Source organism: Mycobacteroides franklinii (assembly GCF_001853795.1).
Classification (GTDB): Bacteria; Actinomycetota; Actinomycetes; order Mycobacteriales; family Mycobacteriaceae; genus Mycobacterium; species Mycobacterium franklinii.
The window spans coordinates 629,596-741,568 of the sequence record NZ_MLIK01000024.1; the positions used below are offsets into that span (position 1 = coordinate 629,596).

Annotated in this window: 117 protein-coding genes and 2 riboswitches (2 of these 119 running past the window's edge); of the genes, 51 read left to right on the forward strand and 66 right to left on the reverse strand. The window is 64.4% G+C overall.

What is annotated here, in order from left to right; genetic code table 11:
- Nucleotides 1–466 carry the 3' portion of a DUF1345 domain-containing protein gene (locus BKG76_RS22450; RefSeq protein ID WP_070939878.1) on the forward strand. The gene continues 152 nt to the left of window position 1, outside the view, so only the last 466 of its 618 coding nucleotides appear in the window; its start codon lies beyond the left edge, outside the window; it ends in the stop codon at nucleotides 464–466.
- Here the strand turns inward: BKG76_RS22450 and BKG76_RS22455 are convergent.
- Nucleotides 463–1,611 (reverse strand): acyl-CoA dehydrogenase family protein, encoded by a 1,149-nt coding sequence (locus BKG76_RS22455; RefSeq protein WP_070939879.1) that lies wholly within the window; start codon nucleotides 1,609–1,611, stop codon nucleotides 463–465. The genes BKG76_RS22450 and BKG76_RS22455 overlap by 4 nt on opposite strands.
- A gap of 21 nt (nucleotides 1,612–1,632) precedes the next feature.
- Nucleotides 1,633–2,862: an acyl-CoA dehydrogenase family protein gene (locus BKG76_RS22460; protein WP_070939880.1), complete on the reverse strand. Its 1,230-nt coding sequence runs from the start codon at nucleotides 2,860–2,862 to the stop codon at nucleotides 1,633–1,635.
- A gap of 125 nt (nucleotides 2,863–2,987) precedes the next feature.
- Between BKG76_RS22460 and BKG76_RS22465 the strand changes: the two genes are divergently transcribed.
- The 7 genes from BKG76_RS22465 to BKG76_RS22495 all read left to right on the forward strand — a co-directional run bounded on the left by BKG76_RS22465 (nucleotide 2,988) and on the right by BKG76_RS22495 (nucleotide 8,916).
- Complete coding sequence (locus BKG76_RS22465; RefSeq protein WP_109420953.1) at nucleotides 2,988–3,614, forward strand: TetR/AcrR family transcriptional regulator; 627 nt, start codon at nucleotides 2,988–2,990, stop codon at nucleotides 3,612–3,614.
- A 308-nt stretch (nucleotides 3,615–3,922) separates the two neighbouring features.
- On the forward strand, nucleotides 3,923–4,399 hold the full coding sequence (locus tag BKG76_RS22470) for a MarR family winged helix-turn-helix transcriptional regulator (RefSeq protein WP_070939881.1): 477 nt from the start codon (nucleotides 3,923–3,925) through the stop codon (nucleotides 4,397–4,399).
- Nucleotides 4,396–5,262, forward strand: coding sequence for an isocitrate lyase/PEP mutase family protein (locus tag BKG76_RS22475; protein ID WP_070939882.1), 867 nt, complete (start codon nucleotides 4,396–4,398; stop codon nucleotides 5,260–5,262). The genes BKG76_RS22470 and BKG76_RS22475 overlap by 4 nt, the downstream gene beginning before the upstream one ends.
- Nucleotides 5,259–6,659: a 3-isopropylmalate dehydratase large subunit gene (locus BKG76_RS22480; RefSeq protein ID WP_070939883.1), complete on the forward strand. Its 1,401-nt coding sequence runs from the start codon at nucleotides 5,259–5,261 to the stop codon at nucleotides 6,657–6,659. The genes BKG76_RS22475 and BKG76_RS22480 overlap by 4 nt, the downstream gene beginning before the upstream one ends.
- 4 nt (nucleotides 6,660–6,663) lie before the next feature.
- Nucleotides 6,664–7,308: a 3-isopropylmalate dehydratase small subunit gene (gene leuD / locus BKG76_RS22485; RefSeq protein ID WP_070939884.1), complete on the forward strand. Its 645-nt coding sequence runs from the start codon at nucleotides 6,664–6,666 to the stop codon at nucleotides 7,306–7,308.
- A complete protein-coding gene (locus BKG76_RS22490; protein WP_070939885.1) occupies nucleotides 7,305–7,889 on the forward strand; it encodes an isochorismatase family protein in 585 nt (194 codons plus the stop codon). Before leuD ends, BKG76_RS22490 begins: the two co-directional genes overlap by 4 nt.
- Nucleotides 7,890–8,094: 205 nt before the next feature.
- Nucleotides 8,095–8,916 carry an aminoglycoside 6-adenylyltransferase gene (locus BKG76_RS22495; protein ID WP_070939886.1) on the forward strand — a complete coding sequence of 274 codons (822 nt, stop codon included), beginning with the start codon at nucleotides 8,095–8,097 and terminating at the stop codon, nucleotides 8,914–8,916.
- Nucleotides 8,917–8,925: 9 nt separating this feature from the next.
- Here BKG76_RS22495 and BKG76_RS22500 read toward each other — a convergent pair whose 3' ends face one another.
- A complete protein-coding gene (locus BKG76_RS22500; RefSeq protein WP_070939887.1) occupies nucleotides 8,926–10,542 on the reverse strand; it encodes a diflavin oxidoreductase in 1,617 nt (538 codons plus the stop codon).
- Nucleotides 10,543–10,675: 133 nt separating this feature from the next.
- On the opposite strand from BKG76_RS22500, the gene BKG76_RS22505 reads away from it, so the two are divergent.
- Complete coding sequence (locus BKG76_RS22505; protein ID WP_070939888.1) at nucleotides 10,676–11,452, forward strand: hypothetical protein; 777 nt, start codon at nucleotides 10,676–10,678, stop codon at nucleotides 11,450–11,452.
- Here BKG76_RS22505 and BKG76_RS22510 read toward each other — a convergent pair.
- Together BKG76_RS22510 and BKG76_RS22515 are read right to left on the reverse strand one after the other, a co-directional pair.
- The gene (locus tag BKG76_RS22510) at nucleotides 11,422–11,970 is read right to left on the reverse strand and encodes a DUF1802 family protein (RefSeq protein WP_070939889.1); all 549 of its coding nucleotides are present in this window, start codon (nucleotides 11,968–11,970) and stop codon (nucleotides 11,422–11,424) included. The two genes, BKG76_RS22505 and BKG76_RS22510, sit on opposite strands and share 31 nt — an antisense overlap.
- Before the next feature lie 9 nt (nucleotides 11,971–11,979).
- Nucleotides 11,980–12,867: a universal stress protein gene (locus BKG76_RS22515; protein WP_070939890.1), complete on the reverse strand. Its 888-nt coding sequence runs from the start codon at nucleotides 12,865–12,867 to the stop codon at nucleotides 11,980–11,982.
- Between the two features lie 288 nt (nucleotides 12,868–13,155).
- Between BKG76_RS22515 and BKG76_RS22520 the strand changes: the two genes are divergently transcribed.
- The 5 genes from BKG76_RS22520 (at nucleotide 13,156) to BKG76_RS22545 (ending at nucleotide 22,226) form a co-directional block, all read left to right on the forward strand.
- Entirely contained in the window at nucleotides 13,156–13,488 is a 333-nt protein-coding gene (locus BKG76_RS22520; protein WP_070939891.1) for a hemophore-related protein, read from the forward strand.
- A gap of 288 nt (nucleotides 13,489–13,776) precedes the next feature.
- On the forward strand, nucleotides 13,777–19,194 hold the full coding sequence (locus BKG76_RS22530) for a glutamate synthase-related protein (RefSeq protein ID WP_083338182.1): 5,418 nt from the start codon (nucleotides 13,777–13,779) through the stop codon (nucleotides 19,192–19,194).
- A gap of 7 nt (nucleotides 19,195–19,201) precedes the next feature.
- Entirely contained in the window at nucleotides 19,202–20,944 is a 1,743-nt protein-coding gene (locus BKG76_RS22535) for a diflavin oxidoreductase (RefSeq protein WP_070939894.1), read from the forward strand.
- Nucleotides 20,934–21,770 carry a ChuX/HutX family heme-like substrate-binding protein gene (locus BKG76_RS22540; protein WP_070939895.1) on the forward strand — a complete coding sequence of 279 codons (837 nt, stop codon included), beginning with the start codon at nucleotides 20,934–20,936 and terminating at the stop codon, nucleotides 21,768–21,770. Before BKG76_RS22535 ends, BKG76_RS22540 begins: the two co-directional genes overlap by 11 nt.
- 165 nt (nucleotides 21,771–21,935) lie before the next feature.
- Entirely contained in the window at nucleotides 21,936–22,226 is a 291-nt protein-coding gene (locus BKG76_RS22545) for a hypothetical protein (RefSeq protein WP_070939896.1), read from the forward strand.
- A 76-nt stretch (nucleotides 22,227–22,302) separates the two neighbouring features.
- Here BKG76_RS22545 and BKG76_RS22550 read toward each other — a convergent pair whose 3' ends face one another.
- Nucleotides 22,303–22,791 (reverse strand): hypothetical protein, encoded by a 489-nt coding sequence (locus tag BKG76_RS22550; RefSeq protein WP_070939897.1) that lies wholly within the window; start codon nucleotides 22,789–22,791, stop codon nucleotides 22,303–22,305.
- A gap of 222 nt (nucleotides 22,792–23,013) precedes the next feature.
- On the opposite strand from BKG76_RS22550, the gene BKG76_RS22555 reads away from it, so the two are divergent.
- Nucleotides 23,014–24,495, forward strand: coding sequence for a flavin-containing monooxygenase (locus tag BKG76_RS22555; RefSeq protein WP_070939898.1), 1,482 nt, complete (start codon nucleotides 23,014–23,016; stop codon nucleotides 24,493–24,495).
- On the opposite strand, the gene BKG76_RS22560 is transcribed toward BKG76_RS22555, so the two are convergent.
- A complete protein-coding gene (locus tag BKG76_RS22560) occupies nucleotides 24,492–25,202 on the reverse strand; it encodes a (2Fe-2S)-binding protein (RefSeq protein ID WP_070939899.1) in 711 nt (236 codons plus the stop codon). The genes BKG76_RS22555 and BKG76_RS22560 overlap by 4 nt on opposite strands.
- Nucleotides 25,203–25,312: 110 nt before the next feature.
- Between BKG76_RS22560 and BKG76_RS22565 the strand changes: the two genes are divergently transcribed.
- A complete protein-coding gene (locus BKG76_RS22565) occupies nucleotides 25,313–25,759 on the forward strand; it encodes an SRPBCC family protein (RefSeq protein ID WP_070940074.1) in 447 nt (148 codons plus the stop codon).
- Nucleotides 25,760–25,786: 27 nt separating this feature from the next.
- Here the strand turns inward: BKG76_RS22565 and ripD are convergent, their stop codons facing one another.
- A complete protein-coding gene (gene ripD, locus BKG76_RS22570; protein WP_070939900.1) occupies nucleotides 25,787–26,362 on the reverse strand; it encodes an NlpC/P60 family peptidoglycan-binding protein RipD in 576 nt (191 codons plus the stop codon).
- A gap of 244 nt (nucleotides 26,363–26,606) precedes the next feature.
- On the opposite strand from ripD, the gene BKG76_RS22575 reads away from it, so the two are divergent.
- From BKG76_RS22575 to katG, 4 genes are all read left to right on the forward strand, one after another.
- Nucleotides 26,607–27,272 (forward strand): GNAT family N-acetyltransferase, encoded by a 666-nt coding sequence (locus tag BKG76_RS22575; RefSeq protein ID WP_070939901.1) that lies wholly within the window; start codon nucleotides 26,607–26,609, stop codon nucleotides 27,270–27,272.
- Between the two features lie 172 nt (nucleotides 27,273–27,444).
- A complete protein-coding gene (locus tag BKG76_RS22580; RefSeq protein WP_070939902.1) occupies nucleotides 27,445–27,852 on the forward strand; it encodes a MarR family winged helix-turn-helix transcriptional regulator in 408 nt (135 codons plus the stop codon).
- 152 nt (nucleotides 27,853–28,004) lie between these two features.
- Complete coding sequence (locus tag BKG76_RS22585; RefSeq protein WP_070939903.1) at nucleotides 28,005–28,463, forward strand: Fur family transcriptional regulator; 459 nt, start codon at nucleotides 28,005–28,007, stop codon at nucleotides 28,461–28,463.
- Nucleotides 28,464–28,499: 36 nt separating this feature from the next.
- On the forward strand, nucleotides 28,500–30,716 hold the full coding sequence (gene katG, locus BKG76_RS22590; protein ID WP_070939904.1) for a catalase/peroxidase HPI: 2,217 nt from the start codon (nucleotides 28,500–28,502) through the stop codon (nucleotides 30,714–30,716).
- Nucleotides 30,717–30,777: 61 nt separating this feature from the next.
- Here katG and BKG76_RS22595 read toward each other — a convergent pair whose 3' ends face one another.
- Both BKG76_RS22595 and BKG76_RS22600 read right to left on the reverse strand, forming a co-directional pair.
- Complete coding sequence (locus BKG76_RS22595; RefSeq protein ID WP_070939905.1) at nucleotides 30,778–31,080, reverse strand: barstar family protein; 303 nt, start codon at nucleotides 31,078–31,080, stop codon at nucleotides 30,778–30,780.
- Nucleotides 31,077–31,478, reverse strand: coding sequence for a ribonuclease domain-containing protein (locus BKG76_RS22600; RefSeq protein ID WP_070940075.1), 402 nt, complete (start codon nucleotides 31,476–31,478; stop codon nucleotides 31,077–31,079). Before BKG76_RS22600 ends, BKG76_RS22595 begins: the two co-directional genes overlap by 4 nt.
- A 37-nt stretch (nucleotides 31,479–31,515) precedes the next feature.
- On the opposite strand from BKG76_RS22600, the gene BKG76_RS22605 reads away from it, so the two are divergent.
- Nucleotides 31,516–32,187: a TetR/AcrR family transcriptional regulator gene (locus BKG76_RS22605; protein WP_070939906.1), complete on the forward strand. Its 672-nt coding sequence runs from the start codon at nucleotides 31,516–31,518 to the stop codon at nucleotides 32,185–32,187.
- Entirely contained in the window at nucleotides 32,184–32,834 is a 651-nt protein-coding gene (locus BKG76_RS22610) for an enoyl-CoA hydratase-related protein (RefSeq protein WP_070939907.1), read from the forward strand. Before BKG76_RS22605 ends, BKG76_RS22610 begins: the two co-directional genes overlap by 4 nt.
- A 7-nt stretch (nucleotides 32,835–32,841) precedes the next feature.
- On the opposite strand, the gene BKG76_RS24670 is transcribed toward BKG76_RS22610, so the two are convergent.
- From BKG76_RS24670 to BKG76_RS22640, 6 genes are read right to left on the reverse strand one after another with little or no spacing between them, the layout of a single operon-like run.
- On the reverse strand, nucleotides 32,842–33,093 hold the full coding sequence (locus BKG76_RS24670; RefSeq protein ID WP_083338183.1) for a hypothetical protein: 252 nt from the start codon (nucleotides 33,091–33,093) through the stop codon (nucleotides 32,842–32,844).
- A 40-nt stretch (nucleotides 33,094–33,133) separates the two neighbouring features.
- A complete protein-coding gene (locus BKG76_RS22620) occupies nucleotides 33,134–33,946 on the reverse strand; it encodes an ABC transporter permease (protein WP_070939909.1) in 813 nt (270 codons plus the stop codon).
- Nucleotides 33,943–35,112, reverse strand: coding sequence for an ABC transporter substrate-binding protein (locus BKG76_RS22625; protein WP_070939910.1), 1,170 nt, complete (start codon nucleotides 35,110–35,112; stop codon nucleotides 33,943–33,945). Before BKG76_RS22625 ends, BKG76_RS22620 begins: the two co-directional genes overlap by 4 nt.
- On the reverse strand, nucleotides 35,109–35,834 hold the full coding sequence (locus tag BKG76_RS22630; RefSeq protein ID WP_070939911.1) for an ABC transporter ATP-binding protein: 726 nt from the start codon (nucleotides 35,832–35,834) through the stop codon (nucleotides 35,109–35,111). The genes BKG76_RS22625 and BKG76_RS22630 overlap by 4 nt, the downstream gene beginning before the upstream one ends.
- Nucleotides 35,810–36,859 carry an acyl-CoA dehydrogenase family protein gene (locus BKG76_RS22635; RefSeq protein WP_070939912.1) on the reverse strand — a complete coding sequence of 350 codons (1,050 nt, stop codon included), beginning with the start codon at nucleotides 36,857–36,859 and terminating at the stop codon, nucleotides 35,810–35,812. The genes BKG76_RS22630 and BKG76_RS22635 overlap by 25 nt, the downstream gene beginning before the upstream one ends.
- Nucleotides 36,856–37,386 carry a DUF4242 domain-containing protein gene (locus BKG76_RS22640; protein ID WP_070939913.1) on the reverse strand — a complete coding sequence of 177 codons (531 nt, stop codon included), beginning with the start codon at nucleotides 37,384–37,386 and terminating at the stop codon, nucleotides 36,856–36,858. The genes BKG76_RS22635 and BKG76_RS22640 overlap by 4 nt, the downstream gene beginning before the upstream one ends.
- Before the next feature lie 104 nt (nucleotides 37,387–37,490).
- Between BKG76_RS22640 and BKG76_RS22645 the strand changes: the two genes are divergently transcribed.
- From BKG76_RS22645 to BKG76_RS22655, 3 genes are all read left to right on the forward strand, one after another.
- Entirely contained in the window at nucleotides 37,491–38,078 is a 588-nt protein-coding gene (locus tag BKG76_RS22645) for a TetR/AcrR family transcriptional regulator (RefSeq protein WP_070939914.1), read from the forward strand.
- A gap of 28 nt (nucleotides 38,079–38,106) precedes the next feature.
- A complete protein-coding gene (locus BKG76_RS22650) occupies nucleotides 38,107–38,559 on the forward strand; it encodes an SRPBCC family protein (protein ID WP_070939915.1) in 453 nt (150 codons plus the stop codon).
- A 67-nt stretch (nucleotides 38,560–38,626) separates the two neighbouring features.
- Nucleotides 38,627–39,274 (forward strand): MBL fold metallo-hydrolase, encoded by a 648-nt coding sequence (locus BKG76_RS22655; protein ID WP_070939916.1) that lies wholly within the window; start codon nucleotides 38,627–38,629, stop codon nucleotides 39,272–39,274.
- A 47-nt stretch (nucleotides 39,275–39,321) separates the two neighbouring features.
- Here the strand turns inward: BKG76_RS22655 and BKG76_RS22660 are convergent, their stop codons facing one another.
- Complete coding sequence (locus BKG76_RS22660; protein ID WP_070939917.1) at nucleotides 39,322–40,833, reverse strand: FAD-binding oxidoreductase; 1,512 nt, start codon at nucleotides 40,831–40,833, stop codon at nucleotides 39,322–39,324.
- 58 nt (nucleotides 40,834–40,891) lie between these two features.
- Here BKG76_RS22660 and BKG76_RS22665 point away from each other — a divergent pair, with 58 nt between their 5' ends.
- The 3 genes from BKG76_RS22665 to BKG76_RS22675 are packed head-to-tail and all read left to right on the forward strand — an operon-like array spanning nucleotide 40,892 to nucleotide 43,060.
- The gene (locus BKG76_RS22665) at nucleotides 40,892–41,665 is read left to right on the forward strand and encodes an HAD family hydrolase (protein ID WP_070939918.1); all 774 of its coding nucleotides are present in this window, start codon (nucleotides 40,892–40,894) and stop codon (nucleotides 41,663–41,665) included.
- 9 nt (nucleotides 41,666–41,674) lie between these two features.
- Nucleotides 41,675–42,454, forward strand: a complete 780-nt coding sequence (locus BKG76_RS22670) for an SGNH/GDSL hydrolase family protein (protein WP_070939919.1) — start codon at nucleotides 41,675–41,677, stop codon at nucleotides 42,452–42,454.
- A gap of 42 nt (nucleotides 42,455–42,496) precedes the next feature.
- The gene (locus BKG76_RS22675; protein WP_083338184.1) at nucleotides 42,497–43,060 is read left to right on the forward strand and encodes a hypothetical protein; all 564 of its coding nucleotides are present in this window, start codon (nucleotides 42,497–42,499) and stop codon (nucleotides 43,058–43,060) included.
- A gap of 4 nt (nucleotides 43,061–43,064) precedes the next feature.
- Here BKG76_RS22675 and BKG76_RS22680 read toward each other — a convergent pair whose 3' ends face one another.
- Nucleotides 43,065–43,610, reverse strand: coding sequence for a hypothetical protein (locus BKG76_RS22680; RefSeq protein ID WP_070939921.1), 546 nt, complete (start codon nucleotides 43,608–43,610; stop codon nucleotides 43,065–43,067).
- A 39-nt stretch (nucleotides 43,611–43,649) separates the two neighbouring features.
- On the opposite strand from BKG76_RS22680, the gene BKG76_RS22685 reads away from it, so the two are divergent.
- The gene (locus BKG76_RS22685; protein WP_109420954.1) at nucleotides 43,650–45,077 is read left to right on the forward strand and encodes an alpha/beta hydrolase; all 1,428 of its coding nucleotides are present in this window, start codon (nucleotides 43,650–43,652) and stop codon (nucleotides 45,075–45,077) included.
- A gap of 19 nt (nucleotides 45,078–45,096) precedes the next feature.
- On the opposite strand, the gene BKG76_RS22690 is transcribed toward BKG76_RS22685, so the two are convergent.
- From BKG76_RS22690 to BKG76_RS22715, 6 genes are all read right to left on the reverse strand, one after another.
- Nucleotides 45,097–45,984, reverse strand: a complete 888-nt coding sequence (locus tag BKG76_RS22690) for an undecaprenyl-diphosphate phosphatase (RefSeq protein WP_070939922.1) — start codon at nucleotides 45,982–45,984, stop codon at nucleotides 45,097–45,099.
- Nucleotides 45,985–46,157: 173 nt separating this feature from the next.
- Nucleotides 46,158–46,625 (reverse strand): SRPBCC domain-containing protein, encoded by a 468-nt coding sequence (locus BKG76_RS22695; protein ID WP_070939923.1) that lies wholly within the window; start codon nucleotides 46,623–46,625, stop codon nucleotides 46,158–46,160.
- Nucleotides 46,625–46,951: an ArsR/SmtB family transcription factor gene (locus tag BKG76_RS22700; RefSeq protein ID WP_070939924.1), complete on the reverse strand. Its 327-nt coding sequence runs from the start codon at nucleotides 46,949–46,951 to the stop codon at nucleotides 46,625–46,627. Before BKG76_RS22700 ends, BKG76_RS22695 begins: the two co-directional genes overlap by 1 nt.
- A gap of 14 nt (nucleotides 46,952–46,965) precedes the next feature.
- Complete coding sequence (locus BKG76_RS22705; RefSeq protein ID WP_070939925.1) at nucleotides 46,966–47,418, reverse strand: VOC family protein; 453 nt, start codon at nucleotides 47,416–47,418, stop codon at nucleotides 46,966–46,968.
- A 159-nt stretch (nucleotides 47,419–47,577) separates the two neighbouring features.
- Complete coding sequence (locus tag BKG76_RS22710; RefSeq protein ID WP_070939926.1) at nucleotides 47,578–48,450, reverse strand: LLM class flavin-dependent oxidoreductase; 873 nt, start codon at nucleotides 48,448–48,450, stop codon at nucleotides 47,578–47,580.
- Nucleotides 48,451–48,548: 98 nt separating this feature from the next.
- Nucleotides 48,549–48,929, reverse strand: a complete 381-nt coding sequence (locus tag BKG76_RS22715; RefSeq protein ID WP_070939927.1) for a DUF4345 domain-containing protein — start codon at nucleotides 48,927–48,929, stop codon at nucleotides 48,549–48,551.
- A 123-nt stretch (nucleotides 48,930–49,052) separates the two neighbouring features.
- Here BKG76_RS22715 and BKG76_RS22720 point away from each other — a divergent pair, with 123 nt between their 5' ends.
- On the forward strand, nucleotides 49,053–49,640 hold the full coding sequence (locus tag BKG76_RS22720; RefSeq protein ID WP_070939928.1) for a TetR/AcrR family transcriptional regulator: 588 nt from the start codon (nucleotides 49,053–49,055) through the stop codon (nucleotides 49,638–49,640).
- 54 nt (nucleotides 49,641–49,694) lie between these two features.
- Entirely contained in the window at nucleotides 49,695–50,675 is a 981-nt protein-coding gene (locus BKG76_RS22725; protein WP_070939929.1) for a pirin family protein, read from the forward strand.
- 11 nt (nucleotides 50,676–50,686) lie between these two features.
- Here the strand turns inward: BKG76_RS22725 and BKG76_RS22730 are convergent, their stop codons facing one another.
- Complete coding sequence (locus tag BKG76_RS22730) at nucleotides 50,687–51,640, reverse strand: GlxA family transcriptional regulator (protein WP_070939930.1); 954 nt, start codon at nucleotides 51,638–51,640, stop codon at nucleotides 50,687–50,689.
- Between the two features lie 38 nt (nucleotides 51,641–51,678).
- Here BKG76_RS22730 and BKG76_RS22735 point away from each other — a divergent pair, with 38 nt between their 5' ends.
- Nucleotides 51,679–52,473 (forward strand): HD domain-containing protein, encoded by a 795-nt coding sequence (locus tag BKG76_RS22735; RefSeq protein ID WP_407937667.1) that lies wholly within the window; start codon nucleotides 51,679–51,681, stop codon nucleotides 52,471–52,473.
- Between the two features lie 2 nt (nucleotides 52,474–52,475).
- Here the strand turns inward: BKG76_RS22735 and BKG76_RS22740 are convergent, their stop codons facing one another.
- On the reverse strand, nucleotides 52,476–53,741 hold the full coding sequence (locus BKG76_RS22740) for a competence/damage-inducible protein A (protein WP_070939932.1): 1,266 nt from the start codon (nucleotides 53,739–53,741) through the stop codon (nucleotides 52,476–52,478).
- Nucleotides 53,742–53,772: 31 nt separating this feature from the next.
- Here BKG76_RS22740 and BKG76_RS22745 point away from each other — a divergent pair, with 31 nt between their 5' ends.
- Nucleotides 53,773–54,180 (forward strand): DUF6194 family protein, encoded by a 408-nt coding sequence (locus BKG76_RS22745; protein ID WP_070939933.1) that lies wholly within the window; start codon nucleotides 53,773–53,775, stop codon nucleotides 54,178–54,180.
- Between the two features lies 1 nt (nucleotide 54,181).
- Here BKG76_RS22745 and BKG76_RS22750 read toward each other — a convergent pair whose 3' ends face one another.
- From BKG76_RS22750 to crcB (BKG76_RS22770), 5 genes are all read right to left on the reverse strand, one after another.
- Nucleotides 54,182–55,249 carry a GNAT family N-acetyltransferase gene (locus tag BKG76_RS22750; protein WP_131815839.1) on the reverse strand — a complete coding sequence of 356 codons (1,068 nt, stop codon included), beginning with the start codon at nucleotides 55,247–55,249 and terminating at the stop codon, nucleotides 54,182–54,184.
- Between the two features lie 85 nt (nucleotides 55,250–55,334).
- Nucleotides 55,335–56,486 carry a GNAT family protein gene (locus tag BKG76_RS22755; RefSeq protein ID WP_070939935.1) on the reverse strand — a complete coding sequence of 384 codons (1,152 nt, stop codon included), beginning with the start codon at nucleotides 56,484–56,486 and terminating at the stop codon, nucleotides 55,335–55,337.
- Nucleotides 56,487–56,527: 41 nt separating this feature from the next.
- Nucleotides 56,528–56,971: a universal stress protein gene (locus BKG76_RS22760; RefSeq protein WP_070939936.1), complete on the reverse strand. Its 444-nt coding sequence runs from the start codon at nucleotides 56,969–56,971 to the stop codon at nucleotides 56,528–56,530.
- Nucleotides 56,972–56,981: 10 nt separating this feature from the next.
- Nucleotides 56,982–57,344 (reverse strand): fluoride efflux transporter CrcB, encoded by a 363-nt coding sequence (gene crcB / locus BKG76_RS22765; RefSeq protein WP_407937671.1) that lies wholly within the window; start codon nucleotides 57,342–57,344, stop codon nucleotides 56,982–56,984.
- A 5-nt stretch (nucleotides 57,345–57,349) separates the two neighbouring features.
- On the reverse strand, nucleotides 57,350–57,820 hold the full coding sequence (gene crcB, locus BKG76_RS22770) for a fluoride efflux transporter CrcB (RefSeq protein WP_083338185.1): 471 nt from the start codon (nucleotides 57,818–57,820) through the stop codon (nucleotides 57,350–57,352).
- A gap of 13 nt (nucleotides 57,821–57,833) precedes the next feature.
- Nucleotides 57,834–57,906: riboswitch (Fluoride riboswitch) on the reverse strand.
- A gap of 226 nt (nucleotides 57,907–58,132) precedes the next feature.
- Between crcB (BKG76_RS22770) and BKG76_RS22775 the strand changes: the two genes are divergently transcribed.
- Entirely contained in the window at nucleotides 58,133–58,408 is a 276-nt protein-coding gene (locus BKG76_RS22775; protein ID WP_070939939.1) for a GlsB/YeaQ/YmgE family stress response membrane protein, read from the forward strand.
- A gap of 181 nt (nucleotides 58,409–58,589) precedes the next feature.
- On the forward strand, nucleotides 58,590–59,495 hold the full coding sequence (locus BKG76_RS22780) for an alpha/beta fold hydrolase (RefSeq protein ID WP_070939940.1): 906 nt from the start codon (nucleotides 58,590–58,592) through the stop codon (nucleotides 59,493–59,495).
- Here BKG76_RS22780 and BKG76_RS22785 read toward each other — a convergent pair.
- From BKG76_RS22785 to modA, 4 genes are all read right to left on the reverse strand, one after another.
- Nucleotides 59,492–60,529, reverse strand: a complete 1,038-nt coding sequence (locus BKG76_RS22785; protein ID WP_070939941.1) for an APA family fibronectin-binding glycoprotein — start codon at nucleotides 60,527–60,529, stop codon at nucleotides 59,492–59,494. The genes BKG76_RS22780 and BKG76_RS22785 overlap by 4 nt on opposite strands.
- Nucleotides 60,530–60,699: 170 nt before the next feature.
- Nucleotides 60,700–61,764 carry a sulfate/molybdate ABC transporter ATP-binding protein gene (locus BKG76_RS22790; RefSeq protein ID WP_070939942.1) on the reverse strand — a complete coding sequence of 355 codons (1,065 nt, stop codon included), beginning with the start codon at nucleotides 61,762–61,764 and terminating at the stop codon, nucleotides 60,700–60,702.
- Nucleotides 61,764–62,558, reverse strand: a complete 795-nt coding sequence (locus tag BKG76_RS22795; RefSeq protein WP_070939943.1) for an ABC transporter permease — start codon at nucleotides 62,556–62,558, stop codon at nucleotides 61,764–61,766. The genes BKG76_RS22790 and BKG76_RS22795 overlap by 1 nt, the downstream gene beginning before the upstream one ends.
- Nucleotides 62,555–63,385, reverse strand: coding sequence for a molybdate ABC transporter substrate-binding protein (gene modA / locus BKG76_RS22800; RefSeq protein WP_070939944.1), 831 nt, complete (start codon nucleotides 63,383–63,385; stop codon nucleotides 62,555–62,557). The genes BKG76_RS22795 and modA overlap by 4 nt, the downstream gene beginning before the upstream one ends.
- Nucleotides 63,386–63,580: 195 nt before the next feature.
- Here modA and BKG76_RS22805 point away from each other — a divergent pair, with 195 nt between their 5' ends.
- From BKG76_RS22805 to BKG76_RS22815, 3 genes are all read left to right on the forward strand, one after another.
- A complete protein-coding gene (locus BKG76_RS22805) occupies nucleotides 63,581–64,264 on the forward strand; it encodes an SDR family oxidoreductase (RefSeq protein WP_070939945.1) in 684 nt (227 codons plus the stop codon).
- Nucleotides 64,265–64,359: 95 nt separating this feature from the next.
- On the forward strand, nucleotides 64,360–65,343 hold the full coding sequence (locus BKG76_RS22810; protein ID WP_070939946.1) for an LLM class F420-dependent oxidoreductase: 984 nt from the start codon (nucleotides 64,360–64,362) through the stop codon (nucleotides 65,341–65,343).
- A gap of 333 nt (nucleotides 65,344–65,676) precedes the next feature.
- The gene (locus BKG76_RS22815) at nucleotides 65,677–67,131 is read left to right on the forward strand and encodes an NAD(P)/FAD-dependent oxidoreductase (protein WP_109420955.1); all 1,455 of its coding nucleotides are present in this window, start codon (nucleotides 65,677–65,679) and stop codon (nucleotides 67,129–67,131) included.
- Here BKG76_RS22815 and BKG76_RS22820 read toward each other — a convergent pair.
- Genes BKG76_RS22820 through BKG76_RS22845 form a run of 6 tightly spaced genes read right to left on the reverse strand, consistent with a single transcriptional unit; the run spans nucleotide 67,128 to nucleotide 71,493 of the window.
- Nucleotides 67,128–67,775, reverse strand: a complete 648-nt coding sequence (locus BKG76_RS22820; protein WP_070939947.1) for an urease accessory protein UreD — start codon at nucleotides 67,773–67,775, stop codon at nucleotides 67,128–67,130. The genes BKG76_RS22815 and BKG76_RS22820 overlap by 4 nt on opposite strands.
- Nucleotides 67,765–68,457 (reverse strand): urease accessory protein UreG, encoded by a 693-nt coding sequence (gene ureG / locus BKG76_RS22825; protein WP_070939948.1) that lies wholly within the window; start codon nucleotides 68,455–68,457, stop codon nucleotides 67,765–67,767. Before ureG ends, BKG76_RS22820 begins: the two co-directional genes overlap by 11 nt.
- A gap of 21 nt (nucleotides 68,458–68,478) precedes the next feature.
- Nucleotides 68,479–69,132 carry an urease accessory protein UreF gene (locus tag BKG76_RS22830; protein ID WP_070939949.1) on the reverse strand — a complete coding sequence of 218 codons (654 nt, stop codon included), beginning with the start codon at nucleotides 69,130–69,132 and terminating at the stop codon, nucleotides 68,479–68,481.
- On the reverse strand, nucleotides 69,132–70,865 hold the full coding sequence (locus BKG76_RS22835; RefSeq protein ID WP_070939950.1) for an urease subunit alpha: 1,734 nt from the start codon (nucleotides 70,863–70,865) through the stop codon (nucleotides 69,132–69,134). The genes BKG76_RS22830 and BKG76_RS22835 overlap by 1 nt, the downstream gene beginning before the upstream one ends.
- Nucleotides 70,862–71,185, reverse strand: a complete 324-nt coding sequence (locus BKG76_RS22840) for an urease subunit beta (protein WP_070940078.1) — start codon at nucleotides 71,183–71,185, stop codon at nucleotides 70,862–70,864. Before BKG76_RS22840 ends, BKG76_RS22835 begins: the two co-directional genes overlap by 4 nt.
- A 5-nt stretch (nucleotides 71,186–71,190) precedes the next feature.
- The gene (locus BKG76_RS22845) at nucleotides 71,191–71,493 is read right to left on the reverse strand and encodes an urease subunit gamma (RefSeq protein WP_070939951.1); all 303 of its coding nucleotides are present in this window, start codon (nucleotides 71,491–71,493) and stop codon (nucleotides 71,191–71,193) included.
- A 147-nt stretch (nucleotides 71,494–71,640) separates the two neighbouring features.
- Between BKG76_RS22845 and BKG76_RS22850 the strand changes: the two genes are divergently transcribed.
- From BKG76_RS22850 to BKG76_RS22865, 4 genes are all read left to right on the forward strand, one after another.
- Entirely contained in the window at nucleotides 71,641–72,396 is a 756-nt protein-coding gene (locus tag BKG76_RS22850; protein WP_070939952.1) for a sensor domain-containing protein, read from the forward strand.
- Nucleotides 72,381–73,151 (forward strand): sensor domain-containing protein, encoded by a 771-nt coding sequence (locus BKG76_RS22855; RefSeq protein WP_070939953.1) that lies wholly within the window; start codon nucleotides 72,381–72,383, stop codon nucleotides 73,149–73,151. Before BKG76_RS22850 ends, BKG76_RS22855 begins: the two co-directional genes overlap by 16 nt.
- A 99-nt stretch (nucleotides 73,152–73,250) precedes the next feature.
- Entirely contained in the window at nucleotides 73,251–74,015 is a 765-nt protein-coding gene (locus BKG76_RS22860; protein ID WP_070939954.1) for a sensor domain-containing protein, read from the forward strand.
- On the forward strand, nucleotides 74,012–74,809 hold the full coding sequence (locus BKG76_RS22865) for a sensor domain-containing protein (RefSeq protein WP_070940079.1): 798 nt from the start codon (nucleotides 74,012–74,014) through the stop codon (nucleotides 74,807–74,809). The genes BKG76_RS22860 and BKG76_RS22865 overlap by 4 nt, the downstream gene beginning before the upstream one ends.
- A gap of 131 nt (nucleotides 74,810–74,940) precedes the next feature.
- Here the strand turns inward: BKG76_RS22865 and BKG76_RS22870 are convergent, their stop codons facing one another.
- Entirely contained in the window at nucleotides 74,941–75,351 is a 411-nt protein-coding gene (locus BKG76_RS22870) for a PaaI family thioesterase (RefSeq protein ID WP_070939955.1), read from the reverse strand.
- A 177-nt stretch (nucleotides 75,352–75,528) separates the two neighbouring features.
- Nucleotides 75,529–76,287 carry an iron reductase gene (locus tag BKG76_RS22875; RefSeq protein WP_070939956.1) on the reverse strand — a complete coding sequence of 253 codons (759 nt, stop codon included), beginning with the start codon at nucleotides 76,285–76,287 and terminating at the stop codon, nucleotides 75,529–75,531.
- Nucleotides 76,288–76,544: 257 nt separating this feature from the next.
- On the opposite strand from BKG76_RS22875, the gene BKG76_RS22880 reads away from it, so the two are divergent.
- The 8 genes from BKG76_RS22880 (at nucleotide 76,545) to BKG76_RS22915 (ending at nucleotide 87,824) form a co-directional block, all read left to right on the forward strand.
- The gene (locus BKG76_RS22880) at nucleotides 76,545–76,952 is read left to right on the forward strand and encodes a BlaI/MecI/CopY family transcriptional regulator (protein WP_070939957.1); all 408 of its coding nucleotides are present in this window, start codon (nucleotides 76,545–76,547) and stop codon (nucleotides 76,950–76,952) included.
- 14 nt (nucleotides 76,953–76,966) lie between these two features.
- Nucleotides 76,967–77,932 carry a M56 family metallopeptidase gene (locus BKG76_RS22885; protein WP_070939958.1) on the forward strand — a complete coding sequence of 322 codons (966 nt, stop codon included), beginning with the start codon at nucleotides 76,967–76,969 and terminating at the stop codon, nucleotides 77,930–77,932.
- 87 nt (nucleotides 77,933–78,019) lie between these two features.
- A complete protein-coding gene (gndA, locus tag BKG76_RS22890) occupies nucleotides 78,020–79,474 on the forward strand; it encodes an NADP-dependent phosphogluconate dehydrogenase (protein ID WP_070940080.1) in 1,455 nt (484 codons plus the stop codon).
- A 31-nt stretch (nucleotides 79,475–79,505) separates the two neighbouring features.
- Nucleotides 79,506–80,942, forward strand: a complete 1,437-nt coding sequence (locus BKG76_RS22895; protein WP_070939959.1) for a GuaB1 family IMP dehydrogenase-related protein — start codon at nucleotides 79,506–79,508, stop codon at nucleotides 80,940–80,942.
- A gap of 82 nt (nucleotides 80,943–81,024) precedes the next feature.
- The gene (locus BKG76_RS22900; protein WP_070939960.1) at nucleotides 81,025–82,374 is read left to right on the forward strand and encodes a hemolysin family protein; all 1,350 of its coding nucleotides are present in this window, start codon (nucleotides 81,025–81,027) and stop codon (nucleotides 82,372–82,374) included.
- A gap of 5 nt (nucleotides 82,375–82,379) precedes the next feature.
- Nucleotides 82,380–83,435 carry a hemolysin family protein gene (locus BKG76_RS22905; RefSeq protein ID WP_070939961.1) on the forward strand — a complete coding sequence of 352 codons (1,056 nt, stop codon included), beginning with the start codon at nucleotides 82,380–82,382 and terminating at the stop codon, nucleotides 83,433–83,435.
- A 99-nt stretch (nucleotides 83,436–83,534) separates the two neighbouring features.
- A complete protein-coding gene (locus BKG76_RS22910; protein ID WP_070939962.1) occupies nucleotides 83,535–85,730 on the forward strand; it encodes a malate synthase G in 2,196 nt (731 codons plus the stop codon).
- A 201-nt stretch (nucleotides 85,731–85,931) separates the two neighbouring features.
- Nucleotides 85,932–87,824 (forward strand): substrate-binding domain-containing protein, encoded by a 1,893-nt coding sequence (locus tag BKG76_RS22915; protein ID WP_070939963.1) that lies wholly within the window; start codon nucleotides 85,932–85,934, stop codon nucleotides 87,822–87,824.
- A 71-nt stretch (nucleotides 87,825–87,895) separates the two neighbouring features.
- On the opposite strand, the gene gcvP is transcribed toward BKG76_RS22915, so the two are convergent.
- From gcvP to BKG76_RS22980, 13 genes are all read right to left on the reverse strand, one after another.
- A complete protein-coding gene (gene gcvP / locus BKG76_RS22920; protein ID WP_070939964.1) occupies nucleotides 87,896–90,733 on the reverse strand; it encodes an aminomethyl-transferring glycine dehydrogenase in 2,838 nt (945 codons plus the stop codon).
- A gap of 185 nt (nucleotides 90,734–90,918) precedes the next feature.
- Nucleotides 90,919–91,016: riboswitch (glycine riboswitch) on the reverse strand.
- A 62-nt stretch (nucleotides 91,017–91,078) separates the two neighbouring features.
- The gene (locus tag BKG76_RS22925) at nucleotides 91,079–91,714 is read right to left on the reverse strand and encodes a MerR family transcriptional regulator (protein WP_070939965.1); all 636 of its coding nucleotides are present in this window, start codon (nucleotides 91,712–91,714) and stop codon (nucleotides 91,079–91,081) included.
- 255 nt (nucleotides 91,715–91,969) lie between these two features.
- Entirely contained in the window at nucleotides 91,970–92,473 is a 504-nt protein-coding gene (locus BKG76_RS22930) for a bifunctional nuclease family protein (protein WP_070939966.1), read from the reverse strand.
- A gap of 45 nt (nucleotides 92,474–92,518) precedes the next feature.
- Nucleotides 92,519–93,262 carry a transcriptional regulator FtsR gene (ftsR, locus tag BKG76_RS22935; RefSeq protein ID WP_070939967.1) on the reverse strand — a complete coding sequence of 248 codons (744 nt, stop codon included), beginning with the start codon at nucleotides 93,260–93,262 and terminating at the stop codon, nucleotides 92,519–92,521.
- A complete protein-coding gene (gene garA / locus BKG76_RS22940) occupies nucleotides 93,259–93,732 on the reverse strand; it encodes a glycogen accumulation regulator GarA (protein WP_070939968.1) in 474 nt (157 codons plus the stop codon). The genes ftsR and garA overlap by 4 nt, the downstream gene beginning before the upstream one ends.
- 228 nt (nucleotides 93,733–93,960) lie before the next feature.
- Nucleotides 93,961–94,356, reverse strand: a complete 396-nt coding sequence (gene gcvH, locus BKG76_RS22945) for a glycine cleavage system protein GcvH (protein WP_070939969.1) — start codon at nucleotides 94,354–94,356, stop codon at nucleotides 93,961–93,963.
- A gap of 55 nt (nucleotides 94,357–94,411) precedes the next feature.
- Nucleotides 94,412–95,191: a DUF881 domain-containing protein gene (locus tag BKG76_RS22950; protein WP_070939970.1), complete on the reverse strand. Its 780-nt coding sequence runs from the start codon at nucleotides 95,189–95,191 to the stop codon at nucleotides 94,412–94,414.
- A gap of 4 nt (nucleotides 95,192–95,195) precedes the next feature.
- Nucleotides 95,196–95,528, reverse strand: a complete 333-nt coding sequence (locus BKG76_RS22955) for a small basic family protein (RefSeq protein WP_005058551.1) — start codon at nucleotides 95,526–95,528, stop codon at nucleotides 95,196–95,198.
- A gap of 36 nt (nucleotides 95,529–95,564) precedes the next feature.
- Nucleotides 95,565–96,533 (reverse strand): DUF881 domain-containing protein, encoded by a 969-nt coding sequence (locus BKG76_RS22960; protein ID WP_083338186.1) that lies wholly within the window; start codon nucleotides 96,531–96,533, stop codon nucleotides 95,565–95,567.
- 1 nt (nucleotide 96,534) lies between these two features.
- On the reverse strand, nucleotides 96,535–97,131 hold the full coding sequence (locus tag BKG76_RS22965) for a CDP-alcohol phosphatidyltransferase family protein (RefSeq protein WP_070939971.1): 597 nt from the start codon (nucleotides 97,129–97,131) through the stop codon (nucleotides 96,535–96,537).
- Between the two features lie 56 nt (nucleotides 97,132–97,187).
- The gene (secA2, locus tag BKG76_RS22970) at nucleotides 97,188–99,512 is read right to left on the reverse strand and encodes an accessory Sec system translocase SecA2 (RefSeq protein WP_165611556.1); all 2,325 of its coding nucleotides are present in this window, start codon (nucleotides 99,510–99,512) and stop codon (nucleotides 97,188–97,190) included.
- A gap of 207 nt (nucleotides 99,513–99,719) precedes the next feature.
- Complete coding sequence (locus BKG76_RS22975) at nucleotides 99,720–101,003, reverse strand: acyl-CoA dehydrogenase family protein (protein WP_070939972.1); 1,284 nt, start codon at nucleotides 101,001–101,003, stop codon at nucleotides 99,720–99,722.
- A 57-nt stretch (nucleotides 101,004–101,060) separates the two neighbouring features.
- The gene (locus BKG76_RS22980) at nucleotides 101,061–101,537 is read right to left on the reverse strand and encodes a type II toxin-antitoxin system Rv0910 family toxin (RefSeq protein WP_070939973.1); all 477 of its coding nucleotides are present in this window, start codon (nucleotides 101,535–101,537) and stop codon (nucleotides 101,061–101,063) included.
- 249 nt (nucleotides 101,538–101,786) lie between these two features.
- On the opposite strand from BKG76_RS22980, the gene BKG76_RS22985 reads away from it, so the two are divergent.
- A complete protein-coding gene (locus BKG76_RS22985; protein WP_083338187.1) occupies nucleotides 101,787–103,307 on the forward strand; it encodes an ABC1 kinase family protein in 1,521 nt (506 codons plus the stop codon).
- On the opposite strand, the gene BKG76_RS22990 is transcribed toward BKG76_RS22985, so the two are convergent.
- From BKG76_RS22990 to BKG76_RS23035, 10 genes are all read right to left on the reverse strand, one after another.
- Complete coding sequence (locus tag BKG76_RS22990) at nucleotides 103,304–103,933, reverse strand: TetR/AcrR family transcriptional regulator (RefSeq protein ID WP_070940084.1); 630 nt, start codon at nucleotides 103,931–103,933, stop codon at nucleotides 103,304–103,306. The two genes, BKG76_RS22985 and BKG76_RS22990, sit on opposite strands and share 4 nt — an antisense overlap.
- Before the next feature lie 83 nt (nucleotides 103,934–104,016).
- Nucleotides 104,017–105,393, reverse strand: coding sequence for an ABC1 kinase family protein (locus tag BKG76_RS22995; protein WP_083338207.1), 1,377 nt, complete (start codon nucleotides 105,391–105,393; stop codon nucleotides 104,017–104,019).
- A gap of 136 nt (nucleotides 105,394–105,529) precedes the next feature.
- Nucleotides 105,530–105,925, reverse strand: a complete 396-nt coding sequence (locus tag BKG76_RS23000; protein ID WP_070939975.1) for a hypothetical protein — start codon at nucleotides 105,923–105,925, stop codon at nucleotides 105,530–105,532.
- 112 nt (nucleotides 105,926–106,037) lie between these two features.
- Nucleotides 106,038–107,501, reverse strand: coding sequence for an FAD-binding protein (locus tag BKG76_RS23005; protein WP_070939976.1), 1,464 nt, complete (start codon nucleotides 107,499–107,501; stop codon nucleotides 106,038–106,040).
- Complete coding sequence (locus BKG76_RS23010; protein ID WP_070940085.1) at nucleotides 107,498–108,013, reverse strand: VOC family protein; 516 nt, start codon at nucleotides 108,011–108,013, stop codon at nucleotides 107,498–107,500. Before BKG76_RS23010 ends, BKG76_RS23005 begins: the two co-directional genes overlap by 4 nt.
- 46 nt (nucleotides 108,014–108,059) lie before the next feature.
- A complete protein-coding gene (locus BKG76_RS23015; RefSeq protein WP_070939977.1) occupies nucleotides 108,060–108,704 on the reverse strand; it encodes an SRPBCC family protein in 645 nt (214 codons plus the stop codon).
- Nucleotides 108,701–109,060, reverse strand: coding sequence for an ArsR/SmtB family transcription factor (locus BKG76_RS23020; protein WP_070939978.1), 360 nt, complete (start codon nucleotides 109,058–109,060; stop codon nucleotides 108,701–108,703). The genes BKG76_RS23015 and BKG76_RS23020 overlap by 4 nt, the downstream gene beginning before the upstream one ends.
- Nucleotides 109,061–109,107: 47 nt before the next feature.
- Nucleotides 109,108–109,884 (reverse strand): APH(3'') family aminoglycoside O-phosphotransferase, encoded by a 777-nt coding sequence (locus tag BKG76_RS23025; RefSeq protein ID WP_070939979.1) that lies wholly within the window; start codon nucleotides 109,882–109,884, stop codon nucleotides 109,108–109,110.
- On the reverse strand, nucleotides 109,869–110,444 hold the full coding sequence (locus BKG76_RS23030) for a hypothetical protein (RefSeq protein ID WP_070939980.1): 576 nt from the start codon (nucleotides 110,442–110,444) through the stop codon (nucleotides 109,869–109,871). Before BKG76_RS23030 ends, BKG76_RS23025 begins: the two co-directional genes overlap by 16 nt.
- Before the next feature lie 244 nt (nucleotides 110,445–110,688).
- Nucleotides 110,689–111,973 carry the 3' portion of a mechanosensitive ion channel family protein gene (locus tag BKG76_RS23035; RefSeq protein WP_070939981.1) on the reverse strand. It continues 137 nt past the right edge of the window, so the window shows 1,285 of its 1,422 coding nt (coding positions 138–1,422); the start codon falls outside the window, past its right edge; it ends in the stop codon at nucleotides 110,689–110,691.

Sequence of the window (111,973 nt, forward strand, 5' to 3'; positions counted from 1 at the left end):
GTGGCCCATGGATCCCGACGAAACGCGCGCCCGCGCACGTAGCGAGGATATGGACGACGAGCTCGGTGATCTGGCGATGCTGCTGATTATGGTGGCCAGTCTGGCGGCAATCGGAATACTCCTGATCTCCGCCAACGATGAGGACAAGGGCGCCTACGCCGGACTGTGCATCGGAGCCATCCTGACGGTGTGGGCGATGCTGCACACGATCTACGCCGCCCGATACGCGCGCATCTATTACCAGGGCACTGTCGGCGGTATCGACTTCAACTCCGACGTCCGGCCTCGCTATGTCGACTTCTACTACTTCGCTTTCAACCTCGGCATGACCTATCAGGTGTCCGATACGGCCGTCACCGCGTCCCACATCCGCGACGTGGTGTTGAAGCACTGCCTCTTCAGCTACATCTACGGCACCGTGATCATCGCGTGCACGATCAACCTGGTGATCAATCTCGTGGGCTAGGCGTGGACCGCGCGCGCCCTCTGGTACCGCGCGGTGTGGAAGTCGCGGTTGCCGAACTCGGACTCAATTGCGGTGAGGCGCTTGAAGTAATGCCCGATAGCCAGCTCCTCGGTCATGCCCATGCCGCCATGGAGCTGGACGGCCTCCTGCCCCACCAGACGCGCCGCGCGTGCGATCGTCGCCTTGGCGGCCGACACCGCGCGGGTGCGGCGCGGGCCATCGAGGTTCAGTGACGCCAAGTAGGAAGCCGCGACCGCCTGCTCGACCTCGATATGCATGTTCACCATGCGATGTTGCAAGGCTTGGAAATTGGAGATCGCGACCCCGAATTGCTGACGCTGTTTGGTGTATTCGACCGTATCGGCGAGGACCTTGCGCAGCATGCCGACAGCCTCGGCGACCGTGGCGGCCGTGGCCTCGTCGAGCGCCGCGTCGATCACTGGCCACGCCTGGTCCACCTCCGAGATTCGCGCCGAATCAGGTACGCGCAGGCCGGTCATCACCAGGTCGCTGGCATGGTGGTCATCGATCGTGCGGTAATGATGCGCCTCGATTCCCTGGGGTGGGCCGGACGGATCGAACGGTACCGCGAATAGTGTGAGACCGGACGTATCGGCGTGATCACCGTAGGTGCGGGCGGTGATGATCAGATGCGTGGCGATCGGTGCATCGCTCACCACGATCTTTTCGCCGTCGAGCACCCAATCCTGGCCTTCGCGCCGTGCGGTCGTGCGCACCGAATGGAATGACTGCCCGGAAGTGGGTTCCAGGGCCGCGAATCCGGTCACCACGTCACCGGCGGCGATACCACCGATGAGGTCATGGGCCACATCGGAATTCGACCGGCGCAGCAAGCCGCCGCCGAGCACCACCGTGCCGATGAACGGTTCGACGACGAGGTGCTGTCCGAGCACCTCGGAGATGACGAGAACTTCTTCGGCGCCACCGCCGAGGCCGCCGCGATCCTCCGGTAGTGGCGCGGCAAGGATCCCGAGCTCCTCGGCGAAGGACTTCCACACCTGCGGTTGCCAGCCGGTGTCCGAACGCGCCGCACGTCGGCTGGTGTCCAGGGCGTACCGATTCGACAGGAAGTCCGAAACGGAGTTCTTCAGGAGTTGTTGTTCGTCGGTGAGGCTGAAATCCATGGTGATTTTCGCTCTTGTCTGTCAGAGGCCGAGTTGGGCCTTGGCGAGGATATTGCGTTGAATCTCATTGGAACCGGCATAGATTGACCCGGCCCGGTCGTTGAAATAGTGCAGCGGCGCCACCGCTTGCCACAGCTCGCCGCTGTGATACCCATCGACGGGCGGGGTGTACTCGACCACCGGACCACCCGGCTTTGTGACGTGGGGCTGATACACCCGGCCACGCGGACCTGCGGCCTCCAACGTGAGCGTGGTCAACGCCTGCGACAACTCGGTGCCCAGGATCTTGAGCATCGACGAGGCTGTGCCGGGATTGCCGCCACCGGCGACGACCGCCAGCACCCGATGTTCGAGAACCTCCAGCACGTCGACTCGAATCGCGAGATCGGCGAGCTTGGCGCGAAACACGGGATCATCTGTCAGGGTGCCGTTCTCGGCAGGTACCGACTGTGCGTCCGCACTCAGCTGATCGAGACCCACCTGCAGCATGGGGGCCACCGCCCCGCCGCCACGTTCGAACTCGAGGAGGTACTTCGCCACGGTCCAGCCGTCGTCGATCTCGCCGAGGACATTTGCCTTGGGGACACGCACATTGTCGAAGAACACCACGTTCTGCACCTCCTCTCCTGAGCTCATCACCAGCGGTTTGACGTCGATACCGGGTGAGGTGAAGTCGATCAGAATGAAGGTGATACCGAGCTGCTTCTTGGGGCCCTTGGTGGTGCGCACAAGCGCGAACATCCAGTTCGCTTCGCGCGCGTGGGTGGTCCAGATCTTGGATCCGTTGAGGATCACGTCGTCACCGTCGGAGACCGCCGACATCTGCAGCGAGGCCAGATCCGACCCGGACTCGGGCTCGCTGTATCCCTGGCAGAAGAACACCTCTCCCGTCAGGATGCGGGGCAGGAAGAACTCCTTCTGCTCCGGTGTGCCGAACTTGACGATGGCATGCGCGACCATCCGAATTCCCATGGGTGACAACGCGGGTGCCCCGGCAATCATTGATTCGACCGAGAAGATGTAGTGCTGCGCGACGCTCCAGGGCTGGCCTCCGTATCTCACCGGCCAGGCAGGCGCGGCCCACCCCTTCTCATGCAGGATCGCCTGCCACTGCATGCTCGCCTCGTGATCGCTGTACACGCTGGTCTGCAAACGTCCGGCGGCCCGGAGGTTCTCGGAGAGATTCTCGTCCAGGAACTCCCGGACTTCGGTGCGGAATTCTTCTTCCTCAGCCGAGAAGGCCAGGTCCATGTGCACTCCGTTGTGTCAAGTCTGCGGTGGTCAAGGCGATGGTTGCGACCAATCTGGATGCAAGTGCATTCAGATTAATGCCCGTTCCTTTCCCAGGCAACACCGGCTCCTGTAAGACTGGATAGGTGTCGTCTCCAGCCGGCCGCTCATACAGCGGCCTCCCCGCCGACGAGCGCCTGGCCCGGCGCCGACAGCGGCTACTGGAGGTGGGCCTGGACATCCTTGGCGCCCCGGATGGGCTCGGCGACCTCACACTGCGCACCGTGTGTCAGCGCTCCGGCCTGGCGCAGCGGTACTTCTACGAGAGTTTCGCCGACAAGGATGAGTACGCCGTCGCGATCTTCGACTGGGCGGTCGAGGGCCTGGCGTCCACCATCGAGGCGGAGGTAGCGGCTGCTCCACCGCGTCTGCAAGTGCGCGCCGGCATCACCAGCGTGGTGCGCGCCGTCAACGCCGATCGCCGCATCGGGCAGCTGTTGTACAGCCCCACCCAGGTGAACCCACTGCTGGTTCGCCGCAGGTTCGAAGCGACGGCGATGTTCGTCTCGCTATTCGCCCAGCACCTACGCGACTGGTTCCGCCGCGACGATCAAGGAAACCTGCCCGTGCTGGCTCATTTCATCGTCGGGGGCGTTGGGCAGGCCGTCACGGCGTGGCTGCATCGGGACGTTGAGGTCGGCGAGGACGAGCTGATCGAGCAGCTGGTCGACATGCTGTTGGCTCATGGCCCGGAAGGCTCGGCACAGCGCTAGCCGGTCTCCGGATCGCGCTGAATAGCGAATATTGTTCGAAATAAACGTTTCTCGCGGCGCACTAGCTCAAGATCAAGGTGGCAGGTACTAGCCCAGGCCGTCGACGAGAACGACCAACACATCCGAGCCGGCTCGCCGATCGATCGAAATCTCCTGATAGTCAGTTTGATTCCAACCAGGACCGAAAAGCGGCCCCCGGCGGTTACCTTGCGGTCACCTCGTACCGCGTCGCGATTGGCGCAGGTGTGGCCGGAATTCCTGAGCCCACCCCATTTGACAGTTTATCCTGCGCAGTTTACTCTGCGTATATGCCCAAACGTGCGAGTGCACCGTCCCTGACAGCTGCGCGATCCGCCTACAATTTGCGGCTGCTGGTCAGCCGACTGCGTCGCCGCCTCAAGGGGGTATACGACAACCAGGACATGACGCCCTCGCAGATTTCGGTGATCAGCCGCCTGTCGCACGACGGGCCAGCGTCCACCAGCGATCTTGCTGTTGCCGAAGGTGTGCGACGTCAATCGATGGCCACCATCATCGCCGCCCTCGAAGAGCGTGGAGCAATTCATCGGACACCCGATCCGCTCGATGCGCGCCGCCAGCTGATCATCCTGTCCCCCAGCATTATCGAGGAGCTAGAAGGAAGCCGGCAGCTGCGGGACCGGTGGCTTGCCGATGTGTTGGACGAGGCCTACGACGATGAGGAACTCGAAATCATAGACCGCGCCCTGGTCTTGCTCGAGCGAATCGCAACCGTCGGTCATGATTCGGAGGCGGGCGAACGATGACCGCGGCAGCTACGCTCAAGGATTTGATCCAATCCCCCGAAATAGTGGTGATGCCAGGAGTTTTCGACCCGTTTAGTGCCCGGTTGGCGGAACGGGCGGGCTTCCCCGCCCTGCAATGCAGCGGGGCGGCCATCTCCGGAGTGCACTTCGGCCGGCCGGACTACTCCTTGATATCCATGGAGGACATGGTGGCGTGCACTGCTCGTATCGTCCGCAGTGTGCGCGTGCCGGTAATGGCCGATGGCGACAACGGGTTCGGCAATGCCGTGAACACTCACTACACGGTCCGGGCCTTCGAAGAAGCCGGGGCCGCGGGGGTGAACCTGGAGGACCAGGTCACCCCAAAGCGGTGTGGTCACCTCGATGGAAAGCACATCCTCGACCTGGATGAGGCGGCCGTCAAGGTTCGGGCGGCCGCCGAAGCCCGCACCGACCCGGACTTTGTCATCAACGCACGAACGGATGCGCTCGCCGTCGAAGGTATCGCCGGGGCCATCCGCCGTGGCAACGCGTATCTGGCGGCAGGCGCCACGATGATCTTCGTGGAAGGTGTCACCTCCCGCGATGAGATACGTGCGGCGGTGGCAGGAATTGACGGCCCGGTAGCCGTCAACGTGATCGAAGGTGGGAAATCGCCACATCACTTGACCTTTCGCGAACTTCAGAACCTTGGCGTGGCCCGGGTCAGTCTGCCCGGAGCCCTCTTGATGTCGGCGTTGGGCGGGATGCGCAATGCGCTCGAACGTATCCAGGCTGATGGCGGCACTGCCGAGCTGGATGACCTCTTTCTGCCTTTCCGTGAGGCGCACGACCTCATTGGGATGCGCGAAATCGAAAGCCTCGAAAGACGTTATCTCGCATGATCACACGGCCTCGCACGATCGTCGAGAAGATCTGGGACCAGCACACCGTCGATGAGCTATCTGACGGCAGCTGCCTGCTCTACATCGACCGCGTCCTTCTGCACGACCGTAGCGGCGGCCTGGCACTGCGGTCGTTGCGCGATGACGGCCGCGAAGTGTTCGACAAGAAACTGGTCTTCGGAACAATGGACCATGTTGTTGATACTCGAGCAGGCCGCGACTCGACGACTCCGGTACCCGCTGGGTCGATGTTCATCGATGCCTTCCGGGCAGAAGCACGCCGGCAAGACATCACCTTGTTCGACATCGGTGATGATCGTCAGGGCATCTCCCATGTGGTCTTTCCCGAACAGGGCGTCGCGTTACCCGGCACCACCATGATCTGTGCCGACTCACACACCCCCACTCTCGGAGCCGTCGGTGCGCTCGCATGGGGAGTCGGCGTCACCGAATGCGAACACGCCCTCGCCACCCAGACGCTCGTGATGCGCAGACCAGCCACAATGCGAGTCGAGTTTACGGGAACTCCGGGAAAGCATGTATACGCCAAAGATCTTGTGCTGGCGCTCATCGCGGCTGTTGGCGCGGGCGGTGCAACAGGATATGCGATCGAGTTCAGCGGTCCGGCTGTCGAACTACTCGATGTGGAGGCACGACTTACGCTATGCAACATGGCAACTGAGGCCGGTGCCCGCACCGGCCTGGTCGCGCCCGACGCGACCCTGCTGAGGTATCTGGAAGGACGCCCCTTCTGCCCCGTGGGCGACGAATGGGAGGTTGCCGCGCACGCGTGGCTGGATTTGCGCAGCGACCCCGGCGCCGCCTACGACCGCACCGTGCGACTCGATGCTGGAGCACTGGCGCCCCAAGTGACATGGGGTACCAGTCCGCAGCACGCGTCGAGAATCGATGCGTCGATCCCGCTTCCCGAGGACACCTCCGACCCCGTGGCGGCACAGCGTGCGCTGGACTACATGGCGCTGCGGCCGGGCATGTCGCTCGCCGGGTTGCCCGTTGACGCAGTCTTCATCGGGTCCTGCACCAACGCCCGGTTGAGCGATCTCCGGGTTGCGGCCGATGTGTTGCGCGGCCGCAAGGTAGCCGCAGGAGTCACGGCTCTGTGCACGCCCGGATCCACGGCGGTGCGCCGAGCGGCCGAAGCCGAAGGCATCGACAAGATCTTCATCGACGCGGGATTCCAATGGCGTGAATCCGGTTGTGGGTTGTGCTTTTACGCGGGGGGCGACCGCTTCGCGCCGGGCACCCGGGTTATCAGTTCCACCAATCGGAACTTCGAAAACCGTCAAGGACCCGGTGTGCGAACACATTTGGCCAGTCCCGCGACGGTGGCTGCATCGGCCATCGCCGGATGCATCAGCGACCCCAGGCGGGTGTGAGTCCATGGAGCCCTTCACGTATGTCACCGGTATCGCGGCGCCGCTGTTGCGTGCCAATGTCGACACCGATGCCATCTGCCCATCGCATTTCAAACCCGCCGAATTGTCCAAGCACGGGTTTGGGGACGCCTTGTTCCTGGACTGGCGGTACCACCCCGATGGAACCGTCAACTCCGGCTTCGTGCTCAATCAGGACCGCTACCGCAAGGCGTCGATCCTGATTGCGGGGCCGAATTTTGGCTGCGGAAGCTCCCGGGAAACTGCGGTATGGGCGCTGCGCGACGCCGGCTTTCGGGCGGCCATCTCCCCTAGCTTCGCGCTGATCTTCGAAACCAACTGCATACGCAATGGGATTCTGCCCCTGGCAATCCCGGCAGATGTGCACAGGGAACTCGTTGATGAGACCTTCGGATCAAGTATCCGATCCGTGATCAGTATCGATCTCGTAGATCAGCTGGTCGGTATACCGGAGGGTCCGCGACACCGCTTTACCATCGATGCCAGAACGCGCGCGCAGCTGGTCGGCGGCCTGGACGCCATCGGTCAGACGCTTGCGCACCGTAGTCGTATCGATGACTTCCGGAGCCTTGACCAACGGCGCCGCCCCTGGGTCTACGGTGACCCGGGCAGGAAGGCCACTGCCCCATGACACTGTTGCTTGATTCACATCCCGCACTGGTACTCATCGACCTGCAAAAGGCTATCGCGCAGGCTGCGCCCGCGCGGCCCGTCATCAAACACGCGGCACAACTTGCCACCGCATTCCGGCACCGCGGACTGCCCGTCGTGCTCGTCGGGCTGGCGTCGCAGGATGGTTCGGCTCCCCCGGGCCGGACCGACCGCCCGCGACTCCAACGACCAACCAGGGCAGCACCATCGGATGGACACCACTTTGTCGACGACCTATCCAGGCACCCGGACGACATCGTCATCACCAAACGAAACTGGGGCGCGTTCTATGGAACCGACCTCGACCTGCATCTACGACGCCGAGGTGTTACCCAGATCGTTCTCGGTGGAGTCGCCACCAGTATCGGTGTCGAGTCCACCGCCCGTTCTGCCCATGAACACGGCTACCACCTCGCACTCGTCGGCGATGCCATGGCGGACCTGGATTCCGACGCGCATCGGCACACCGTCGACAAGATCTTTCCCCTCATCGGCCAAATAGCTACCACCGCTGAGGTTCTGGCCCTCCTCGAATCGACGAAGAAGGTGGCGCCCTCGTAGGCCGCGACCACGGTCAGGGCGTATCGACCTCGCTGCCGCCGTCGAGTGCTGACGAGCCGACCGGGTGCGGCGTTCGTCGCTGACGGAACGCGCGTACACCGACGTGAAATGTTTTCAACATCGATCGTTCACCAACGTTGCCGCAGTTGACAATGACATCTGAAAAGGTCTTGAGAAGACGGCTTCCACCGCTAAGGATGTAGGCGTGAATTACGGCGAGGTACTTGAGCGGTTGGTCGGGTGGGCGGCCGAAACGGACGCGGTCCGGGCGGTCATCGTCACCGGATCCGGCGCCAATGGGGACCCGCATCCCCTGTCGGACCGGGATATCGAGCTCTATGCCTCCGACCCCGATGACTTGGCCGACGAGGAGTCTTGGTGGTCAGGGCTGGGCGAGGTCCTCGTGGTCGAGCGTCTGGAAGACGAGGATTCGGGGTATCCGACCCGGCTGATCTATTACGCGGGCGGCAAGCTCGACTTCACCCTGATTCCTACTGAGGATCTATCCACGATGGAGCATGACAGGCCCTTCCAGGTCTTGCTCGACAAGGACGGTCATGCACCGGACCCGGATTCGGTGAGCACACCGCAGGGCGAGCTACCTGACGAAGAAGAGTTCGAGGAATGCGTACATTGGGGCTACGCCGCCGCCCTGATGTGTGCGAAAGCTGTGGTGCGCGATGAACTCTGGTCGGCGAAGCTACGTGACCAAGACCTCAAGGAAGAACTGCTGCGGATCATCGAGTGGGATCACCTGATTCGCTACGGCACCTCTCACGACATTCGGTACCTGGGTACCCGAATGAACAGCTGGATGGATGCCGACATCCGCAAGGAACTCAATGATTGCTGGGGACGCTTCGATGCCTATGACACGGTCAAGGCGCTGCGGCTCACCGTGGACCTGTTCGCTCGGTTGGCTACCCGAGTGGGATCCGCCCTAGGTGTCCAAGCCTTCAATCACGACAGGCTTTACCGTGAGATAGAAGCGATCTTGGCGCTGCGCGACATCCCGGCGCGTTCGTAAGTTGAGGCTCTAGTAGACATCGCGCACGTATCGGTGGCTCTTGATGAGGTCGTTGACGTACGCATGCGCTCCGTCGGCGCCGAGCCCGCCGCAGTGGGCCACGATGTCGTGCAATGTGGCGTCGACATCCTTGGCCATGTGGTCGGCATCGCCGCACACATATAGGTACGCGCCATCCTGCAGCCAGGCGAACAGTTCCGCGGCGCTCTCCGACATACGGTGCTGGACATATTGTTTGGGATCACCCTCGGATCCGTCGCGGGAAAACGCAAGATCGAGTCGAGTCAGGGTGCCCGAGTCGACAAAGCCCTGCAACTCCTCGCCGTAAAGGAAACTGGTGGCGCGGCGCCGGTCGCCGAAGAACAACCACGAGCGTCCCGATGCACCTGCGGCCTGACGTTCCTGGAGGAAACCACGAAATGGTGCGATCCCGGTCCCCGGCCCGACCATGATGATCGGGACGTCGGGTGCGGGCAGCCGGAAGGTGTGGTTCGGCCGCAGATGCACCCGCACCGCCTGCCCACGGTCGGCCAGGAATGTGGACGCCACACCGCCATATGTGCGGTCGGCTTCCGTGTACCGGATTGTCGCAACGGTCAGGTGAACGGTGTCGGGGTGAACGGCCGGGCTTGACGCAATGGAGTAATCGCGGAACTGAAGCGGGCGCAAATTGTCGACCAGCTCCTCAACGGTCAACTCCCCCAGCTTGATCAGGTCGAGGACGTCCTTGCCGTACAACCACGAGCCCGGCGCCGGATTGACATCGCCGCCGAGTGCGGCAATCGCGTCCGCGTTGTCGGTGCGGGTGGCCACCAACGCCCGCAGGGTCCGCGACGGGGTGCGGATCTCCAGATGATCGGACAACAGCTCACCGAGCGGCTCATCGTGACCGGTCACCCGGTGCGTGGCGTCGACGCGCAGCTCGGCAAGTATGGCGGCGACCAGGGCAGGATCATTGGAGGCGTGCACGGCGATCGAATCACCGGCCTCATAAGAGATTCCGGAGCCGGCGAGGTCCACCTCGTAATGGCGCACCTCTTTGTCGGATTCGGCGGTGGTGAGCAGTCGGTTGACGACAAGCCGGGCCTCGACAGTTTCGTTGCGCTCGCGCTTGGGTTGTGCGGGAGCCTCGGCGACGACGGCGGGTTCCGCCGAATTGATATGCCCCGCCGAGAGGCGCTTCACCAGATCGGTGGTCCACTCCTTGGACGGTTGTAGGTAGGGCCCGTCGATATCGACGCGTTCGGTCAGCCGCGTCGCGCCCAAGGCATGCAGGCGCTCGTCGAGCAACAAGCCGGCGTTGCAAAAGAATTCGTAGCTGCTGTCACCGAGTGCGAGCACCGCGAAATTCAGATGCTCAAGGCGGCCGGCCGCATCGGCGCTTATCGCCTCCCAGAACAGCAGCGCGTTGTCGGGGAACTCGCCGTCGCCGAATGTCGAAACCACCACTACGAAGTGTGATGCCGATTGCAGCTCGGCGATATCGACCTGGTTGAGTTCGACCGCTTCGGACTTGATGCCGGTGGCCTCCTCCAGCGCTTCGCAGAACGACATGGCAGCGTCTTCGGCGTTGCCCATATCGGTGCCGTAGCCGACGATCAACGAAAAATCCGGCTGGGCGGTCACAGCACTCCCTCGCTCGCGCGCGGGTCTGGTCCCAGCGCTGGGTAAGGGCGACCTTACTTTGACGGGAGTCGTTGTGGGGGCCTCCCCGCGTTTTCCCTGCGTGGACGGCCTGTCAACCCGCTAGCATCCGAACGTGGCCTGGCTGAGTACCTGGTGGCACTACGACGTGGTGGATGGTTACAAGGGTCCCATGCTGCTGGGGTTCGTGGCATTCGTGGTCACCTTTGCAGTGACCCGCACGATCACTCGGCTCATCCGCGACGGCAAGGGCCCCTTTCACAACATTTCCGGTGGCGGAGTGCACATCCACCATTCGGTGCCGGGAGTGGTATTGCTGATCATCGGGGGCTTTACGGCCCTGGGCTCTCCACCGTTGTCGGCGTGGACGTATCTGGCGGGCCTGTTGGTGGGGATCGGCGCGTCGTTGGTGCTCGACGAGTTCGCGATGATCTTCCACTTGGAGGATGTCTACTGGTCGAACGAGGGTCAGCTGTCGGTGGATATGGTCACGTTGGCCACCGCCTGCATCGGTCTGGCGGCGGTGGGGGTTTCACCTCTGAACGTGGACGGTCTGACCGGTGTCATCGCCATCGCACGTGGCGTGGCGATGATGTTGCTGCTGATCCACCTGGCGCTGGTCGCGATCACCGCGCTGAAAGGCAAATATCCCACCGCGATGCTGGGGATCTTCTTGGCTCCCATCGCCTGGGTGGCCGCCGTTCGTCTCGCCCGCCCGACATCCCCGTGGGCGCGATGGCGTTACACGCCGGCGAAACTCACGCGGGCTAGGCAGCGAGCCCTGGAATTTGATCGCCGGTGGGGTCCGGTGCGACGGCGCTGGCTCGACGCGATCGGTGGCACGCCCACGCCCGAACTGCCTCACCCACCGACGGATTCACGGACTCGGTGAGTGACCCGGGCCAGTGTTGATTCCGTGTGTATCGGTGCGGCCCATTGCGGGTCGACTTCCAGTTGTACCCAGCTGGAGCAGCCGCGATGTTCATCTCCACGGTGAATTCGAACGGGCTCGGCCAAGGGATACGCGCGTACGACCAGCACCGTGAGACGGTGCTTGGGCCGAAAATCCAAGCGGTCCGCGCGAACTGATTCGGCGGTCCAGATGTGCAGTGCGGCAATCTCTTCGAGCGCCTCAGGGTGGTTGACCTCGATCGCGGCAACAACCTCGGCCCCGGCACGCACCACAACCTGGTCTTCGGCGCTGTCGGCGGCGGCCCGTTCCAGCAGGTCCTGATGTTCCGGTCGCACCCGCTCGGCGTGACCGTGCACGGCAGTCGGAAAGAACAGAAACCGCGAATCGGTAAGCGTGAAACGCTTCTCGTGAATTCCGCCCTTGCGTAGTAGGACTGTCTGTCGGCCATCGAGCAAGGCATGCACCGCCGCGCTCCATTCCTTCAGTGCCGTGGTCACCCTGCGAGACTACGACCGGGGCGTCACCAGCACCGGGCAGGTGGCCTTGTGTATCAGGGCATGGCTGGTGGATCCGAGGAAGAAGCCCGCGATATCGCCGCGCCCGCGACTTCCCGTGACGATCAACTGAGCGCCCGCGGCCTGGTTGAGCAGAACGTCGGCGGGGTGCCCGACCGCCACACGCCGGCGAACCGGAACATCCGGGTATTTCTCTTGCCATCCGGCCAGCCGCTCGGCAAGAAACCGCTCCTGGCGCTGCTGCTCCTCGCCTGAGTCCATCGCACTCCACGCGGTATACGCGTACACGTATCCCGGAGGAATGTTGTTCCACACATGAACCGCCACGAGCTCGGTATCGCGCATCGCGGCCTCCTCGAATGCCCACGCGATCGCGCCGTCGCTCGAATCGGAGTCGGCGACACCCACGACTATCGGGCCGCCTGCCGGTACCGGCGATTCCCTGACGACGACAACCGGGCTGTGCCTCTTCGCGGTCAATGACACCGACACCGAGCCGGCCATCATCCCGGTGAATCCGCCCAGCCCGCTGGAGCCGAGCACCGTCATGAGGGCATTTTTGGACAATTCGACGAGGATCGGTACCGGCTTGCCGGTGGCCTTGACCGTGGACACGTCGACATTCGGATGCAGCGCGTAGACGTGGTCCTTGGCTTGACTGAGGAACTCGGCCGCGTCGGTCTCTAGATGCTGAAAGAAGCTCGCCGAGGCTCCCAGGTTGAACCCCTGTCCGAGGCTGCTGTGGTCGATGATGTGGACCAACGTCAACGGCAGGTGCCGACGCTGGGCTTCGGCGCCTGCCCATGTCAGGGCATGCAGCGCCGACGTCGATCCGTCGATACCGACGAGAATGTGGGGATGTGGCGTCGGGGTGGTCATGGCTCCTCCGATGTGCGATAGCGCGATTGCTCCTACCCCCAACGCTATTGACGGTTCATCGTGGCTCCTATGGGCCAATAGCCCCTCTGCTAGTGACTTTCGGCCATACAAACGTGTGCTGCATCACTCAATGCGCGGGTCATTCGTGTTGGCGGAGCTCTCATTTGGAGTCGATGGCCTGGTAGATAGCAAGTCTAAGGACTCTGGCGTTCCTGCTAGCGTTGTGCGTAACGGAATCTCGCCGATCGTCGATATGGACGTCGGGGGAACTGGCGGAAGGTAACGAAAATGGCCCTGACGGCGAAGTTGATTGTTGGTTCTGGCGCGCTGGCGATGTCGCTGGTTGCCGGTGGTGGAATCGCATCCGCCGACCCGGACGTGACCGCCATCGTGAACACCACATGCACCTACCCGCAGATCATGGCGGCCCTGAACGAACAGTCGCCCGCAGCGGCACAGCAGGTGAACGCGAACCCGATCGCAGGTGCTTGGCTGCAGCAGTTCGTGGCTTCGCCGCGCGCCAAGCGCCAGCAGATGGTCAATGAGGTCAGGGGCATGCCCGCAGTTCAGGAGTACACGGTCCTGATCAACCAGGTTGCCAGTTCCTGCAACAACTACTGATCAGCGATTTCCCGGCCGCTGCCCCATAATGGTGATGGGGCGGCCGGTCCACTGATGCATCGGCACCCTTGCTAAGGCTGGTACTCGGTGTGACGTATATCCCGCCGGCTATTAGACCTCAACGACTTAGGCTAGGCTTGGTTTAACTGCCCCTAAGAGGCCGGGTTACCGGCGTCTGTCGGGTCGCGACCATGCGGAGCGCTGGTCAGGGCGGGTTCGCTCAACGGACGAGAGACCCAACGTCACACGCTGGATACGCCGTGCGCGGCGCTGGGTGAGGAGAATCGTCTGAACGGGCTGTATGACCAAGACCAGGAGAAAAGTAGCTGCGGCGTCGGTTTCCTGACGCGCAAGGACGGCATTCAGACCCACGATGTCGTGCGCAAGCTTCACGAAGCCCTGTGTGCCGTGCCGCATCGCGGTGGAATGTCCTCGGAGGGCGTCGGCGACGGCGCCGGAGTGAACCTCGATCTTTCCCTGCGCTTCTTCTCCGAACTGACGGGTGTTCCAGACCTGCGACCTGGACAGTTCGGGGTAGGCAACTTCTTCCTGCCCAACGACCCGGCATTCCACGCCGAGGCCGAGGAGGTCATCGAACAGGCGCTGCTGGCACAGGGATTCACGATCCTGCTCGCGCGCGATGTGCCGGTCAACAATGCCGCGGTCCGCCCGGCGGCCATCAAATACCAGCTGCCTATCCGGCAGTGGGTGTTTCGTTCCGATTCGGAGCGCAAGACCCATGAGGCGCTCATGGCGATCGAGGCCGTCGCCTATACGCGCCCGGAACTTCTTGGGCTCTACCCACTTTCGTTGAGCACGCATACCCAGGTTCTGAAGGGGCGCCTCAACTCGAACGAGGTGGTGCCTTACTTCAGCGATCTGTCCGATCCTCGTATGGAAGTACATTCGATGTTCTTCCACACACGTTTCTCGACCAATACCGCACCGAATGCGACCATGGCACAGCCCTTCCGGCTGATGGCGCATAACGGCGAGCTCAACACCGACAAGAAAAATCGCTTGTCCGAGAACGCGATTGCTTTGGCTCGTAACCGAGCGATCATCCGCCCGGCAGGGCAATCGGACAGCTGTCGACTGGATCAGACCTTGCAGAGCAGGGTGCTCGAGGACGACTTGGACCTGGTCACCGCTGTTGTCGCGATGATGCCACCCGCGTGGGAGAACGACACGACGCTGTCTCCACGGGTGACTGCCATGCTCGAGTACTTCAGTCTCTACGAGGAGAAGAACGACGGCCCGGCCGCACTCATCTTCGGTGACGGCAACATCATCGGTGCACGGCTGGACCGGTTGGGCCTGAGGCCACTGCGCACGGTCGAGACCGCCGAGTACTTGGGCGTGATGTCCGAGGCCGGTCAGATCTATTTCGATCCGGAGACCGTGCTGCAGCGAGGTCGCATCGAGGCCGGCGGCATGCGTTACTACAACCATGCCGAGGGACGGTCCTATGACACCGTCGAGGCGCTGGAAATGCTTGCCGCACGGCATGATTACCCGGAAATGCTGGCGCAGGCCCGGGTCAACATCGCGGATCTTCCGCACGTGCCCCCGGCAGGGCAGGGCTCACCCGCGCGGTATGACGGTGACCTGGGCCGCCACCAGCGGTACGTGGCCTACTCGCTCAATCAAGAGAGTTTCAAGTTCCTGATGGACCCTATGCTGGCCACCGGGCAGGAGAAGATCTCCGCGATGGGGTACGGCGCGGCCATCAATGCGCTGTCGAATCAAGAAGGCGGCGTTGCGAAGTACTTCTCGCAGCGGTTCGCGCAGGTGACCAACCCGCCGTTGGACAGCATCCGCGAGGCCGATGGCATGACCCTGCGCGTCGCGCTCGGTGCCAAACCCAACAGTGGCGCGCAGCCGGCACCGCAAATCGTGGTGCCCTCCCCCATTCTCACGCATCTCGACATGCTCAAGATTCGCGAACAGGAGCGCACTCCCGTAAAGCGCTTCGGTATGCGCTATCGGGTGGATCTCTCCGATCCCGATTCGAACGCCGACCGGATCGTGCACGCGATCGACGAACTGTGTGATGCGGTAGAGCAATTCGCGCGCGAAACGGGCGGTATCGCGGTGATCTCCGATCGCCACGTCTCCAGCGACCGTGCCGCAATGCCCCTCATCATCGTGATCTCTGCCATCAATCAGCGCCTGATCGAGGAGGGCCTGCGCCTGCGCGTCTCGCTGATCGCCGAGAGCGGACAGCTGTGCTCCTCGCACCACGTGGCCTCGGTACTGGGATTCGGGGCTTCCGCGGTATACCCGCTGGCGGTGCAGATGCGGGCCGAAGAGAAGTACGGCGCGGAGGCCGACAAGGCATTCAAACACTTCGCCAAGGCGGCCGAGAAGTCGCTGATGAAGACGATGGGCCGCGTCGGGTTGTGCACCGTCGAGAGCTACATCGGCGGTGAGTTCTTCGAACCCAACTATCTGGACACCTCGGATCCGGTACTGCACAAATACTTCCCGAATGTGGTGTCGCCGGTGGCTGGTGTCGGCTTCTCCACACTGGCCGCAGCCGTTGGCGACTGGCATGCGCGGGCGCTCGCCGTCACCGGCGAAAAAGATGTCCCACTACTGGGGCTCTTCAAGGAGCGGGCCGAAGGCGCGGGCCACTCATACGGCACCACCGCGGTGCGCGGGTTCGTGGATATGACCGAGGAAGCGATCTCGTTCGGGGATGATGCGCGACCCGAGAACCCCGACATGGCAGACCCGACGTACCTACGGCTGTTGCCGCTGCATCAGCTTGAGGGCGCGTTCGGGCTCGACGACGAGGCATACCGCAACAACAGCTTTGACGAGCTGCCCGCGCGCGCCGTCGACAGCTTCGACATCACCCCCGGGTACCGGAGTTTTGTCCGCGCGATGAACTCGGAGCGCACCCGGCGGCCGGCGGCGCTGCGCGATGTACTGGCGCTACCGGCCGACGTGAACTTCGTGCGGACGGCCAACGAGTTCCGCAGGGAAATGGGCCAGTTCGCCCGGTTTGGGAACAACGACTTCCAGGTGCGCGGGCTTTCCTGCCAGCAGTCGGAGGACGGATTCGTGTTGCGTCTCGCCCACGCCCCCGAGCGGTTGGCGGCCCTTGCCACCTCGCTGCGCGTGCGATTCGGTGCCGACATCACCAGCCAGGAGATCGTCGGCGACGAACTCAGGCTGACGGCGACAGCCCAGGCTGCGGACTACCTGGCGAAGATCAGGACTGCGCCGGAGTCAATTCCGCTGTCCTCGGTACAGCCGGCAAGCGAGATCACCCCCGCGCTGACATCGGGGGCCATGAGCCACGGCGCCTTGGTGGCACCGGCGCATGAGGCGGTGGCGCACGGAACCAACCTTGTTGGCGGCCTGTCGAACTGTGGCGAAGGCGGTGAGCACATCAGCCGTTATGGCACCATCCGCGGCTCCCGCATCAAGCAGTTCGCATCCGGTCGTTTCGGAGTGTGGGCGGGCTATCTTGCCGACCCGATGCTCCAAGAGCTGGAGATCAAGATCGGTCAGGGTGCCAAACCCGGTGAAGGAGGGCAACTTCCGGCACCCAAGGTGACCGTCCAAATTGCGGCGGCCCGTGGCGGTACCCCGGGTGTCGAGCTCGTCTCGCCCCCGCCCCATCACGACACCTACTCAATCGAAGATCTCGCCCAGCTGATCCACGACTGCAAGGCTGCCCGTGTCCGGGTGATCGTCAAACTGGTGTCGTCGGAGGGTATCGGCACGATCGCGGTAGGGGTCGCGAAGGCGGGCGCCGATGTCATCAACGTCGCCGGGAACACCGGCGGCACCGGCGCGGCGGCGGTGACGAGCCTCAAGTATGCGGGCCGATCCGCGGAGATCGGCGTCGCCGAGGTGCATCAGGCACTCTGCGCCAACGGAATCCGGCAAAAGGTGGTGCTGCGTTGTTCGGGTGCGCACCAGACCGCCAGTGATGTCATCAAGTCGGCGCTGTTGGGGGGAGACAGTTTCGAGTTCGGAACCACCGCGCTGATGATGCTCAAGTGCGTAATGGCCAAGAACTGCAACATCAAGTGCCCCGCCGGCCTGACGACCAACGCCGAGGTATTCGAGGGAGACCCACGTGCCCTGGCCCAGTACCTGCTCAACATCGCGCACGAGGTGCGCGAGATCCTGGCGGCGCTGGGGTTGCGGTCCCTGCGTGAAGCGCGCGGGCGGAGCGACCTGCTGCACCTGCTCGATCACCCATCCAGCATCGGAACCCTTGACCTGCGCCGAATGCTTGCGGTCGCAGAGGAATTAGTCGTCGACAACCCCGTGTACATGGAGAAGGACTACTCGGTGGACGACGCGTTCGCCGCGCACTTCGATGCCGACGGGGCCGTACTGCCGCCGGTGGTGCTGACCAACCAGAACAAGAGTGTGGGCGGGCAGCTCGCGATCGATATCGAGCGAATGCTCAACTATGGGGAAGTCAGCGGATCATCGGTTGCCTCCGACGAGCGCGGCCGCCGGTACCTGCTACCGGAGAGCATCACCGTCGCCACCAGTGGTTCCGCGGGCCAAAGCTACGGCGTCTTCTGCAATGACGGCATGGTGCTCACGCACACGGGCACATGCAATGACGGCGTCGGCAAGAGCGCCTGTGGCGGCACGATCACGGTGCGCTCCCCCGGGGGCGGTTCGAGCGAGCCCGGCGGCAATGTCCTTGTCGGGAACTTCGCACTCTTCGGCGCCTCCGGCGGTCGGGTGTTCGTCGAGGGGCAGGCCGGGGACCGGTTCGCGGTCCGGAATTCGGGTGCGACGGCAGTCGTCGAAGGTGTCGGTGAATTCCTGTGCGAGTACATGACCAACGGTGCGGTGCTCAATATCGGCGACTTCGGCAAGGGCGTGGCCAACGGGATGAGCGGTGGCTTCCTGTATCAGTACGACCCGCAGGGGCAATTGCCGTCGAAGGTCAGCCACGATTCGGTGCTGGTACTGCCCATCACCGACGCGCCGTTCCATGAGGCCGCCGCACGCATCCTGCTCCAGTGGCATGTGGAGGCCACCGGATCGGCCAGAGGCCAAGCCCTGCTTGATGATTGGCAGATCACAAGGAATCACCTCGTCTACACCATGTCACGGGCACTGTTGCAGTACCAGGACTCCGACGCGATTCTGCGGGGTAAGACGCGCAAGGAACTGCTGGACGAGCTCACCGCGGCCCTGGCCGGGTACCAGGTGCACAAGTTCAAGCTGTCCTATCGTGACCAGCGCGATGTCCTCGGTGGATCGGTCCCCGCATACGGCGACACCGATACCGAGGGCATGTACGCACTGCTCAATACCTACACCGTGTTGAACATGGCCCAGCAGCTTGCCCTGTCCCGGATGCCAAATGTCACGGACGTGACCGACCCGCGGATCGGCAAGGCTGTGCGCAACCTCGTGCTCACCGAGGACTTCTTCCTGATCCAGAAGCTGCAAAAGTACGCGCGGGAGGCCATCGACGGGTACAGCGACGAAGACTTGGCCGTGCTCATCGCGGACAAGCGGCTCACCGACTACAAGGACGCGCTGAGTCAGCGCAACGTGTTCTCGATGGACAGCCCCGGTACGTACGGCTGGATCCTGCACCAGAGCGCCAAGAACATCGACAAGATCGGCCGGTTGCCTTCCTTCGAAGAGCTGTTCGCGCATCGAGCGCTGCCGGTCGTCGCCCTCTCCGGACCATCCCTCCAGACCACGTGAAGAAGCCATGAAGATCGCCTACATTCCCGAAGACGCACCGTTCAACGAGGACCAGAGAGCCTGGCTCTCGGGCTTCCTGGCGGGACTGCATTCACGCCTGGCCATGAACCTGGCCACGCCACCACCGGCGGCCACGACGGACCTGGCCGCCTCCCGCCCACCGCTGCGGATTTTGTACGGCACCCAGACCGGCAACGCCGAAATCGTGGCGGGCGATGCCGCGGCGGCCGCCAAGGCGCAAGGGTTCGATGTCACGGTCAGCGGCCTCGACGAAATCGCCCTCGACGAATTCGCCGGCCTGCGCTACGTCCTGATCGTCACCTCCACATACGGCGAGGGTGAGATGCCCGACAATGCCGAATTGTTCTGGGAAGCACTGTCTTCGGCTGTGGCTCCACGACTCGAAGGGGTGTCCTACGGTGTGCTTGCCCTGGGCGACACCAGTTACGACGGGTTCTGCCAAGCGGGCAAACTGATCGACACCCGCCTCGAACAACTCGGAGCGAGCCGGGTGGTCGGGCGTACCGACTGCGATGTCGATTACGAGGCACAGGCCACGGAATGGGTTCAGGGCGCGGTGGGCAGCCTGGTCACCCTGGCCGGGGCCAGCGGTAGCCCGGGTACTCCCCCGCCGAGCACTGTCATGCGCTCCGGGTGGACGCGCAAGAATCCGTTCCACGCCGAGGTCCCGGTCAACCGATTGCTGTCACGGGCGGGCTCGGACAAGGAAATTCGGCACTACGAGTTCGCGCTCGCCGAGAGCGGTATCACCTACGAGGCGGGTGACGCGCTCGCGGTCATCCCGGAGAACGACCCGGCGCTGGTGGAGGCGATCGCCGATCACTTCCGTGTTTCGGTCGGCACACTCGTCGACGGCGAGCCGCTCGGTGAGCTGCTGGGGCGGCGTTACGAAATCAGCGCCCCGTCGCGAGACCTGTTGAGCGAGGTGGAGAGCCGCGCCGAAAGCGAGGAGTTCTCGCACGCCTTGCGCGGCGGCGTGAAGGAGGTGCTGGATACCTGGCTTTACGGCAAGGACATCCTCGACATCCTGCGCATCGGCGGGGATGCGCTCAGTCTCGAGGAGTTCATGGGGCTGCTCAAGCCTCTGCAACACCGCGCCTACTCGATCTCCTCGAGCTCGCTGGCTCACCCCGATCGAATCCACTTGACCGTGGCCAGCGTCCGATACCAGAGCCTGGGCCGCGAGCGCGGTGGCGTGTGTTCCACCTTCCTGGCCGATCGAGGCGGTAGCGCACGAATCTTCCTGCAGCCCAACAAGTCATTCCGCGTACCCGGCGACGACGAGGCTCCGATGATCATGGTGGGCCCCGGTACGGGCGTGGCCCCATTCCGGGCGTTCCTGCAGGAACGCGAACAGCGCGGGGCGGGCGGGCGCAACTGGCTGTTCTTCGGCGACCAGCACCGCGCCCATGACTACGTCTACGAGAACGAGCTCGATACGTGGCACTCGTCCGGTCTCCTGGACCGGCTGGACCTCGCGTTCTCTCGCGACCAAGCCGAGAAGGTCTATGTGCAAACGCGCATGCGCGAGCACGGCGCTGACCTGTTCGGCTGGCTGCAGGACGGCGGACACTTCTACGTCTGCGGTGATGCGACGCGGATGGCCAAGGACGTGGACAAGGCGCTGCACGAGATCGTCGCAGAGCATGGCGGATTCGGTGCCGATGAAGCGTCCGAATACGTGAACACCCTCAAGCGGGAAAAGCGGTACGTCCGCGATGTGTACTGACGGCCGGCGCTGCGAACACTGCCCCGCCCGACGAATCGCGGCGGGGCCCAAGGCCATTGCCGAAGCACTCCCCGCCCTCGGCACGGTCGTCGCCGTCACCGCGAACGATGCCGCCTTACTGAGCCACACCGGGGAGTACCTTGAGCCCTCGTTTCCCGGGGAAGCGCTCAGCTGCGATGACGAGTACATAGCGCTGCGGTTGAACCCGGCTCTCGTCCGAGACGCGTTCCTGGCTCCGCGCGCGCTGACGATGGTCGGCGAGACCGGCACCCACCGCGCCTATCTCACGCCGCTCACGGATCGCCTGACGGTCAGTGCCCTCGAGCTGGCGCCGGCGGCGGACCCGGAAGCGTTTCCCGTTACCGATTGGACGGACATCAGCTGGCGTGACACCGATCAGCTCACCCATCTGGACGCGCTCACCCCAGGGCGTTATCGGGTGCTGCCGTTTACCGGTGCGCGCAAGATCGATTCCGGTGTGGTGCCGCATCTGCTGGCTCACCTCGTGGATGTGGACATGCCGTTCACCATCGCGGTACCGGGCGGCGGCTGCGTGCAGTTGCATCGCGGCCACGCCGCGATGGTCGAGCAGTCGGGTGCCCATATCGCGGTCATCTTTGGGGCCTCGCGGTACGCCATGGACCCGGTGTTCATCGCGGAGAGCTGGGTGACCCAGGCCCACGGAACGCAGGGCGTGACATCCTCGGTGGAGCTCTACGATCACAGTCATCGATGCGTCACCACCGTGACGCAGACGGGGCCGATCACCGATCGCCTGCATCGCGCGTGGGAACACATGGTCGCTTCGCTGCCCGGCGCCGACTAACCGGGCGCGCCAGGATTTTCGGCGGTCTGCTCACATCAGGCCGCTGGTGTCGTGTGAACAGATTGAGATGTCCCCGTGAATTGGGAGCAGCGTCGGGGAAATTGGATGGCCCTAGCGTGTGTCCATGACAACGACAGGCGGAGGGCGCAATATGGGCGGTGACCGGTGAGCGGCCTGGTTGCGGTCGTTGATCCGATTTTTCCCGGTCGGGGCGCGGACCTGAGACAGGCGCAGTACTACCAGGACGTTCTCGGCGAGTTGCGATCGGTAACACAACGAGAATTGGACGACCATCTCGCGGCCCTGGAGCGAAGAAGGCAGAGCGGTAAGCCGTCCAGCCTCGCGCGGCTGCACCGGCTGGTCGGTGCCAAGCGAGCGGAACTGGCCGTCCTGGACCAGTTACTCGTGGCGCTCAGCGATCGATTCGGTGACCATTCCACGTTGTCTGCCGGGTAGTCGCACCCGGGTGACCGCCGGGCCGGTGAGGGCCGTGGCCGCCGCTAAAACCTTTACGTTCGGCCGGATTTCAGCATCATGGCGAGCAGCGGTCGGCCCGCATATCGGGCTGTGAATCCTCCAACGGGGTGAGGATGGTGGCCAGCCAGGTGACCGTCAACGTGGCAGCGGCAAGCGCGGCCATGAGCGTCCACACGAGCGGGTCGGACCCGCCGGCCGTTTGATGCCACCACAGCGCCGCCAGGCTGATCACCGTGCTGAGCGCTGCGGCATAGGCCGCCGCGCAGCACCACCGGAAGCGTCGCCTCCGCAAGGCGACGAGCGAGACGACGCATGCCACCAGGAACATGATCGACGTCCCGGGAACCACGGCGTCGACATGTAGCGACGGGCGGGCGTGTGCACCGAGGTTTGACCAGCGGCTCACTGCGGCCACGCCCAGGACCGTGGCTGCCAACAGCGCGGTCCAGCGGCGTGGTCTGCTCATCCAGACGTCCTCGAGTACGCCGCGCTCGATCGCGCGCAGTGTGTCCTCAAGCCCAACGTCGGGGCGCTGCGTCCTCACTCAATGCCTCCCATATCCGTACATCTCCGAGAGTAGAGGTCGGATGCGGCGGTGCGGGAGTTCCGTGCCACCTGGTGTTTGTTCGGCAACCATGATGTCGGACGACGGTCAGCACCCGTCTCGACCTCGGCGAATGAGGAAGTACCTGCCCGGCTGAGGACTGAGGTAACAGGTATCTAGACAGGCCGACCATTTTGCTGGGACCGCAGCTAGCATTGGGACATGACAACGCAGTTTGACGCCGTCATCGTCGGAGCTGGTTTCGGTGGGATGGGGGCGGCAATCCAGCTCAAGGAGCTGGGCCTGACCAATCTCGCGATCCTGGATCGGGAGGATGACCTTGGCGGTACCTGGCACGTCAACCACTACCCCGGCCTGGCCGTCGACATCCCGTCGGCGACCTATTCGTACTCGTTCGAGCCCAACCCCTACTGGTCGCGGCTGTTCGCGCCGGGTTCCGAGCTGAAGCAGTACGCAAGCCATGTGGCCGACAAGCACGACTTGCGCAAATACATGCGCTTCAACACCCCGGTATCGGGCGCGCGGTGGGATGAGGAGGGGCAGCACTGGGTCGTCGCCACCGAATCCGGGGAGACCGTCACCGGCAAGTACCTGCTGACCGCCACCGGCTACCTGTCACAGCCGAAGATGCCCGATATCGAGGGCATCGAGTCCTTCGCGGGCACGGTCATCCACACCACCAAGTGGGATAACACCTACCGCGCCGCGGGCCACAAGATCGGTCTGATCGGCACCGGCGCCACCGCCGTCCAGCTCATCCCCGAGCTGGCCAAGGACGCGCAACACCTGACGGTGTACCAGCGCACCCCGATCTGGGTGGTGCCCAAGGCCGACGCGAAGGTCCCCGGCGTCATCAAGAAGCTCTTCGCGAAGGTGCCGCGGACCCAAAAGATCGCTCGCACAGTGGGCTCGGCGATCCTCGAGGTGATCATGGTGGGCGGAGTACTGCACTTCCGCCAGTTCCGGCAGGCCAACAACGGGGCCGCGATGCTGGCCAAGGCGCATTTGTTCGCGCAGGTGCGCGATCGCGAGCTGCGCCGCAAGCTGACACCCGACTACGACTTCGGCTGCAAGCGGCCAACCTTCTCGAACACGTACTTCCGAGCGTTCAGCAAGAAGAACGTCAGTCTTGAGACGGCATCGATCGAACGCGTCGAGCCCGACGGCATCGTCACCGCGGACGGTCGCAAGACGGTGATCGACACGCTGGTCCTGGCCACCGGTTTCAATCTGTGGGAATCGGCCTTCCCCGCGTTCGAGGTGATCGGTCGTGAGGACTACAACCTCGGGAAATTCTGGCGTGACAACAGATTCCAGGCGTTCGAAGGCATCGCTGTGCCCAAGTTCCCGAACCTGCTGACGCTCAACGGCCCGTACTCCTACAGCGGGTTGTCCTACTTCGACACCATCGAGTCGCAGATGCGGCACATCAAGCGGCTTTTCGGCGAGATGGCGCGTACCGGCACCGAGACCTTCGAGGTCACCGACGAGGCCAACACCGAATTCCTGAACCGCATGGTCGGCAACCTGGACAACTCGGTGTTCTATCTCGGCAGCTGCCAGACGGCGCGAAGCTACTACTTCAATCAGCACGGTGAGGCTGCGCTGCTGCGTCCGACATCGACCGCCAGTGCCTACAAGGAGCAGGAGTCCTTCCCGCTGGAGGCATACCAACTGGCCTAGCCGGATCTGGCCGGCTTCGTCTCGAGGACACAGTCCCCACAGACCGCCGAACGGTCGTCGGTGAGCTGGTAGATGAGGCAGCAGCTGCGTCGCCGGAAGTCCGGTCCAGCACGCAGCGCACCGTCATCGATGCGGGGATCCCGGAGGTAGGTATTCGCGACCTCGCGGGCGGCATGGGTCAGGTCGGGTCGGGTCGCCGCGATGAGCTGCGCGGCGACGTTGGCGGCCGATCCGACATTTCCCCACAGGACGCGCTCACTGACCCCGGTCTCGTCGAGTACGCACTGGGTGATCGATTCGATGGCAGGCCCGGGAGTGGCGGTGTCCTCCCCGTCTCGGTCGCTCGTGTCCTCTTCGAGCACAGACAGTGGAAAGGGGCCCCCTAGCTGGTCCTGCCACCAAAGCTCGTTCAGCTCCTGCGAGATTCGCAGGTCACCGCATACCGCGGTGGCAATGGTCGGCGCGAGGATGCGGGCGATCACACCGAGATGAGCGACCGAGGCCGCTACCCGAAGGTCGACCTCGGCGGGGTCCTTCGCGACGCGAGCGGCGAGACTGCTGCGGACACCGCCGATGCGGTCCCCCAATGAGCGTGATCCGTCGGCGAGTTCTACCAAGGGGCGCCAGGGCGGCAGCGGCGTCGTGTGGGCCGCATGTCTCTCGACGGTGAAGAAGGGTCCGAAGGCTGATTGTTCCACCGCGCTCACAGGCCGATGATGCCATCAGCACGATCAAGATCACGCGCGGGCGAGGCAATGCGATTAGGTTGTTTTGCGTCCGCTCCATTGATGGGCAGTGTGCGCGAAAGGTGTATTCGGTGGCTGAGCAGGTTGGGGACCTCACGACTGTCAATTTCGAGCATCACTACTCATATCCGGCCCGCAAGGTGTGGTCGATACTTGTCTCGCCACAGTTGTTCGGGCAGTGGATAAAAGATTTTGAAACAACCAAATACGAGACGGGACTTACTTTTTCGTTCAACGTCTTCCCGTTCATGGGTAGCGGGTTCGTCGGTGAGATCAACGGTAGTTTCACCGATGTTGTCGACGAGGAGCTCTTGGCCTACCGAATGACCACCCGTGACGGCGCGATCACCATCGACTCTCGCTGGACGTTGAGCCCGAACTCGGGTGGAACGCGGCTGTTAGTCGACGCCGCCGGGTACAACCCCGATGACCAGGACCAGATGCGGTTCCGACAGTTGTGCCTTGTCGGGTGGCCCGCGGTACTGGAGCGGATCGACGAGCTTCTGCGCGAACGCTGACCGCGCAGAAGCTCGTGCCGTGACTCGTTACTCGATCACGCGAACCAGGTACGGGGCCATGTCGTTGAAGCGCACCTGCGATACCTGCACCGCCGGCTCGGATGCTTCCAGCATGAGGTTGTTCCCCAGGAACATGGTCACGCTTTGGCTGCCATCGGGGCCATAGAAGATGAGATCACCCGGAAGTGCCTGCGCGGGAAGAATTTTCCTTCCAACGTTGTACTGGTCGCCGGACCTGCGAGGCAGCTTGATGCCGGCGGCGGCGTAGGAGTACACCATCAGGCCCGAGGCGTCGAATCCCGGAACCTTCGGCGTGGGTGCGGCCACCGGCGCGGGGATCAATCCGAGCAAGCTCGTGGTTGCGTCCGCGGCGGCAGGCACGGCCGGTGTGGTGTCTGTGCTGGTGGTTGGGCCATCGGTGTTGCCGCCGCCATAGGTGAAGGGCACACCGCGTTGAGACAGGCCCCGCGCGATCACCGCGTTGATGGCCTTCTGTGTGTCGACAGGACTCCGATGGACGTCGGCGGAGGCCAATCCCGGGGTGGCGAGCAGGAGGGTGATGCCGAGGACGGCCGTGACTGCGGACCAGCAGGTGCGTTTCATTCGATTGTCGCTTCTCTCCGGCCGTTAATTCCGACTTCCGGGTGGTTCTGTCCGACCGGCGATGACCACCAAGACCCTTTCTACCGTCGGCGGCCCGAAGATCCCAATTGGGTTCTGCGACATAGCCAATGAGTTGTCGTACCGTGACCGAACGGTGACACTCAGGAGTTGGCGCACAGACATGTCAATCCTTGTGCTCAACGTTTCTCGAGCGCCGTCGGCCCACCGGTCGTAGGCTGGCGCCATGACCGATCACGACCGCCTTGCCACTCGTCGCGAGATTGCCGATGCACTCACGAGTGCCTTCGAACGGCGTCACGAAGTGCTTGACCTGATTGTCGAAGCCGATGACCGAAAGGGTGCCATCGATGCGATCGCCACCCTGCTGGGAACCTCGCATCTGGGCGGCGAAGCCGTCATGGGGATGTCGTTCGACAAGCTGACCAAGGACGAGCGCCGTAAGAACGCCGCTGAGCTTGAGGACCTCAACAGCCAACTCACCTTCACGCTCATGGAGCGTCCCGCGAGCTCGGGAGACAGCCTGGAGTTGCGACCGTTTTCCGGAAACTCCGATTCCGACATCTTCGCGGTGCGCACCGAGGAGGTGGGTGAGGCGGGCGACGGATCCCGGGCACCGGCGGGCGTTCTGGAAGACGAGTTGCGGGCTGCGCTGGCGCGTATCGACGACGAAGAGGCGGCCTGGTTCGTCGCGGTGGAGGGGCCGAGCAAGGTGGGCCTGGTCTTCGGTGAGCTGGTCGACGGTGAGGTGAACGTCCGAATCTGGGTCCACCCGGACCATCGAAAGAAGGGTTACGGCACAGCAGCTTTGCGCAAATCACGATCGGTGATGGCGGCCTACTTCCCCGCCGTTCCCATGGTGGTGCGCGCCCCGGGCGCTAATCCGTCCTGAGATCTCGGGGCGCCTCGCACCCATCAAGGGCATTAATCAATGTGCTTGATGCACTGATGAATTGGTGAGAATTCCCCGGCGACACGCCGCCGGTCCGCACCGCTTGGGGCGGTGGAACATCAGTGAAGTCCGCTACTGTTAGCGCGGTATGAGCACATACGAGGAATCTCCCATGGGCATTCTGGTGTCTCAGATCTATCGAGTGCTGTGGTCGCGGGCCTCGGTGATCGTGCGTGACTTCGGCGTATCGGTTCCGCAGATGGAATGTTTGGCCGTGCTGTCCGCGCAGCCGGGGATATCCAATGTGGAGATTGCCGCCGAACTTCGCATCACTCCCCAGGCGGTGAGCCTGGTACAGCGCTCGCTCGAAGAGGCGGGCCTGGTTCATCGTTCGCGTAGGCAGGCCGATGCCAGAGTGCTGACCACCGAGTTGACCGCCAAAGGGCGCAAGCTCTTCGAGCGCGCCGATGCCACACTGCGCGAGGACGACGAGGAAGTCCTCGCCAACATGACAGAGCGGGATCGTATCCAGCTGCGCAGACTGCTCGGCGGTGTGATCGAAACGATGTCGGCGAGGTAACGTCTCCCGCCTGTGAGTGCAAAAGTGCTCGGTGTCAACGCCATTGATGACCTTTGTCGGTTTCTTGATGCTGGCCGGACCGGTTTCTAACCCCGCACAACTGATTTTCGCATTTCCTGGATTCATTCCAGATAGTGGCGCATACTGACCTCGTGGCCTTCACATCGGATGAGTACGCAGCGCTGCTGCGGACAGCCGATCTGCGCGTGACCCGGCCCCGGGTCGCCGTGCTGGAAGCCGTGGAAGCGAACCCGCACGCCGATACCGAGACCGTTTTCGGCGTCGTACGGTCCGGGCTGCCCGAGGTGTCGCGCCAGGCCGTTTATGACGTCCTGGCGGCGCTGACCTGTGCGGGCCTGGTACGCAAGATTCAGCCTTCCGGCTCCGTCGCACGGTACGAATCACGGGTCGGCGATAACCATCACCACGCCGTATGTCGCTCCTGCGGTGTTATCTCCGACGTCGACTGCGCCGTCGGCGCCACGCCGTGTCTCACACCCTCGGACTACAACGGTTTCGTCCTCGAAGAGGCCGAGGTCATCTATTGGGGCCTATGCCCCGACTGCGCTTCTCCGGAAGCGGCATCACGAGTTTCGGGATCACACACGTGATCACAGCCCACATCACCCCCTCCCGAAAGGAATGTTGTGTCTCAAGAACACCCACCCATCGCAGAGGCAAATAGCCAACCCTCGAATGGTTGCCCCGTCGCCGGAGGTCGCCTGAACTACCCCGTCGAGGGCGGCAACGCCAATCGCGAATGGTGGCCCACCCAGCTCAACCTGCAAATCCTGAAGAAGAATCCTCCCGCCGCGAATCCTCTTGGTGAAGACTTCGACTACGCGAAGGCCGTGCAGACCATCGATGTCGACGAGCTCAAGGCCGATGTCGGGAAGGTGCTGACCGACTCGCAGGACTGGTGGCCCGCCGACTTCGGCAACTACGGGCCGATGTTCATTCGCATGTCGTGGCATGCCGCGGGCACCTACCGTGTCGCCGATGGCCGCGGCGGCGCGGGCGCCGGTATGCAGCGGTTCGCACCGCTGAACAGCTGGCCCGACAACGTGCTGTTGGACCGCGCGCGCCGCCTGCTGTGGCCCGTCAAGAAGAAGTACGGAAACACGCTCTCCTGGGCCGATCTCATCGTCTTCGCGGGCAACCATGCCATGGACACCATGGGATTCAAGACCTTTGGTTTCGCATTTGGGCGCGAGGACCGCTGGGAGCCCGAGCAGGATGTCTACTGGGGCCCCGAGCACACCTGGCTGGGCGATGAGCGCTACACCGGTGACCGTGACCTGGAAAATCCGCTTGCCGCGGTACAGATGGGCTTGATCTACGTCAATCCCGAAGGCCCCAACGGCAATCCGGATCCGCTCGCCGCCGCGATCGATATCCGCGAGACCTTTGGCCGGATGGCGATGAACGACGAGGAAACCGCGGCGCTCATCGTGGGCGGCCACACCTTCGGCAAGACGCACGGTGCGGGCGATGCCGGTCTGGTCGGTCCCGATCCCGAGGCTGCCCCGCTGGAGCAGATGGGCATCGGCTGGAAGAGCTCGTTCGGCTCCGGTAAGGGCAATGACGCGATCGGCAGTGGATTGGAGGTTACCTGGACCCATACGCCGACCAAGTGGGACAACAGCTTCCTGGAGATTCTGTACGGCAACGAATGGGAGCTGACCAAGAGCCCCGCCGGGGCCCACCAGTGGAAGCCGAAGGACGGTGGCTGGGCCAACTCGGTGCCGATGGCTCAGGGCACCGGCAAGACGCATCCCTCGATGCTCACCACCGACCTGTCGATGCGCGTCGATCCGATCTACGCGGAGATCACCAGGCGCTGGCTCGATCATCCCGAAGAGCTCGCCGATGCCTACGCAAAGGCCTGGTACAAACTGATCCACCGCGATCTGGGGCCGCTGTCGCGCTACCTCGGCCCGCTGGTGCCCAAGGAGACGCTGCTGTGGCAGGACGTCGTGCCCGCCTCGGAAACCAATGTCGGGGCCGATGACATCGCCGAGCTGAAGGCGCAGATTCTCGCTTCCGGCCTTACTGTGCCGCAGCTTGTTTCGACCGCGTGGAAAGCAGCGGCGTCGTACCGCAACAGCGATAAGCGCGGCGGTGCCAACGGCGGACGCATCCGGTTGCAACCGCAGGCCGGCTGGGAGTCCAACGAGCCCGATGAGCTCGCCCAGGTGATCCGCACGCTGGAAGGTATCCAGGAGTCGTTCAACGCCGGCGGCAAGAAGGTCTCGTTCGCCGACCTGGTCGTGCTCGGTGGAGCCGCCGCGGTCGAGAAGGCCGCCAAGGATGCCGGGTTCAATGTCACCGTTCCGTTCACGCCCGGCCGTGGCGATGCCACTCAGGAACAGACCGACGTCGACTCGTTCTCCTACCTGGAGCCGACCGCCGATGGCTTCCGGAACTACCTCGGCAAGGGGGCGCAGATTCCGGCCGAGTACAAGCTGATCGACAAGGCCAACCTGTTGGCGCTTTCCCCGCCGGAACTGGCCGTCCTCGTCGGCGGTCTGCGCGTGCTGGGTGCCAACTATCAGGGTTCCGAGCTCGGTGTGCTCACCGACAAGCCCGGAACATTGACCAACGACTTCTTTGTCAACCTGGTCGATATGGGCACGGAGTGGACACCGTCGTCTGCCGATGACGGCACGTACGTGGGCACCGATCGCGCCACCGGTGCGGCGAAGTGGACTGCTAGCCGGGTGGACCTGGTGTTCGGTGCGAACTCTGAACTGCGCGCACTGGCAGAGGTCTATGCGCAGGACGACGCCAAGGAGAAGTTCGTCAAGGACTTCGTGGCGGCGTGGGTCAAGGTGTCGAACAGCGATCGGTTCGACGTCCGCTGACAGCACGCCGTCACCGGACACGTGGATGGCCGGCCCCTTCGGGGGCCGGCCATCGCGTTGTCTACGCCGGGTCCGCGTCTTTCGTCGAGGTCCTCGACGTCAGCGACACCCCGGCTTCCTCGAAGATCTCCTCGACGGCTTCCCAGTCCCTTGTGCCGACCGCGGACCTGATGCGAGGGGCGTCCTGCAGTACAAATCGGAAGGGCTCATCCTCGGGGGTGCCGAATCCGCCGCGTAGGCAGTCGACCAGGGCGTCGAGGTTACTGCCGAAGTAACCGCCCGGCCCGTTCACCGCACGCCCTAACTCGGTGAAAAAGTCCGCCCGGGTGTGGACGCGGGAACCGTCGACGACATAGGTCTTCATGCGCCTTCAACCTCACAGAATGACTGGTAGTGATCGCCCGTGTAGTAGACGTGCGGCGGATCATTCAGCGGATTACCGCCGGTGATGATGCGACGGGTGCCCCGCGTCTTACTACCCGGCGTGCGGACCGTGTACTCGTGGTAGTACCCACGAGGCTCCGAAGGGAGCACCCTCTCACGGTTCTGGAACTCGACGCCGTCATTGCGTGGATACGGGAACGGTCCCCCGGCATGGATCAGATCGACGGTGCCGGCAGCTTCCGACGGCAGCCGGGAGAGATTGCACTGGGTGATGGTCGCGCGCGCCGGCGACGGCTCGCTGCAACCGATGAGTGCTAGTGCGAGGAGCGCGGTACCCACCACACGCAAACGCGACGACATGGCTCGACGGTACTGCATGTCCATAACAGAGCAACTGCTCTGTTATGGTGGGCCCGTGCCCAGGCCGCGCATCCACTCCGTCGATGATCTGCTCGATGCCACCGAGCGCATCGCGGTGCAGGACGGTCCGGCGGCAGTGACGGTCCGCGCGGTATCCCAGGCGACCGGGGTCTCCAATGGCGCCATCTACCACGCCTTCGGATCCCGCGGAGGAATGGTCGGCCGAGCCTGGTTGCGCGCCGCCCAGAGGTTTCTCGATATGCAACGCGCCGCCGTCGACGGAGCCTTCGATGCCTTCGATACGGGTGAATCGAAGGCCGCCGCCGCGGTGAACGCCGTCGTAGCGGCCGCCGACACTCCTGCGGTCTTCTCGGAGCGCTACCCCGAATCTTCCCGACTGGTGCTCGGCGTGCGGCGAGAGGACGTACTCGGCCCCGACGTCCCCGAAGATGTCTCCCGCGCCATGGCGGCGGTCGACTCCGTGCTCGTCGGACTGTTCATTCGGCTGTCGCAAGCCTTATGGGATCGAGAGGACGGTCGCGCGGTGCAGGTCATCGAGGACTGCATCGTGGGATTGCCGAGCGGCCTGCTGCTGCGTGGGCGCCGCCCGCCCGACGCGGCCACACGCTCTCGTCTCGAGGCCGCGGTGCGCGCCATTCTTTCCCTCGACCCACCCCCGGCCAGCCCAAAAAGTAAGGGCACCAATATGAAAGGAAGTATGCGATGACCCCCACGCTGGAACTTCAGGACACCATCGCGGTCATGAATCTCGGACCCGACGAGAATCGGTTCTCCCCCGACTGGCTGGACACCGTTGACGGTCTGCTCGACGATGTCCTGACACAGGCCCAGGCGCTAGTCACCGTGGGCGCCGGGAAGTTCTACTCCAACGGGTTAGACCTAGATTGGCTTATGTCCCACGGTGATCGCGCCGACTGGTATGTCGGACGCGTGCAAGCGTTGTTCAGCCGGGTTCTCACCTTCCCGCTGCCCACCGTGGCCGCGGTCAACGGTCACGCCTTCGGTGCCGGTGCGATGCTCGCCGTCGCCCATGACTACCGGGTGATGCGGTCTGACCGCGGATACCTGTGCTTCCCCGAGGTCGATATCCACATCCCGTTCACGCCGGGAATGGCGAGTCTGATCCAGGCCAAGCTGGCGCCGCAGACAGCGGTAACGGCGATGACCACCGGACACCGCTACGGCGGAGAGGCCGCCGTAGCCGCCGGTTTGGCCGACCGCGCCGCAACCGAGCATGAAGTACGCAGTGCCGCAATCGATCTGATGCAGCCCCTGGTGGGTAAGGACAGCGGAACCTTGGGCGCCATCAAGGCGACCATGTTCGCCGCGACCACCGCGGCGCTGGCGGCCTGACGCGGCGCTACTGGGGCGGAATCACCGGCGGGCGGCACACGTTGCTCACCGGGTCCCACCACGAACCGTTGTCGCAGTTCAGTGGAGTGGTCGAAACCGGCGGCCGGCAGGTGTTGGCCGCCGGATCCCACCATCCGCCCGGACAGTCGGGCACGATGGGGTCTGCCGCGCTGATCACCGGCGAGATGCCGGACATCGCGGCCATCGGCAACATCGCCGCGGCTGCGACGACGATCGCACGGCGGGCACTGATCTTCATGTGAACCACCTTCGTTTCGGGTAGTGCGGCTCGTGTGAGCCTACCCGCGAAACGCCGGCGCCAGCAGCCTCCTTGCGGCCACATCCAGGGCATATCCGAGCGCCCCGATCACAAGAATGACCGCGACGACCTGGTCATAGGCGAGCTGGTCACGTGCGTTGAGGATCTGATATCCCAAACCTGATCGCACGCCCAGCATTTCAGCGGGAACGAGGACAACCCAGGCAATGCCCAACGCGATACGTACGCCGGTCTGGATGTGGCCACGTATTGCCGGCAGTATCACCGAGCTGAGGACCTCCACGCGGGTGGCGTGAAACGACCGCGCCACGTGCAGGTACCCGGGTTCGATGCCGTGCACGCCGGCCGTGGTGCTGATGAGGATGGGCCATACCGCTGCCGCGGCGATGAGAAATATGACCGGCTGACTACCGATGCCGAAGACGGCTACCGCGATGGGCGTCCACGAAAGCGGAGAGATCATCCGCAGGAACTGGATCACGGGACGTGCCGCCCGTTCGGCGGTGGTGCTCACTCCAAGGAGCAGGCCCGCCGGGATGCCGATCACTGCCGCCAGGCAGAGTCCGATCAGCAATCGCCACAGGCTGATTCCGGCATCCGGCAGCAGTACTCCACGACTGAGCAGATCGAATACGGCGGGCACTACGGTGTCCGGAGCAGTCTGCCGCAGCAGAGAATGCGGTTGGCTCAGCACTGAACTGGCGAGCCACCACAGCGCGATACTCGCCGTAATGGCAAGAGCCGGCGGCCAAATCTTGGCCAGCAGCTGAGATCTGCGCGGAGCAGCTGCATTGTCTCCGGTGATCGTGGGTGTGCGTTCGATGATGCTCACAAGGCCTGCACCTGTTCCGTTCGGGTGAAATCGGGTGTGATACCAAAGGCTGTGGGTCCGCCGTGTATGGCGATCGCGCGGCGAACGAACGTGTCGTCGACGAGGTCGTCATGCACTCGCGCCGGATCAAGCCTGTCGAGGAATCCGCGATCGCCGTCGACGACGGTGTCGTGCATTGACTCGACCAATCGCTGGGTGAAGCTCCGATACGGAAACGGTTGATAACCCAGCTTTTGCGGATGCCAATCCGGATGTTTCAGCGGGTACGGAGGATTCGGGTAGGTCAGTGCCGTCTGCACCGCGGGCACGGGCTGTGGCAGATACTTGCCACCGCCGAGCGCGCTTGCGGCCGACTTTCTGTCGCTATCGATGCGCAGCTGAGCGGCTACCACCGCGTCGGTAACACCCTGCACAGCCGCGGCCCGACGGGCGATCACATCCTCGCGCGTGACGAGGACGCAGCACGCATGGTCGCGCCAAACATCACCGAGAAACGTGTGAATCCGCCCGATCTTCTTGATCTGTGCGATGGCATTGAACGGATCGGCGACCACATATCCACCGATCGATCTATTGGCCAGCGCCGGAACCATATCGGAGGGGCTCATCACAACGAGCTCGACCGTGCGCCGGGCGCGTGATGCGGTGCTGCGGATCACCGGACGCAAACCATGGCCGCGTAAGAGCTCTTGCAACACGATGTTGTGAATGGACCACCAGAACGGAATGGCCACCTGGGTACCCGCCAGGTCTTCGAGATGTTCGATATCCGGCGCGACGGTGAGCGCCGATCCGTTGGTGTGATTCCAGCCGAGTACCCGCACACCGTGGCCCAGCACCTGCCGGAGCTGAATGGCCATGGGCATCAACAGATGCGCGACGTCGATCTGCCCTGCCATGAAGGCCTCAGCCAATGCGGCCCAACTGCGGAACAGCACCGGTTTCGCGGCACTGACAGTGCCGGCCGGATAGAGCCCGGCGGAATGAGCGAGCAGCAGTGGCGCGGCATCGGTGATCGGCAGATACCCGATGCGCAATCGACCGGTGGTGTTGGTGGCATCGGAGGTAGCGGCACGGATCAGTCCGGCGGCACCGAACAGTCCTGCGGCGGTGGTGATTCCGGCCGCACCCGCCAACACGGTACGGCGCGAGGTAGGGCCGTTCACAGCAGCCCGGTGACAATGGGCTGATACCGGACCAAGATCTCTGCGCGTATCCGCGGATGCTCCCCCGTGTTGTCGTCGAGTGTCCACTCCTGACGGATCCGCCCGTTCTCGCCCAGGAGAATCACTCTGTCTGCAAGGGCCAACGCCTCATCCACATCGTGAGTGACCAGGACAACCGTGACGGACAATTCGCCGGCCAGCTTCACCAGCCACGCCTGTAGATCTGCCCGCGTCACGGGATCGAGCGCGCTGAACGGTTCATCGAGCAACAGCAGCCCAGGGCGGGTGGCCGCCGCGCGAAGGATCGCGACGCGCTGGGCCTGGCCACCGGACAGTTGGTCCGGATAGCGGTCCGCGAGCTGTTGCAGCCCGAAATGCTGGACCAGGTTCTGCACGTAGACGTCATCGAACCCGCTGCGGTGCACCGCGAACCGTTTGGCGAAGGCGATGTTCTCGGCAACAGTCAGCCATGGCATGAGTAGGGGGTCTTGGAAAACGACACCGGTTCGGGGCCGTCCTCCCTCCGATGCCCAGACCACGGTTCCGGCGCTGAGCTCCTCCAACCCCGCCAACACTCGCAACAACGTGGACTTTCCGCTCCCGCTGGGGCCCAGGATGGCCAGAAACTCGCCAGAGGCCACGTGGACATCGACGTCGCGGAATGCCGTCGTCGATCCGAAATGCTTGGCGCCATTCGCTACTCGTACTGCGTCAGTTCCCACCGCAATTGTCCTTCCGAGGGTGACTGAATGGGGAGGAAGGCGGCCTCACGGAACCTGCGGTTCGCCGCTGTTCCGAGCGCATACCCGGCGCCGCCGGCCAAGGTGACCTCGAGCCGTGACGCCTGACCCGCGAGCCCGGCGGCACCTAGCCGCAGCCGCAGCAGGTCGGCGATGCCCGGGTCCGACGGTGCGGTCGCAAAGGCGTAGAGCCGCTCGCGCAGCGCGTGGCCCCGCCGCGCAAGGTCGGCCAGTTCGGTGGTGAACTGTCCCGCGAGAACGCCCCGCGCGGACCGCGCACCGTCCAGAGCGGCGACGCTGACCCCGACACAAAATGCGGTCTGCAGCAGTAGGAAAGCCGGCCGGATTCGGGCTACGAAGTCCTGCAGGTCGGTGCTGATCACGTTCTCGGCAGGGACATGGACACGGTCCAGATGCAGGGACGTCGAGGCCGTAGCCGTCAATGCCATCAGGTTCGGCGGCCGCTCGATGCGCACCCCGTCCGCACTGACGTCAATCGCCACCACGTAAGTGGCGCCGTCCGCGCCGCGGGCCGGCAGCACCATCAGCGCATCGGGGAAGACGTTGGAGGCCCATCGGATCGGGCCGGTGACACGTAGCCCATCGGGATGCTCTGACGCCACTATCGGGACCTCCCCCAGGCCCGCCACATGTTTGAGACCGGCAGCCATGGCGGTGACACCAGGGCGCTGCCCGCGAGTCAGGCCGGGCAGCTGAGCGGCACGAAAGACAGCGGGAGCCAGACTCACATACTCAATGGTCATCCGATGCGCCCATGCCGCGAAGCCCACGGCCAGACTGCTGGTGGCGACGTGTTCGATCACCCGCACCATCGACGTGAGATCCGCACCGGCAAGGCCCGCATCGAACAGTCCCTGCGCGCCCAGCGCGGCGATATCGACGCGCACATCGGTCTGATCTGAGTCCAGAGCGGATGCCCGGCCCGCCACCTCATCTCCGACGCGTGCCAACGCAGCGTCGGCATCCCTGGCCACGGCGGCCGTCATAGCGAAATATCTCCGAGACCGTGGAGTCTGTCGACGGGGGTGTCGACGGCCTTGCGGGCACGGAGCACTGCCTGCTCATCGGGGGCGTCATAGAAACACAGGCACTTGTCCATATCTTCGCGGACATAGGTACGCAGAAAGCTGACCTCGGGGACGTCCGCGTATTTGGGCGCCTTGGCCTTCTTGCGTGCCAGGTAGGTCTCCATGTCCAGCTCGGCGGGCAGATCCCATTCGACCAGGTAGCCGGCCGTCGGGCGCGCGGACTTCAGCTGATCGAGCTCGGCGCCCACCAGGCGGACCAAGTGCGGGCCGGAGACCGTCTCAACTCCAAGGGAATCCGCGTCCCACTGCGATGCCTCATCGCCGAATTCGGCGATGACGAAGATCCGGAGAGACTCGCGCGTCACCTGCGCTTCGATCAGCTCGCCGCCATCGCGGTGAATGCGCCCGTCAATCTCCTTGAGAAGCTGTGCGGCATCGGTCTTATCGGCTGAGCTAACGGTGATCTCGTAGAGGTGCAGTGTCACGGCACTCTTCCTAACTTCGGTGGGCGATTTCGATGTGCGACAACGTGACAGTTCCACGGACAGACCGGTCTGTCTATTGAGGTCCGGTGCGTTACCCTGCCTCCATGAGCCCCGCAGCAGCGCCCACGGCCGCCGACGCCGCCTCGACTCCCCGTATGCTCGGGCCGGCCGATCGACTGCTTCGAACTGCCGCAGATCTCTTTGCGAAGCAGGGCATTCGGACAGTGGGGATCGACCAGATCCTGCGTGAGGCAGGAGTTGCCAAGGCGAGCCTGTACAGCAGCTACGGATCCAAGGATGGGCTCATCGTCGCCTATCTCGAAGAATTGGATCAGCGTGATCGCAAACGCTGGAATGCGGCTGTCGTGGCGCAGCGCGATCCCATCGCCAGGATCCTGACATTCTTCGACCTTGCCGCCACTGCCGGAAAGGCCAGAAACTTCCGTGGTTGTCTGTACGCCAATGCCGCGACCGAATTCCCGGGAACGGAATGGGAGCCGGTGCGTTCCCATCGCGAGTGGTTCCGCTCGACCGTGGGAGCGTTGTTGCGCGAGGCAGGGCGGGCACGCCCCGACGCCACCGCCCGACAGGTTCAGCTGCTTTACGACGGTGCGCTGACCGCCTCGAAGATAGAGAAATCCGTCGACCCGATAGCGCTAGCGCGCAAGCTGACTCGCCAACTGATCAGCTAGGCGCCCGGACTCTGGTTGGATGTGACGTATGACTGAGGATGTCAGAGTGGTCTCGGCCAGCCGTGAGGTGCAGGCACCGGCGGCGGTGATATTCGAGCTCATCGCCGATCCCGTGCGGCAGCGTGAATGGGATGGCAACGAGAATCTCGCTCAGGCCGCGGCCGGGCAACGGGCGCATGCCGTGGGTGATGTGTTCGTGATGACCTTGACCAACGGTGCCGATCGCGAAAACCACATCGTCGAATTCGACGAGGGACGTCGGATCGCCTGGTTACCTTCGGAAGTGGGCAAGCAGCCGCCCGGTCACCTGTGGCGCTGGGAGCTCGAACCGCTTGATGACAGTCGCACCCGGGTGACTCACACCTACGACTGGAGGAATCTCTCCGACGAGAAAAGGCTCGTCCGGGCTCGTCTGACCACGTCCGAGCGGTTGCAGGCGTCGGTGGACAGACTCGGCACATTGGCAGAGTCGGGCGAATAGCAGCGAGACGACTTTTCCGGTCGGCCGGCCTTGACCTCAAGTTCACTTGAGAACCAACACTGGTCATATGACCACGCAGACATCGAATGTGCGCCAGATTCGGTCCGACCTATGGGAGATGCGTACCGACAGCCCCTTCCCCGGACTGACTACCCACGCCTACCTGTGGACCCGGCCAGCAGGGAACGTGTTGTTCTATAGCCCCGCCACCGAGGCCGACTTCGAGGCCATGGCCGAATTGGGCGGGGTCGCCCATCAGTACCTGTCACATCTGGACGAGGCCGGGCCCATGCTCGCCGTGGTGAAGCAGCGCTTCGGATCCACATTGCACGCCTCGGCTCGTGAACGTGACGAGATCGGTCAGCATGCGAGTGTCGACATCCCCAGTATCGCCCGCGGAGTGGACGAAAACGGCGTTGAGGTGATACCGACACCGGGGCATTCCGTGGGCAGCACAAGCTATCTGGTGACGGGTGCGGACGGGGATAAGTACCTGTTCACCGGGGACACCATGTTTCCCACCGCGGACGGTTCATGGTCCACCTATCTGGTCCCCGGCCGGGGCGATGCCGACGATCTGTCCGCGAGCCTGCAACTGTTGGGAAGCCTTGCCCCGGACGTCGTCATCTCCAGCGCATACGGCGGCGACGCAGCGGTGTACGAGCTCGGGCCCGGCCGGTGGCGCGAGCTCATCGCGCAGGCGCGGCGCGGATAGCGCGGTTGCTCACCCGATTGGCGCGAATTACCTTTAGCCAGGGCAGGTCAGGGCCGAACCGCCTGCGCGAACCCGAACACTCCATTCGGATCATAGCTCGACGCAACCCGCCGTAACCGCGGCAGATTGTCCCCGTAATACGCTGTGGCCCAATCGGGTAGCCGCGGGTCGATGTAGTTCACATAGGCACCGGCACCGCAAATCTCGCCGAGCCGGTCGCGCGCCTCATCCACGCGCCGATACGCCTCGGATGGGTCCGGGCCGAAACCGTGATAGATCTGAATGGACGCGGCCGCCCCGCGATGAGGAAATGCGGTGGCGTCGGAGGGAACTCGGGTCACCGCCCCGCCCAGGCTGTCGAATATGAACGTGAGACCGGGCCTGTTCGTCAGGAGTGCCTCGATGCGGGCGGTATCGACACCTGGATGAGGGACCATTCGCGAGGACGCCACAAACGCCTCGCGCTGCAACTGCCCCGGTGGCGTACCTATCCATGACGGGTGGCACTGGGCCACAGTCAATGTGGAGCAGCCACCCATGAACTTCATGGCGTCCAGAAATGTCATCGCGGCGACAAACCGGTCGGTGGTGGTGACGCCTAGGGTGCCGCACAGATCCTCGACCATAGCGTGCGGATCGGCGCCCTGGGCGATGCATCCCACGATCCGGCATTGCGGCGTGACGCCACCGACCGCATGCAGGGTCGTCCACAATTCATCGGGCGCGGTGGACATGAAGGTCAGCCATCGGCGCATTATCGCGGCCATATCCCCTGGCGCGTAGTCGAGAGTGAACACCGTCAGTTCGGCGGATTCGGCGGTTTCAAAGGTCAACTCCGTGGCAATACAGAAGTTTCCGCCGCCTGCCCCGCGGATGGCCCAGAACAGCTCGGGTTCGGAATCCGATGAGACAACCCGGATCTTGCCATCCGCGGTCACCGCGCGCGCCGAGACGAGCTGGTCGCAGGTGAGCCCGAACTTGCGGGTGAGCACCCCTACCCCTCCGCCCATCGTCAATCCGGAGATACCGACGGTCGGACAGGAGCCGCCGGCCAACATTCGACCGGCATCGGCGATACCGGCATAGACATCGATGAGCCGCGCTCCTGATCCGACCACGGCTCGCGTCCCGGTAACCGAAACCGCCGCCATGCGCCCGAGATCGACCACCAATCCGTCGTCGGGAATGCAATAACCGGCATAGCTGTGCCCGCCGCTGCGCGCCGCTAGGGGCATCCGCGCGCTCGATGCGAATTCCACACACCGTGCCACATCGTCTTCGGACGCGCAGAAGGCCACCGCACCAGGGTGATTCGCGTCGAAGAGCGGATCGAATATCCGTACGGAATCGTCCATTCCGGCCTCGCCGCGCACCACGAGCGTTCCGGATAGGCTGCGGCGCAGATCATCCCATCGAAGAGCGGCAGGTACATCTGCGGGGTGATCTCGTGAGCATCCGACGGTGCCGGCTGCGCCGAGTGCCAGCATCGCTCCAGCGGACAGCACCGCACGCCTGGTGATCAGCGCAGGACTACGCCCAGCCCGCGATTCGGGATCCATCACCCCATCTTGTCTCCTACGGCGGGTCCACATGCTGCGCAACGGTAGATTGACTGATATGACGGCCAACTCGGCACCTGATCCGGTGGCCGATATAGCGCTCAGCCCGACTGGACCGCAGGTAGGAGCCTTCTTCGACCTGGATGGCACCCTGGTGGCCGGATTCACCCCGACCGCGCATGCTCGCGATCGGATGCGGCGCCGTCAGGCCAGTGTCGGCGAGGTTCTCGGCGTTCTGGAGGCGACTTTCCGGTACAAGCTGGGCCGCATGGAATTCGAGCGCTTGGTGGTACGTGCCGCCGGATACCTGCGCGGCGACTCGCTGGCCGAACTGGAGGCCGTGGGTGAACGAATCTTCCACCAGCACAACGCCTCGATGATCTATCCGCAGATGTGCGAGCGTGTGCGGGCGCACCAGGCGCAGGGGCATACCGTGGTGCTGAGTTCTTCGGCGCTGACCATTCACGCCGAGCCGGTGGCACGTCACCTCGGGATAACCCATGTGCTGTGCAACCACTTCGACGTCGACGAGCACGGACTGCTCACCGGTGACATCCGCAAGCCGATTGTGTGGGGACGCAACAAGGCGGCAGCGGTCAGGCGGTTCTGTGAGTCCAATGCTGTTGATTTGCCGCGTAGTTACTTCTACGCGGACGGCGAGGAAGACATCGACCTCATGTCCCTGGTCGGCGAACCCTGCCCGGTCAACCCACGCGGCAGGCTGGCCGCGATGGCGTCCGAGCAGGGGTGGCCGGTCTTGCGGTTGGACGATCCGCGCCCCCGTGGGATGAGCAGGTCGTTGCGCCGGCTGGCGCACCTGGCTCGCCGATAGGCTTGATACATGGCGGGACGCTATGTGGCATTGGGAAGTTCGATGGCAGCCGGGCCGGGCATTATGCCGCGTGCGCTCGGTTCACCCCGGCTGGCCGGGCGTTCGGCACGCAACTACCCGCACCGCGTTGCCGAACGCAAGGGATATCAGCTGGTCGACGTCACCTATACCGGGGCGACCACGGCACATGTTCTGAGCGATCCGCAGAACGCCGCCCCACCCCAGATCGACACGCTCGACGGCAGCGAGGAGCTGGTGACGGTCACCATCGGAGGCAACGACGTCGGGTATGTGCCGTTTCTGATGGCCGCCGCCTTGCCGCGCGTGCTGCGCACTCTGCCGGTCGTCGGTCGCGGCCTGGTCGAGCTGCTCGACGTCCACAACCGGGAGGCGGCATTGACGGGGATCGGGGATTCACTGCGCATGGTCGGTGAGCGTGTGCGAGACCGCGCACCGCGAGCCCGGGTGCTGTTCGTCGACTACCTCTCGTTGTTGCCGCCCGAAGGATCCCCCGCCCCGCCGTACACCACCGCCGAGGCCGCGACGGGGCGTCGCATCGCCGCGCAGCTCGCGGCCGCGACCGCCGAGGCCGCGCACGCCACCGGGTGCGAGATCGTCCGAGCGTCAACAGCCAGCACCGATCATCACGCCTGGTCAGCGCGGCCATGGACAGTACAGCCCGCAATCCCCTGGCCCTGGCGCCCGGCGCCGCTGCATCCCAATGAAGACGGCATGACCGCCGTCGCCGATCTGGTGGTGACCGTATTGGACGCCGCGTCTAATGACTGAGGTTGCGCCGTGACCCGGCCGCCGCATTGCGATACTTGACCCGTGCGCACAACATCCCTGCTGATGGCTCCCGTCTTCGTCACTGCGATCGGAGTCGGATTCGCCAGCCCGGCAGCGGCGGTGGCGCCCCCGGCCGACGGCACCTACCGGATGCTCGAGGAAGGCGTCAGCGACGTCACCTGGACGATGTCGGCGGTCTGCGTACAGGCCTCGGGCACCCGCATCCAATCCGACTACACCGATCCGACCATCCAGGCCGACGGCTGCACGGTCACCGTCACCAGCGCCACACCGGATGTCGTCAAGCACAGCGACAGACTTCAGAACTACTCCATCCCGGCCAAGCTGGTCGATGACCAATGGACGTTTCTGCACGCCCGCCCGCAAGGTATGACCTGTCCGGATGGCAGCTTCGCACCCACCCAGGAGAAGTACGTCTTCAATGACGAGACCCTCACGGGCACGCACACCACCATCCACAGCGCGGTGTGCGGTGGCCAGCCCGGAATGACGAAGAAACCTTTCAGCCTGCAATTCGTGAAACCGCTCGACGTACCCGTCGACCGGTTCCCGCAGTACTGCGACGGCTTCGCGCACTGCTGGTAGCGGGCTAGGGCAACAACGGCACCCGCCAGAGTGGCATGCCCGGCTCGATCACCAATAGGCGCGTCATAGTCAATCGCGTGATCAGCAACGCGCCCCGAATCATCACCACCGCGAGGGGCAGCTCGGCCAGCACAGCCGTCAGGATCGCCCATGGCACTTCGCTCGGTCCGGCCGTCATCACGTCGAACCAGGCGTCGCAGATCAACAGCACCCCGGTGGTGAACGCCGTCAATACGAGTAGTTGACGACGCAGTAAACCCAGCACGGCGGTGCCCACCATGAACGTCACCAACAGAATGTCGAAGCCGACCCACGTCGCGGTCCACCGCTGTGCCACATAGTTTTCAGGCAGCGTGAACGCAAGGTAGATGATCCATGGAACCAACGCGATCGAGCCGCCGATCATCAAGCCCAGCCGCAGTGCGCGAAACCTCGCCAAATACGGCGGCGCCACCTCGCTGAGCGGGCGTTCCAGCCGCTGGATCAGGTCGCGCCGCTCAGCTGTGGACAGCGTCGCGATCGTCTCATCAGACAGATAACTCTGGGTCATGTCCAGCTTCCTCCCAGGAAAAGTCATCACAATGTGAGCGTGCCACCGACTACGCCGACGCCCCCTCCGGCGCCGACCCCTATCCCACAGCTACCCGCCAACGATTTCCACCAATACAGCCATGGAGTATCGGCCCTCGGTGGCTGGTTCCCGATCGTCGTGCAGGTGCTCGCGGTCGTGGCTTTGCTGGTGGTCATCGGTTGGCGCAACCGCCGGTGGCGCCTGCTGTGGGTGCCCGTGAGCGTAGCCGTCGGCGCATTGGGTGCGCTGGCGGCATGGATCTACATGAATTCCGAGGGGTTGGCCTCGGACCCCGCCCCCTTCAGGCTGTGGATATGGATCGGTGTTTTCGCCACATCGGTCGCGGTCGCCGTTATCGGCTTCCGGGGTGCGCGGTGGTGGCGTCGCGGCGTATCACTGCTGGCGATTCCACTCACGCTGCTCGCGGCGCTCGTAGCGCTCAATACCTGGGTGGGCTACTACCCCACCGTGCAGGCAGCCTGGGGCGCGATTTCCGCGGGGCCGCTTCCCAATGAGGTCAATATGAGCGACCTTGCGGGCCTGCGCAATTCGAACCCCAGTACCGGAAAGCTGGTCGAGGTGGACATCCCCGCCGACGCCAGTGGATTCAAACACCGCGGTGAATACGTCTACCTGCCGCCGGCCTGGTTCGCAGGTGATACCCCGCCCCGGCTGCCGGTGGTCATGATGATCGCCGGGGAATTCAATACCCCGGCCGACTGGGTGCGCACCGGTAACGCCACCCAGATGATTGACGACTACGCAAAATCCCACGGCGGCCAAACACCCATATTCGTCTTCGTGGACGTCGCGGGCAGCTTCAACAACGACACCGAATGCGTCAACGGGCCACGTGGAAATGCCGCGGATCACCTCACCGAAGACGTACGCCCGTACATGGTCTCGGAATTCAACGGATCACCCGACCCGGCCAACTGGGCTGTCGTCGGCTGGTCGATGGGCGGCACCTGCGCTGTTGACCTGACGGTGATGCATCCGGATCTGTTCTCGACCTTCGTCGATATCGCCGGCGACCACGGTCCCACCGCCGGAAACAAACAGCAGACGATTGACCGGCTGTATGGCGGCGATGCCGCTCGATGGGACGCCTTTGACCCCCGCACCGTGATGGCCAAGCATGGGCCGTACACCGGTGTGACGGGATGGTTCGAGGACGCGATACCACCTGCCGACAGCAAGAAACCGGGTGGAGCCAAGCGGCCCACGGCCGATACTCCCACCGGAATAGGTGGGCATGACGACGTGACCGACGATGATCGGGACGGTGCCGCGCAGGATTTGTGTGCCGCCGCGCAGCAAGTCCAGATTTCTTGCTCGATTCACCAGATGATCAGCGGGCACACCTGGCAATTCGCCAGCCGGACCTTCTCGGACGCACTGCCCTGGTTGGCCGCGCAGATACGCACCCCCGGATCTACCGGCTAGGCATCGGGCGCGCGGGCGTCTAGAGGAAATGCACCATCGACGCCGCGCCCGCCAGCAGGCAGTACACCGCGAACGGGATCAAAGTGCGGGTGTGGAAGTACTTCGTGAGGAAACGGACGGCCAGGTAGGCGGCCACCGCCGCGACCAACGAGCCGACCAGAACCTGTCCGAGGATGCCGTCGCCCTGCGGCCCCGCCAGCGTCGGCAGCTTGAGCACACCCGCGGCTAGGATCACCGGAGTGGCGAGCAGGAAAGCGAATTTGGCGGAGTCCTCGTGGTCCAGCCCACGAAACAGTCCGCCGACCATCGCCACACCCGAGCGGCTGATGCCCGCGAGCAGCGCCAGGCTCTGCGCAAGACCGATGGCACCGGCGTCGGCGTAGCTCAAGTCGGAGATCTGCTTGGTGTTCTCGGCGCTGTGCGCGTTGGCGGACCGGGCCACCTGGCGCCTGCGCAGCACCTCGGCGCCAGCCAGGAGCAGCCCGTTGATGAAGAGGAACACGGCAGCAGCGCCGGGCTTCGCGAACAGTGTGCGTAGTGAGTGCTCGAGCAGGAGCCCGAGCAGCCCGACCGGAATGGTCGCGACCACGATCAACCAGCCCAGCCGCTGGGTTGACGTCTCGACCTTTCGGGTGCGTATCGATGTGACCAGTCCCCCGATGATGCCCACCCAGTCACGCCAGTAGAACACCAGCAGCGCCAGCGCGGTGGCCACATGCAGTCCGACGACGAAAGCCAGATACGGGGTTCCCTTATCCGAATCACCCTGCGTGACAAGGTTCTGCCAAGAGCCGCCCAGCCAGGCCGGTACGAGTACCGAGTGGCCGAGGCTGGACACGGGGAATAGCTCGGTGACTCCCTGCAGGGCGCCGATGACGATGGCCTGGGTGTAGGTCAACGCGGACAATGGATTTCCTTACGGGTGGGCCGGGTGGGAATCAGTACGGGTGGGCCGGGTGGGAATCAGTACGGGTGGGCCGGGTGGGAATCAGTACGGGTGGGCCGGGCGGGATGGGAATTCGGCCCACACCCTGCCACAGAAAGCTGGAGATCGCCGCAGCGGGTGGCGCGCCTCCACGGTCAGCCCAGGTGCTCGCGCAACGCCCCCAGCAGGTCCTGCCACCATTCACCGTGTCGTCGCAGAAACAGGCCGTCGGGAAAGTTATGCCGTGCCACGTGGTCCTGCGGAACCGACTCCCAGCCGAGATGTTCGACCGTCACCCGTGTCTCGTCTCCGACCGCCTCGAACCGCACCTCGACGATCGTCATCTGATGGTCGGCAAAGCTCTCCTGACGCCAGGTCAGACCCAGCCGACTGCCGGGTTCCCATGTGGTGACCGTGCCGATTTCGAACTCGGTGCCGTTCGGGTACGACTCGACGAAACGGCCGCCCAGGCTCGGCTCGATCGTCAGTGTGCCGCGCCGTCGCCTGCTGAATTGAAACAGTGTGTTGGGCTGCCACCACATCCCGATGTCGTTGACGAACACATCGAATGCGCGCGCCGGCGCGGCGCGCACCCGCAGTGAGACCACGATGCGTGACGTCATCACGCCTGCCGTTCGACATGGTCTTTGAAGGCCAACAGCTGTGTGGCCCAAAGCTTCTCAATCTCGTCGAGCCATGTCTTGAGCTCGGACATGGGCGCGGGCCGAAGTGTGTAGATGCGCACTCGGGCGTCGAACTCGGGGTGGGATTCCTCGACCAGCGCACCGGCCTTGAGGGTGCGCAGGTGCCTGCTGAGTGCGGCGGGAGTCAGGCCAACTGCTTGCGCGATCTCCCCTGCGCGGCATGGCCTATCCCGCAGCACCTCGACGATTCTTCGCCGATGGGGATCGGCCAGCGCGGCCAGCGTGCGATCTAGGCTTGTGGGCATCGGCGAGGGCCGGGTCAAACCCAGCCCTCGATGTTCAGGCCGCTTGCCTTCTCGGCTTCCTCACGCGAGACCGTCCGCACCGACTGGCCGAAGGTCCACACGTGTCCCTCGGGGTCTTCGGCTCGGTATACCCGGTCGCCGTAGAACTGATCGGCGGGGCGCATCACGATCTTGGCGCCGGCCGCTTCGGCGTGCTGGCAGTGCGTGTCGATATCGCTGTCTATCTGAACGTGGATCGTCTGGGTGCATCGGCCGCCCAGCGACCTGGGGCTGGCGACGCTGGCATCCCACTCGGACCCAACCATGAGATAACAATCGCCGAAACGCATTTCGGAATGTTCAAGTTTGCCGTCGCTGTCGGTGATCACCATGGAGCGTTCGAATCCGAACGCCTTCTCCAACCAATCGAGGGCCGCAGACGGATCCTGATAAACGACGGCCGAGGCCAAACTCGGGCGTGTGCTCATTGACTTACCCTTTCGATCCGGATACCTGACAGTTGATATTTAACGCTTGCGTTGAATATTGGTCAATGGTTATCCGAAGTCATCCTTCGCAAGCAGGCGCTCAGTCCTACGGTTTGGCCGAGATTCGTAGGACTGAGCGCCTGCTCATGGGAAGGATGGTTAGGGGTTGACCTTGGAGACGACGTGCTCGGCGAAACCCTCCAGGTTTCTGATCTTGGTTTCCAGCGGCTCGGTATCCGGTCCGACGATGTACGGAATGCGGAAACCGACGATGACATCGGTTACGCCCTTGTCTTCCAGGCGCTTTACCCCGTCGACAGTAAATCCGTCGACGGAGATGACATGGACCTCGAACGGCTTGTCGGCGGTCCCCTCTTCTTCGCGGAACTTCTTCAGCTTGGCCAGCAGCTCGTCCAGGTCCTCGGTGCCGCCGCCGTGCATCCAGCCGTCGCACCGGGCCGCACGCCGCAGCGCCGCATCGGCATGGCCGCCGATGAGGATCGGGATGGGCTGCGTGGGCGCGGGGCACATCTTGGTCTTGGGGATGTCGTAGAACTCGCCGTGGAACTCGAAGTAGTCGCCCGTGGTGAGTCCCTGGATGATCTCGATGCACTCATCCATGCGCTTGCCACGCTTGGCGAAGGGCACATTCATGAGCTCGTAGTCCTCGGGCCAGGGGCTGGTCCCCACGCCCAGACCGAGTCGGTTACCGGTCAATGCCGCGATGGACGAGGCCTGCTTGGCCACCAGCGCGGGCGGCCGGATCGGCAGTTTGAGGACGAAGATGTTGAACCGAAGCGTCGAGGTCACGGCGCCGAGCGCCGCGGTCAGCGTCAGCGCTTCGATAAACGGCTTGTCTTCGAGGAACTCGCGATTCCCGTCGGGTGTGTACGGATACTTCGCGTCCGACTCGTAGGGATACGCCAGGCTGTCGGCAATGGTCATCCCGTGATATCCGGCGGCCTCGGCTGCCTGGGCCAACGGGATGTAGTACGACGGGTCGGTCATCGCCTCGGCGAAGGTGAACCGCATAGATTCCTCCTAGAGTGCCCTCCCGCAGCATCGGCGCTGTCGGTACTACGCACTCTAGCGGTTCACGAAATCTGAACTCGCATATTGGTTTTACGGTGTCACGGAGCCTTCTCGTCGGCTCCGGCGATGACGAAAAACAGCGCGGGGACCACTATTTCGACGACGAGCATGGCAATCCAGAACGGATGCGGCTGGCCCCTGTCGATGAGGGAGACGACCCGGGCGAGCCCGCCGGCCAGCAGGCCGCCCGCCAGGAATCGGATCGCGATGCCGGGGATCGGCGACAGTCGTGCCACCCAGATCCACGCCACCCCGTAGACGGCGAAGAGTCCGGCGAAAAATCGCTCTTGACTGTCGGTGCTCGCGCTGACCTCTCCGCCACCGAAAACCGTTCCAGGGCCGCCGATGACGTGATACAGCCCGATGACCAGGCAGGTCACGCCGGTCAGGATGGCCAGGTACTTGAGCACTGTGTTCATCTCTACGTCCTTCGTGATCTGTCTTTCGTGATCTCTGACGAAGTTGATAGAACGTTCTAGTAAGACCGTACAATGTGCGATAGCCGGATACAAGGTTTCTGGGAACATCTGTAAGGACGTGCCATGCCCGCCGATACCCGTGATCGAATAGTTGCCGCCACATGCGAGCTGTTTCGTCGGCAGGGCATGACCGGCACCGGACTCAAGCAGATCGCCAGGAGTGCGGGCGCACCCTTCGGCTCGATCTATCACTTCTTCCCGGGCGGCAAGGCGCAGCTGGCCGACGAAGCGATCCGGGCGTCCGGCGCGATGTATCGGGACCTGGTACTTGCGATCTTCGATCAGGGCGGTCCCGACCTTGCGTCCACCATTCGGACCGCGTTCGCGGCCGCCGCCGAGAATCTCATCGCGACCGACTATGCCGACGCCTGCCCCATTGCGACAATCGCGCTGGAGGTTGCGAGTACGGACGACGCGCTGCGACGAGCGACCGCTGACGTCTTTACGGATTGGATCGAGCAGGGGGCCGAGCGAATTGCCGGATCGGGTCTGCCACCCGACGTGTGCCGCAGCCTCATCGTGGGATTCATCACCAGCCTGGAGGGTGCGTTCGTCCTGAGCCGGGCGTTGCGCAGCCCCGAGCCCTTGTTGTCCGCGGGTGAGACGGTTGCGGCCGCGGCCACGGTTGCCTTGGCTGCCGCCGTGGAATAAAGCGGACTGCAGTCCGGTTGATGGGAGCATAGAAACAGCCACAAGGAGGTTTGCATGCCAGCTATCACCGTGTCATCAACGGACGCCCTGACTTTGCCGCGAATCCCGACTCCCGAGCCGGCCGACACCGAGCGCCCGGTGCGGTCCATCACCAGTGGTCCACGCGGATACGAGGGTGAGGGCTTCCCCGTCGTGCGCGCCTTCGGCGGCGTGCCATCTTCCGAATTGGACCCGTTCATTCACATGGATCAGATGGGCGAGGTCGAGTATGAACCGGGCGAGCCGCGCGGGACGGATTGGCATCCTCACCGTGGCTTCGAAACCGTCACCTACATGATCGACGGGCGGTTCGCGCATCAGGACTCGCACGGCGGAGGCGGGCTCATCCACGACGGTGCCACCCAATGGATGACCGCCGGATCCGGAATCCTGCATATCGAAACTCCCCCGGCCGAGTTGGTCGAGAGTGGTGGAATATTCCATGGCATCCAGCTGTGGGTCAATCTGCCGGCACGCGACAAGTTCTTGACTCCGGCGTATCAGGCGATCGAGGGAGCGCAAACCACGTTGGTGAGCTCGCCCGACGGCGGCTCGCTGGTGCGGATCATCGCCGGTGACATCGGCCCACATCATGGTCCAGGGCGCACGCACACGCCAATCACCCTGGCGCATGCGACCATTCAACCCGGTGCGCAGCTGAATGTGCCATGGAATCGCGAGTTCAACGCCCTCGTCTACGTGCTCTCCGGGCGTGGCACGGTCGGCGCGCTGGGCCACCAGATTGAGCAGGGGCAGCTCGCGGTACTGGGCCCCGGTGACCGGATCACGGTGCACGCCAGTGCGAATCAGGATGCCAACCGTCCGGCAATGGAGGTGCTACTGCTCGGTGGCCAGCCCATCCGCGAGCGTGTGGTGGCCTACGGCCCGTTCGTGATGAACACCAAGGCCGAGCTGATTCAAGCCGTCGAGGACTATCAGGCCGGCCGGTTCGGTGCCATTCCGCCGAATGCGCTGATGCCCCACGTCGCACGCTGAGCGCGAAGTGCCTACCGCCGGAACGCCCGGCGGTAGGCACTCGGCGTGGTGGCGGTGACCCTGCGCAGGTGCGTGCGCATCGCCGTGACGCTGCCAAATCCACATTGCGCGGCAATGGATTCCATGGTCATATCGGTGTTCTCAAGCAGTTCGCGGGCGCGGGTCGCGCGTTGTACATCGAGCCAACGCTTGGGCGTGGTGCCGACTTCCTCGCCGAAACGCCGATTGAATGTGCGCAGGCTCAGGTGCGCGTGCCGCGCCAGCGTCGACACGTCGTCAATCTCGGCGAGGCACTCGGCGGCCCAGCTCAGCGTCGGCCCGAGGCCGCTGGAGTCGTGCGACGCCTTGGTGGGTGGAATGAACTGGGCCTGGCCGCCATCGCGGTGAGGCGCCATGACATTCCAGCGGGCCATATCGGATGCCGCGGCCGCACCCAGCTCCCGCCGCACCACGTGCAGGCACAGGTCCATGCCCGCTGACAGTCCCGCCGAGGTGAGGATGTCACCGTCGTCCACATAGAGCGCGTCGGGCCGCAGATCGACCAGCGGGTAGAGCCTGCGCATGTCGTCGCAGTACTCCCAATGCGTGGTGGCGGGTCGCCCATCCAGCAGGCCCGTCGCCGCCAACACAAACGCGCCCAAGCAGATGCTGAACACCACGGCCCCACGCTGGTGTGCACTTCTCAGCGCGTTCAATACGTCATCCGGTGGTGGGTAGTCGTGCGGAGCGCGTGCGGGAACGACGACGATATCCGCGGACTCCAGCGCATCGATGCCGTGTTCGACCTCGAGATTGAAACCATCTGGCGTCCAGACACTTCCGGGTTGATGGCCACAGGTCACCAGATCGAAACCATCCGGTTGGCCCGCGCGCCCCGGTCCCCTACGGAACATCTGCACGGCGCACGCCAGGTCGTAGGTGATGACGCCGTCGAGGGCCAGTGCCGCCACCGTCTTGGTGCCCATACCTCACTATGGCATGAATCCGAGTATCTGTGGCATTCATGCCACTGGCCACCTGTGGTGCACCCGTCTTGACTCAAGGAATGACGACGATCGAATTGGATTGGCACTGGGCGACCCGCACCGGTGGTGCGGTTTCCGCCGCCCAGCGGCGGGTATTGCTGGGACGCTTGGTCCGGGCTCTTCCGGCGATGGTCAACGATGCCGTGAGAACCAGGATCGGCCGCCGCGGACAAGGGCGCGTGGAGTTCGGATCGATCGCGGTACCCGATTCCGCGCTCGCGCTGGCAGCCGAGCAAGAGGCACGTGACTCAGTCACCCCGCACGTGCTCGAACACTCGTATCGCACCTACTTCTTCGGTAAGGCACTGGCCGAGCTGGACGGCATACGGGTCGACGATGAGCTCGTATACGTTGCGAGCCTGCTGCACGATCTGCAGCTGGAGCATCCGACACCGGGACGGTGCTTCGCCGTGGTCGGCGGTGAACGGGCCGCCCAGTTTGTCAGAGATCAGGGGGCGCCCGAAGACCGTGCGCAGGCGGTAGGCGCGGCGATCGCCGCGCATATCACCCTGGGTGCCAGTGAAAACCTCGCAGATCCAGGTGGTTTCGTATCGGCGGGGGCGGGAACCGATGTATTCGGGTTACGGCTCTCGGACCTCGATGCGGGGTGGGTGCAGGAGCTGTTGCGACACCATCCCCGGCTGGACTTCAAGCGACACATGCTCAAGGCCTGGGCGACGGAGGGTGCCGCGGTACCGAACGGACGGGCCGCGTGGCTTACCCGTTATGCGGCATTTCCGCTGCTGGTCAAGGCCGCACCCTTTGAAGAATAGGGCTACCGCTGCAGCAGCCGACGCAGCAGATGCAGGGCGACGGTTGTCGCGCGCTCCCGAATCTGGTTGCGATTACCCGGGATAACGACCCGCAGGTCTGCCCGCTCCCCCGTCGCGGTCTTGACGCAGAGACACACGGTACCCACGGGCTTGTCGGCAGACCCGCCGCCCGGCCCGGCCACACCCGTCGTGGACACCGCGATATCGGCGCCCAACGCCGCCAAGGCGCCGTCGGCCATGGCCTCCGCAACCTGTGGCGATACCGCGCCGTGGTCGGCGAGAAGCTGCGGATCCACGCGCAGCTGGCCGATCTTGACATCATTGGCGTAGCTGATGACGCCGCCGAGGAAATACGCGGAGGAGCCAGGGACATCGGCGAGCCGTGCCCCCAAAAGCCCTGCGGTACAAGACTCGGCGACGGCAAGGCGCCTTCCGTGCAGCAGCCTGGCCACAATTTCGTCCACTGTCGAACCATCGGAGGAGAACAGCGCCGAGCCATGCCGGCTGTGGATGAACTCGTCGAGGCGCTCCCAGACGGGCCGAGCGGACGGCTCGAATCGGGTGACCACCTCCACCTCGCTGCGTCGCAGGCAGGTGGTGATTTCCAGTGCCGCAAGGCTGCCCAAGTCGTCCTCGGCGAGGCGAAGCGTCTCGGCGATATCGGGCTCGGTGATGCCATACAGGCGCAGCGTTGTCTGCTCGATTGCCGCGGCATCTTCTCCCACTAGCGCGCGAAACGGCGCGGCATCGACTGCCGACGTCCACATCCGCTGCAGTTCATGTGGCGGTCCCGGTAACACCACGATGACCACCTTGTCCGTGCCCATGATGGCACCGGGCGCAGTGCCCACCGGGTCCAATACCTGACCTCGCGCCGGCACGAGTGCCTGTTTGGCAATGCCGACCCGCAAGGCCTCCCAGTCCACATTCTCCCAGCGATTTGCCATCGGTCGTAGCCGATCCATGATGGCCGCTTCCAGATCAGCATCGAAAATGAGTGTGGTTCCGGCAAATTCGGCCACGGTGGCCAGTGTCATATCGTCGGCGGTGGGCCCCAGGCCGCCCGAAGTCACGATGAGATCGACGTCTTGATCGGTGAGAAACTGCAGCTGCGCCAGCAGATCTTCTTTGCGGTCACCGCACACACAGATATGCGCAACATCGACACCCACTTCCCGCAGGTGCTCGGAAAGCCACGGCCCGTTCGCGTCGGCGACCCGCCCGGTGAGAACTTCTGTGCCGGTGACGACGATTCCCGCGCGCAACATGCCAGCAGCCTAGGCCGGTAAGTTCGGTGCTATGACTGTGGGCATCGACGAAGGCGCTGTCATCGAATACATCGTCACGGCCTTCCCCGATCTTCAGCACGAGGTTGTCCAGGGCAATTGGTTCTTCTTCCGGGGTCCCGAACGTCAGGTGCCGGTGATCACGCTGATGTCGAATGAAGCGTTCGACACCTACTCCGACTTGGGGCGCCCATCGGTGTATCGCCTCAACATCGGCATCGGTGGTGACACCTTCGCGAACCTGGTGCGCGACCGTGGCGACGAGGTTGCCGTCGACTACACCGAGTTCGACCAGATCCTGCCGCATCCCGAATACGGCGGCGCCAAATGGATCTGTGTGGTCAACCCCGGCGAAGACACCTTCGCCGAGGTGGTGCGGCCACTGCTGGCCGAGGCCTATACCCGCAGTAACCGGGACTAGTTCAGGTGAGGTGGACCCACAGCTGACGAGGGACACCAGACTCCCCGAATGTGGGCAGGGTGGGCCCCTCGTTCTGGAAACCATGCGTCGTCAGGATGTCGGTCAGGGGCCGAGCATCGCTGCGCGCTGCCACGACTATTCGCCTCGTGGGCGCCGGAGCCAGCGTCAAACGCGCGGCAAGATCGGCGATGGTCGGGGTGAGCGAGTCCTCGGACGCACCGGGGTGGGGCCTACCGATGAGCTCGGTCGTGGAGCTGCCCAGGTCTACAGATATCTCGATAGATCCGATTGGCGTACCCGAAACCGTAACTGGGACTGTGTCCTTGGGGACAGCACTGGCGCGCCGGCAGCGGTTGCGCAGTTCGTAGCGTCCGCACGCAAGCAGATCGCCCCAGGAGATTTTCGCGGGACGTTCCGAACCCCTGAGGGGCGTCTCGCCGGCAAGGGTGTCTCGCTTGTGGCGCAACGCGACGAGGTTCTCGGCGGAGTTGGTCTGGTACCAAATCTCATGATCGGTGGGGCTGCCATCGAACATGCGCAGCTGGCGGCATGTCTGCAGCTTCTGCCAGCCCACGGCCTGCGCCAGCCGTTGCACTGGCACGTTGTGGACCGCCAGCGGTGCCACCGCATGTGGGACATCGGGATTGGTCTCGAATCCGGAGATGATGAGTGAGGATTGCGCCCACATGGTGACCGCGTGCGGAACCCCGGCCGTCCAGGTGGACACCTCGGTGCCTCCGGTACGCGGGTGCCGACCCGCCATGGCCAGGTGGCCGACCACCCGTTCGCGGGTTCCTTCGAGGTGTATGAGCAGATATGAGGCCCAGCCCCGCGCGGCATCGGACCGGGCCTGCCTCCAGGTGTGAATCCACATGTACGGCGAGTGCGCCGCCGCCCAGGACATGTCCTGGTGGGCGAAGGCCGGAGCCAACCGTTGCTCGTAGCGCAGGTTTGTCTCGCGCCACGATGGGCCGTCGGAAAGTCGCGGCGCGCGCAGCATGACGGTCATACCGTCGACCTCGGCCGGGCCCAGGCATCCCGGGGCGATACGCCGTTCGCGTGCGCGCATCTGGGCAGGGTAGCGCACCGTACCCAGATGTAAACCCAGCGATTAATCAGCTACTGCAAGAACATGATTGCTGTGTACAGGGTGTCTATTCCGGATTCCTCAGCAGCGTCCACATGCGCCGGTTTGCTCCGTCTTCACCCAGAGTGGGCGGTGCCGCGCCCTCGTCGGCAAAACCAAGCGCCGCGAGCCTGTCGGCGAGCGTGGTGTCGGTTTCGAGTGTCGCCACGACGGTGCGGCGTGAACCGTCCGGGCGGCCGGCGAGGTGGCTTGCGAGCCCGGACACGGCGGATACGCGGGCATCGTCGGATACCCACGAGCCGAGCCGGGGCACCAATTCCGTTGTCGATGTGCCGATATCGGAGTAGACCTCGATCGAACCGGCGGGGCGCCCGATAATCGTGACACGGTATCGTCCATGACCGTCTGGTTCTATCCGAACCACTTCCCCACCGGCGGAAGAGATTTCGAACAGCGGCTCGGGCGTCGCTGTTCTCAGCGCGGAATTGAGCCGCTGACGCGCGCGGATTGCCACGAATCTGGCCCACGCCGCCAGGTATCCGGCGCCCGGAAGCCGGGCCGCGGGCACTGCCAGATGCGTTCTGGTGGTCGGAATTTCAGCGAGGCGCTGCTTCACCGAATCGCGGTACTCGGGCGTATTGGCCAGGAACCAGATGTGGTGGTCCGATACCTGCCCATCATAAGGGCGCAGAGCGCGGCGCGTCTGTAGCTGGATCCAGCCCAAGGACTTTACAAATCTGTTTGCGCGCGCATTCGACACGGCGGTGGGTGCCAGGGCGTGCGGGAGGTCCGGGTTTGCGTCGAACGCGGACAGCACCGTGGTCAACTGTGCCCACACGCTCACGACAGGGGGAATATCCACGGCCCAGGTGGAGATCTCTGCGCCACCGGTGCGAAAATCCCGGCCCGCCATCAAGAAATGGCCAACGACCCTTTCCACGCCGTCATCGATGCGTACCAACAGATACGAAACCCCGCCGGCCCGTGCATCGGCGATCGACGAGCGCCAACTATCGACCCACATGACCGGGGAATGCGCGCTTTCCCAGTCCATGTCGTCGCGATGGAACGCCGGTGAGAGCCTCTCGGTGAACGCCAACGCGGTTTCCCGCCATGACCGTCCATCCGCCAGCCGGGGCGGTCGCAGCGCCACCGTGATGCCGTCGATCGTCACGGGGCCGAGGTCCACCGAAGACTCGGCACGGAATTTGCTGCGCACGGCGCAAGGCTACCGCAGCGGCATTCGCTCTGCGGGGATGGTCAGACGGCAGGCACCAGGACCAGGGGAACACGTCGCGCGCCGATGAGGCGATGCGATACCGACTGCCCGAGGAACGTGTCGAGTACGGACGCCGGTCCGCCCCGCGGGCTGCCCAGAATGATCATCAGGGCGTCGCACTGTTGCGCCACGGCGAGAAGCTGGACGGCCGCGGGCCCATGCGCGCGGTGGTACTCCCAGGACACCTCGCCGCTCGCAAGCTCTTCCCGCGCCGCGGTTTCGGCCGCCGCGATGGCCGTGCGCGACTGCGATTCCCAGCTGTCCGAGTCGGGGTCCAGTGGTTCATCGTCCATGTCCTGGATGTGCACGACGTGCACATGCGCGTCCAGCCGGCGAGCCATATCGATGGCGAAACGCAGCGCGGCAGTGCTGGGCGCGTAATGGTCCCATCCGACCACCAACTGCACTGCGGGTAACTCGCTCACAGCTCCATCCTCACGCCAGTACCCACCCCAGCGCTAGACCCGCCGCGCACGCCCCGACGGTGCCCAACAAGGTGCCCAACGTGTTGTACAACGCCAGTGACCATTGTCGCTGCTCGATCAGTCGCACCGACTCGACGCTGGCGGTACTGAACGTGGTGTAGCCGCCGCAGAATCCGGTACCCAGGACGGCGAGCAGTTGGGGTGTCGCGTGGTGGAACACCACCAACCCGGACAGCAGGCCGATGAGGGCAGATCCGGTGAGATTGATGAATAGCGTCGTCCACGGGAACCGGGGAGTCCGTCGGTGCTTGACCGCCGAATCCACGACAAACCGCAGTACCGCGCCCAGGGCTCCGGCCAGGACGACGACCATGACGATCACTCGGGACCTCCCGCGTAGCGTGCGAGGGCTCTTGCCGCCGTGGCTATCCCACCGAGCGCCGCGGCCAAACCGGCGGCGACGCTGACCAACGCGTACACCATGCCGGCGACCACGAAGCCGTTACGGGCCAAGGTGCTGATCTCCAAGGCGAGCGCACTGTAGGTGGTGAAGGCGCCACAGAAACCGGTTCCGAGAAACAACCGGGTGTGCCGGCGCCAGCCGCCATCGGGCCCCAGCAGTGTGAGAGTCTCCAGCGCCGCGCCAAGGATGAATGCCCCGGACAGATTGGCCGCGAATGTCCCCCATGGCCACGAAGCTCCAGAGGCCGGCCACATCTGCTCGAACCAATAGCGCAGCGCCGTACCGCATATGCCACCGAGGAAAACCCAGAGCAGCGCGGAAGGTCGCAAATACAGTCGTGGATGTGGGGATTCTTGGTGGTCTCCAGCTGTCACATTCGGTCCCATCGTGTTACGACACATCAACACAGGAACTATCAGCCGTCAGTGGCGGTTCGGGACCAGCCCTGGCGAGATCCATCGCGTCTGACGAATATAGCCGAGGCGTGTCAATGGACGTCGCGGACGTGCCGCTTTTCTGCCACCAGCTCCGTGCGGAACTCGGGAGCGCCGCCGCCGACTGCCGCCCATGTTTCTGAGCGATGTGATGAGCCACGGCCTGTCGCGCGCCGTAACAGCGCCGGGAAAGCGACGTTCCATTAGCATCAGCACCGGGTCGACGCTCGTTTCCTGAAGTACAGATACTCGAAGGAGCTAGACATGGTGTTGAACATCATTTGGATGATCATTCTTGGCCTGATCGTCGGCTGGATCGCCCGCTTGATCGTGCCCGGCAAGGAGAATTTCGGCTGGATCGCCACGGCGTTGCTGGGCATCGTCGGCGGTTATGTCGGCGGGACGCTGGGCAGTCTGGTGTTCGCCCCGCATAAGTTCACCGTCACTCCGCCGATCAATCACGCCTTCCTCGGCGCCTTGGTTGGTGCGGTGATTCTGCTGTTCGCCTACAAGTTCATCGCGGGAAAAACCAAAAGCTAGCGCCAGTCTCTGAATTGAGCCACTAGGCAGCCAGCAGGCGAGGCACAAAGCGCCGCGAGATTGTCCGCATGCCGTCGACCCCCATGCCGATCGTCGCCGGAAAGTCCTTCTGCCTGTCGGTGCTGATTGATAGTTTCAATGAGACTTGAAATTATCAAGCGGCATTGAAGGAGGATGGGCCATGGCAACCGCGCAACCCGTAGGCGTGCGTCCGGCGTGGGTGGACGACGAGCTGTTCCCTTTTGAAAGCCGCTTCGTGGAGCTGGCCGGCAACGTCGTGCACTACGTCGACGAAGGCTCCGGGCCGATCCTGCTGATGCTGCATAGCAATCCGGTCTGGTCCTTCGTGTACCGCGAAGTGATCCTCGCCCTCCGGGATCGCTTTCGGTGCATCGCCCTCGACTTTCCGGGTTTCGGCCTGTCCACCGCCGCCCCCGGCTATCGGTACCGTGCCCGGGACCATTCCGAGCTTCTGGTCGCCTTCCTGGATCGGCTGGATCTCTCGCATCTGACACTGGTGGGCCACAGCTGGGGTGGGCCGTTCGGTCTGTACGCCGCTGCGCGGCGGCCAGATAAGTTCGACCGCCTCATTCTGGCCAACACCTGGGCATGGCCCTTGAACGGTGACCTGTCCTCCGAAGTGTTCTCCCGTGGCATGGGCAGTTCCGTCGGGCGCGCGCTCAACACGCGGTTCAACCTGTTCGTCAACTACTTCATACCCTCAGCGCACAAGCGCCGCACGCTATCCGGGGCCGAAATGGCGCACTATCGCCAGGCAACGCCGACGTTCGAAAGTCGGCGGGCCACCGCCGCGCTTCCCGCCGAACTCACCGGCGCTCGCGACTATTTCACCGAGCTCGCGGACAATCTCGGCGTCATCGCGAAGCTACCCACGCTGATCATCTGGGCCGACACAGACCCGATTTTCACCGACAAGTACCTCAGACGCTGTGAAGCCACCTTCCCCCACCACGCCACGGCGGTGCTGCGGGGAGTCGGCCATTTCCTGCAGTCCGACGCACCTGCGGAGTTCAGCGCGGCCATCGAGACGTGGTGGGCACAACCGCCCGAAGACACGACGACCTAGACCGGAACTCCGGGGGCCGGTGGCGCCGCAGGAGGCGCCGGAGCCGCAGGCGGTGCCGCAGGTGCGGGCTGACCCGCCGGAACCGGTTCGGACGCCGGGACACCCGGTGCCGCGGGAGGCGGCGGTTGATTGGGATCAGCCGGCGGGGGCGGCGGCTGATTCGGGTCCGCGGGCGGGGGCGGGGGCTGATTGGGATCGGCGGGCTGTGCGGCCGGCGGTGTGGGCGGAGTCGGCGCGGTCCACGGACGGATCGACTCGGTCAACGCCTTGGCCACGCCCTTATCCACCGGTGAGGCCGAGGTGCCGAGCCAGACGATGAACCAACGGTCCTTGCCCTTGCCTACGGCCGCGGCCCAGATTTGGCCGGGTTCCTTTGCCGCGTCATCGAACTTGACCTCGTAATACGAGGATGCCGCGGACATGCCCGCCACATCGAAGCTCTGGTCTTCTTGGTTGACGCGGTTGCCCGGGTACGGCATGAAGAACTCACCCATATCCGAGGCCAGCCTGCGTGCGGCCTTCTGATTGTCAGGCTCGGCACCGGCGAAGAGCTTGAGATCCAGACGGCCCAGCAGGATGCTTCCGTTCGGCGCTGCCGGGTTGGTCAACAGCGCCGATCCGTAGGTCAGCCTGCGCGCGTCCGACTGTGTCCAGCCTTGCGGCACAACAAAACTGAATCCGCCTTGATCGTTGTTGACGCGGCCGCCGTCGGCCGGGGCGCCGGGCGCGGGCGGTGTGGCCGGCGCGGGTGCGGGCGATCCGGGAGGCGGTGCGGCCGGCGGTGTTGTCACCGTCGTGGGCGACTCCGGGTTGGGTGCCGGCTGGCCCGGGGCGGGCGGTGCAGGGGGCGGAGGCGCATCGGTGGTGACCAGGTGGATATTCGCCGTGCGCACCGATGCCGGCGTCTGATCGGCAGGCAAGGCGGCGAGGGTGAACGCCCCCGCTCCGGATAGCGAGGTGACCGCGATGGCCGCCGCTATCACTCGTGCCCGGTGCGCCCGCTTCGCCGCCGATGTAGCCCGTGGTTGCTGCATGCCAATGAACGTACCGTTTTGTCGTGCACGTGCAAGCGTAACGGGCAATCGGCGCGCCCGATTTGCCGAAAGCTGCCGTGGGCGCCACTTCAAGATTATTTGACGCGGTGGCAAGGGGTTTGGCTGACCAGAAGCAAACATGGGTTTCCTCTCGAAGTCCCCGTCCCCAGCTATTGCGCCGCCTGAATGACGACCTCATGGGCCTTCACGGCAAAGTATGCCGGCGCATCGGGTGCCAGCCTTAGTTCCGCCGCGGCGGCCGCGGTGATGTGTGCCGTGAATATCGCGGTCCCGACGATTGCCGTTACAACCACGCTGTCGCCATGTGCGGTGAGGCCCGTGACCGATACGGCAATGACGTTGCGTGGGCTACCTCCGGGTGGGACCAGATGTACGGCGACATCACGTGGCTTGAACACCGCGACGGCGTGCTGGCCCTCCGAGGGGTGCCCGGCTCCGGACCACACACCGTGGATGGCGAGCTCGCCGGTGTGCAGTGCGCCGTCCTCGCCCACTGTGCCGTCAATGAGGTTCACTCCCGCGAAACGCGCGCCAAACTGGCTGCTCGGCCGGGCGAGCACGGTGGCTGTCTCTCCCAGCTCGGCCACCCGGCCGGAGTCGAGAACCATCACGCGGTCGGCGATGGCCACCGCATCCATGATGTCGTGAGTCACGATCAGCGCGCTTTGGCCATCGCGTCCCAGCACCCGCCCGAGCAGTGCCCGGATGGCGGGCGCGCTGTCGGCGTCCAGACCCGCCAAGGGTTCATCGAGGAGCACCAGATCGGGTTCGGTCGCGAGTGCACGGGCGATGGCGACCCGCTGGGCCTGTCCCCCGGACAGCTCGCCGGGGCGCCGTTGTGCCAGATCGCCCGCACCGACCGATTCCAGCCACCTATCACGCGCGTCGGACACATCGTGGCGCCCACCGCGTATCCCGAATTCGACATTGCCCGCCACCGTCAGGTGCGGAAACAGCAACGCTTCCTGCAGCAGCAAGGCGGTTCGCCTTCGGTGCGTAGGGACGAAAGTGCCAGTGGCACAGCTTGTCAGCACATGGCCGCCAAGCCGGATCTCTCCGGTGTCGGGGCGCAGCAACCCGGCAACGAGCGCGAGCACCGTGGACTTGCCGGCCCCATTGGGTCCGACGATCGCCAGCGTCTCACCGGCGGCGACCGTGAAGGCCGCCCGCACATCGCGGCCGGAATGACCCGCATCGAATCGAAGTTCGCCCACTACCGCCACCCGCCGGGACGCCAGGTCCGTGCGCCGACGACCGCCAGGACGACCGCAGCCACCGCGACCAGCAGTAGTGACAGCGCCACCGCCGACTGCGGGTCGGATTCGCGTTGCAGGTAGATCTCCAGGGGAAGGGTGCGGGTGACGCCCTGTCGCGATCCCGCGAATGTCAGGGTGGCGCCGAACTCTCCCAGTGAGCGTGCGAAAGCCAGCACTGTGCCCGATACCAGCGCCGGCATCACCAAGGGCAATGACACACGGCGCAAGACTGTGGTGGGCGGTGCACCCAGGCTGGCTGCCACATCGTCATACCGCTGTCCCGTCGTGGTCAGCGCCCCCTGCAGGCTGATGACGAGGAAGGGCAGCGAGACAAAGGTCTGCGCCAACACCACCGCCGATGTGGAGAAGGCGATGCGGATTCCCGCCGCATCCAGGTAGTGGCCGAGCAGCCCCAGCTTGCCGAAGGCGTACAGCAGCGCGATACCGCCGACGACGGGCGGCAGCACCAGCGGTAGCAGGATCATCGGGCGCAGCAGCTGGGTCAGCCATCCGGGCCCGCGAGCCAGCACAACGGCCAGCGGCACCCCGAACAGCAGGCATAGTGCGGTACTGGCGAGGCAGGTCCGGACGCTGAGCAGCAGCGCAGCCTGCGACGCGGGGCTCGTCACCAGTGCCGGGAACCGTGCCCAATCAGCCTTCACCACGAGCGCCAGCAGCGGCAGCACGATGAGTACTGCGCCGATGGTTGCCGGCACGTACACCCAGCGCGGCAGACCGGGTGTCGGGGTCACGGCGCGGAGAACCCCGCCGCCGCCAGAATCTTGTGGCCGACGTCCCCGGTGACGGTCTCAATGAATTGGTGCGCGCGTTCCGGGTTAGGCGAATTAGCGGTCACCGCAATCGGATAGGTGTTCACGATCGACAGAGCCTCGGGGAATGTGACGGTCGCGACCTTGTCACCCGCCGCTTTCGCATCGGTGACATACACCAGACCGGCGTCCGCCTGACCCGCGATCACCTTGTTCAGCACATCGGTGACCGAGGACTCCTCACTGACCGGATTCAGTTGTACCCCAGTCTCTTTCGAGGCTTTGGCGGTGGCTGACCCACATGGGACCTGCGGTGCGCACACCACGACGTCGAGGCCAGGACGGGTCAGATCGGCGAAGGCGGCGATGCCCTTCGGGTTCCCCGGCGCGACCACGATCGTCAACGTGTTGGAGGCGAAGTCGACAGGATTGATGACGGAATGCGCCTTCCAGGCCTTGTCCATATTCGCCGAATCCGCGGTGGCCAACACGTCGGCCGGGGCCCCCTGCGTCAGTTGGGTGACCAGATCGGAGGAACCGGCGAAGGTGAACTCGACCGTCGTGCCGGCGTGCGTCGACTCGAAGGACTTTCCGATTTCAGTGAAGGACTTCCGCAGCGATGCCGCGGCCAGCACGTGCAATTGGACCGCCGCCGATTCCGAACCGGCCGCGGGAGCCGCGGTGCCCGCTTCGGGTGCGGTTCGTGAGCCGCAACCGGATATGGCCAGCGAACCCGCCAGAAGTGTTGCCGCGAGAACTTTCCGCGCTCTGCCGATCTGGAGATGCCATGCGCTGCCGGTCACCGGCACAACCCTAGCTGCAGCCGAGCCGATACGTGGTGGTCAAGGGTATTGCTACCGTCCAGTAATATTGGGCGTCAAACCCGTGCGACCCGGCCGCCAAATCCGGGGTATGAGGTCCGGGTTGTGTCACGATCAAGCTGATCAGGCCTGGCCCCAGGTGCGGATTGGTAAGGCTTGCAGGAAGGTGAGGAAGGTACCGCCATGGACGTACTGGTAACCGGAGCGGTTAACGAGATCGGCCGGGCGGTGGCTGCGGAGTTCCGCAACGCCGGCCATCGGGTCGTCATCACCGGCCCCAACGCCGATGAGCTGGAAATCGCCGCCAAGGAGCTCGAGGTCGACGCCATTGTGTGCGACAACGCCGACCCGGACAGCCTGGAAGAGAATGTCGAGCTGTTCCCCCAACACCTCGATGCCATCGTGAACATCCCCAACCCGGTCTGGAGCGAGCCGGGCCCGCATCTGGGCACACTCACCGATACGGGCGAGGCGTGGCTGTCGCGGTACGAATCGAGCGTGCTGACCGCGGTGCTGACGGTGCAGGCCATCGGTGACCACCTGCGTTCGGGTGCGGCCATCGTCAACCTGTGCACGCTGGGCACCCGCGACCGGTCCGGCGCGACCACCGCCGCCAAGGCCGCGCTGTCCGCGTGGACGGCCGAGCAGGCCGAACGGATGGGCACCCGCGGGATCACCATCAACACCATTGCGCCCGGACAGTCGGCGGAGGCCAACTACGACGGCCTCGACAGCACCGAGAATGCGCAAGAGCTGGTTGCCGGCGAGATCGCCCGGTTGGCCTTGTTCCTCACCAGTCCGCAGGCGCGTCACATCACCGGCCAGACTCTGCACGTCAGCCGCGGCGTCCCCGCCGGCGTTAGCTGACCGAAGCTGGAGTGCACTCCAGCTCTAGATCGTCGAATTGCCTTGCGGGGCAAGACAGTAATGCCGCATCGGCGGATCGCGCGTAGGCTGGCCGAGTGACCATTCGGCTCGGATATCAGATCCCCAACTTCTCCTACGGCACCGGCGTCGCCGAACTCTTCCCCACCGTCGTCCAACAGGTACGCGACGCGGAAGCGTCGGGCTTCGACACGGTCTTCGTGATGGACCACTTCTATCAACTGCCCATGATCGGCACCCCCGATCAGCCCATGCTGGAGGCCTACACGGCCCTGGGTGCGCTGGCGAGTGCGACGAGCACCATTCAGCTGTCCACGCTGGTCACCGGCAATACGTACCGAAACCCGACCCTGCTGGCCAAGGCCGTCACCACCCTCGACGTGGTCAGCGGCGGTCGTGCGATCTTGGGCATCGGTGCGGGATGGTTCGAACTGGAGCACCAGCAGCTCGGGTTCGATTTCGGCACGTTCACCGACCGCTTCGAGCGGTTGAGCGAGGCGCTGGAGATCATTCCGCCGATGCTCCGCGGTGAGCGTCCCACCTTCGAAGGCAAGTACTACCGCACGGAATCGGCATTGAACGAGCCCCGGATCCGGCCGAACATTCCGATCATGATCGGCGGCAGCGGCGAGAAGAAGACCTTCGGGCTGGCAGTGAAGTATGCCGATCACCTGAACCTGCTCAGTGCGCTGGACGAGATTCCGCACAAGCTGGCGGTGCTGCGCCAACGCTGCGAGGAGGCGGGCCGCGATCCGTCCACGCTGGAAACCTCGGCCTTCTTCTCCGTCTTCATCGACGACGATTCCGCGACGGCCTGGAAACTGGCGGCCGCACAGCTGAGCAAGAACGGAATCGATCTAGACACGTTGCCGGACGAAGCCCGCGCGCAGGTACTCGGGCGCACCCTGGTGGGCAGCCCCGACGAGATCGCCGAGCAGGTGCAGACCCGTGTCTTGGACCAGGGAATCGACTCCGTCACCCTCAATGCGCCCGTCAACGGACATCTCCCGGGCGTGGTGGAGCTGATCGGCAAGACTCTTCGCCCGCTGTTCAAGGACTAGTCGGCGAGAACGGGGTCGGCATCCCGCTGCCCTTCGGGCAGGATGTGGGATGTGGAGACGCTGTCCAATGTGCGGCCCGAGGCGGCGCATTTCGCCTTCTCGGGCGGTCGTTCACCGAGGCTTCGACCGGGTGTCCTCGGATGTTCGGCGTTTCCCTCACACGCTGGCGTGCCGGGACGTGATCTAGCCTGGCGGCGAGAGCTCATGTGAGATATTTCGCTAAGCTAACTGACGCGACGTGCGGGGAAATCCCGACTACGGTTGGGGTGTTGCACCAAGTGTCAGACAAGGTGAATAACCCCAGTTGAGGCACCATTCGATGAGGAGTGATCGATGAGCACGACACCAGACGCCGCCGGTCCCGCGGCGCCTGTCGCAGCCAATCCGAAGGCCAAGATCAAAGACGCCCTGACACCGAAACACCGAGTCGTCATCATCGGATCGGGATTCGGCGGCCTGACCGCGGCCAAGACACTCAAACGTGCCAACGTCGACGTCACGCTGGTCGCGCGTACCACCCACCACCTGTTCCAGCCGCTGCTGTACCAAGTGGCCACCGGAATCATCTCCGAGGGAGAGATCGCTCCCCCTACCCGGCAGATCTTGAAGGACCAGGACAACGCCCAGGTGGTTCTCGGCGATGTGACGAGCATCGACCTGGAGAACCAGGTCGTGCACTCCTCGCTTCTCGGGCATGACTACTCGACGCCCTACGACAGCTTGATCGTGGCGGCGGGAGCCGGCCAGTCGTACTTCGGGAACGACCACTTCGCCGAGTGGGCCCCGGGTATGAAATCCATTGACGATGCCCTGGAACTGCGCGGACGCATCCTCGGTGCATTCGAACAGGCCGAACGCTCCAGCGACCCGGTCCGGCGCCGCAAGCTCATGACCTTCACCGTGGTGGGTGCTGGTCCCACCGGTGTCGAGATGGCCGGGCAGATCGCGGAACTGGCCAACGAGACCCTCAAGGGCACCTTCCGGCATATCGACCCCACCGATGCGCGGGTCATCCTGCTGGATGCCGCGCCCGCGGTGCTGCCGCCCTTCGGCCCGAAGCTGGGCGACAAGGCACGCAAGCGTCTGGAGAAGCTGGGTGTCGAGATCCAGTTGAGTGCCATGGTCACCGACGTGGACCGCAACGGACTGACCGTGAAGCACGCGGACGGCACCATCGAACGCATCGAATCCTGGTGCAAGGTGTGGTCCGCGGGTGTCTCGGCAAGCCCCCTCGGAAAGAACCTGGCCGAACAGTCGGGTGTCGAGCTGGATCGTGCCGGACGCGTCAAGGTGGAGCCGGATCTGTCGATTCCGGGTCACCCCAACGTATTCGTGGTCGGCGACATGATGGCTGTGGACGGCGTGCCCGGCGTGGCCCAGGGCGCCATTCAGGGTGGGCGTTACGCCGCCAAGCAGATCAAGGCCGAGCTGAAGGGGCGCAGCGCCGCGGAGCGTCCTGCGTTCAAGTACTTCGACAAGGGCTCGATGGCCACCGTGTCGCGCTACAACGCGGTCGTCAAGATCGGCAAGCTGGAATTCAGCGGATTCATCGCCTGGCTCAGCTGGCTGGCGCTGCACCTGGTCTACCTCGTCGGGTTCAAGAACCGCCTGGTGACCTTGATCCTGTGGTCGATTGCGTTTGTGACGCGCTCGCGCGGGCAGATGGCCATCACCGAGCAGCAGGCTTGGGCGCGAACGCGTTTGGACCAGCTTGAGGAACTCGTCGCAGAGAAGAACGGCGACGAGGAACAGGTTGAGCAGCCCGAAGAGGAAAAAGCCGCAAGCTAGCCGATCGGTAGACGCTGCCCCTGCCAGGTGAGCAGGGCGGCGTCGCCGGCGAGACTGAGTATGGTGGCGTCGTCCGGACTGGGTTCAACGAAATCAGTTGCGGGGTAACGCAGTTCACTGATCAGTGCCAGCGGGCGACCCAGTTCGTCATCGGTCACCGAGCCGGCGCCGAGTTCCACGCGGTGCCGGAGCAGCGGGGTGTCGTCGATATCGGCATCGAGCTGTCCGCTCCAGAATCCCGACGACTCCCCCGACCTGCCGATCTGCACGCGCTCCCGCAGGCGCAAGCGTGCGCCCGCCGACCCGCGAACGGTGACATGGGAATGGTGGGAGGCATTGGCCGCCACAATGGTTGGCGCCGGGTCCAGATCCAGCTGGCCCGCCACCGAACAGTGCCATGTCATCGACGATCGAAGGCTGTCGCGCCCGGGCAGGGCCACGGCGGCCGCCACCGATCGCACTCGCAAGAGCGCGCCCTCGCCGATCTCGATGCGCACAGAAATCTCGTCGCCGCCCAGAGGATTGGCGGCCACTCCGACGAGATGCACGGTGTCCGCATCGGTGAGTCGGCCCTGCAGACTGCCCGAACAGCGCAGCCGGGGGAATCTGCCCTTCTCCGCGATGATCTCGACGTCAGTGCGCATGGTCCGATTGCCGCGCGTCGGCAAGATGCGCACGCACCCAGGCCAGTACCTCCGCGGCGGTGGGGTCTTCGGTCAACGAGATCATCGCCGTAGGCCGGCCATCGCGCACGGCCGTGGCGTCGCGAGCCATCACCCCGAGATCGGCGCCGACCATCGGGGCCAGATCGGTCTTGTTGATCACCAGCAGATCCGAGAAGGTCACGCCGGGCCCGCCCTTGCGCGGGACCTTGTCGCCGCCGGCGACGTCGATGACGAAGATCTGTACGTCGATCAGGCCGGAGGAGAAGGTCGCGGTGAGGTTATCGCCGCCCGACTCGACGAGGATGAGGTCGAGCGGATCGTTGGTGGCGATCAGATCCTCTATCGCATCGAGGTTCGCGGTGATGTCGTCCCGAATGGCGGTGTGTGGACAACCGCCGGTCTGAACCGCGGTGATGCGCTGGTCGGGCAATACCGCATGACGGCGCAGAAAGTCGGCGTCCTCGGTCGTATAGATGTCATTGGTCAGCACCGCCACCGAGATTTCGTCGCGCAGTGTGCGGCAGAGCGCGGCGACCAGTGCGGTCTTACCCGACCCCACCGGTCCGCCGATCCCGATGCGCAGCGGCTCCCCCCGCTGACGCACACGTCGTGGTCGATCGATGTGCTGGTGGGGCTGGCCGTCTAGCAGATGCGGTGGCATGGTGATCCAATCTCGTGAGAACTACGAAACAAAAAGCGGGCGTTCACGTATCAGGTGCTGCTCGGCAAGCACGTCCAGCAGTGGGTCGGACAGGCTGGCCAGCTCGGTGGCGGCCAGGGCCGCGGTCTGCTCGCACAGGCTTGTCAGCTCCAGTGTGCCCACCGCGACCTCCGCCGGGTCCAGTGCCAGCAGGCGTTGGCCCGCGGTGGCGGACCCGGTCAACGTGGTGTAGATGACAACGAGCGCGATATCGCGCCCCGTCAATCCTGTTGCGGCTCCGATGATGCCGTACACGACCGCCAGGTGCGGCTGCCGGCCGTGCGGACTCCAATCGATATGCGGCCACGCTATTCCGGCCAGACGCCGTAGCCCACGCCCCTGAGCGCGTGACGCGTCCCGCGCTGCCCGCGACGGTGTGCGGGCATCCGTTTCGACGTCGGCCCGCACCGCGTCCAGGCTGCCGGTGGTGATGGCAGCGGCGATAGAACCCGCGACCAGACCATGCGTGCGAATGCGTCGCCGCAGATACGCGATGAGCGTCGCGCAGTCCCGCACCAGGCCCTGGGCGATGGCCTCCTCTACCCCACCGGAATGCACATGTGAACCGGTGGGCAATCGGGAATCAGCGAGCGACAGCAGCAGTGCGGTCGTCGAAGAAGCGGTCGTCGGCTCCATCAGAACAGGAAATATCGTTGTGCCATCGGCAATTCAGCAGCGGGCTGCTCTTCCCATATCTCGCCGTCGATGCGCACGGTGAAGGTATCGGGATCCACCCGGATGTCGGGCATGGCGTCATTGAGAGGCAGGTCAGCCTTGCCGCGGTTGCGCACATCGCGAGTGGGGACAAGTCTGCGCCGCAACGCAAGTCGCGCGGCCAGGTCGTCCTCGATGGCCGTCGGTGACACGAAATGCACGGCCAACCCCGCCGCGACGGCATGCATGGCGCTGAACATCGGGCGCGGAAACACCGGTTGCGGGGTCGGGATGGATGCATTGGCATCGCCCATGGCGGCCCAGACAATGCCGCCACCCTTGATGACCGCATGCGGTCGCACCCCGAAAAAGGCCGGCTCCCATAGCACCAGATCGGCGAGCTTGCCCACTTCCACCGAACCGATTTCGTGGTCGATGCCGTGCGTAATGGCTGGGCAGATCGTGTATTTCGCGACGTACCGGCGTACCCGGTTGTTGTCGTTTCCGTGGGGTCCGGACGGGTCGCCCTGCAGTGCGCCGCGACGTTTCTTCATCACATGCGCGGTCTGCCAGGTCCGCATCACCACCTCACCGATGCGCCCCATAGCCTGGCTGTCGCTGCCGATCATCGAGATCGCGCCGATATCGTGCAACAGATCCTCGGCCGCGATGGTCGACGGCCGGATCCGGCTCTCGGCGAACGCCAGGTCCTCCGGGACGGCGGCATTGAGATGATGGCAGACCATCAGCATGTCGAGATGCTCATCAAGGGTGTTGACGGTGTGCGGGCGGGTCGGGTTGGTGGAGCTGGGCATGACATTCGGATGACTGGCCACCGTAATGATGTCTGGTGCGTGGCCGCCGCCCGCGCCCTCGGTGTGATACGCGTGGATCGCGCGCCCGCCGATCGCGGCCAGCGTACCCTCCACGAATCCGGTCTCGTTGAGAGTGTCCGAGTGCAACGCGACCTGGACGTCGGCCTCGTCGGCCACCCGCAGACAGGCATCGATCACCGCCGGGGTGGTGCCCCAGTCTTCGTGCAGTTTGAAACCCGCTGCCCCACCTCGCAATTGCTCCCACATGGCGGCCGGGTTGACGGTGTTGCCCTTGCCGAGCATCAGAATGTTCATGGGCCAGCCGTCGAGGGCCTGGAGCATCCGGCCCAGGTGCCACGCACCGGGTGTGACGGTTGTGGCCTTACTGCCCTCCGCAGGCCCGGTGCCACCGCCGATCATTGTGGTGATGCCGCCGCTGAGCGCCTCGGGCATGATTTGTGGACAGATGAAGTGCACGTGACAGTCGATACCGCCGGCGGTCACGATCCGGTTGTTGCCGGCGATGATCTCGGTAGACGGCCCAACGATCAGGGCGGGGTCGACCCCGTCCATGATGTCCGGATTTCCGGCCTTGCCAATGCCGACGATCCGGCCGTCGCGGATACCGATGTCGGCCTTGATGATTCCCCAGTGATCGATGATCACCGCGCCGGTGATGACGGTGTCCGGGGCTCCCCCGGCGCGGGTGAGGCGGCTCTGCCCCATCGACTCCCGCAGGACCTTGCCGCCGCCGAAGACAGCCTCCTCGCCCGCCAAACCGGTTCCGCCGCAACGGTCTTCGGTGATCTCGATGATCAGATCGGTGTCGGCCAGCCGGATACGGTCACCGGTCGTCGGTCCGTACAGCTTGGCGTAATGCTCGCGCGTCAGCCTGGTCATGTCGGTTCACCGCCGTCCAATTGCCCCGGAGCATCAAGGGTCAGCCCATGCACTTCACGACGGCCACGCAACGGCACCAGCTGAACTCTTTGGGCGACGCCGGGTTCGAAGCGCACAGCGGTACCCGCCGCGATGTGCAGCCGATGACCGTGCGCGGCGGCGCGGTCGAAGTCGAGCGCCGGATTGGACTGCGGGAAATGCACATGACTGCCCACCTGGACGGGGCGATCGCCGGTGTTGACGACGTCCAGCTCGATCACAATGGCACCCGCATTGAGCTCGATATCGTCGGATGCGAACAGGTACTCGCCGGGGATCATGTCACTCATCCGATCGGGTGATGCACGGTGACGAGTTTGGTGCCATCGGGAAAGGTGGCCTCCACCTGGACATCCGGGATCATTTCGGGCACGCCGTCCATGACATGTTCACGTCCGAGCACCTCGCGACCGCTGACCATCAGTTCCGAGACGGTACGGCCGTCGCGGGCGCCCTCGAGGAGATGGTCGGTGATGATCGCGATGGCTTCGGGGTAGTTGAGGAGTAAGCCCCGGGACTGGCGCCGTCGCGCCAATTCCGCCGCATAGGAGATAAGCAGCCGTTCCTGCTCGTGCGGGGTCAATCGCATAAGGGGCGATCCTGCCACGATCCGGGCGGCCCGGCACTTTCACACCCGACGCACAGGCAGTAATGAGTTTTGCAGTGCGCTTGTCATCGCGAATGCAAGAATCTCCCCGAGTTCGCTGTGTATATGGAGTCGATCAGGAGGGTGCACATGCGGTATGGAATGACGTTGGGGTGCGTGGTGTCAGCGACGGTATTGATGGCGGGGTGTAGTCAACCCAGTGAGGGGATCAAGCCGGTGGCCGCGCCGTCCACCACTGCCGCCGACGTGCCGATGACGGCGGGCACGTCGGCTCCCCAGTCCGTCCCCGCCACCACCAGGGCGCCCGCACCACCACCTCTGGTGGTCACACCGGACAAGATTGACTCGATCCTGGGCTCGCGCGCCGACGTCGGGGAGATTCTGGGCACCACGCTGGAGTACGACAACAACAGTTCATCGCCACCCACCGACCCGATCGGCGGTGCACCCGATTGCGCGAAGCTGGACATTCCAACATCCAGTCAATTGGGATCCGAATGGACCACGTACCGGTGGAACTATTACCGCGAGACCAAGGGCAACACCGCCTACATCGTGAGTCAGGTGGCGGTCCTCTACCCCACCCGCGAGGAGGCGGCGACGGCCTTCACGCAGGCGTTCCCCAAATCCGCGTCGAAGACATGCGTGGGTGCAGAGATCTCCAAACAGGATCAGAAGTGGACGATCAGCAACATCGCGGAAATCACCGACAGCGCAGCCAGATGGACCCAGCTCCAGGCACTCCAAGGCACGCCCTGGCGCTGCTTCTTCGACTTCCGCAACAAGAACAACGTGCTGTTCGGGGCGTACCTATGCCAGTACGGCGATGGGGTGCCCGGCGTGACGACCATCACCGACCGGATCGCCGCATGGATCCCGCAGTGAAAGGACCAACTGTGACTCGCGAATCGGTATTGCGGAAGACCACCATCGTGGCGTGTGCCGCTGTTCTCCTGACCGGATGCTCATTCTTCGGAGGTGGCCAGAAGGGTCCGGCGTCGTCGGGGCCGTCGACGGCTTCGGGGACATCGGGTGCGTCGACGACATCGGCGGCAACATCCACGGTCGACTCGATCAGCCCCGATAAGGCCAACTCGCTCATCGTCCCCAAGAAGGACGTGTCCGACTTGGTCGGTTCCACCCTCGACTACGAGGGCAAGGCCTCCAACCCGGCGTCGACGACGGTTGACGGCAAGGAATCGTGCCGGCCCCTGATGGTGCCGTTGACAAACGACATCGGCGACAAATGGACGACCTACCGAAACGTTTGGTACCAGGAGTCCAAGGACACCTTCACGCACCTGGTCACCCAACGCGTATTGCTGTACCCGTCGCGCGACGACGCCAAGGAAACCTACGCGAAGGAGTTCGCTCCCGACGTCCGCACATGCGCAGGGGAAGAACTGAAAACTGATACGGGAACCTGGCGGGCATCCGTGCCGGAGGCATCGGAGGACCACACGCGGTGGGTGCTCGACGAGATCGTCGACGGTCAGCCCTCCGGGTGGCGCTGCATGGCAGAGGCACGCACGATCGACAACCTGCTCCTCATGGTGATGAACTGCCAGCGCGGAAATGGCGGTCCCGCCGTGAAAGCGATCATGAACAGGATGGTGGCCGGCGCCACCAAGCCGAGGTAAGCAACGGGTTCTGGCGCTCGTGTAACACTGGGCGCGCGCGACCCGATGTAGCCATGATTTGGGTCGATGTGAGTCATGTATCGATAGGGAGGGAATTCGATGCGTCACGTGTTGACTGCCGGATGGCTGGGACTGGCGGCGTTACTCGCGGTGAGTTGTGGCACCGAGTCCGGTGGCATCAAACCGATTCCGGTCGGGGCCACCCAGACATCGGCCGCTGCCGATCACGGGCCGGAAGGGGCCATCGCGAGCCCCAAGTCCAGCGCCCCACCGGTGACGACCTCGCTCGAGCCGCCGGCCCCCGTGATCGTCACACCGGAAAAGGCGGACTCGGTCATCATTTCCGCCGACGACGTGGGCAGACTGGTCGGATCCCCGCTGACGTACGAGTTCAAATCCACCACTCCCAGCGACTCGCTGGCGACCGGTAAATGCAAAGCCCTCACGGGCCTGCGCAGCGAGAGCCTTGGCGACGAATGGACGACCTATCGGGGTTCTCGTCAGCAGGAAACAGAAAACCGATACGACCACATCGTGTGGCAGTCGGTCGTGCTGTTTCCCGATACGAAGGCCGCCGCGAACCAACTCCAGGCGGGGTACCCCCCGTCGCTGGCATCGTGCACGGGCTCCCGCCAAACCGAGGGCGATACCGAATGGCAGATCGGCGACGTCTCGAACAATGGCACGAGTGTGAAATGGGTGCGACAACAAACCCAGGACGGAAAGCCGTCAGGATGGCGGTGTTTCTACGACTACCGGGTGAAGAACAACGTGCTTTTCGGAAGCCTGTTGTGCCAGAACGGCAATGGCGCTCCCATAGTTTCCGCGATTGTCGATCGCATGGCGGAATGGATTCCGGCATGACCGCGGTGAAGAACACGGTAGGGGGTCTCATGAGAGGTACGGCAGTGCGGCGAGTGCTGTGTGCCACCGCGATCTCGGCGCTGGCGCTGTGTGGATGCGCCGGCCAGAACGGGACGACCGAAACGGCGGCTGCCACCACCACGACGTCGCGAAGCGTGAACGCGCCACCTCCGGCGCTGCCGAGCAGTGGTCCGGCCGGCCTGACGGGGTGGCCGGGACAGGACAAGATCACCGAGGAAGCCATGGTATCGGCGCTATTCACCGATGAGGAGATCGCCAAGGTCCTCGATACGCGAGTCGCCAAGACGAACAAACGGGACAAGCCCTTCACCGCCGCCGATTCCGATGACGCGAGCTGCAATGTGACACAAGGACTCACGGTTGAGTCGGTGGGCAAGCAGTACGAGACATTCCGTGGGACCGAGATGTTGCTCGGGGACGCCAAGAACCCGGACGCACAGGTGTATCAGGCGATCGCGGCATACAGCGACAAGGATGCGGCGCAGACCCAGTTCTCCACGGCGACCGACGAGATCAAGGAATGCGACGCAAAGACGTACAACTTCACCGATCCGGCCGGCACAAAGGTTCCGGTGACGGTGACGGTCTCGTCATCGAACGCGAAGAGGGTGAATTGGGCCCTGGCGTACGGGCCCAGCACGTACCGCTGTTTCGTGTCGTATAACGGCGTTGCCAACGTGATTGTGCAGACCCAGGTTTGCGCACGCAGCAACTCAAAGCAGCTGGTGCAGAAGATGGCCGACAGGATTGTCGACAAACTACAGCTGAGCTGACAAGCCTCCTGGATCTGGCGGGGACTGGATCCGGGCGGGGGGACGAGAATGGCGGCCCGACCATCGGGGGGCCGGCCGACATCTCTCGCAAGAGCTCGGGTGGGCGCACGGGGGTCGCGCCCACCCGAGTCTCACAGGTTCTGCAGGCGCACTTGTCCACGGGCGATGGTGCGGTCCTCGTCATCGGTGATGGTGACGAGCCACAGCTGCTGACGACGGCCCCGATGTATGGGCGTGGATGTCGCGGTGAGTGTGCCGGCCGAGATCGCACGCAGGAAGTCGGTGTTGTTGTTGACGCCGACCACCGCGCTCTCCTCCCCCAGCACGTTGGCCCGCCAGATGAACCCGGACACGCTCGCCACACTCTCGACCACCGAGCAGTACACACCGCCGTGCACGATCCCGTTGGGTTGCAACAGGTTTTCGGTGATGGTGAGGCTGGCGGTCACTCCGTCGGGTGTCAGTGCCACATATTCGAGGCCCACCAGCTTGTCGAAGGGCGCGTTGGGCATCTGACTGAGGAGCTCCTGCGTGTCTGGCATTTGATGTTCATATCAGTGCGGCATCCCACAACGAAGAAGTGCCCCACCTGCCTGAGCAGGTGGGGCACTTCCTTCGAGTGGACCGGGGGTCTCTGCAGCCCTCAGGACTCCGGCACGGTCCGGGTGTCTGGTCGCGCTGTAGCGCGTTCGACAAGACTTAGGATAGGCAAGGCTGCCCTAAATTGCAAGCGCTTTGTGGCGGACCGGCAATCCGAGTGTCATGAACCGGTCCAGGATCGCCTGCCCACGCCGCATCCCATCGGTCTCGCTGGACCGTGCGAGCAGCGGAACATGGGTCGCCGCGCCCACCACGGTCGAACCGACCAACTGCCACATCTGACCGATTTCCATTGCGCCCGAACTGACTTGGGACAGGCGGGTGAACAACGGCGCGAGTGCGCGATGGCATCGGTGCGCGGTCCAGGCCGCGAGGGCGTCCTCGCCGGGGAAGACCACCACTTGGGCGCGGTCGCGGTCGGGGTCATCGGGCAACACCCGCAGTGTCGGGTCGACGACGCCCGCCCAGTCGATGCAGCCTTCGGAGTCGAAGTACACCCATAGGTTCCCGAGTCCGGGGTCCCAGGCACGGCCTTCCAGGACGACAAGGGCGACCAGGCGGCCGACGACGGTATGGACAAGAGCGTCCGCGAGCTGGTGGACGGCAACCGAATCGCTGCCGGTCTCGTCGATGGCGCGCGCATACATCTGCTCGAGCCGATCGGTGTTCAGTGCGCGTGCCAGCGGCCACCATCGGCGCCGGCCCACATCGGACATAACGGCGACACCGTAGGCCCGCGGGCACTCCGGGTACAGCTCGCGAAGCCGGGCGCTCGATTCGTGCAGCGGCAGTGATTGGCGGATGGACATCCCGGCGATCAGCGGATCGTCGGCGATGAGACTCCTGGTCGAAGTGCATCGGTCGATGGCCAGTGTCACGGTTGGCGGCCTCCCTTCACGTAGGCAAGATAGGTAAGCCTAACCACATGTACGATGACATCGCCAGGTGCGGGTGTTGTGACTGCCCTCACCGAAGCTCCTGATCACCGGGCCGCATAGGTAACGAGCGGCCCGCAGAGTCCAGGGCCAAGTGAGAACGAATCGAACGCCGGAACAAAGACCGTGTCCCGGATCGTTGGCTGTCAGAAGCAGTACGACTGGATGTAGTACGGCATTGCGTCGGAGGTGAACGTAGAATGTTCGGAATGGCACGCCTGGGCGAACTTGAACGCGCGGTGATGGACCATCTGTGGTCCTCCCCCGAGCCTCAGACCGTCCGTCAGGTCCATGAGGCGCTCTCGACGCGCCGTGATCTCGCCTATACAACCGTGATGACCGTCCTGCAGCGTCTCGCCAAGAAAGACTTGGTCGTTCAGCACCGCGACGATCGCGCGCACCGCTACGCCCCTGTTCACGGCCGCGATGAACTCGTCGCCGGGCTGATGGTCGACGCATTGGCGCAAGCCAACAACTCGGGTGCCCGCGAGGCGGCATTGGTGCACTTCGTCGAGCGTGTGGGCCCCGACGAGGCCGATGCATTGCGTCGCGCACTGGCAGATCTCGAAGCGAAAGATCCATCTGCTGGCGGTCGCCCCACCGAGTAAGGGACACTAGTTATGTGTCCGCCCTGGCGTTCGCGATACTCGCGCTGCTGCTGACCGGTCCCGTACCGGCGTTGCTCGCGCGTGCGCGCTGGCCGTACCGCGCGCCACGTGCCGCCATGGTTTTGTGGCAGGCCATTGCGGTGGCCGCCGTCCTCTCCGCGTTCAGTTCCGGGCTTGCGATCGCGAGCAGACTGCTCGTGCCGGGCCCCGACGGCCACCCCACCGCCACCATCACCGGTGAAATCGACCGTCTCGGTTGGGGTTTGTGGCTGCTCTACGTCACAGTCTTCGCGATCACCATCCTGATCGGCGTCCGGCTGATGGTGTCGGTCATCCGGGTAGGCGTCCGCACCCGCCGCCGCCGCGCCCGCCACCGGGCGATCGTGGACCTACTCGATCACAAGCGTTACTGCGAGAACTGGCGCGGCGGCTACGACATCCACCGCCGGCGCGATCATGATCTGCGTGTCCTGGAAGTCGACGAGCCCCTGGCCTACTGCCTACCGGGTGTGCGCAGCCGGGTGGTCGTCAGCGAGGGCACGCTGAGCACACTGGGACACAATGAGGTGACCGCGATCGTCGCGCACGAACGTGCGCATCTGCGGGCCCGCCATGACCTGGTACTGGAGGCATTCACCGCCGTCCACGACGCCTTCCCGGTCATCGTGCGCAGCAAGAACGCACTGGACGCGGTGAAGCTGCTGGTCGAGTTGCTCGCCGATGATGCCGCGGTCCGCACCGCAGGTCCCACTCCGTTGGCCCGCGCACTGGTCGCCTGCGCGGGTGGCCCGACTCCGGTCGGCGCGATGGCTGCAGGCGGGCCCACCACCCTCATCCGGGTCCGTCGGCTGGGTGGGAGCGGCAACAGCCTGCCGTTGTCCTGCGGCGCCTATGCCGCGGCCGCCACGATTCTGGTGGTGCCGACGCTGGCCGTGGTCATCCCGTGGTTCACCGAACTGCAGCGGCTGTTCGGTAAGTAACCTCCCAGTAGACGACCCGCGCTCGCGGGCTGATTGTGACTGCGCGAGAATCCGTGGAGCACAACACGTCAACGAAAGGATGTGCTGGTGACGGCTGCAGACGGTTCGGCGCAGGGTAAAGCTCAGATCGGTGTGACGGGCTTGGCCGTCATGGGATCGAATATCGCGCGCAACTTCGCGCGGCACGGTTACACGGTCGCACTACACAACCGATCGGTGGCCAAGACCGACGCACTGCTCGCCGAGCACGGATCCGAGGGCAGCTTCGTCCGCAGCGAAAGCATCGAGGAGTTCGTAGCGGCGCTGGAGCGCCCGCGCCGGGTGCTCATCATGGTCAAGGCCGGTGACCCGACCGATGCGGTGATCAACGAGCTCGCCGACGCCATGGAGTCGGGCGACATCATCATCGACGGCGGCAACTCGCTCTACACCGACACCATCCGCCGCGAGAAGGCGATGGCCGACCGCGGCCTGCACTTCGTCGGTGCGGGCATCTCGGGCGGTGAAGAGGGCGCGCTGAACGGTCCCTCGATCATGCCGGGCGGGCCGAAGAAGTCCTACGAATCCCTCGGCCCGCTGCTGGAGGAGATCTCCGCACACGTCGACGGCGTGCCCTGCTGTACCCACATCGGCCCCGACGGCTCCGGCCATTTCGTGAAGATGGTGCACAACGGCATCGAGTACTCGGACATGCAGCTGATCGGCGAGGCTTACCAGCTGCTGCGCGACAGCCTCGGCATGAGCGCACCGGAGATCGCCGACGTCTTCACCGAATGGAACAAGGGCGAGCTGGAGAGCTACCTCATCGAGATCACCGCCGAGGTGCTCAAGCAGGTGGACGCAAAAACCGGTAAGCCGCTCGTCGACGTCATCGTCGATGCCGCCGAGCAGAAGGGCACCGGCCGCTGGACGGTCAAGTCAGCACTCGATCTCGGGGTGCCGGTGACGGGTATCGCCGAGGCCGTGTTCGCCCGCGCGCTGTCCGGATCGCGGCCGCAACGCGCGGCAGCAGCCGGCTTCGCCGCCGGCCAGCTCGGTGAAAAGCCAAGCGATGCAAAGCAGTTCATCGAAGACGTGCGCCAGGCGCTGTACGCCTCCAAGATTGTGGCCTACGCACAGGGGTTCAACCAGATCGCGGCGGGCAGCGAGGAATACAACTGGAATGTCAAGCCCGGCGACCTGGCCACCATCTGGCGCGGTGGCTGCATCATCCGCGCGCAGTTCCTCAACCGGGTCAAGGAAGCGTTCGCCGAGCAGCCCGATCTGCCGACTCTCATTGCGGCCCCGTACTTCCGGGACGCCGTCGAGAAGGGCATCGACAGCTGGCGTCGTGTCGTGGTGACGGCGACGCAGCTGGGCATTCCGGTCCCCGGCTTCGCCTCGTCACTGTCGTACTACGACGGTTTGCGCACCGATCGCCTGCCCGCCGCACTCACCCAGGCGCAGCGTGACTTCTTTGGTGCGCACACCTATGAGCGTGTCGACTCCCCCGGTAAATTCCACACGCTCTGGAGCGGCGACCGCAGCGAGGTCGAGGCGTAAGGCCAGAACACGAGGCGTAGGCAGTCACATCATGAAGTTTCTGGACGGGCAACGGCCACCGTATGACCTCACCTACGACGACGTCTTCGTGGTGCCGAACCACTCGGATGTCACCTCGCGCTTCGATGTCGACCTGACCACCGCCGACGGCACCGGCACCACGATTCCCATCGTGGTGGCCAACATGACGGCGGTGGCGGGACGGCGGATGGCCGAGACCGTTGCCCGTCGGGGCGGCATCACCGTGTTACCGCAGGATCTTCCGGTACAGGCCGTCGCGCAGACGGTCGAGTTCGTCAAGAGTCGTGACCTGGTCTACGACACTCCGGTGACGCTGGCGCCGGACGACTCGGCCGGTGAGGCGATCGCGCTGATTCACAAGCGATCGCACGGGGCCGCGGTGGTACTCGAGGACGGCAAACCGCTGGGGCTGGTCACCGAGACCGCGTGCACCGGTATCGACAGGTTCACCCGTGTCCACGACATCGCGGCGACCGATTTCGTCACGGTGCCGACAGGGACCGATCCACGGGCGATCTTCGAACGGCTGGCCGAGGCGCACGTGCCGGTGGCGGTGCTGACGCGTCCGGACGGAACCATGGCCGGCATCCTCACTCGCACCGGAGCCATTCGGGCGGGTCTGTACACGCCCGCCGTCGACGCGGAAGGACGGCTGCGCATCGCCGGCGCCGTCGGGATCAACGGCGATGTCCGGGCCAAGGCGACCGCCCTGGTGCAGGCCGGGGTGGATCTGTTGGTCATCGACACCGCGCACGGGCACCAGCAGAAGATGATCGACGTGCTCACCTCGGTCGCGGAATTGTCGCTGGGTGTGCCTATCGCCGCGGGCAATGTGGTGTCGGCACAGGGCACCCGCGATCTGATCCAGGCCGGTGCCGACATCGTGAAGGTCGGTGTGGGCCCGGGTGCCATGTGCACCACCCGGATGATGACCGGAGTGGGTCGCCCGCAGTTGTCGGCGGTCATCGAATGCGCAGCCGCGGCAAGAGAACTCGGTGCTCACGTGTGGGCCGACGGCGGGGTTCGGCACCCGCGTGATGTCGCCCTGGCGCTCGCGGCCGGCGCCGCCAACGTGATGATCGGCTCCTGGTTCGCCGGAACTCACGAATCCCCGGGTGACCTGCAGCTCTCGCCCAGCGGCCGACGGTACAAGGACAGCTTCGGGATGGCGTCCAAACGTGCCGTCGCGGCCCGCACCACCGGTGACAGCGCCTTCGACCAGGCACGTAAGAGCCTGTTCGAGGAGGGCATTTCCACCTCCCGGATCGAATTGGACGCGCAGCGTCCCGGCGTGGAGGACCTCATCGACCACATCATCTCGGGCGTGCGCAGTACCTGCACCTATGTCGGTGCGCGCACGCTGGGCGAGCTGCACGAGCGGGTGGTTCTGGGTGTCCAATCGGCCGCCGGATTCGCGGAGGGACGCCCCCTTCCCGATGGTTGGTAACCGCACGGCGACCTGCACGGTTACCATTGAGCCTCATGATGGTCACACCGTGTGACCACTCAACCTAAGGGGCCAGCAAGCGGTGACGGTCTTACTCACCGGGCTGAGCTTGCTTGCCATCGTGGCGCTGACCGCGGGCACCGCCCTTTTCGTGGCGGCAGAATTCTCGTTGACCGCGCTGGAACGAAGCTCCATCGAGGCGCGTGCCAAGACGGGTGACAGCCGGGACAGGTTGGTCAAAAGGGCGCACAGCACGCTGTCTTTCCAGCTGTCCGGGGCACAGCTCGGCATCACCATCACCACACTGGTCACCGGATACCTCGCCGAGCCGGTGATCGCGCGCCTGCTGTCGCAACTGTTCGGATACACCGGGATTGCCATCAGCAGTGCGATATCGCTGGCGCTGGCGCTGCTCATCGCCACCTCGGTATCGATGATCTTCGGTGAGTTGGTCCCGAAGAACTTCGCGCTGGCACGCCCCATTTCGACCTCACGCACCACCGCGGGCCCCATGGTGCTGTTCTCGGCGGTGTTCGCCTTCGCGATCCGGGCATTGAACGGGATCGCCAACTGGGTGCTGCGCCGGATGGGCATCGAGCCGGCCGAGGAACTGCGCTCGGCGCGCTCACCACAAGAGCTGGGATCGCTGGTGCGCACCTCGGCCCGCAGCGGCGCGCTGGACGAAACCACCGCGGTGCTGGTTGATCGGTCGCTGCGGTTCGGCAGCCGCACCGCCGAGGAACTCATGACCCCGCGCACCGAGATCGAATCGCTGGAAGCGACCGACACGGTGGCTGACCTGGTCGCCATCGCCGTCGCAAGCGGATTTTCGCGGTTCCCGATCACGGAAGGCGATCTTGACGCGACGATCGGGATCGTCCACGTCAAGCAGATCTTCGAGGTGCCACGCGATCTGCGTGCCACCACCACACTGGCGAGCCTGGCCCGGCCGGTGGCGGTGGTGCCGTCCACCTTGGACGGCGACGCGGTCATGGAGCAGGTACGGGCCAATGGCATGCAAACCGCGCTGGTTGTCGACGAGTACGGCGGTACTGCGGGGCTGGTCACGGTCGAGGACATGATCGAGGAGATCGTGGGCGATGTCCGCGACGAACACGATGACGCGACTCCCGATGTGGTGTCCTCCGGCGGCGGCTGGGTGGTGTCGGGGCTGCTGCGCATCGACGAGGTTTCGGCGGCAACCGGTTACCGGGCCCCCGAGGGCGAGTACGAAACGATCGGCGGGCTGGTGCTGCAGGAACTCGGGCACATCCCCACGGTGGGTGAGACCGTCGAGTTGTCGGCGGTCGTCCCGGACCATCCGTCGGCCGAGCTGCCTCGATGGCGGGCTCGGGTGGCGGGTATGGACGGTCGCCGGATCGACCAGATCGAGCTCACCGAGCTGACCGACACCGACGGCCAGGGGGTTTGACCACGATGGGCAGCGACATACTTGGTGTACTACTCACCGCCGCCTTGCTTTTGGCGAACGCCTTCTTCGTCGGTGCCGAATTCGCCCTGATCTCGGCGCGCCGGGACCGGCTGGAGGCGCTGGCCGAGGCGGGCAAGAAGCGCGCCGTGACGGTGATGATGGCGGGCCAGAACCTGTCGCTGATGCTGGCCGGTGCCCAGCTTGGCATCACCATCTGTTCAATCCTGTTGGGCCGCATCGGGGAACCGGCGGTCGCACACCTGCTGGAGCGGCCCTTCGAATTGTTGGGCGTACCGCAGGCGGTGATGCACACCGTCGCCTTCGTGGTGTCGCTGTCGATCGTGGTGCTGCTGCACGTTCTGCTCGGTGAGATGGTGCCCAAGAACATCGCCATCGCGGGCCCGGAGTCGGCGGCCATGCTGTTGATTCCGCCCTACCTGGTGTACATCCGGCTGGCGCGGCCCCTGATCGCCTTCTACAACTGGTGCGCCAACACCGCGTTGCGGCTCATCAAGGTGCCGGTGAAGGACGAGCTCGAGGTCACCGTGTCCACCGTGGAGCTCTCCGAAATGATCGCGGAGTCGCTGTCGGAGGGCCTCCTGGACGAGGAAGAACACACCCGGTTGCGCCGTGCGCTGCAGATTCAGCATCGTGTGGTCGCGGACGTCGTCGTGCCCGCTAACCAGATACGGTCGATTGCCGTATCGGGCTCGGCGCAGGCGCCGTCCGTCACCGCCGTGGAGCGGGTGGTGGCCGAGACCGGATTTTCGCGATTTCCCGTCATCGGGCCCCGCGGGGATTACCTCGGCTATCTGCATATAAAGGACGTCCTGACCATGGGTGACGACCCGGACGCGATCGTCGACCCCGCCTTCATTCGACCGCTGCCGCGCTTGCACGGTTCGGTCCCCCTGCCCGAGGCGCTGTCGGCACTGCGTCGCAGCAACAGCCACCTGGCACTCATGTCGACCACCGACGGCAGCGTGGTGGGCCTGGTCACACTCGAGGATCTGGTGGAGGATTTGGTCGGCACCGTGCGTGACGGAACTCACCGCATATAGAGCAGTTTCGGGGTTGGTGGCTACCAATGAGTAGGATCAATGTTCACCGATTCGCGAGGACATTCGGTCCCAGACCCTCGAGAACCCTAAGGAGTTGCGATGAGTGATCGCGTCGATGTGGGCAACCTACGCGTGGCGCGGGTGCTTTATGACTTCATCACCAACGAGGCCCTTCCGGGCACCGGAGTGGATGCCGACGCTTTCTGGGCTGGAGTCGACAAGGTAGTCACCGATTTGGCTCCGCGGAACCGTGAGCTGCTGGACCTACGGGACGAGCTGCAAACTCAGGTCGATCGCTGGCACCGGCAGCGCGCCATCGAGCCGCTCGATCAGTCGGCATACCGGGAGTTCCTCACCGAGATCGGCTACCTGGTTCCCGAGCCCGACGACTTCACCATCACCACCGCCAACGTGGACGACGAGATCACCACGACGGCCGGGCCGCAGTTGGTGGTGCCGATCCTCAACGCACGTTTCGCACTCAACGCTGCCAACGCACGCTGGGGCTCCCTCTACGACGCGCTGTACGGCACCGACGTCATCTCGGAAGCCGATGGCGCCGAAAAGGGTTCGTCGTACAACAGGGTCCGTGGCGACAAGGTCATCGCCTACGCCCGTGAGGTGCTCGATGGCGCGGCGCCGCTGGCGGCCGGGTCATGGAAGGACGCCGTCGGCCTGAAGATCGACGACGGTCAGCTGCTTGTCGAGCTGGGTGACGACTTCTCTACGGGCCTCCAGAAACCTGACCAGTTCATCGGCTACACCGGCAAGCTCGGCAAGCCGCAGTGGTCGGTGCTGCTGATCAATCACGGCCTGCACATCGAGATCTTGATCGACCCCGACTCCCCCATCGGATCGACCGACAAGGCCGGCATCAAGGATGTGGTGCTGGAGTCGGCGATCACCACGATCATGGACTTCGAGGACTCGGTCGCGGCGGTGGACGCCGAGGACAAGGTGCTCGGATACCGAAACTGGTTGGGACTCAACAAGGGCGACCTGTCCGAAGAGGTCTCCAAGGGCGGTAAGACGTTCACCCGCGTGCTCAACGAGGACCGTGTGTTCACCGCCCCCGACGGCAAGGGCGAAGTGACTCTGCCCGGGCGCAGTCTGCTGTTCGTCCGCAATGTCGGTCACCTCATGACCAACGACGCCATCGTGGACTCCGAAGGCAACGAGATGCCCGAGGGCATCCAGGACGCGCTGTTCACCAGCCTGATTGCCATCCATGGCCTGCGTTCCGGCAAGAAGAACGGTGCCCTGAAGAACAGTCGCACCGGCTCCATCTACATCGTCAAGCCCAAGATGCATGGTCCGGACGAGGTGGCCTTCACCGCGGAGCTGTTCGGTCGTGTCGAAGAGATGCTCGGACTGCCGCACGCCACCCTCAAGGTCGGCATCATGGACGAGGAGCGCCGCACCACCGTCAACCTGAAGGCCGCCATCAAGGCCGCCTCGGACCGCGTGGTGTTCATCAACACCGGCTTCCTGGACCGCACCGGCGACGAGATCCACACCTCGATGGAAGCCGGGCCGATGTGTCGCAAGGCCGTCATGAAGTCGCAGCCGTGGATTCTGGCGTACGAGGACCACAACGTCGACACCGGACTGGGCGCCGGGTTGGCCGGCAAGGCTCAGATCGGCAAGGGCATGTGGGCCATGCCGGATCTGATGGCAGACATGGTCGCGCAGAAGATCGCGCAGCCGCGTGCGGGTGCGACCACGGCGTGGGTGCCATCGCCCACCGCGGCGACTCTGCATGCGCTGCACTACCACCAGGTCGACGTCAAAGCAGTGGACCAGGAGTTGGCGGGTAAGCACCGCGCCGAGCTGGAGTCTTTGCTCACCATTCCGTTGGCCGAGTCGCGTCATGACTGGACCGCCGAGGACATTCGCGAGGAAATCGACAACAACTGCCAATCGATCCTGGGCTACGTGGTCCGCTGGATCGACCAGGGTGTCGGCTGCTCCAAGGTTCCGGATATCCACGACGTGGCGCTGATGGAAGACCGTGCCACCCTGCGCATCTCCAGCCAGCTGCTGGCCAACTGGCTGCGTCACGATGTCATCACCGAGGACGAGGTGGTCGAGGGTCTCAAGCGGATGGCCCCGATTGTCGATCGGCAGAACGCCGGCGACAAGGACTACCGGCCGTTGGCGCCGGACTTCGACAGCAACATTGCCTTCCAGGCCGCCAAGGAGCTCATCCTGGAGGGCAAGGACCAGCCGAACGGGTACACCGAGCCGATCCTGCACCGGCGTCGCCGCGAGTACAAGGCCGCAGGGGCCAAGTAGCGGACAGCGCCTCCGACGTGCCTGGATCTCGTCGGAGGCCGTTGCCGTCCTTGTCTACTGAGTGTCGGTTTGGCCGCGATTTGGTGTCGCGTGCCGTGGTTCATGGGGTCTGGGACAGTAGACTCGGGCCGACGCGCAGCGCGGCTCATGGACCGCCGCTGGACAAGTACTTAGACACGATCAGAAGGGTCGCGACAACACATGGGCAGGCACAGCGCATCTGGGTCGGGTAGCCCAAACGATCCGGACGACAACGACGGTTGGGTCGCGGACCCTCAGCCAGGCCACGAAGCGAGCTCCGGACCGGATTTCGACGGTCCAGGACTCGACAGTCCGGGAACGGGCAGCTTCGACAGTGCGGGATTGGATACGGGCAGCTGGCAGCGGTCTCATCGCCGCAGTGGTGGCAGCAACTGGGGCGTCAGTAAGGGATTGATCGGCGTCGTCGCGGCGGTACTGGTGGTGGCCCTGTCCATCGGTCTGTGGTGGTACTTCGACCGGCGGACCACCGACAACCAAGCCGAGGCCGCGGCCACCTGCGTGCACGGAAACAACGCCATCGCCGTGGTTGCTGACCCGTCGATCGCGGACCGGATCGGCGAGTTGTCGGAGCGGTTCAACAAGAAACACGAGGTGATCGGCGACTACTGCTTCACCGTCTCGGTGCGTCCCGCGGATACCGCCAATGTGATCAAGGGGCTGACAGGTCAGTGGCCCGCCGAGCTCGGTGAGCAACCGGCCTTGTGGATCCCGGGCAGCTCGATCTCTTCGGCACGCCTGAAGGCGGCCTCGAAGACCAATATCGTCAGTGACAGCCGGTCCTTGGTGAGTTCGCCCGTCGTCATTGCGATGACGCCGAAGCTGCGCCAGGCCATTCCCGGCGACAAGACCTGGGCGGATGTACCTGCGCTGCAGAATGTTCCGAACTCGCTCGACGGTTTCGGCCTTCCGGGCTGGGGTTCGCTGCGGTTGGCGCTGCCGTCGAGCGGCAACGCCGATGCGACGCAGCTCGCCGCCGAAGCGGTGGCGGCGGCCAGTGTCCGCCCGGGTGACTCGCCCGAGCTGGGGGCGGGTGCGGCCACATCGTTGGCGGCGACGGCTCCCAAGCTGCCCGCGAACAACCTGTCCGATGCCATCGGCGCGCTGCTCGATGGCGGCGAGCAGCCCGGTGCCGCGGTCCATGCGGTGGTCACCACCGAGCAGCAGCTTTATGCCCGGACTCGCAGCAACGGTGACGCCAAGAAGGTCATCGCCGCATGGCAACCTGCCGGGGCCACCCCGATCGCCGACTACCCCACTGTGCAGCTGGATGGTCCGTGGCTCTCCGAGGAGCAGCACACGGCGGCAAGCCAGTTCTCGCGTTTCCTGGGTGACAAGGACCAGCTCAAGGATCTGGCGGCCGCGGGTTTCCGCGCCGATGGCGCGGACCTGCCCAGTAGTGATGTGGTGACCTTCGCCAAGATCGAAACGCCGCTGACCATTGAGGACAAGGTGCGCGTCGCACTGGCCGAGGGCACCTCGACGGGGTCCGGGACCACGACGATCATGCTTTCTTCCTCACCCGCTCCCGATGTGAAGCTGTCCGATATCACCGGGGCACTGGCGAATAGGGTTCGTGCCATCGCTCCGACTTCGGGTGTCGGCCTGTGGGTATACGACGGCAAGGAAGGCAACACCGTGGTGCGCCTCGGTGGCGCCGGCGATGACGTGGAAGGCATGCCCCGTTCGCAGAGCGTCGCCGATGCGCTGACGGCGCTGCAGCCCACCGGCAATGGCGCGGTGGCGTACACGACGCTGCGGGCGCTGTATCAGGACGCCGTGGGTGGTTTCCGCCCCAACCAGGTCAACTCGGTGTTGGTGGTGGCCGGGCGTTCGCACACCGACCAAACCTTGGATGGTCAGGGCCTGATCGACACCATCAACCGGCTCAAGGATCCGGCGAAACCGGTGCGCATCAACGTGATCGACTTCGGTGGCGACTCCGATCAGCAGACTTGGCAGGCGCTCGCGCAGCAGACCGGCGGCGCCTATCAGAACATTCCGGCCTCGAACAGCCCGGAGCTGGTTGCGGCCATCACCCGCTTCATGTCCTAGCGCCCCCGCGAGCAGGCGCTTGGTCCTTCCACATCCTCGGGTTATGGAGGACCGAGCGCCTGCTCGTCGTACTACTCGGCGAACGCCTCGATCGGTGGGCAGGAGCACACCAGGTTCCGGTCTCCGTAGGCTCCGTCGATGCGACGTACCGGCGGCCACACCTTGGGGCGGAACCCCTTGCCCAGCGGGTAGGCGGCCTCGGCCCGGCTGTAGGGGTGGTTCCACTCGTCGGCGATGAGGGATTCGGCGGTGTGCGGCGCCCCGCGCAGCGGGTTGTCCTCCACCGGCCAGACTCCGGAACCGACCTTGTCGATCTCGGCCTTGATCGCGATCATGGCCTCGCAGAAGGCGTCCACTTCGGCCAGGCTCTCACTTTCGGTGGGCTCCACCATGAGCGTGCCGGCCACCGGGAAGCTCATCGTCGGTGCGTGGAAACCGTAGTCCGCCAGGCGCTTTGCGACATCGTCGACGGTGACTCCGGTGTTCTTGGTGATGTCCCGCAGGTCCAGGATGCACTCGTGGGCCACCATGCCGTTGTCGCCGGTGTAGAGCACCGGGTAGTACTCATCGAGACGTCGCGCCAGGTAGTTGGCCGAGGCGATCGCCGTCAGTGATGCCGCCCGCAGGCCGTCGGGGCCCATCATCCGGATGTAGGCCCAGGTGATCGGCAGGATCGATGCCGAACCGTAGGGCGCCGAAGAGACGACGGCGCCACCGGGCAATTCGTCGGCGTACGGGTGCCCCGGCAGGTACTGCGCGAGGTGGCTGCGCACCGCGACGGGCCCGACGCCGGGGCCCCCGCCGCCGTGGGGGATGCAGAACGTCTTGTGCAGGTTCAGGTGGCTGACGTCGCCGCCGAAGCGTCCGGGGCGGGCAAGCCCGACAAGAGCGTTCAGATTGGCACCGTCGACGTACACCTGTCCCCCGGCATCGTGCACGGCCGCGCAGATGTCGGCGATGTCGTGTTCGTAGACACCGTGAGTAGACGGATAGGTGATCATGATCGCGGACAGCGCACTGGCATTCTTGGTGATTTTCTCGCGCAGGTCGTCCAGGTCGACGTCGCCGTTCTCGCGGCATGCCACCACCACAACGCGCATGCCGGCCAGCGCGGCCGAGGCAGCGTTGGTGCCGTGCGCACTCGACGGGATCAGGCACACGTCGCGATCGCTGTCGCCACGGTCGATGTGGTACTGCCGGATGGCCAGCAGACCCGCGTATTCACCCTGCGATCCGGCGTTGGGCTGCAAGCTCACCGTGTCGTAGCCGGTGATATCGGCCAGCCAACCCTCGAGATCGGCGATCAGGGTGCGCAGCCCGCGTGAATCGCTCGCGGGCGCGAACGGATGCTGTGCGGCGAACTGTGGCCAGGTGATGGGTTCCATCTCTGCGGCGGCGTTGAGCTTCATGGTGCAGGAGCCGAGCGGAATCATGCTGCGGTCCAACGCGATGTCCTTGTCGGACAGCGCACGCAGGTACCGCATCATCTCCGTCTCGCTGTGGTAGCGGTTGAACGCCGGATGAGTCAGATAATCGGAGTCGCGGGTCGCGATGTCCGAGGTGTGCGGGGCCTCCAGGGTGCCGTCGAACATCTCGGTTCCGAATGCTCGCAGCACCGAGACCAGGTGCGGCAGCGTCGTCGCCTCATCGCAGGCGATCGAGACGTGGTCGCCGTCGGGGCACCAGATGTTGACTCCCTCTGCCTTGGCGGCGGCCTGGATCTGAGCGGCCTTGCCGGGCACGTGCACCAGCACGGTGTCGAAGAAATGGTCGTGCACCACGGTGTGGCCGTCGCGGGTCAGCCCGGAAGCCAGCAGCTGCGCATTGCGATGGACCCGGGTGGCGATGGCGCGCAACCCTTCTGGTCCGTGGTAGCTCGCGTACATGGCGGCCATCACGGCCAGTAACACCTGCGCGGTACAGATATTGCTGGTGGCCTTGTCGCGACGGATGTGCTGTTCGCGGGTCTGCAACGAGAGTCGATACGCGGGTGAGCCATCCGCATCCACCGATACCCCGACGAGGCGTCCCGGCAGTTGACGGGCATGCGCGGTGTGCACCGCGAGGTATCCGGCGTGCGGTCCGCCGAATCCCATGGGTACACCGAAACGCTGCGTGGTGCCAAAGGCGACGTCGGCGCCGATGTCTCCGGGCGGGGCAACAAGGGTGAGGGCCAGCAGGTCGGCGCCGACCGCCACCAACGCGCCGCGCTCATGGGCCTCGGAGATCAGCGACGTCCAGTCGCGCACCACCCCGGACGCGCCGGGCAGCTGCACTACTACTCCGAAGAACTCTCCGTCGGGCAGTCCTGCGGTGAGATCGGCGGTCATCACCTCGATGCCGAGTGGTTCGGCGCGGGTGGCGATCACGGCGGCGGTCTGTCCGTACACATCGGCATCGACCACGAGGCGATGGGAACCGGACTTCACGGCGCGATGCATGAGCGTCATCGCCTCCGCGGCCGCGGTGCCCTCGTCGAGCATGGAGGCGTTCGCGATATCCAGACCGGTGAGCTCGGCGACCATGGTCTGGAAGTTCAGCAATGCCTCGAGGCGGCCCTGGCTGATCTCCGGCTGGTAGGGCGTGTACGCGGTGTACCACGCCGGGTTTTCCAGGATATGGCGGCGCAGCACCGGCGGGGTGAGCGTGTCGAAGTAGCCCTGCCCGATCATGGACACGGCAATCGTGTTGTGACCGGCAAGTTTTCGCAGCGCGTCCAGGGCTTCGTGTTCGGAGGCTGCTGCGGGAAGCGCGTCGAGTCCGCCGGCTAGTCCGCCGTGCAGTGCGTCCAGGATGCTGGCCGGAACCGCCTTGTCGGCGAGCTCGTCGAGGCTGGCTACGCCGATGGTGGCGAGCATGGTGTCGATATCGGCGGTGGTCGGACCGATGTGGCGGTCAGCGAACGTCATGGCGCTCCCGGAGGGTCGAGTCGCGCGGCAGGCACGCGACAGCGTCTCCCCTCCCTCTGTCATCAACCCGTGCCGGGTGCCTGAGAGATTCGGTCGTCCTAGCTGGTGAATCTCCAGCTAGGCGCCTTTCCCCGTCGGCGGGCGGTCCGGTCGTACAACCGGATCACCGCTTTTCAGAGGCATCGGGGCCGAGAGCGGTTCGGGGGCCTGAGAGATTGACGGAGAGGTGTTGCTCCTTCGGCGGTCATGACTGGCGGTCACGACACTCTCCCGCCCACGGGCGATGCGGGACCAGTTTACGCCAGTTAACGAGCTGGTTCAGACCGGAGCGACTGCGGCGCCCGATCAGCCGATCTTGCGGGCGCGATCCTTGCGGCGAGAGGCCAATTCGTCCTCCGGCGCCTCGATGGCTTCGCCGCCGTCGGCACGCTCCCCGGGGAACTCGGCGATGGCGCCGGTCAGTTCGCGCATGGCACCGCTGACCGCGATGCCGAACACACCCTGCCCGCCCTGCAGCAGGTCGACGACCTCTTCGGCGGAAGTGCACTCGTAGACGGTGGTGCCGTCCGAGAACAGTGTGATGTTGGCCAGGTCCTCGACACCGCGCTGGCGCAGGTGCTCGACGGCGACGCGGATGTTCTGCAGCGAGATACCGGTGTCCAGCAGTCGCTTGACGATCTTCAGGACCAGGATGTCCTTGAACGAGTACAGGCGCTGGCTACCCGAGCCGGCGGCGCCACGAATCGAGGGAACCACGAGCGAGGTGCGGGCCCAGTAGTCCAGCTGGCGGTAGGTGATGCCAGCAACCTGGCAGGCGCTCGGGCCGCGGTAGCCGACGAGCTGATCGGGAACCGAGTTATCCGGGAAGAGACCCGGCTGAACAGGCCCGGAAGACGCGGAGGACTCGGAGGACTCGGACGAACCCGCCGCTCCTGACTCCAGCGTCATCTCCAGCTGCCCCTCATGCGGCTGTTCGACCACTTCTGCTCCCTCTCGCCGATCGCTTCGCCGGCTCTCGTGGCGCGGTCCTGAGAAATCCCCTGAGAGATCTCACGGTACCGAGTCCGCCGGTAGTGCGTTCGTCCAAGCACGAATTCTCCGAGCATACGCCCCTTGCGCTGCCCCGTGCCGGCCGCTGAGTCAAATTATGACCCGCGTGAAATTACGGTCAATGCGACGCGCCCGGGCTGCGACTGTCAAGGTCAGGTTGAGACTTACTCGTTACTTAAGGCCCTGTCACGGGCCTTCCGTGGCCTTGAAGTCATCGGGCGAGACGCTGTCCAGGAACTCCTTGAACTTCTCCACCTCGTCTTCGCGCAGCGCTCCGCCGGAGTCCTCGTCGTCCTCGTCGGGAATGATCAAGCCCGCCTCGGCGAGCACCGCTTCCTCGACGTAGATCGGCACCCCGACACGCAGCGCGATCGCCACCGAATCCGATGGCCGCGCGGACACTCGGATGTCGCTGTCGAACACCAGATCCGCGTAGAACGTGCCCTCTTGCAGATCCACAATCCGGACTTCCTTGAGTGAATGCCCAAGGGCCACAATGAGATCACGAATCAGGTCATGGGTGAGCGGCCGCGACGGCTCCACCCCTTGTTGCTCCAGTGCGATGGCAGCAGCCTCCGACTGGCCGATCCAAATCGGCAGGTAACGATCCCCCGCGGACTCGCGCAGCAACAACACCGGCTGGTTCTGGGGCTGTTCCACGCGGATTCCCACGACTCGAACTTCGCTCATCGTGCCTCCAACACCAGTACTTCTGTCGTACCGCGAGTCTAGTACTCAGCGATCGAGGACGCCGCGCACCGCGGACTTGATCATGGCGCCGTGGAGCGCGATCGACAGCGCCGCCACTTCCCGGATCAGGTCATCGGCGCGGTCGCGCGCTCCTGCCTTGTTGGCCTTGACGGTCGGGCCCACTATCTGGGCGATCAGGTCGGTCTCACGATCGACGGCCGACCGGAAGGTGCGCAGGTGCCGCGGCTCGACGCCGTAGTCGGCCAGCTCGGCGGCGCACTGGACGATCAGCACCGTGTACTCGTCGAAAAATCCGCCGGGTCCGGCCGTGATGATCCCTGCCTTGATGAGCGAGGTCAGCAGCACCTCGTCGGCGCCCGAGCGCGACAGTAGATCCTCGCGGCTCAGCCGGCTGGGCCGCGAGGAGGATGGGAATCCTTGACGGGCAACACCGTTGGTGTCGTCACCGTCGGTGATGGCGAACAGCCTGGGGCCGCTGAAGCCCGCCACATCGGGCAACGCCCCGTCGGGCTGCGCGTCGAGCTGCTCCTTGATCACCTTCAACGGCAGGTAGTGATCGCGTTGCGCGGTCAGGATGAAACGCAGCCGCTCGGCGTCATAGGCCGAAAACCGGCGATACCCCGACGCGCTACGCGACGGGGTAACCAGTCCCTCCGATTCGAGGAATCGAATCTTCGAGATCGTGACGTCCGGAAACTCCGGACGCAACAGGTCGAGTACCGACCCGATCGACATTCCGGTGAGAGCCGGCCGGTCGGGAGCTGTCACTGGCCACCCGAGGCGGAATCATCGCCGGCCGACTTCGGTCCGGTCAGGAAGACCAGCCGGAACTTTCCGATCTGCACTTCGTCGCCGTTGGCGAGGACCGCCGAATCGACGGGCTCGCGGTTGACGTAGGTGCCGTTCAGGCTGCCCACGTCCACGACCTGGAATTCGTCACTGTCAAGCCGGAATTCGGCGTGACGACGGCTCACCGTGACGTCATCGAGGAAGATGTCGCTATCGGGGTGCCGTCCGGCCGATGTGGTTGCCTGATCGAGCAGAAAGCGTGATCCGGCGTTGGGGCCGCGCTTGACCACCAACAGTGCCGATCCGGCGGGCAATCCTTCGACACCGGACACGTCGCCACCGGCCTGAGCGGGCGCCTCCAGCTCGGTGGCGAAATCGGCGCGGAACACCGAGGTCGTCTCCGCGGTGACCTCGCCTGACGTGTCGTCCTTGTCGTTATCGGTCACCATCGCTCCTTCTTCCTCGCCCCTGGGAGGATTCGATTGTCAGTGCGGATCTCGCTGAGCGTGATGCTCATCGCGACCCTCATCTGCCCTCATGCTCTTCGCGGCGAGCGTTCATTGCCGCTCGTTTCCGACCGTACCGTCTGACTGCCCGTAACGGGTCACCTCTGCCGTATCCGCCAGTGGTCCACCCGAAATTATGGCCGTCGGACTGGTTGGAGAACCTGTGCCCTCCTAATCGGTGGCGTCACCATATCCCGATGCGTCTAAGAGGTCATTAAGAGCCGCATCGAGATCGGCCGCGCTGGCGGCTTCAAGGTCGACCAACCAGCCCTCGCCGTAGGGATCCGAATTGACCAGCTGCGGGTTGGAGTCCAAATCGCCATTCGCGGCAACGACTTTCGCGGTGATGGGCGCGAACAGGTCAGATACCGATTTCGTGGATTCCACCTCGCCGAATGTGGAGCCGGCGGTCAGATCGGAGCCGGCATCCGGGAGCTGGACAAACACCACGTCACCGAGTTGCGACTGTGCGTAGTCGGTGATTCCGATGCGCACGGTGGTTTCGCCGGTGCGCCGCACCCATTCGTGTTCCTCGGTGTAATGCAGGTCGGCGGGAATTTCGGTCACGGTGAGTCGTCCTTGCTCTCGGTCAGTGGTCTGTGTAGTCGCTGGGCCCTCAGGGCTACTTGCCGGGCTGAGCGTATTGGCGAGGTTTCGGTTCTCGCAAGGTGGTGATGTCAACGCGGGCCGGCTGGTCGATGGTAACGCTGCCGCCCACCCGCGAGACGGTGTCGACGGCGCCGCCGGGAATGTTCATCGCCGCCGCGAGTGTCGGTGGATCGCCTATCGCCAGAACCGAATACGGGGGCGCCAGGGCCGTGCCGTCCACGACGAGTTGTCCGGGGGTGCCGATGACCCACGAATCGGCACCGACGCGTACGGATTTGTCGCCCGCCCTGATCTCGATGGCCTCGGCTCCGGCCGCCCGCAGCTCGTTGACGATGTCGAGGAGCGTTTCCGCGCCCAGTCCCTGCCCGGGATCGGTGATGGTGAGGACGACGCCCGGTCCGGTGGCGCCGACGGTCCCCGCCATGATGGACAGCGCGGACAGCCGCGCCTTGGCGTCGTTGATCACGGCCTGATTACCGGTTCCGCTGGCGCGCATGGTGATCAGGCTCTGTTGCAGATCCGCGATCTCCTTGTTGAGGTTGGCGTCTCGCTGCTGCAAGGAGTCGAGTAGCACGAGCAAATCGGCAGGCCGAGCGGTATCGAGCCCGTCGCCCGATTCGGTCTGACGTACCTGGGTGGTGATCGCCAGGCCCAGCAGCGCGCACAGTGCCACACCCAGCACGCCGAAGGTGATCTGACTGCGCGTCGGCGGCCGACGCGTCTTGGGCATTTCGTGCTTGCCGGGATGTGGTTCGTGTCGTGAATCCGGCTGTGCGGGATGGGATTGGTTCACCGGCTCACGCCCCAAACAACCTGCGCCGCAGGGCGGCAGCGTTCCCGAAGATTCGGATGCCGAGAACGACGATGATGGCGGTGGATAGCTGTGTACCGACTCCGAGCTGGTCGCCCACGAACACGATCAGCGCCGCCACCAGCACGTTGAAGACGAAGGACACCACGAAGACCTTCGAATCGAATATCTGATCCAGGTAGGCCCGAGCGCCACCGAAGAGTGCGTCGAGGGCCGCCACGACCGCGATCGGCAAGTACGGGGCGACGGCGTCAGGCACGTTCGGGTGAAACACCAACCCCAGAACCACCCCGATCGCCAGCGCGACTATGCCGATCATCGTCCACTTCCTTTCCACATCACGGTCGGGCCCACCTCACCGATTGCCCGCCGGAATCTCTTTGGCGTATTTGACATCCCGGCTGGCTGCCGGGGCCATCTGCACGTTCTCCTGGGTGGCCAGGGTGAGCCGTATGCCATACGACTTCTGTAGGAGCCGCATCCTAGCCATTCCCGGACTGCGTTCGAACGCGGACTTGATGGTGTTGGCCGGGCCGATGGCCACGATCCGGTACGGCGAACTGGTGGGCTGATTGTCGACCAGGATCGCTCCCCCGGCCTGACGCATCGTCACGTTCGGGCCGATGCGCACATCGGATACCGAAATCGCCTCCGCGCCACTGGTCCACAGCGAGTTCACCACGAGTTGCATGTCGCGGTCCAGAATGACCTGCTGGCTGCGTGGGATGCGTTCCTTGGAGACGTCCGAAAGATCGCCACCGCTGCCCGGGTCCGCCAGCGTGACGATGAGCGCGGGTCCCCGTACTTCGGTGCTCGCGGCGGCAAGGCCCAACTGGTCCAACCGATTCAGCAGCTCCTTGCCCTGTTCGTTGCCTTCCAGCTGACTGCGCCGGGCTCCGGCCACCTCCGAGGAAAGCTGGTCACGCGTGGCTTCCAACGTTCCCGAATCGCGTTGTTCACTGCGGATGCTGGCGAGCAGCCCCTGCTTCTCCTGCATCACGCCCGGCGCGATGCGTGTGGTCTGAGCCACGGCGGCCGCGAAGACTACCGCGATGGCGATGGCAGCGATTGCCTGCCAACCCCATTCGGCCAGCCGACCGCGTGGCGCGGTCCCATTCTTGCGAGCCTCGGCGGCCTCCAGGTATCCGGCGTCCAGGTGATCGGAGAGCAGTGTGCGCAGCAGCGAGGGCACCGGATTGCGCTTGGGGCGATTGGCGGTGTGGTGGCCCAGCCCCTCCTCGGGCTCGAAACCGCCCATGAGGTGCGGCCCATTGCCGTGTATCTGGGGGTCCTTTCCGCTTCCGGGGGTGTCCGGTGTGTCCATGTCAGGTAGTCACCTTTGGCAGCTGCCGCACCACCATCACGATCTGCGCGATGTAGAGCACGAAGGTCCACAGGTACATACCCAGGCCCCAGATGAGGAACGCCCAGCCGCACGGGCCGATCACCCTGCCCCACAATGAGTCCCATTCGCCGATCAGGATGAGCGGGAACGCCGACATCAACGCGAAGGTGGCGGCCTTGCCGATGTAGATGACCGGAAGGGCCTCGATGCCGCGGCTACGCACGATGGGCAGCCCGAGGGTGAGAATGAGATCGCGGGCCATCAGGGCGATGACGATCCACCACGGCACGATGTCCCGGATCGCGAAGGCGATCGGCGTGGTCACCATGTAGAGGCGGTCGGCGGCCGGGTCCAGGAGCGTTCCGAGGTGTGACGACTGGTTCATCAGCCGGGCGATCTTGCCGTCCGCCCAGTCCGTGAAGCCGCTGAGCATCAGGATGGCGACGGCCCATCCGTCGGCGTGTTTCACCAGCAGCAGGTACAAGAACAGCGGGATGAATGCCAGCCGAATGACGCTCAGCAGGTTGGGGACCGTCAGTATCCGGTCGTCTCCAGTGGACGGCTCCGCGGTTCCCATCCGGCCAGCCTCTCATATTCGCGCGGTGATACCCCGCGCAAATGGGCTCCCCGTCGTCAGCTGAATACGCCGGGTAGGTTCAGGATCGAGAGGCTGTCGTTCTTGCGCGGGTCGTCGTGGATCATGTATGTCCACGTCGAGGTCGGCCGGGCGAGCTTCGACAGATCCAATCCCTGTTCCTCGTCAACCAGATTCGCGGTGTCAAAGGTCTGCTGGGCGGCTTCCACGGCGTCGGCGGCCAGCGATGCGAAGGCGTCGACGGCGAGCCGGTGGAACTCGTCGATCGGGTTTTGTCGTCCGAGGGCGCGCAGGTGGATGCTTTCTCGCACATCGGAGAGGTACGCCAGGTGGTCGGCCCAGCCCCGGTCCAGGTGGTACAGCATGATCTGCCGCGAGATGCGTTCCAGCCGCTCTTCGGAAAGTTCCTCGGCCAGCTCGTCATAGCGCTCGGACGAACGCTCCTGCAATTCCTTGCGGGCGGTGTCGGTGCGCAGCAAGGTGTCCCGGCGGTCGGAGATGATGGCGCGCTGCTGGGCGATCAGCTGGTTGTATCGCCAGGTGTTGGCGTGCAGGTCGAGCATCGCGCCTTCGGCGACCCGCTGGGCGTGGTCGATGAGACCGCCGGCCTTGGCGCTGACGATCTGCCCGTCGTCATCGGTTTCGGTGGGCAGCTTGGCCGAATCCAGGTGCGCCACAACGACCTCGTCCTCCCAGCTGGAGAAGAAGACCGACGATCCCGGGTCGCCCTGACGCCCGGCTCGTCCACGCAGCTGGTTGTCGAGCCGCTCGGTGCGATGCCGCCCGGTGCCGACGACGTGCAGCCCGCCGGCCTCGACGACAGCGTCGTAGTCGGTCTCCTCGGATCCGCCCAGGCGGATATCGGTACCGCGGCCGGCCATTTGGGTGGAGACCGTGACGGCGTTGAGCGCGCCCGCCTCGGCGATGACGCGGGCTTCCTCGGCGTCGTTCTTGGCGTTCAGCACGACGGCGGGAACGCCCGCGCGCACCAGTCGGTGATGCATTGCCTCGGATTCGGCGACATCGTGGGTGCCGACGAGCACCGGCTGACCGGTGGCATGGATCTCGGCGATATGCGCGACGATGGCGTCGTTCTTGCTTGCCTCGGTGATGTACACGCGGTCGGGCTGGTCTTCGCGAATGTTCGGGGTGTTCGGCGGGATCGGCGAGACTCCCAGCTTGTAGAACTGGCGCAGCTGCTCGCCGGCGGCGAGCGCGGTGCCGGTCATTCCGCAGACGCGCGGGTAGCGGTTGATCAGTGCCTGCACGGTGATGGTGTCGAGAACCTCGCCGGTGTCGGTGGTTTCGATGCCTTCCTTGGCTTCGACCGCCGCCTGCAAGCCATCGGGCCAGCGCTGCAGGGTGGCGATGCGGCCGCGTGAGGAGTTGATGAGGTGCACGGCGCCGTCGCGCACGATGTAGTGCACATCGCGCTCGAGGAGCACGTGTGCGTGCAGTGCGACGTTGACCTCGGTGAGAATGGTGCCGACGTGATGTTCGGAGTACAGGTCGATGTTTCCCAGCTGCTTTTCCAGCTTCCGGGCGCCGATGTCGGTCAGGAAGATGTTGCGGCGGTCGTTGTCGGCCTCGTAGTCCTCGCCTGCGATCAGCTCGCGTACCGCCTCGATGACCTCCGAGCTCGGCGCTTCCCGATGGCTGGTACCGGCCAGCACCAGGGGCACCAGGGCCTCGTCGACGAGTACCGAGTCGGCCTCGTCGACCACGGCGACATCGGGGCTCGGTGACACCAAGTCGTCGACGTCGATCGCCAGCTGGTCGCGCAGCACGTCGAAACCGATCTCGTTGACCGAGCCGTAGGTGACGTCGCAGGCGTAGGCCTTGCGGCGCTCGTCGGCGGTGGATTCCTCGGTGATCCAGCCGATTGTCAGGCCGAGCCGCTCCAGGAACGGTCCCATCCATTCGGCGTCGCGCCGGGCCAGGTAATCATTGACGGAAATGACGTGCACGCTACGCCCGCCGAGGGCGTATCCGGCGGCGGTGATGGCGCCGGTGAGGGTCTTACCTTCGCCGGTGGCCATCTCGATGACGTCACCGTCGAGCATGCGCAGCGCACCCAGTAGCTGAACGTCGAACGGACGCTCGTCGATGGTCCGTTCGGCGGCCTCACGCACGATCGCCAGGAACTGGCCGATGTCCTTGGACTCGAGGCCCTCGGAGAGGTCGAGCTTCTTGGCCGCCTTGGTGAGCTGCTCGTCGGTGAGGTCCTTGGCCTTCTCGTCGTACTTCTTCGAGGTCTCCACAAGGGCCAGCGACTCGCTCTGGTTCTTGTCCGTGGATGCACCGAGCAGTTTCCAGAACTTCTCGGTGAACCGTGAGGCGGTGTTCGACTTGCGCACATGCACACGGTACGTGAGGTTCCGAGGGGCCCCGATATGCACCGTCAGGCGAGCTCCCGGACCCATCCGCGATACCCATTTGACGGATGCGACACGATCGGCGGAGTACCGCGGCCCGGTAAAGAGCCCAGTACTCCGCCGATCGTCCTGAAGGCGCGCCGCGCGTGACGCCGGCGCGGATGTCGCGAGCTCGTTGCCGTGCCACTTGCCGTGCTATTTGCCGGCCAACAGCCCCTTGGCGATGTGGGTGATCTGCACTTCGTTGCTGCCGGCGTAGATCATCAGAGACTTGGCATCGCGCGCCAGCTGTTCGACGCGGTACTCGGTCATGTAGCCGTTGCCGCCGAAGAGCTGCACGGCATCCATCGCGACATCGGTGGCGGCCTCCGAACAGTAGAGCTTGATGGCGGAGGCCTCTGCCAGGGACGGCGTCTTGTTCTCCGAGAGGCTCTCGATGGCGTGGAACAGCATGTTGCGCACGTTGAGCCGGGCCACTTCCATCTTGGCCAGCTTGAGCTGGATGAGCTGGAACTGGGCGATTTCCTTGCCCCACAAGGTGCGGGTCTTGGCGTAATCCAGTGAGAGACGCAGGCACTCTTCGATGACCCCCAGCGCGAGTGCCGCCACCCCGATGCGTTCCATCGAGAAGTTGGCGCGCGCACTATCGCGGCCGTCGCCCTGATCGTTGGTCTCCGTTTCGCCAAGGAGCCGGTCCTTGCCGAGGCGCACGTTCTCAAAGAACAACTGGCCGGTGCGGGAGCTGTGAATACCCATCTTGCGGAAAGGTTTCGACTGCGTGAAGCCTTCCATGCCCTTGTCCAGTACGAACGTCAGCACCTTGCGATCGCGTGGATCAACCGGTTCCTGCGCTGTGCCTTCGTTCAGCTTGGCGTAGACCACGATCACATCGGCATCGGGGCCGTTGGTGATGAACGTCTTCTGCCCGTTGAGGATGTAGTCCTCGCCATCGCGCGTCACATATGTCTTCATGCCGCCGAACGCGTCGGAGCCCGAATCGGGTTCGGTGATGGCCCAGGCACCCACCTTCTCGTAGGTGACCAATTCGGGTAGCCAGCGCTCCATTTGTGCGGCGGTGCCGCGCGAGGCGATGGTCGGCACCGTCAGCCCCATGCTCACGCCCATACCGGTCACCAAACCCATGCAGACCCGGGAGATTTCGCTGGTGAGGACGAATCCCATGCCGGCGGATCCGCCGGCGAGGCCCATTACTCCCCCGCCGCCGTCGGATTTCTTCGAATCGTCCAACGGTTCCCCGGCTGCCAGTGCGGCCTCACGGGTTTTCTTCTTCTCTATCTGCTTCTGCAGCGCCTCTTTGGCAAGAGCGTCGATGCCGAAGGTGGCGAACATCTTCCGGATGATGGGGTACGGCTCCATCTCGCCGGACTCCAGTGCGTCGACATGTGGTCTGACTTCCTTGTCGATGAACTGGCGAACGGCGTCACGCACCGCAAGGTCAATGGGTGACCAGTCGAGCATGTGTCCTGCTTTCTTCGGTGAAAGTGGTCGATGTCAAGGGGGCGCCGTGGAGCGTGGCTAGCCGAGCTCCCGGGCCAGCAATTCCTTGAGTCGCGCGACGGAGTTTTCGAGCTCCTCCTGCACGGCCTTGTCGATCGCGGTACCGATCGCTCCGGTGAGCATTTGCCCGGTGAAGGACGAGTCCACGTTCACCCTGGTGTTGTCGGCGTCGATTTCCTCCACGCTTGACTTGATGATGGCCTCGACTCCGGCCATGCCCGTGCCACCCAGCTTGAAGGCGCCCTTCTTGGCGGACAGCACCTCATCGGCCGGGGTGAACTCCTGCACGGTCCACTCGACCGTGTTGGCCATCCCCATCAGGGTGACGATTTCGGAGAATTTGGTGCCGACCTTGATGTCGTCGATCGAGGGAACATCGCCCTTGAATCCGGTGTGGATGGTCATCCACTCGTCGTATTTGTTGAGGTCCGGCAACACCGACCAGAGCTTGTCGATGCTGTACGGGAGGTCGATGCTGGAATGCAGCTCAGACATGGGCGAAAGACTCCTTTGTCATTGGTCTGGCTCGGATTGATGCCAACGGTTCCGAACGTAACATACATACCCTCGTGTATGTAAGATGCAATTACCGCAGATCTCGCACCCGAAACCGACTAAATGCAGGTGTATGGCGGTCAAATACCGACAGGCCTGTGGGTGATGGAATGGGGTTCGCCGGTTACCGCGCGGTAGCTCGGGCGCACGTTACATACAACTGTGCTCGTATGTATTACAGTGGCGCTCATGAGCACCCCCGAGGGCGCGGGCAACGACGCGGCGCCCCTCGCTGCCGGATTGTCGGAGAACGGGGGGCGGCAGCCCGCCGCCCCGGAATCTACCTCGGAGCCACCCTCCGCGAGGGCAGATTCGGCTCCTGCCGGTGCCACTATCGATATCGAGATCACCCGACCGAGGGTCAAACTGCATCCGCCGCCACTTCATGTGGAGGCCGGGCGATTTGGTCTCACGATCGCCCGGCTGGCGGGATCGGGTGCGCGCCTTTTGGTGAAGCCCCGGCGCGGAAGGTCCCTGGAAGTGCGTGCCGCGCACGAGCTGCGGCGCACCTTCGCCCTCATGGGCCCGACCTACGTCAAGCTCGGCCAGCTCGTCGCGTCCTCCCCCGGCGTCTTCCCCGAAACGCTTTCCAACGAGTTCCGCACGCTACTCGACAGGGTGCCGCCGGCATCCTCGGAGCTGATTCGCCAGACCGTGCGAGAGCAGTTAGGTGCCGATCCGGCAACGATATTCGCGACTTTTGACGATCATCCGTTCGCCTCCGCGTCCATCGCTCAGGTTCACCACGCCACCCTCAAATCCGGCGAACGAGTGGTGGTGAAGATTCAGCGCCCCAAGATCCGCACCAGGCTCGCCGCCGACGTCCGGATTATCGGACGTCTGGCGCGCCTGATGGTCAAGACCGACCTGGGCCGGGCCACCAATGCCACGGAGATCGTCGAGGACTTCGAACAGAACCTCAACGAGGAGCTGGACTTCGCGGCCGAGGGCCATGCCATGGAGCAGTGGATCGCAAGCCTTGCCGACACCGAATACGGCGATAAGGTACGCGTTCCCAAAGTGTTCTGGGAGTACACCACCGAGCGGGTGCTGACGATGGAGTACGTCGAAGGCATCCGGATCGACAACATCGCCGAACTCGACTCGGCGGGCTTCGACGGGGTCGGATTGGTCAAGGCCATCGTCTATTCGCTGTTCGAGACGGGGTTTCACAAGGGGCTGTTCCACGGAGACCTACACGCGGGCAATCTGCTGGTGGACTCCACCGGCCGGATTGTGTTCCTGGACTTCGGCATTGTCGGGCGTATCGACGAACGCAGCCGCAAGATCTTCACCGAGATCATGGTCGACCTCTTCGTGAAGAATGATCACGCGGCGGTGAGTCGCGGCATCTACAAGCTCGGCGCCATCGGCGATCGGGCCAAGTCTGTCGACCCCACGGCGGCGGGCAAGGATATCTCCAATTTCACTAGTCCCCTGCAGCAGTCCAAGCTTTCGGCCATCGAATACGGTCAGCTCGGCAAGCAGCTGGCCGTGATGGCCAAGCAGTACGACGTGCGGCTGCCCCGAGAGCTGGTGCTGATTTCCAAACAGCTGCTGTACGTGGAGCGTTACATGAAGCTGCTGGCACCCGATTGGGCGCTGCTCTCGGATCCGTCGTTCATCGGATACTTCGGGAACATGGTCATCGCGGCCGAGCAATCGCGCATGGAGGAGGCAGCCGCGCGGGAGTCGGCGCGCGGAGGCTAGTCGGAAATGCCGAGCTTTCCGGTGTCCATGGTGCGCAACGCCGAGTCGAGCGGTGCGCCGACTGTCGGTGACTCGACGATGTTGAGCAACATCGCCTTGGCCCGGGCCCAGCGCTGATCGCGAACGTCCTGCGGCGCGTTCATGCTGTTGACCAGGATTCCGCGCACGGCATCCATCGCGGTGAGGGTGATGTTGCGGATGACACGCAGTTCCTCGTCGCTCTGACTCACCGATTGGCCGAGCGTGGAGAATTGTTGCATCACAATGAATTCGAACTGATCCATCTGGGCGGACAGCTCGGGATCGGTGCGTGCGGCGATCCATAGTTCCATGGTGGCGATGAACATCGACCCCTGGTGCATACGCCAGAGCGCGTCCAGGCAGCGGCTGATGAAGTCGGCGTCACTGTCACGGTCCAGCGCGATGAGTTCGGAGAGGATCTCCTGACCCTGCTTGAACGCCAAGTGCCGCACCGACTCTCCGAGAAGCTCGGATTTCGACTGGAAATGATGGACCAGGGCGCCGCGGGTGACGCCGGCACGTTGCGCCACCCGGGTGGTGGTGGTGCCCGCATATCCGTACTTGACCAGGCAGTCCACCGTGGCATCGAGCAGCCTGCTGCGCATGGCGGCGCTGCGTTCCTCCTGGGTCCGCCGCTCGACACGTTGGGTGCGTGCGGTCGATCGTGCTGGGCTACCCGCGGTGCGTGTCATTCCTTGGGCCCGTCCGTGTCGTTCTTGCTGTCCTTGATTTCTTCGCGGGCCTGTTGGTACGCCGATATCAAGGTGCCGAAGTAGGTGAGAATTTCCGGATCGCCCACCGGCTGCCATTCGGGAGCCAGCAGTTTGGTGTATCGCTCGACGTAGAGCAACTGCTTGCCGACCAGGATGAACTCCTTGGGGAGGATCGCGTCGTGCTCGCGGCCCAACGCGGTCAACTGGCGGCCGATAGTGCCGTAGGAGATCTTGCCCAACGAGGTACCCATGGGGCGGGTGACCTTGCGAAGTGACTCGGCGACCTTGGCGGGGTCGGCGTGGGGATCGATGGCCCCGAGCTTGATCAGCGTGCGCGCCGCCGCCTCATCGTCGGGTTCGAGAATGAGCGCGCCGATCAGCTCCCGCAGCGTCTTACGGGTCCGCTCATCGAGGCGACCCACGATTCCGAAGTCCAGGAACACAATTCGACCTTGTGGGTCGACCATCAGGTTTCCGGCGTGCAGGTCGCCATGGAAGGTGCCCGCGGCGAACGCGGAGTCGAACAGGGTGAGCATCAGGGTCTTCACCACTTCGGGGCCGTCGAACCCCGCGGCGCGGATGGCGTCCGCGTCGTCGATCCTGATCCCGTCGACGTATTCCATGGTGAGCACCTTGTCGGTGCATAGATCGGAATAGAGCTGGGGTACGCGCACTCTCTGCGCGTACTTGGAGCCGGCGAGCCCCGCCGTCCAATCCCGCATGGCCTGGGCTTCCAGGGTGAAGTCCAGCTCCTCGGCAAGATTGGCCTCAAAGTCGCGCATCACCTCGTAGATGTTTGACATCCGGCCCATCTCGGTGAGTTCGAGACCGCGGGCGATCTGTTTGAGGATCTGCAGATCGGCGGCAAGCCGCGTGCGGATCGCGGGGCGCTGGATCTTGACGACGGCCGCGGCGCCGTCCTTGAGTGTCGCCTTGTGTACCTGGGCGATTGACGCCGACGCGAAGGGAACCTCGTCGAATGACGCGAACACATCCTCCGGTGGTGCACCGAGCTCGTCGGTCAGCATAGAGCGGATGGTCTGGGGGTCCGCCGGTGGCACGTGGTCGAGCAACGACCGGAATTCCGCGGAGAGGTCCTCGGGGAACATCCCGGGTGACGAGGCGATGAGCTGCCCGAACTTGACGTAGGCGGGCCCGAGCTCGGCGAAGGACCGGCGCATCTCCTTGGCGATGACTTGGCGCAGGTCGCGTTCCGTGGGACGTTGACTCAGGATCCGCGTTCCGGCCTTGAGTAGCTGGCCGGCCGTCGCGGCGAGTCGGTCGAACTGAATCTCGGCGGAGACCGGATCTAGTCTCCGGGGCCGCCGGGGTTCATCGGTTGCATCGCTCACCGCGGCTTCCTCCGTCCACACCGGTCGTATAGGTCGGTGAGACATTACCGACAAACTGGTATGTATGTTAATCGAACGCCGGGAGTGGATGGTGATGACCAGCCCGGAGGCCGGGAATGAGGTGCCGTGCGGGAGTTCAGCGCAGCGTGCGCTCGATCTGGGCGATCCGGTCGTCGGCGAAGTCCAGCACGATCTTCGTCGGGTACAGCGCGACCCTCAGAACGCGAATCAGGGGGTCCACGACGTCGATGAGCGTCTCGAGGCTCGTCATAGTTCGGGCCAGCGTCGTGGTGGTTTCGGCCAGGTTGTTCAACGTCAGGTTCAGCGAATCCAGCGAGTCGTCGAGGCGCTCCAGGCTCGAATCGAGGTGGTCGAGCATACCGCCGACCCGGTCGGTGAGATCGTGTACCTCCACCGCCATGGACTCGATGCTTCCGACGGTGCCGTCGATGTTCAGCGCGACGTTGGCCAGCTTGCGGATCTTGCCGGTCGGCGCGGGCCGATGCCCGTTCCTGGTATAGACCTCCGCCATTGGAGTCACCTTTCCGTTGCTGACAGCCTAGGCGACGGGTGTGTGGACATCGATGAGCTATCCCGCCACGTGGCCATTTGATGCTTTTTTGTGATGTGGCACACAGTACTGCTCATTGTGCCGACGCACGCTGCGAGGCGTGCGAACCGGCTCGCCGGCCGAAGAACGATGCTTCGCCGAGCCGGGTTCCACTGCTATAGCCCTTGCCGTCCTGAGCGATGTTCGACGCGCTCGCACCGGCGGCGTAGAGACCGGGAATTGACTGCCCTGATTCGGTGAGCACGCGCCCGTCGGCGTCGGTGCGGAGCCCGCCGAGCGTGAATCCGGCGTACATCGCCTTGCCGAGAGTCAGATCGAATGCGCCCCAGGGACCGGTCCCCTGCGAGGCAAGGTATTTCGGATGCTTGTGGAAGTCGGGATCCTCTCCCCTGTCGGCGTGCTCGTTGTAGCGCTGCAGCGTCTTGTCCAGGTTGCCAGCCGGAATGCCCAGGGCCGCTTCCATTTCGGCGATGGTCTCCCAGCCGTCGATGAACGGTGTCAAGGGCAGCGTCGGACGATCCATATGTTCGGAATCGATGATCAGGTACGCGGCACTGTCAGGTTGGTCCATCACGAACCCCGACGTCCGGGAATGGTAGGAGTCCTCGGCGACGAACCGTTCACCGTTCTTGTTGACGATGATCCCGGTGAGCAGACCCGAGGGCGGATACACCGGAGCGGTCACGAAAATCTGGTTCATGTTCCGGGTGCCGGCGCCCGCGGACACCCCGAGCCTGATGCCGAGTCCGTCGTCGTAGGTGCTGCCGAGTACGAATGGCTTCTCCGCGAGCTTGGGGGTGTACTGGGCCACCATTGCGGGGTTCATCACGAAGCCGCCGGCGGCAATGATCACCGACTTGGCCCGTATCGCACCGGTTTCCGCGAAGTGTTTCCACGTCGTACCCACGACCGCTCCCCCCTCGTCGAGGATGAGCGCGGTTGCTCCGGTCTCATACCGGATGGGCACACCGAGGTCGCCGGCGCGTTGGGCGAGCAGGTCCACGACCATGCCCGCGCCGCCGGTGTCACCGGGCTTGGGGACCTTATGCCCGCGCGGCGCGGGGACGGCTTCGTCGCGGTACGGCCACACCAGCTCGTTCCCGGTGAACATCAGCCCCTCGGTATTGGGCTGAATGACGGCTTTCTCCGGATAGAAACTGCGCTCGAACTGAAAGCCCAGTGCCTCAAGCCAATTGAAATGTTCGACGCTTCCCTTGCAATACAGGCGGATCTTCTCCGGGTCCGGATCCGGAGATACCGCCATCAGGTACTTGTACATCTCGTCGGCGCTGTCGGCATGCCCGGTGGCCTGCTGAACAGCGGTGCCGCCGCCCAGATAGAAGTGTCCACCGGCCATTGCGGTGGTACCACCCGCGGAGGCGGCGCGCTCGAGTACCAGCACCTGCGCGCCGGCTTCGGCAGCCGATACAGCCGCACATCCCCCGCCCATGCCAAAGCCCACGACGAGTACATCCACCTCGTCAGACCACTCCGTGATGTCTTGGACCGCTACGGTTTCCGGTATCGCTGCGCTCATGCCTGCTCACTCTTGATGTAGTCGTAGAACGCCCGGATTTCGGACGGGACAAAGGCCAGTTCCATGTACGGCAAGGCGGCTGTGGGGGCCGATAGATAGGCAAAGCGCATGCCGCCGGGCATCACACCGGCCTGGACAACCTCCATGCCGCGTGCGGCAGCGTGATCGAGCGCCACGTCAAGATCGGGTGGTTCGACGCATACATGATGCAGTCCCGCGGGATTGCGCTCCAGAAACTCCGAGTAGATGCTCGTCCCACTGACCGGGAGAATCAGCTCGAGCTGCATGTCGTCGAGATAGCTCAGTGCGATGGTCGCCGTGAAATCGGCTGGCCCGCCACGGTACGTGCACGTCTCGGGACCAAAGTGCACATCTGGAATTCGTGTCCATTTCTTGACACCGAATACGGTGCTGAGCATGCCTTCGGTGGCATCGAGATCATCAGTAACCCAAGCAATTTGGGTGACGCGTCCAAATCCAGAAACATCCGGCGGCACTGCCGATGTGGTCATGGGCCGATAGTAGCGTCCGCTGTGGCGCAGGCCACCCCAGCCCACCTCAGCCCGCGGTATAGGCCTGTGTGGTGCGATCGGCCATCGCGCGGGCTTCCGCGGGATGGACGCCCGCGGCGACGGCGGCGTCGTACCACCGCTCGCTGGAGCCGGTCATGAACGCGCGGCCCTCCTGGCTGGCCGCCCAGGCCGCGCCCTCCTCAGGGGTGATGCGATCCCCGGGCGAGGCGAGATATCCGGCCAGGCCGAGAAGCCCAGAATCCCAGCCGACTCCGACGGCGCCCGGGCCGAACTGCAGCCAATGCTCGTCATCGTCGTCGATATCGGAGATGTGTTCCAGGGTGAAGGTGGCACGGTTCCCGGGGTTTTGCGCCTCCGGCGCGATGGTCACCTCGATCCAGCTCATGCCGCCGCATTCCCACGTTGCCGTGAAGGCACGGGGCGGATCGCAGGTGAGTACTGTTCCGGATGCGTTGCCCTCCAACGAGTAGTGGCCGCCGACGGACAAGTCGCCGGAGACCGGCAGGAACCATCGAGGAATGCGCTCGGCATTGGTGCAGGCGTCCCACAGGTCTTCGGCATCGGTGTCGTAGGTCTGACTGACGGTCACCACCCGCGCCTCGCGGGCCTCGAATGTCCTGGTTCCGACGGTGCGGCGGACGGAGTTGAGTTGGTGCTGAACATCGATCACGAGGCGCTCCCCTTGGGTCCGGTGGGGGTATTTCGGCGTTGTCGCTTGCCGCGGGCGATCTCCGTGGCCAGTGCGTCCAGGTGTGGAGTCCAGTTGCGACGAAAGGTGTCCAGCCATTGATCGACCTCGCGCAGCGGCGTGGTGTCGACGCGGTACAGCCGGCGCGTCCCCTCGGTGCGTACGGTGGCGAACCCGTTGTCGCGTAATACCTTCAGGTGCTGCGACACGGCCGGCTGGCTGATCGCGAACTCCGCCCGGATGACCTCGGCGACCGCACCGGAGGTCACCTCTCCCGCGTGAATCAGCTCCAGGATGCGCCGACGCACCGGGTCGCCCAGTACATCGAAGGCGTGCATGTCGTCGACATTAGAAGCATGAACTTATATAAGTCAAGAATGAAATTCTAACCCCAGGTCAGCGGATCCAACCGCAGATAGAACGCCAAGCGCTCGGGGTCGGCTGGTGTTCCGTAGGCGTCCAGGAACCGCGCCTGGGCGGTGACCGCGCGAGCCTCTTCGGTCCACGTCTCGCGGGAATTGGCGAAGAGCAGGGCGAGATCGGCGTGCCGGTCCGCCACCCCGAGCCTGCCGAGGTCGATGAAGCCGGCCACCGAGAAGTCCTGTGGCGAGATCATGATGTTCGGCAAGCACAGGTCCCCGTGACACACGACCAGATCGCCGGGTTCCTCAGCCAGACGCTCGGCCAGCTGGACGGTGATGCGGGACAACAACTGCTGGGCGGGTATCTCTCGGTCCTCGTCGGGCAGGAAATCCGGGTTGACGGCGTGGCGGGCCACCACATCCCGTGCCAGCGCCACCGTCGCAGCCAGGTCGCGGGAAAAGGGGCAGCAGGTCGCCGGCAGCGAGTGCAGCCGTCGCACCGCGTCGGCGATAGCAGGCCACGCCCTGTCCAGGTCGTCGGCGTCGAGCTGATCGGCGGGTACGCCCGCGACCGCCGAGGTGATCAGCACCGGACCGCCCGGTGCGGTCGACCACTCGAGCCCGGACGGGCCCGGGATCTGTTGACTGCTAAGCCATTCGATCCGGTCTCGTTCGGCCGCCAGATCGGTGCCACCTGTTTTCGCATAGCGCAAGTGGTCCGGTGATCGATAGACCCGGGCGCCTGATTCCCCCGTCGTGACGGGTTCCCAGGCCGAGAGATCGATCAAACGCCCGTCCACGCCGCGTCGAGCCGGTGGGCGACGTCGATCGTGCGCGCCGCCATCGCCTTCGGGTTGTTGACCTCCTGGGCCACATAGCTGGCGATGAATCGGCTGATCAGCTGGTCGACTCCGGCCAAGATGCGCAGTAGCTCCCCGCGGATCGTGTTGGAGGACACATCGACCGTGATGTCCGAGGGGCCGGGCGGCGCGACATCGATGACCAACTGCAGCGGTGCGGCGGCGCGGGCGGTGGCCTTGAGGGAGATGTTGCCCGCGACCTTGAACCGGCTCTTGTCGAGCTTCAGGTCGATCAGCAGATCGATGGCCAGTGGCACCTGGATGTCGAAGGTGATGGTCGGCCCGTCGTTCCGGGTGACGACCGGGTCCAGGATCTGGACTTTCGCGGTCACTTTCGCGATCTTGCCGGGCCCCTGGGCCATGGGACCGACTTCGAATGGCTCGCCCGCGATCGAGGCGACCGCAGCCCTTACCCGGGCTTCGCTGACGGCTATCTCGAAGAACGCCCTGCCAAATTCCTCGTAGGTGAGGTACTGGTGGTCAACTGGTTCGCTGTCCATAGTGAGAGATACCGTCTCATGGACCGGGCTAGAAGTGTGAACCGCCGGGGCATCCGTGTGTCTGAAACGTCGAACCTCCAGCAATCGGAATCGCCATCGCACCCATAGCAAATATGTGACAGATGTTACGTAGCACGTAGGTGGCCAGAAAACCTATATGCGGCTATACAAGGCCTGCCGTTGCGTTCTGAGCTATCGGCAGGCGGACGCCACACTGGGGCGACTGCCGGCGCTTCGGCGGGGATCAGTCGCTGCGGCTTTGGGCAAGAGCTTCGGGGGTGATCGCCTGGCGGACGCTGGCACGTCGTTCTTCGATCGTGCGGCCGAACTCCTGCATGAGCACCGGGTTGCGGTGCACCAGTGTCTCGACCTGCTCCCGTTCAATCTGTACGACGGTGACCTCACCCACCGCATATGCGCGGCCGATCACGGGCTGGCGGGTCAGCGTGCTCTGCCCGAGGAAGGAGCCCTCATCGAGAGTGGCCACCGATATCTCCGCGCCGTCGGCCGTGACCGCGGTCAGTAACACGCGGCCCGAGACGATGAACAACATGTGAGTGGGCACCTCGCCGGAGTCCTGGATCTTCTCGTCGGCGCCGTACCGCTGGAGTGTCGAGTGCGCGATGAGTGCCTGCTGGTCTTCGGGGCCTATCCGCAGTGTCGGTGCGACCACGGTCTGTATCGCGTCTGCGACACGTTCGGGTGTGGACCATGCCTCGGTGGCGTGATCGAGGTGAAGTCCGTCCCGCCGAGCCGCATACCAGATCCAGCGCAAGAAGGTCGCCTTCGCCTGGCCGTCATTGTCGAAGGATCGCAGCGGAATGGTGGTGCGATACTCAATGCCGCCCAAAGGGATTGATGAAGGTTGCGTGCCTTCACGAAGTTGCGGCAACCCGGCTGCCACCTTCAATAGCGTGGCACAGACCTGATCTGGCGGATCGTCCAGGGAGAAGACGCTGACGATCGCGATCTTGTGCTTGCCCTCGGGGCGGCTCACGTTGGTGAACGACGCGGTTGCCAACACCGAGTTCGGGGTGATCTGGAGTCCACTGTCAGTCTGGAGATGTACGGCACGCCAATTGACTTCGACGACGTGGCCGTGTGCGGTCGGGGTATCCAACCAGTCCCCTATCCGAAACGGTTGCTCGAAGAGCATCAACAGACCAGAGACGATCTGACCGACAGACTGTTGCAGCGCAAGCCCCATCACGATGGATGTCACCCCGAGCGCGGTGAACAGTCCCCGCACGTTGGCGCCCCAGATATAGGAAAAGATCATCCCCAGACCGACGACGATCACGACGAACCGTGCGACGTCGACGAAGATGATGGGGACCCGTTTGCGCCACGTTCCTTCGGGGGCACCGTGGAAGAGAGTGGCACTCACACCCGAGAGCACCAGCACCAACACCACGAATGCGAAGAGGGTGCCCACCAGCCGCACTGCCGTTTCCTCGGGCGGGATCTGCTTCGCCTCGATCAGGAGCAGCAGCAGTGCGCCCAGTGGGAGCAGATAGTTGCGCAGGACA

What these genes read in the sequence shown, in the direction of transcription:
- BKG76_RS22670 (WP_070939919.1), top strand. Translation starts at nt 41,675, where the DNA reads ATGGCGGGACGCTATGTGGCATTGGGAAGTTCGATGGCAGCCGGGCCG.
- BKG76_RS22955 (WP_005058551.1), bottom strand. Translation starts at nt 95,528, where the DNA reads ATGATCGGCATAGTCGCGCTGGCGATCGGGGTGGTTCTGGGGTTGGTG.
- BKG76_RS22960 (WP_083338186.1), bottom strand. Translation starts at nt 96,533, where the DNA reads ATGGACACACCGGACACCCCCGGAAGCGGAAAGGACCCCCAGATACAC.
- BKG76_RS22490 (WP_070939885.1), top strand. Translation starts at nt 7,305, where the DNA reads ATGACACTGTTGCTTGATTCACATCCCGCACTGGTACTCATCGACCTG.
- BKG76_RS22835 (WP_070939950.1), bottom strand. Translation starts at nt 70,865, where the DNA reads ATGACCAGGCTGACGCGCGAGCATTACGCCAAGCTGTACGGACCGACG.
- BKG76_RS22870 (WP_070939955.1), bottom strand. Translation starts at nt 75,351, where the DNA reads ATGCCAGACACGCAGGAGCTCCTCAGTCAGATGCCCAACGCGCCCTTC.
- BKG76_RS22730 (WP_070939930.1), bottom strand. Translation starts at nt 51,640, where the DNA reads ATGGGCACCAAGACGGTGGCGGCACTGGCCCTCGACGGCGTCATCACC.
- BKG76_RS22855 (WP_070939953.1), top strand. Translation starts at nt 72,381, where the DNA reads ATGGATCCCGCAGTGAAAGGACCAACTGTGACTCGCGAATCGGTATTG.
- BKG76_RS22705 (WP_070939925.1), bottom strand. Translation starts at nt 47,418, where the DNA reads ATGAGCACACGCCCGAGTTTGGCCTCGGCCGTCGTTTATCAGGATCCG.
- BKG76_RS22610 (WP_070939907.1), top strand. Translation starts at nt 32,184, where the DNA reads ATGACCCCCACGCTGGAACTTCAGGACACCATCGCGGTCATGAATCTC.
- garA (WP_070939968.1), bottom strand. Translation starts at nt 93,732, where the DNA reads ATGGTGACCGATAACGACAAGGACGACACGTCAGGCGAGGTCACCGCG.
- BKG76_RS22840 (WP_070940078.1), bottom strand. Translation starts at nt 71,185, where the DNA reads ATGATCCCCGGCGAGTACCTGTTCGCATCCGACGATATCGAGCTCAAT.
- leuD (WP_070939884.1), top strand. Translation starts at nt 6,664, where the DNA reads ATGGAGCCCTTCACGTATGTCACCGGTATCGCGGCGCCGCTGTTGCGT.
- BKG76_RS22595 (WP_070939905.1), bottom strand. Translation starts at nt 31,080, where the DNA reads ATGAAGACCTATGTCGTCGACGGTTCCCGCGTCCACACCCGGGCGGAC.
- BKG76_RS22475 (WP_070939882.1), top strand. Translation starts at nt 4,396, where the DNA reads ATGACCGCGGCAGCTACGCTCAAGGATTTGATCCAATCCCCCGAAATA.
- BKG76_RS22805 (WP_070939945.1), top strand. Translation starts at nt 63,581, where the DNA reads ATGGACGTACTGGTAACCGGAGCGGTTAACGAGATCGGCCGGGCGGTG.
- BKG76_RS22915 (WP_070939963.1), top strand. Translation starts at nt 85,932, where the DNA reads ATGGGCAGGCACAGCGCATCTGGGTCGGGTAGCCCAAACGATCCGGAC.
- BKG76_RS24670 (WP_083338183.1), bottom strand. Translation starts at nt 33,093, where the DNA reads ATGAAGATCAGTGCCCGCCGTGCGATCGTCGTCGCAGCCGCGGCGATG.
- BKG76_RS22880 (WP_070939957.1), top strand. Translation starts at nt 76,545, where the DNA reads ATGTTCGGAATGGCACGCCTGGGCGAACTTGAACGCGCGGTGATGGAC.
- BKG76_RS22710 (WP_070939926.1), bottom strand. Translation starts at nt 48,450, where the DNA reads ATGCGGTTCACCTTCGCCGAGGCGATGACCGACCCGTCGTACTACATC.
- BKG76_RS22520 (WP_070939891.1), top strand. Translation starts at nt 13,156, where the DNA reads ATGGCCCTGACGGCGAAGTTGATTGTTGGTTCTGGCGCGCTGGCGATG.
- BKG76_RS22850 (WP_070939952.1), top strand. Translation starts at nt 71,641, where the DNA reads ATGCGGTATGGAATGACGTTGGGGTGCGTGGTGTCAGCGACGGTATTG.
- BKG76_RS22600 (WP_070940075.1), bottom strand. Translation starts at nt 31,478, where the DNA reads ATGCAGTACCGTCGAGCCATGTCGTCGCGTTTGCGTGTGGTGGGTACC.
- BKG76_RS22815 (WP_109420955.1), top strand. Translation starts at nt 65,677, where the DNA reads ATGAGCACGACACCAGACGCCGCCGGTCCCGCGGCGCCTGTCGCAGCC.
- BKG76_RS22725 (WP_070939929.1), top strand. Translation starts at nt 49,695, where the DNA reads ATGCCAGCTATCACCGTGTCATCAACGGACGCCCTGACTTTGCCGCGA.
- BKG76_RS22720 (WP_070939928.1), top strand. Translation starts at nt 49,053, where the DNA reads ATGCCCGCCGATACCCGTGATCGAATAGTTGCCGCCACATGCGAGCTG.
- BKG76_RS22655 (WP_070939916.1), top strand. Translation starts at nt 38,627, where the DNA reads ATGACCACGCAGACATCGAATGTGCGCCAGATTCGGTCCGACCTATGG.
- BKG76_RS22660 (WP_070939917.1), bottom strand. Translation starts at nt 40,833, where the DNA reads ATGGATCCCGAATCGCGGGCTGGGCGTAGTCCTGCGCTGATCACCAGG.
- BKG76_RS22980 (WP_070939973.1), bottom strand. Translation starts at nt 101,537, where the DNA reads ATGTCTGAGCTGCATTCCAGCATCGACCTCCCGTACAGCATCGACAAG.
- BKG76_RS22455 (WP_070939879.1), bottom strand. Translation starts at nt 1,611, where the DNA reads ATGGATTTCAGCCTCACCGACGAACAACAACTCCTGAAGAACTCCGTT.
- gcvP (WP_070939964.1), bottom strand. Translation starts at nt 90,733, where the DNA reads ATGACGTTCGCTGACCGCCACATCGGTCCGACCACCGCCGATATCGAC.
- BKG76_RS22820 (WP_070939947.1), bottom strand. Translation starts at nt 67,775, where the DNA reads ATGCGCACTGACGTCGAGATCATCGCGGAGAAGGGCAGATTCCCCCGG.
- BKG76_RS22540 (WP_070939895.1), top strand. Translation starts at nt 20,934, where the DNA reads ATGTGTACTGACGGCCGGCGCTGCGAACACTGCCCCGCCCGACGAATC.
- crcB (WP_407937671.1), bottom strand. Translation starts at nt 57,344, where the DNA reads ATGGTCGTCGTCCTGGCCGGAGCCCTGGGCGCGGTACTGCGGTTTGTC.
- BKG76_RS22785 (WP_070939941.1), bottom strand. Translation starts at nt 60,529, where the DNA reads ATGCAGCAACCACGGGCTACATCGGCGGCGAAGCGGGCGCACCGGGCA.
- BKG76_RS22780 (WP_070939940.1), top strand. Translation starts at nt 58,590, where the DNA reads ATGGCAACCGCGCAACCCGTAGGCGTGCGTCCGGCGTGGGTGGACGAC.
- BKG76_RS23000 (WP_070939975.1), bottom strand. Translation starts at nt 105,925, where the DNA reads ATGGCGGAGGTCTATACCAGGAACGGGCATCGGCCCGCGCCGACCGGC.
- BKG76_RS22680 (WP_070939921.1), bottom strand. Translation starts at nt 43,610, where the DNA reads ATGACCCAGAGTTATCTGTCTGATGAGACGATCGCGACGCTGTCCACA.
- BKG76_RS22745 (WP_070939933.1), top strand. Translation starts at nt 53,773, where the DNA reads ATGACTGTGGGCATCGACGAAGGCGCTGTCATCGAATACATCGTCACG.
- BKG76_RS22750 (WP_131815839.1), bottom strand. Translation starts at nt 55,249, where the DNA reads ATGCGCGCACGCGAACGGCGTATCGCCCCGGGATGCCTGGGCCCGGCC.
- BKG76_RS22830 (WP_070939949.1), bottom strand. Translation starts at nt 69,132, where the DNA reads ATGGAGCCGACGACCGCTTCTTCGACGACCGCACTGCTGCTGTCGCTC.
- BKG76_RS22460 (WP_070939880.1), bottom strand. Translation starts at nt 2,862, where the DNA reads ATGGACCTGGCCTTCTCGGCTGAGGAAGAAGAATTCCGCACCGAAGTC.
- BKG76_RS22700 (WP_070939924.1), bottom strand. Translation starts at nt 46,951, where the DNA reads ATGCCCACAAGCCTAGATCGCACGCTGGCCGCGCTGGCCGATCCCCAT.
- BKG76_RS22645 (WP_070939914.1), top strand. Translation starts at nt 37,491, where the DNA reads ATGAGCCCCGCAGCAGCGCCCACGGCCGCCGACGCCGCCTCGACTCCC.
- BKG76_RS22775 (WP_070939939.1), top strand. Translation starts at nt 58,133, where the DNA reads ATGGTGTTGAACATCATTTGGATGATCATTCTTGGCCTGATCGTCGGC.
- BKG76_RS22575 (WP_070939901.1), top strand. Translation starts at nt 26,607, where the DNA reads ATGACCGATCACGACCGCCTTGCCACTCGTCGCGAGATTGCCGATGCA.
- BKG76_RS22635 (WP_070939912.1), bottom strand. Translation starts at nt 36,859, where the DNA reads ATGACGGCCGCCGTGGCCAGGGATGCCGACGCTGCGTTGGCACGCGTC.
- BKG76_RS23030 (WP_070939980.1), bottom strand. Translation starts at nt 110,444, where the DNA reads ATGGACAGCGAACCAGTTGACCACCAGTACCTCACCTACGAGGAATTT.
- BKG76_RS22965 (WP_070939971.1), bottom strand. Translation starts at nt 97,131, where the DNA reads ATGGGAACCGCGGAGCCGTCCACTGGAGACGACCGGATACTGACGGTC.
- BKG76_RS22580 (WP_070939902.1), top strand. Translation starts at nt 27,445, where the DNA reads ATGGGCATTCTGGTGTCTCAGATCTATCGAGTGCTGTGGTCGCGGGCC.
- BKG76_RS22695 (WP_070939923.1), bottom strand. Translation starts at nt 46,625, where the DNA reads ATGACGTCACGCATCGTGGTCTCACTGCGGGTGCGCGCCGCGCCGGCG.
- BKG76_RS22665 (WP_070939918.1), top strand. Translation starts at nt 40,892, where the DNA reads ATGACGGCCAACTCGGCACCTGATCCGGTGGCCGATATAGCGCTCAGC.
- ureG (WP_070939948.1), bottom strand. Translation starts at nt 68,457, where the DNA reads ATGCCACCGCATCTGCTAGACGGCCAGCCCCACCAGCACATCGATCGA.
- BKG76_RS22905 (WP_070939961.1), top strand. Translation starts at nt 82,380, where the DNA reads ATGGGCAGCGACATACTTGGTGTACTACTCACCGCCGCCTTGCTTTTG.
- BKG76_RS22515 (WP_070939890.1), bottom strand. Translation starts at nt 12,867, where the DNA reads ATGACCACCCCGACGCCACATCCCCACATTCTCGTCGGTATCGACGGA.
- BKG76_RS22860 (WP_070939954.1), top strand. Translation starts at nt 73,251, where the DNA reads ATGCGTCACGTGTTGACTGCCGGATGGCTGGGACTGGCGGCGTTACTC.
- BKG76_RS22990 (WP_070940084.1), bottom strand. Translation starts at nt 103,933, where the DNA reads ATGCGCAGCAGGCTGCTCGATGCCACGGTGGACTGCCTGGTCAAGTAC.
- BKG76_RS22975 (WP_070939972.1), bottom strand. Translation starts at nt 101,003, where the DNA reads ATGCTCGACTGGTCACCCATTGACCTTGCGGTGCGTGACGCCGTTCGC.
- BKG76_RS23005 (WP_070939976.1), bottom strand. Translation starts at nt 107,501, where the DNA reads ATGAGCGCAGCGATACCGGAAACCGTAGCGGTCCAAGACATCACGGAG.
- BKG76_RS22740 (WP_070939932.1), bottom strand. Translation starts at nt 53,741, where the DNA reads ATGTTGCGCGCGGGAATCGTCGTCACCGGCACAGAAGTTCTCACCGGG.
- BKG76_RS22895 (WP_070939959.1), top strand. Translation starts at nt 79,506, where the DNA reads ATGAAGTTTCTGGACGGGCAACGGCCACCGTATGACCTCACCTACGAC.
- BKG76_RS23020 (WP_070939978.1), bottom strand. Translation starts at nt 109,060, where the DNA reads ATGCACGCCTTCGATGTACTGGGCGACCCGGTGCGTCGGCGCATCCTG.
- ripD (WP_070939900.1), bottom strand. Translation starts at nt 26,362, where the DNA reads ATGAAACGCACCTGCTGGTCCGCAGTCACGGCCGTCCTCGGCATCACC.
- BKG76_RS22735 (WP_407937667.1), top strand. Translation starts at nt 51,679, where the DNA reads ATGCCACTGGCCACCTGTGGTGCACCCGTCTTGACTCAAGGAATGACG.
- BKG76_RS22535 (WP_070939894.1), top strand. Translation starts at nt 19,202, where the DNA reads ATGAAGATCGCCTACATTCCCGAAGACGCACCGTTCAACGAGGACCAG.
- BKG76_RS22715 (WP_070939927.1), bottom strand. Translation starts at nt 48,929, where the DNA reads ATGAACACAGTGCTCAAGTACCTGGCCATCCTGACCGGCGTGACCTGC.
- BKG76_RS22470 (WP_070939881.1), top strand. Translation starts at nt 3,923, where the DNA reads ATGCCCAAACGTGCGAGTGCACCGTCCCTGACAGCTGCGCGATCCGCC.
- BKG76_RS22985 (WP_083338187.1), top strand. Translation starts at nt 101,787, where the DNA reads ATGAGCACCCCCGAGGGCGCGGGCAACGACGCGGCGCCCCTCGCTGCC.
- BKG76_RS22910 (WP_070939962.1), top strand. Translation starts at nt 83,535, where the DNA reads ATGAGTGATCGCGTCGATGTGGGCAACCTACGCGTGGCGCGGGTGCTT.
- BKG76_RS23010 (WP_070940085.1), bottom strand. Translation starts at nt 108,013, where the DNA reads ATGACCACATCGGCAGTGCCGCCGGATGTTTCTGGATTTGGACGCGTC.
- BKG76_RS22480 (WP_070939883.1), top strand. Translation starts at nt 5,259, where the DNA reads ATGATCACACGGCCTCGCACGATCGTCGAGAAGATCTGGGACCAGCAC.
- BKG76_RS22555 (WP_070939898.1), top strand. Translation starts at nt 23,014, where the DNA reads ATGACAACGCAGTTTGACGCCGTCATCGTCGGAGCTGGTTTCGGTGGG.
- BKG76_RS22845 (WP_070939951.1), bottom strand. Translation starts at nt 71,493, where the DNA reads ATGCGATTGACCCCGCACGAGCAGGAACGGCTGCTTATCTCCTATGCG.
- crcB (WP_083338185.1), bottom strand. Translation starts at nt 57,820, where the DNA reads ATGGGACCGAATGTGACAGCTGGAGACCACCAAGAATCCCCACATCCA.
- BKG76_RS22865 (WP_070940079.1), top strand. Translation starts at nt 74,012, where the DNA reads ATGACCGCGGTGAAGAACACGGTAGGGGGTCTCATGAGAGGTACGGCA.
- BKG76_RS22650 (WP_070939915.1), top strand. Translation starts at nt 38,107, where the DNA reads ATGACTGAGGATGTCAGAGTGGTCTCGGCCAGCCGTGAGGTGCAGGCA.
- BKG76_RS22930 (WP_070939966.1), bottom strand. Translation starts at nt 92,473, where the DNA reads ATGAGCGAAGTTCGAGTCGTGGGAATCCGCGTGGAACAGCCCCAGAAC.